Source organism: Afipia sp. GW822-FHT03D08, assembly GCF_058801645.1.
The window spans coordinates 2,579,918-2,693,382 of record NZ_JBXANK010000001.1 but is presented as its reverse complement, the minus strand read 5'-3'; the positions used below and the strand labels follow the sequence as shown (position 1 = coordinate 2,693,382).

The 113,465-nt window shown below is 62.6% G+C and carries 107 protein-coding genes, 1 tRNA gene and 1 pseudogene (2 of these 109 running past the window's edge); 44 read left to right on the top strand and 65 right to left on the bottom strand.

Annotated elements, in window-relative coordinates; genetic code table 11:
- From addB to ubiE, 9 genes are all read right to left on the bottom strand, one after another.
- A protein-coding gene (gene addB, locus AC1RM7_RS13285) for a double-strand break repair protein AddB (RefSeq protein ID WP_024921176.1) crosses the window boundary here: on the bottom strand, positions 1–2,312 show its 5' portion. It extends 829 nt beyond the left edge of the window; only the first 2,312 of its 3,141 coding nucleotides appear in the window; its start codon is at positions 2,310–2,312; its stop codon lies off the left edge, out of view.
- Positions 2,313–2,382: 70 nt separating this feature from the next.
- Entirely contained in the window at positions 2,383–3,105 is a 723-nt protein-coding gene (locus tag AC1RM7_RS13280) for a nucleotidyltransferase family protein (RefSeq protein ID WP_006023505.1), read from the bottom strand.
- Positions 3,106–3,283: 178 nt separating this feature from the next.
- Positions 3,284–3,607, bottom strand: a complete 324-nt coding sequence (locus AC1RM7_RS13275; RefSeq protein ID WP_006023506.1) for a hypothetical protein — start codon at positions 3,605–3,607, stop codon at positions 3,284–3,286.
- Between the two features lie 138 nt (positions 3,608–3,745).
- Positions 3,746–5,269 carry a tRNA (adenosine(37)-N6)-threonylcarbamoyltransferase complex ATPase subunit type 1 TsaE gene (tsaE, locus tag AC1RM7_RS13270; protein ID WP_024921177.1) on the bottom strand — a complete coding sequence of 508 codons (1,524 nt, stop codon included), beginning with the start codon at positions 5,267–5,269 and terminating at the stop codon, positions 3,746–3,748.
- Positions 5,266–7,794, bottom strand: coding sequence for a PAS domain-containing sensor histidine kinase (locus AC1RM7_RS13265; protein ID WP_024921178.1), 2,529 nt, complete (start codon positions 7,792–7,794; stop codon positions 5,266–5,268). The genes tsaE and AC1RM7_RS13265 overlap by 4 nt, the downstream gene beginning before the upstream one ends.
- A gap of 153 nt (positions 7,795–7,947) precedes the next feature.
- Complete coding sequence (dut, locus tag AC1RM7_RS13260; protein WP_024921179.1) at positions 7,948–8,406, bottom strand: dUTP diphosphatase; 459 nt, start codon at positions 8,404–8,406, stop codon at positions 7,948–7,950.
- Positions 8,403–9,827, bottom strand: coding sequence for a bifunctional phosphopantothenoylcysteine decarboxylase/phosphopantothenate--cysteine ligase CoaBC (gene coaBC / locus AC1RM7_RS13255; RefSeq protein ID WP_024921180.1), 1,425 nt, complete (start codon positions 9,825–9,827; stop codon positions 8,403–8,405). Before coaBC ends, dut begins: the two co-directional genes overlap by 4 nt.
- A 75-nt stretch (positions 9,828–9,902) precedes the next feature.
- Positions 9,903–11,474, bottom strand: a complete 1,572-nt coding sequence (gene ubiB, locus AC1RM7_RS13250) for a 2-polyprenylphenol 6-hydroxylase (protein WP_024921181.1) — start codon at positions 11,472–11,474, stop codon at positions 9,903–9,905.
- Positions 11,471–12,232, bottom strand: coding sequence for a bifunctional demethylmenaquinone methyltransferase/2-methoxy-6-polyprenyl-1,4-benzoquinol methylase UbiE (gene ubiE, locus AC1RM7_RS13245; protein WP_024921182.1), 762 nt, complete (start codon positions 12,230–12,232; stop codon positions 11,471–11,473). Before ubiE ends, ubiB begins: the two co-directional genes overlap by 4 nt.
- Before the next feature lie 137 nt (positions 12,233–12,369).
- Here ubiE and AC1RM7_RS13240 point away from each other — a divergent pair, with 137 nt between their 5' ends.
- Both AC1RM7_RS13240 and mutM read left to right on the top strand, forming a co-directional pair.
- Positions 12,370–12,750 carry a glyoxalase superfamily protein gene (locus AC1RM7_RS13240; RefSeq protein ID WP_024921183.1) on the top strand — a complete coding sequence of 127 codons (381 nt, stop codon included), beginning with the start codon at positions 12,370–12,372 and terminating at the stop codon, positions 12,748–12,750.
- A 9-nt stretch (positions 12,751–12,759) separates the two neighbouring features.
- Positions 12,760–13,641, top strand: a complete 882-nt coding sequence (mutM, locus tag AC1RM7_RS13235; RefSeq protein ID WP_024921184.1) for a bifunctional DNA-formamidopyrimidine glycosylase/DNA-(apurinic or apyrimidinic site) lyase — start codon at positions 12,760–12,762, stop codon at positions 13,639–13,641.
- Positions 13,642–13,804: 163 nt separating this feature from the next.
- On the opposite strand, the gene AC1RM7_RS13230 is transcribed toward mutM, so the two are convergent.
- On the bottom strand, positions 13,805–15,190 hold the full coding sequence (locus AC1RM7_RS13230) for a peptidoglycan-binding domain-containing protein (protein ID WP_024921185.1): 1,386 nt from the start codon (positions 15,188–15,190) through the stop codon (positions 13,805–13,807).
- A 179-nt stretch (positions 15,191–15,369) separates the two neighbouring features.
- Here AC1RM7_RS13230 and AC1RM7_RS13225 point away from each other — a divergent pair, with 179 nt between their 5' ends.
- Positions 15,370–16,170, top strand: a complete 801-nt coding sequence (locus AC1RM7_RS13225) for a HesA/MoeB/ThiF family protein (protein WP_024921186.1) — start codon at positions 15,370–15,372, stop codon at positions 16,168–16,170.
- Positions 16,171–16,302: 132 nt separating this feature from the next.
- Here AC1RM7_RS13225 and AC1RM7_RS13220 read toward each other — a convergent pair whose 3' ends face one another.
- On the bottom strand, positions 16,303–17,307 hold the full coding sequence (locus AC1RM7_RS13220; RefSeq protein WP_006023517.1) for a 2-hydroxyacid dehydrogenase: 1,005 nt from the start codon (positions 17,305–17,307) through the stop codon (positions 16,303–16,305).
- A 317-nt stretch (positions 17,308–17,624) separates the two neighbouring features.
- On the opposite strand from AC1RM7_RS13220, the gene AC1RM7_RS13215 reads away from it, so the two are divergent.
- Positions 17,625–18,158: an SH3 domain-containing protein gene (locus AC1RM7_RS13215; protein ID WP_006023518.1), complete on the top strand. Its 534-nt coding sequence runs from the start codon at positions 17,625–17,627 to the stop codon at positions 18,156–18,158.
- 63 nt (positions 18,159–18,221) lie between these two features.
- Here AC1RM7_RS13215 and irrA read toward each other — a convergent pair whose 3' ends face one another.
- Entirely contained in the window at positions 18,222–18,704 is a 483-nt protein-coding gene (gene irrA, locus AC1RM7_RS13210) for an iron response transcriptional regulator IrrA (RefSeq protein WP_006023519.1), read from the bottom strand.
- 232 nt (positions 18,705–18,936) lie between these two features.
- Between irrA and fabA the strand changes: the two genes are divergently transcribed.
- The 3 genes from fabA to fabV all read left to right on the top strand — a co-directional run bounded on the left by fabA (position 18,937) and on the right by fabV (position 22,047).
- Positions 18,937–19,467, top strand: a complete 531-nt coding sequence (gene fabA / locus AC1RM7_RS13205; RefSeq protein WP_024921187.1) for a 3-hydroxyacyl-[acyl-carrier-protein] dehydratase FabA — start codon at positions 18,937–18,939, stop codon at positions 19,465–19,467.
- A gap of 111 nt (positions 19,468–19,578) precedes the next feature.
- Entirely contained in the window at positions 19,579–20,802 is a 1,224-nt protein-coding gene (gene fabB, locus AC1RM7_RS13200) for a beta-ketoacyl-ACP synthase I (RefSeq protein WP_006023521.1), read from the top strand.
- 72 nt (positions 20,803–20,874) lie between these two features.
- The gene (fabV, locus tag AC1RM7_RS13195; RefSeq protein ID WP_024921188.1) at positions 20,875–22,047 is read left to right on the top strand and encodes an enoyl-ACP reductase FabV; all 1,173 of its coding nucleotides are present in this window, start codon (positions 20,875–20,877) and stop codon (positions 22,045–22,047) included.
- A 17-nt stretch (positions 22,048–22,064) separates the two neighbouring features.
- On the opposite strand, the gene AC1RM7_RS13190 is transcribed toward fabV, so the two are convergent.
- The 11 genes from AC1RM7_RS13190 to rimP form a co-directional block, all read right to left on the bottom strand.
- Complete coding sequence (locus tag AC1RM7_RS13190) at positions 22,065–22,661, bottom strand: glutathione S-transferase family protein (protein ID WP_024921189.1); 597 nt, start codon at positions 22,659–22,661, stop codon at positions 22,065–22,067.
- A gap of 129 nt (positions 22,662–22,790) precedes the next feature.
- Positions 22,791–25,001 carry a catalase/peroxidase HPI gene (katG, locus tag AC1RM7_RS13185; protein WP_492837642.1) on the bottom strand — a complete coding sequence of 737 codons (2,211 nt, stop codon included), beginning with the start codon at positions 24,999–25,001 and terminating at the stop codon, positions 22,791–22,793.
- 324 nt (positions 25,002–25,325) lie between these two features.
- Positions 25,326–26,081 carry a superoxide dismutase gene (locus AC1RM7_RS13180; protein WP_024921191.1) on the bottom strand — a complete coding sequence of 252 codons (756 nt, stop codon included), beginning with the start codon at positions 26,079–26,081 and terminating at the stop codon, positions 25,326–25,328.
- 160 nt (positions 26,082–26,241) lie between these two features.
- Complete coding sequence (gene pnp, locus AC1RM7_RS13175) at positions 26,242–28,386, bottom strand: polyribonucleotide nucleotidyltransferase (RefSeq protein WP_024921192.1); 2,145 nt, start codon at positions 28,384–28,386, stop codon at positions 26,242–26,244.
- Positions 28,387–28,687: 301 nt separating this feature from the next.
- On the bottom strand, positions 28,688–28,957 hold the full coding sequence (rpsO, locus tag AC1RM7_RS13170) for a 30S ribosomal protein S15 (RefSeq protein WP_006023527.1): 270 nt from the start codon (positions 28,955–28,957) through the stop codon (positions 28,688–28,690).
- 2 nt (positions 28,958–28,959) lie between these two features.
- The gene (truB, locus tag AC1RM7_RS13165; protein WP_024921193.1) at positions 28,960–30,069 is read right to left on the bottom strand and encodes a tRNA pseudouridine(55) synthase TruB; all 1,110 of its coding nucleotides are present in this window, start codon (positions 30,067–30,069) and stop codon (positions 28,960–28,962) included.
- The gene (gene rbfA, locus AC1RM7_RS13160; RefSeq protein WP_006023529.1) at positions 30,069–30,494 is read right to left on the bottom strand and encodes a 30S ribosome-binding factor RbfA; all 426 of its coding nucleotides are present in this window, start codon (positions 30,492–30,494) and stop codon (positions 30,069–30,071) included. Before rbfA ends, truB begins: the two co-directional genes overlap by 1 nt.
- A 197-nt stretch (positions 30,495–30,691) precedes the next feature.
- Positions 30,692–33,304: a translation initiation factor IF-2 gene (infB, locus tag AC1RM7_RS13155; RefSeq protein WP_024921194.1), complete on the bottom strand. Its 2,613-nt coding sequence runs from the start codon at positions 33,302–33,304 to the stop codon at positions 30,692–30,694.
- 53 nt (positions 33,305–33,357) lie between these two features.
- Positions 33,358–34,041, bottom strand: coding sequence for an RNA-binding protein (locus tag AC1RM7_RS13150; RefSeq protein WP_024921195.1), 684 nt, complete (start codon positions 34,039–34,041; stop codon positions 33,358–33,360).
- A gap of 60 nt (positions 34,042–34,101) precedes the next feature.
- Complete coding sequence (gene nusA, locus AC1RM7_RS13145; protein WP_006023532.1) at positions 34,102–35,712, bottom strand: transcription termination factor NusA; 1,611 nt, start codon at positions 35,710–35,712, stop codon at positions 34,102–34,104.
- A gap of 3 nt (positions 35,713–35,715) precedes the next feature.
- Positions 35,716–36,492, bottom strand: a complete 777-nt coding sequence (gene rimP / locus AC1RM7_RS13140; RefSeq protein WP_024921196.1) for a ribosome maturation factor RimP — start codon at positions 36,490–36,492, stop codon at positions 35,716–35,718.
- A 409-nt stretch (positions 36,493–36,901) separates the two neighbouring features.
- On the opposite strand from rimP, the gene AC1RM7_RS13135 reads away from it, so the two are divergent.
- Positions 36,902–37,993 carry a DUF2336 domain-containing protein gene (locus AC1RM7_RS13135; RefSeq protein WP_024921197.1) on the top strand — a complete coding sequence of 364 codons (1,092 nt, stop codon included), beginning with the start codon at positions 36,902–36,904 and terminating at the stop codon, positions 37,991–37,993.
- Here AC1RM7_RS13135 and AC1RM7_RS13130 read toward each other — a convergent pair.
- The 15 genes from AC1RM7_RS13130 to murJ all read right to left on the bottom strand — a co-directional run bounded on the left by AC1RM7_RS13130 (position 37,990) and on the right by murJ (position 52,180).
- Complete coding sequence (locus tag AC1RM7_RS13130) at positions 37,990–38,751, bottom strand: tRNA (guanine(46)-N(7))-methyltransferase TrmB (protein WP_024921198.1); 762 nt, start codon at positions 38,749–38,751, stop codon at positions 37,990–37,992. The genes AC1RM7_RS13135 and AC1RM7_RS13130 overlap by 4 nt on opposite strands.
- A gap of 81 nt (positions 38,752–38,832) precedes the next feature.
- Positions 38,833–39,249, bottom strand: coding sequence for a helix-turn-helix domain-containing protein (locus tag AC1RM7_RS13125; RefSeq protein WP_006023536.1), 417 nt, complete (start codon positions 39,247–39,249; stop codon positions 38,833–38,835).
- A gap of 232 nt (positions 39,250–39,481) precedes the next feature.
- Positions 39,482–41,083, bottom strand: a complete 1,602-nt coding sequence (lnt, locus tag AC1RM7_RS13120; protein WP_492837648.1) for an apolipoprotein N-acyltransferase — start codon at positions 41,081–41,083, stop codon at positions 39,482–39,484.
- Positions 41,080–42,213, bottom strand: a complete 1,134-nt coding sequence (locus tag AC1RM7_RS13115) for a hemolysin family protein (RefSeq protein ID WP_024921200.1) — start codon at positions 42,211–42,213, stop codon at positions 41,080–41,082. Before AC1RM7_RS13115 ends, lnt begins: the two co-directional genes overlap by 4 nt.
- A complete protein-coding gene (gene ybeY, locus AC1RM7_RS13110) occupies positions 42,214–42,717 on the bottom strand; it encodes an rRNA maturation RNase YbeY (protein ID WP_024921201.1) in 504 nt (167 codons plus the stop codon).
- A gap of 51 nt (positions 42,718–42,768) precedes the next feature.
- A complete protein-coding gene (locus tag AC1RM7_RS13105; RefSeq protein ID WP_006023541.1) occupies positions 42,769–43,821 on the bottom strand; it encodes a PhoH family protein in 1,053 nt (350 codons plus the stop codon).
- A 4-nt stretch (positions 43,822–43,825) separates the two neighbouring features.
- The gene (gene miaB, locus AC1RM7_RS13100) at positions 43,826–45,253 is read right to left on the bottom strand and encodes a tRNA (N6-isopentenyl adenosine(37)-C2)-methylthiotransferase MiaB (RefSeq protein ID WP_024921202.1); all 1,428 of its coding nucleotides are present in this window, start codon (positions 45,251–45,253) and stop codon (positions 43,826–43,828) included.
- A 258-nt stretch (positions 45,254–45,511) separates the two neighbouring features.
- Positions 45,512–46,210, bottom strand: a complete 699-nt coding sequence (locus tag AC1RM7_RS13095) for an HAD family hydrolase (protein ID WP_024921203.1) — start codon at positions 46,208–46,210, stop codon at positions 45,512–45,514.
- The gene (locus AC1RM7_RS13090) at positions 46,207–46,671 is read right to left on the bottom strand and encodes a Fur family transcriptional regulator (protein WP_024921204.1); all 465 of its coding nucleotides are present in this window, start codon (positions 46,669–46,671) and stop codon (positions 46,207–46,209) included. Before AC1RM7_RS13090 ends, AC1RM7_RS13095 begins: the two co-directional genes overlap by 4 nt.
- Positions 46,672–46,719: 48 nt before the next feature.
- Complete coding sequence (gene rimI / locus AC1RM7_RS13085; RefSeq protein ID WP_024921205.1) at positions 46,720–47,226, bottom strand: ribosomal protein S18-alanine N-acetyltransferase; 507 nt, start codon at positions 47,224–47,226, stop codon at positions 46,720–46,722.
- Between the two features lie 2 nt (positions 47,227–47,228).
- On the bottom strand, positions 47,229–47,918 hold the full coding sequence (gene tsaB, locus AC1RM7_RS13080; protein WP_024921206.1) for a tRNA (adenosine(37)-N6)-threonylcarbamoyltransferase complex dimerization subunit type 1 TsaB: 690 nt from the start codon (positions 47,916–47,918) through the stop codon (positions 47,229–47,231).
- A gap of 106 nt (positions 47,919–48,024) precedes the next feature.
- Positions 48,025–48,591: a NifU family protein gene (locus tag AC1RM7_RS13075; RefSeq protein WP_006023547.1), complete on the bottom strand. Its 567-nt coding sequence runs from the start codon at positions 48,589–48,591 to the stop codon at positions 48,025–48,027.
- Between the two features lie 225 nt (positions 48,592–48,816).
- Positions 48,817–49,311, bottom strand: coding sequence for a universal stress protein (locus AC1RM7_RS13070; RefSeq protein WP_024921207.1), 495 nt, complete (start codon positions 49,309–49,311; stop codon positions 48,817–48,819).
- Positions 49,312–49,520: 209 nt separating this feature from the next.
- The gene (gene trpS, locus AC1RM7_RS13065) at positions 49,521–50,558 is read right to left on the bottom strand and encodes a tryptophan--tRNA ligase (protein WP_024921208.1); all 1,038 of its coding nucleotides are present in this window, start codon (positions 50,556–50,558) and stop codon (positions 49,521–49,523) included.
- A gap of 65 nt (positions 50,559–50,623) precedes the next feature.
- The gene (murJ, locus tag AC1RM7_RS13060; RefSeq protein WP_024921209.1) at positions 50,624–52,180 is read right to left on the bottom strand and encodes a murein biosynthesis integral membrane protein MurJ; all 1,557 of its coding nucleotides are present in this window, start codon (positions 52,178–52,180) and stop codon (positions 50,624–50,626) included.
- A gap of 150 nt (positions 52,181–52,330) precedes the next feature.
- Between murJ and AC1RM7_RS13055 the strand changes: the two genes are divergently transcribed.
- Together AC1RM7_RS13055 and AC1RM7_RS13050 are read left to right on the top strand one after the other, a co-directional pair.
- On the top strand, positions 52,331–53,332 hold the full coding sequence (locus tag AC1RM7_RS13055) for an adenosine kinase (RefSeq protein WP_006023551.1): 1,002 nt from the start codon (positions 52,331–52,333) through the stop codon (positions 53,330–53,332).
- 198 nt (positions 53,333–53,530) lie between these two features.
- Positions 53,531–53,860, top strand: a complete 330-nt coding sequence (locus tag AC1RM7_RS13050; RefSeq protein ID WP_006023552.1) for a hypothetical protein — start codon at positions 53,531–53,533, stop codon at positions 53,858–53,860.
- A 3-nt stretch (positions 53,861–53,863) separates the two neighbouring features.
- On the opposite strand, the gene AC1RM7_RS13045 is transcribed toward AC1RM7_RS13050, so the two are convergent.
- Together AC1RM7_RS13045 and AC1RM7_RS13040 are read right to left on the bottom strand one after the other, a co-directional pair.
- Complete coding sequence (locus AC1RM7_RS13045) at positions 53,864–56,083, bottom strand: SLC26A/SulP transporter family protein (protein ID WP_024921210.1); 2,220 nt, start codon at positions 56,081–56,083, stop codon at positions 53,864–53,866.
- Between the two features lie 188 nt (positions 56,084–56,271).
- Positions 56,272–57,063: an enoyl-CoA hydratase/isomerase gene (locus tag AC1RM7_RS13040; RefSeq protein WP_006023554.1), complete on the bottom strand. Its 792-nt coding sequence runs from the start codon at positions 57,061–57,063 to the stop codon at positions 56,272–56,274.
- Positions 57,064–57,313: 250 nt separating this feature from the next.
- Here AC1RM7_RS13040 and AC1RM7_RS13035 point away from each other — a divergent pair, with 250 nt between their 5' ends.
- Positions 57,314–58,093, top strand: coding sequence for an SDR family NAD(P)-dependent oxidoreductase (locus AC1RM7_RS13035; RefSeq protein WP_024921211.1), 780 nt, complete (start codon positions 57,314–57,316; stop codon positions 58,091–58,093).
- A gap of 3 nt (positions 58,094–58,096) precedes the next feature.
- Here AC1RM7_RS13035 and AC1RM7_RS13030 read toward each other — a convergent pair whose 3' ends face one another.
- From AC1RM7_RS13030 to AC1RM7_RS13020, 3 genes are all read right to left on the bottom strand, one after another.
- Positions 58,097–59,014 carry a pirin family protein gene (locus AC1RM7_RS13030; protein WP_024921212.1) on the bottom strand — a complete coding sequence of 306 codons (918 nt, stop codon included), beginning with the start codon at positions 59,012–59,014 and terminating at the stop codon, positions 58,097–58,099.
- 30 nt (positions 59,015–59,044) lie between these two features.
- Entirely contained in the window at positions 59,045–60,421 is a 1,377-nt protein-coding gene (locus AC1RM7_RS13025; protein WP_024921213.1) for a malonyl-CoA decarboxylase, read from the bottom strand.
- Positions 60,422–60,548: 127 nt separating this feature from the next.
- A complete protein-coding gene (locus tag AC1RM7_RS13020; protein ID WP_024921214.1) occupies positions 60,549–61,916 on the bottom strand; it encodes an MmgE/PrpD family protein in 1,368 nt (455 codons plus the stop codon).
- Positions 61,917–62,067: 151 nt separating this feature from the next.
- Between AC1RM7_RS13020 and AC1RM7_RS13015 the strand changes: the two genes are divergently transcribed.
- The gene (locus AC1RM7_RS13015; RefSeq protein ID WP_024921215.1) at positions 62,068–62,826 is read left to right on the top strand and encodes a bestrophin-like domain; all 759 of its coding nucleotides are present in this window, start codon (positions 62,068–62,070) and stop codon (positions 62,824–62,826) included.
- A gap of 27 nt (positions 62,827–62,853) precedes the next feature.
- Here AC1RM7_RS13015 and AC1RM7_RS13010 read toward each other — a convergent pair whose 3' ends face one another.
- The 10 genes and pseudogenes from AC1RM7_RS13010 to rpsT all read right to left on the bottom strand — a co-directional run bounded on the left by AC1RM7_RS13010 (position 62,854) and on the right by rpsT (position 75,881).
- Positions 62,854–63,336 carry a DUF2867 domain-containing protein gene (locus AC1RM7_RS13010; protein ID WP_081758702.1) on the bottom strand — a complete coding sequence of 161 codons (483 nt, stop codon included), beginning with the start codon at positions 63,334–63,336 and terminating at the stop codon, positions 62,854–62,856.
- A complete protein-coding gene (locus tag AC1RM7_RS13005) occupies positions 63,333–64,727 on the bottom strand; it encodes an MATE family efflux transporter (RefSeq protein WP_024921217.1) in 1,395 nt (464 codons plus the stop codon). The genes AC1RM7_RS13010 and AC1RM7_RS13005 overlap by 4 nt, the downstream gene beginning before the upstream one ends.
- Positions 64,728–64,793: 66 nt before the next feature.
- Positions 64,794–67,133: a Tex family protein gene (locus AC1RM7_RS13000; RefSeq protein WP_024921218.1), complete on the bottom strand. Its 2,340-nt coding sequence runs from the start codon at positions 67,131–67,133 to the stop codon at positions 64,794–64,796.
- Positions 67,134–67,308: 175 nt separating this feature from the next.
- Positions 67,309–69,750: a DNA topoisomerase (ATP-hydrolyzing) subunit B gene (gene gyrB / locus AC1RM7_RS12995; RefSeq protein ID WP_024921219.1), complete on the bottom strand. Its 2,442-nt coding sequence runs from the start codon at positions 69,748–69,750 to the stop codon at positions 67,309–67,311.
- A gap of 245 nt (positions 69,751–69,995) precedes the next feature.
- Complete coding sequence (gene recF, locus AC1RM7_RS12990; RefSeq protein ID WP_006023564.1) at positions 69,996–71,141, bottom strand: DNA replication/repair protein RecF; 1,146 nt, start codon at positions 71,139–71,141, stop codon at positions 69,996–69,998.
- Between the two features lie 84 nt (positions 71,142–71,225).
- Positions 71,226–71,512: pseudogene (locus AC1RM7_RS12985) on the bottom strand (GIY-YIG nuclease family protein).
- A 97-nt stretch (positions 71,513–71,609) separates the two neighbouring features.
- Entirely contained in the window at positions 71,610–72,728 is a 1,119-nt protein-coding gene (dnaN, locus tag AC1RM7_RS12980) for a DNA polymerase III subunit beta (RefSeq protein ID WP_024921220.1), read from the bottom strand.
- Positions 72,729–72,954: 226 nt separating this feature from the next.
- On the bottom strand, positions 72,955–74,391 hold the full coding sequence (gene dnaA / locus AC1RM7_RS12975; protein ID WP_024921221.1) for a chromosomal replication initiator protein DnaA: 1,437 nt from the start codon (positions 74,389–74,391) through the stop codon (positions 72,955–72,957).
- A 747-nt stretch (positions 74,392–75,138) separates the two neighbouring features.
- Positions 75,139–75,300, bottom strand: coding sequence for a hypothetical protein (locus AC1RM7_RS12970; RefSeq protein WP_157224015.1), 162 nt, complete (start codon positions 75,298–75,300; stop codon positions 75,139–75,141).
- Positions 75,301–75,614: 314 nt separating this feature from the next.
- Positions 75,615–75,881, bottom strand: a complete 267-nt coding sequence (gene rpsT, locus AC1RM7_RS12965) for a 30S ribosomal protein S20 (RefSeq protein ID WP_006023567.1) — start codon at positions 75,879–75,881, stop codon at positions 75,615–75,617.
- Positions 75,882–76,191: 310 nt separating this feature from the next.
- Here rpsT and AC1RM7_RS12960 point away from each other — a divergent pair, with 310 nt between their 5' ends.
- The 3 genes from AC1RM7_RS12960 (at position 76,192) to AC1RM7_RS12950 (ending at position 78,033) form a co-directional block, all read left to right on the top strand.
- A complete protein-coding gene (locus AC1RM7_RS12960; RefSeq protein WP_006023569.1) occupies positions 76,192–76,509 on the top strand; it encodes a hypothetical protein in 318 nt (105 codons plus the stop codon).
- Positions 76,510–76,678: 169 nt separating this feature from the next.
- On the top strand, positions 76,679–77,332 hold the full coding sequence (gene msrA, locus AC1RM7_RS12955; protein ID WP_024921222.1) for a peptide-methionine (S)-S-oxide reductase MsrA: 654 nt from the start codon (positions 76,679–76,681) through the stop codon (positions 77,330–77,332).
- Between the two features lie 134 nt (positions 77,333–77,466).
- A complete protein-coding gene (locus AC1RM7_RS12950) occupies positions 77,467–78,033 on the top strand; it encodes a polysaccharide biosynthesis/export family protein (protein ID WP_024921223.1) in 567 nt (188 codons plus the stop codon).
- 7 nt (positions 78,034–78,040) lie between these two features.
- On the opposite strand, the gene AC1RM7_RS12945 is transcribed toward AC1RM7_RS12950, so the two are convergent.
- Positions 78,041–78,712 (bottom strand): dienelactone hydrolase family protein, encoded by a 672-nt coding sequence (locus AC1RM7_RS12945; protein ID WP_024921224.1) that lies wholly within the window; start codon positions 78,710–78,712, stop codon positions 78,041–78,043.
- Positions 78,713–78,765: 53 nt separating this feature from the next.
- Entirely contained in the window at positions 78,766–79,098 is a 333-nt protein-coding gene (locus AC1RM7_RS12940; protein WP_006023573.1) for a hypothetical protein, read from the bottom strand.
- A 75-nt stretch (positions 79,099–79,173) separates the two neighbouring features.
- Between AC1RM7_RS12940 and AC1RM7_RS12935 the strand changes: the two genes are divergently transcribed.
- The 6 genes from AC1RM7_RS12935 to AC1RM7_RS12910 all read left to right on the top strand — a co-directional run bounded on the left by AC1RM7_RS12935 (position 79,174) and on the right by AC1RM7_RS12910 (position 85,387).
- The gene (locus AC1RM7_RS12935) at positions 79,174–80,526 is read left to right on the top strand and encodes an acyclic terpene utilization AtuA family protein (RefSeq protein ID WP_024921225.1); all 1,353 of its coding nucleotides are present in this window, start codon (positions 79,174–79,176) and stop codon (positions 80,524–80,526) included.
- A 3-nt stretch (positions 80,527–80,529) separates the two neighbouring features.
- On the top strand, positions 80,530–80,874 hold the full coding sequence (locus AC1RM7_RS12930) for an AtuA-related protein (protein WP_024921226.1): 345 nt from the start codon (positions 80,530–80,532) through the stop codon (positions 80,872–80,874).
- Between the two features lie 225 nt (positions 80,875–81,099).
- Complete coding sequence (locus AC1RM7_RS12925) at positions 81,100–82,014, top strand: DMT family transporter (RefSeq protein ID WP_492837663.1); 915 nt, start codon at positions 81,100–81,102, stop codon at positions 82,012–82,014.
- Between the two features lie 206 nt (positions 82,015–82,220).
- Positions 82,221–82,712, top strand: coding sequence for a (2Fe-2S)-binding protein (locus tag AC1RM7_RS12920; protein WP_024921228.1), 492 nt, complete (start codon positions 82,221–82,223; stop codon positions 82,710–82,712).
- Positions 82,709–84,985: a xanthine dehydrogenase family protein molybdopterin-binding subunit gene (locus AC1RM7_RS12915; RefSeq protein ID WP_024921229.1), complete on the top strand. Its 2,277-nt coding sequence runs from the start codon at positions 82,709–82,711 to the stop codon at positions 84,983–84,985. Before AC1RM7_RS12920 ends, AC1RM7_RS12915 begins: the two co-directional genes overlap by 4 nt.
- A 165-nt stretch (positions 84,986–85,150) precedes the next feature.
- On the top strand, positions 85,151–85,387 hold the full coding sequence (locus tag AC1RM7_RS12910; RefSeq protein ID WP_024921230.1) for a hypothetical protein: 237 nt from the start codon (positions 85,151–85,153) through the stop codon (positions 85,385–85,387).
- Between the two features lie 5 nt (positions 85,388–85,392).
- Here the strand turns inward: AC1RM7_RS12910 and AC1RM7_RS12905 are convergent, their stop codons facing one another.
- From AC1RM7_RS12905 to AC1RM7_RS12895, 3 genes are all read right to left on the bottom strand, one after another.
- Entirely contained in the window at positions 85,393–86,253 is an 861-nt protein-coding gene (locus AC1RM7_RS12905; protein ID WP_024921231.1) for an SDR family NAD(P)-dependent oxidoreductase, read from the bottom strand.
- Complete coding sequence (locus tag AC1RM7_RS12900) at positions 86,250–86,468, bottom strand: hypothetical protein (protein WP_006023581.1); 219 nt, start codon at positions 86,466–86,468, stop codon at positions 86,250–86,252. The genes AC1RM7_RS12905 and AC1RM7_RS12900 overlap by 4 nt, the downstream gene beginning before the upstream one ends.
- Positions 86,469–86,538: 70 nt before the next feature.
- Positions 86,539–86,664, bottom strand: a complete 126-nt coding sequence (locus AC1RM7_RS12895) for a hypothetical protein (protein ID WP_275451137.1) — start codon at positions 86,662–86,664, stop codon at positions 86,539–86,541.
- 23 nt (positions 86,665–86,687) lie between these two features.
- Here AC1RM7_RS12895 and AC1RM7_RS12890 point away from each other — a divergent pair, with 23 nt between their 5' ends.
- The 3 genes from AC1RM7_RS12890 to AC1RM7_RS12880 all read left to right on the top strand — a co-directional run bounded on the left by AC1RM7_RS12890 (position 86,688) and on the right by AC1RM7_RS12880 (position 89,385).
- Positions 86,688–86,852 (top strand): hypothetical protein, encoded by a 165-nt coding sequence (locus AC1RM7_RS12890; protein WP_430648576.1) that lies wholly within the window; start codon positions 86,688–86,690, stop codon positions 86,850–86,852.
- Positions 86,853–86,917: 65 nt separating this feature from the next.
- Positions 86,918–87,175, top strand: coding sequence for a DUF3551 domain-containing protein (locus AC1RM7_RS12885; protein ID WP_006023582.1), 258 nt, complete (start codon positions 86,918–86,920; stop codon positions 87,173–87,175).
- A gap of 377 nt (positions 87,176–87,552) precedes the next feature.
- A complete protein-coding gene (locus tag AC1RM7_RS12880; protein WP_244434471.1) occupies positions 87,553–89,385 on the top strand; it encodes a GGDEF domain-containing protein in 1,833 nt (610 codons plus the stop codon).
- A gap of 12 nt (positions 89,386–89,397) precedes the next feature.
- On the opposite strand, the gene AC1RM7_RS12875 is transcribed toward AC1RM7_RS12880, so the two are convergent.
- Positions 89,398–90,384 carry an aliphatic sulfonate ABC transporter substrate-binding protein gene (locus AC1RM7_RS12875; protein WP_034460612.1) on the bottom strand — a complete coding sequence of 329 codons (987 nt, stop codon included), beginning with the start codon at positions 90,382–90,384 and terminating at the stop codon, positions 89,398–89,400.
- 439 nt (positions 90,385–90,823) lie between these two features.
- Between AC1RM7_RS12875 and AC1RM7_RS12870 the strand changes: the two genes are divergently transcribed.
- The 9 genes from AC1RM7_RS12870 (at position 90,824) to AC1RM7_RS12830 (ending at position 97,639) form a co-directional block, all read left to right on the top strand.
- Entirely contained in the window at positions 90,824–91,774 is a 951-nt protein-coding gene (locus AC1RM7_RS12870; protein WP_024921234.1) for a sulfonate ABC transporter substrate-binding protein, read from the top strand.
- A gap of 43 nt (positions 91,775–91,817) precedes the next feature.
- Positions 91,818–92,786: a sulfonate ABC transporter substrate-binding protein gene (locus AC1RM7_RS12865; RefSeq protein ID WP_024921235.1), complete on the top strand. Its 969-nt coding sequence runs from the start codon at positions 91,818–91,820 to the stop codon at positions 92,784–92,786.
- Entirely contained in the window at positions 92,783–93,946 is a 1,164-nt protein-coding gene (gene ssuD / locus AC1RM7_RS12860; protein WP_024921236.1) for an FMNH2-dependent alkanesulfonate monooxygenase, read from the top strand. Before AC1RM7_RS12865 ends, ssuD begins: the two co-directional genes overlap by 4 nt.
- On the top strand, positions 93,943–94,755 hold the full coding sequence (locus AC1RM7_RS12855; RefSeq protein ID WP_006023588.1) for an ABC transporter permease subunit: 813 nt from the start codon (positions 93,943–93,945) through the stop codon (positions 94,753–94,755). The genes ssuD and AC1RM7_RS12855 overlap by 4 nt, the downstream gene beginning before the upstream one ends.
- Positions 94,756–94,762: 7 nt before the next feature.
- A complete protein-coding gene (locus AC1RM7_RS12850; protein ID WP_024921237.1) occupies positions 94,763–95,620 on the top strand; it encodes an ATP-binding cassette domain-containing protein in 858 nt (285 codons plus the stop codon).
- Between the two features lie 7 nt (positions 95,621–95,627).
- Positions 95,628–96,215, top strand: a complete 588-nt coding sequence (locus tag AC1RM7_RS12845) for a flavin reductase family protein (protein WP_024921238.1) — start codon at positions 95,628–95,630, stop codon at positions 96,213–96,215.
- Positions 96,216–96,370: 155 nt separating this feature from the next.
- Entirely contained in the window at positions 96,371–96,841 is a 471-nt protein-coding gene (locus AC1RM7_RS12840; protein ID WP_024921239.1) for a hypothetical protein, read from the top strand.
- 14 nt (positions 96,842–96,855) lie between these two features.
- Positions 96,856–97,182, top strand: coding sequence for a hypothetical protein (locus AC1RM7_RS12835; protein WP_444826214.1), 327 nt, complete (start codon positions 96,856–96,858; stop codon positions 97,180–97,182).
- Between the two features lie 172 nt (positions 97,183–97,354).
- Positions 97,355–97,639: a hypothetical protein gene (locus AC1RM7_RS12830; RefSeq protein ID WP_024921241.1), complete on the top strand. Its 285-nt coding sequence runs from the start codon at positions 97,355–97,357 to the stop codon at positions 97,637–97,639.
- A 52-nt stretch (positions 97,640–97,691) separates the two neighbouring features.
- Here the strand turns inward: AC1RM7_RS12830 and AC1RM7_RS12825 are convergent, their stop codons facing one another.
- Positions 97,692–98,099, bottom strand: a complete 408-nt coding sequence (locus AC1RM7_RS12825) for a hypothetical protein (RefSeq protein ID WP_160166469.1) — start codon at positions 98,097–98,099, stop codon at positions 97,692–97,694.
- Positions 98,100–98,119: 20 nt separating this feature from the next.
- On the opposite strand from AC1RM7_RS12825, the gene dapA reads away from it, so the two are divergent.
- The 9 genes from dapA (at position 98,120) to AC1RM7_RS12780 (ending at position 108,424) form a co-directional block, all read left to right on the top strand.
- The gene (gene dapA / locus AC1RM7_RS12820; protein ID WP_024921243.1) at positions 98,120–99,049 is read left to right on the top strand and encodes a 4-hydroxy-tetrahydrodipicolinate synthase; all 930 of its coding nucleotides are present in this window, start codon (positions 98,120–98,122) and stop codon (positions 99,047–99,049) included.
- Between the two features lie 5 nt (positions 99,050–99,054).
- On the top strand, positions 99,055–99,474 hold the full coding sequence (locus AC1RM7_RS12815) for a hypothetical protein (protein ID WP_152544187.1): 420 nt from the start codon (positions 99,055–99,057) through the stop codon (positions 99,472–99,474).
- 381 nt (positions 99,475–99,855) lie between these two features.
- Positions 99,856–99,945, top strand: a complete 90-nt coding sequence (locus tag AC1RM7_RS12810; protein WP_006023596.1) for a K(+)-transporting ATPase subunit F — start codon at positions 99,856–99,858, stop codon at positions 99,943–99,945.
- A gap of 51 nt (positions 99,946–99,996) precedes the next feature.
- On the top strand, positions 99,997–101,700 hold the full coding sequence (gene kdpA, locus AC1RM7_RS12805; protein WP_024921245.1) for a potassium-transporting ATPase subunit KdpA: 1,704 nt from the start codon (positions 99,997–99,999) through the stop codon (positions 101,698–101,700).
- A 24-nt stretch (positions 101,701–101,724) separates the two neighbouring features.
- Positions 101,725–103,845 (top strand): potassium-transporting ATPase subunit KdpB, encoded by a 2,121-nt coding sequence (gene kdpB, locus AC1RM7_RS12800; protein ID WP_024921246.1) that lies wholly within the window; start codon positions 101,725–101,727, stop codon positions 103,843–103,845.
- Between the two features lie 71 nt (positions 103,846–103,916).
- Positions 103,917–104,519, top strand: a complete 603-nt coding sequence (locus tag AC1RM7_RS12795) for a K(+)-transporting ATPase subunit C (protein ID WP_024921247.1) — start codon at positions 103,917–103,919, stop codon at positions 104,517–104,519.
- A 12-nt stretch (positions 104,520–104,531) separates the two neighbouring features.
- Entirely contained in the window at positions 104,532–107,249 is a 2,718-nt protein-coding gene (locus AC1RM7_RS12790; protein WP_444826215.1) for a DUF4118 domain-containing protein, read from the top strand.
- On the top strand, positions 107,246–107,935 hold the full coding sequence (locus AC1RM7_RS12785) for a response regulator transcription factor (protein WP_006023601.1): 690 nt from the start codon (positions 107,246–107,248) through the stop codon (positions 107,933–107,935). The genes AC1RM7_RS12790 and AC1RM7_RS12785 overlap by 4 nt, the downstream gene beginning before the upstream one ends.
- 45 nt (positions 107,936–107,980) lie before the next feature.
- Positions 107,981–108,424 carry a PTS sugar transporter subunit IIA gene (locus tag AC1RM7_RS12780; protein ID WP_024921249.1) on the top strand — a complete coding sequence of 148 codons (444 nt, stop codon included), beginning with the start codon at positions 107,981–107,983 and terminating at the stop codon, positions 108,422–108,424.
- Positions 108,425–108,443: 19 nt separating this feature from the next.
- On the opposite strand, the gene AC1RM7_RS12775 is transcribed toward AC1RM7_RS12780, so the two are convergent.
- From AC1RM7_RS12775 to AC1RM7_RS12755, 5 genes are all read right to left on the bottom strand, one after another.
- Positions 108,444–108,520 (bottom strand) — tRNA-Arg (locus AC1RM7_RS12775).
- 108 nt (positions 108,521–108,628) lie between these two features.
- Entirely contained in the window at positions 108,629–109,807 is a 1,179-nt protein-coding gene (locus AC1RM7_RS12770) for a saccharopine dehydrogenase family protein (protein ID WP_024921365.1), read from the bottom strand.
- Between the two features lie 110 nt (positions 109,808–109,917).
- Positions 109,918–111,297, bottom strand: a complete 1,380-nt coding sequence (locus AC1RM7_RS12765; protein ID WP_024921366.1) for a cytochrome P450 — start codon at positions 111,295–111,297, stop codon at positions 109,918–109,920.
- A 128-nt stretch (positions 111,298–111,425) separates the two neighbouring features.
- A complete protein-coding gene (locus AC1RM7_RS12760) occupies positions 111,426–112,325 on the bottom strand; it encodes a CHAD domain-containing protein (protein WP_492943891.1) in 900 nt (299 codons plus the stop codon).
- Positions 112,326–112,441: 116 nt separating this feature from the next.
- Entirely contained in the window at positions 112,442–112,846 is a 405-nt protein-coding gene (locus AC1RM7_RS12755; RefSeq protein WP_006022505.1) for a YccF domain-containing protein, read from the bottom strand.
- Between the two features lie 134 nt (positions 112,847–112,980).
- Between AC1RM7_RS12755 and AC1RM7_RS12750 the strand changes: the two genes are divergently transcribed.
- Together AC1RM7_RS12750 and AC1RM7_RS12745 are read left to right on the top strand one after the other, a co-directional pair.
- Positions 112,981–113,268: a DUF3551 domain-containing protein gene (locus AC1RM7_RS12750; RefSeq protein ID WP_024921368.1), complete on the top strand. Its 288-nt coding sequence runs from the start codon at positions 112,981–112,983 to the stop codon at positions 113,266–113,268.
- 157 nt (positions 113,269–113,425) lie between these two features.
- A protein-coding gene (locus AC1RM7_RS12745) for a DUF3095 domain-containing protein (protein WP_024921369.1) crosses the window boundary here: on the top strand, positions 113,426–113,465 show its start. The gene runs 1,136 nt beyond the window's last position; 40 of the gene's 1,176 nt are visible here — the first part of the coding sequence; the start codon lies at positions 113,426–113,428; its stop codon lies off the right edge, out of view.

Here is a 113,465-nt window from a genome sequence, read left to right as displayed (position 1 = left end):
AGCCAGTCCTCGATTTCGGTGACCGACATCCTGAGCGGACGCAGCGCGACATCCGGCTTTGGCTCCGGCCGCGGCGCTGGCATGACATGCTGGGGCCGGTCCAGCTCATTGGCGTAGCGGACATAGGTTGCGCCCTTGTCCGTGGCGTCCTTCCACGAATTCGCTCCGGCCACAGCTTCGAGCCGGTGCAGGAAGCGCGACGCCACCGCAGGCGCGCCGCCGACCTTTGCGGCCCGAGACAGGATGACGTCGCGGGTCCCGAGCAATTGCGCGAAGTCATGCGCCGACAGTCCGATGCGCCGCTCCGGCAGATCGAGACCGAGTTGATGCCGCATTGGGCGGCTCAGCCATGGATCGATGTGCGGTGCTGGCGGCCACACGCCTTCGACAAGTCCGCCGAGAATGACACGGTCGCATTCGGTAAGGCGGGCTTCGAGCGGACCATAGATGCGAAGACGCGATGCCGCCAGTTGCGGCCGCCGCACGATGCGGTCTCCGAAAGCGGTCTGGAACACGTCGGGATAATCGCTGAGGTCCAGCACGAGTCCGCTTGGCGAAGGCTGCTCGCTGTTCGTTGGCGCGCTCACCTGAAACAGATCGTCAAACGCTTTCGACAGCGCGCTGCCGTCGGGGCCGTCGAAAGCAACTGGGTTGCCTGTGTCGTCGACAGACAGGCGTTTGATGACGTCGTAGTGGCGAACGGCGTAGTCCATGAGATCGTGCGGCTTGCCGCGCCGGATGTCTTCGAGCGGCGACAGCGCGGTGGACACTTGTTCAATCAGTCTTCCGACCGCATCGAGATCGGCTGAGGACAGTGTTCGCCTTGGATCTGAATGATGCAGTTCGGCGATGTTGTTACGGAAGGTTGCAAAATCCTGCTTCAGTCCGGCGCTTCCCGGAGCAGGCCGCGTCCCGCGCAGCAGTGCCAGCTCCAGGTCACCGATCGTCTTTGCAAAGGCACCCTGCGCATGACCGAGCCGGAACAGCGGATGTTTCAGCAGCGCCAGCAATGCCGGAGGCGCCAGTTCCTCCGCGGCGGTTTGCGCGGCAAGCCGTGCGAAAATGCCGGCCGGCGTGTCCATCAGGGAATCGCCGCCGGAGTCGTCGTATTCGAGTTTCCAGCGGTCGAGCGACGCCATCACACGGCGCGCCAGCGCGCGGTCCGGCGTCACAAACGCTGCGGTGAGATTTTCTTCGCGCGCCTCGCGCATTGCCACCGCGATCGCCAGCGCTTCCATCTCGGGATTGGCGGCTTCGATCAGCGTCACGCCTTCCATGCCGGATGAGATTTGCTGCGCAATAGCTTTGTCGCCGAGCCGTGCGTGCCATTGCTCGCTCGATGTCGCAGGACGCATCGCTTCGGATGCGAGCACCTCGCGGCCATGGGGAGCAGATGCTGCGAGCGGCTCGACGTCGCGCCGCTTGATGCCGAACCGGGCAAGCAGGCCGTGCAGCGCGACCTGGGGATGACTCCAGGCTGCGGGTGTCGCGATGAGATCGCCGGCAGCGACGGTGCCGCCGATCGAGTCCCACGCAGCGTCATCGAGATCGGTGTCGAGGCCGGGCAATACCACCGCACCTTGCGGGAGCTGTGCAATGGCGTGCAGGAATTTAGCCGTTGCCGGCATCGAGCCTGTCGAGCCCGCGGCGATCACCGGCCCCTTTTGCTTTGCCCTGAGGCGTTTTGCTTCCGCTGCGATCAGCATGTCGCGGCGTGCGGCAGGCTCGATCCGGTCGATGGTTTTCAGATAATCCGGCCAGGTTTCCTTTGCGATCTTGAGAAACTTCAGCGTGTGCTGCCAGTAGATATCGAGGTCATCCGGCACAATGCCGTCGAGCGCATCCCAGCCGACGCCGCGCGTCACCATGTCGTCCATCAGCCGTGCCAGATCGCCGGCCAGCGCGAGTGTCGAAGCAGGACTGCCGACGACGAGTGACGACGGCTGAACCTTGGCCCATGCTGCCACCAGCTTCGCCAGGGTCAGTCTGCGTTCGAGATCGTCCAGTTTCGGCGGAAGCAAGGATGCATCCGGGCCGCCAAGTTGCCCATCGTCGGAAAACTCCAGTTCATCCTCGTCGACGCTGCCGAGCGCGACGATGCGCGGCAGCACCACGGCATCGGTTTGCAGCACATCGAGAAATACTTCGCGCGCCATGCGGCCTGCGCGGCGGGTCGGCAGATACAGCGTGACGTCGGCCAGTCGCTCGGGATTCGTGCGCGCGTCAAATCCCTCGACGAGCCGGCCGTCGACAAGCGCTGCGATAACCGTGTGGAGAAACGGCGCAGAGGAGGGAACATTGAAAACGCGCATGAACTACCCGATTCGCGATCGGCGGCATCATGGCACGCGGAAGGGGAACGAGGGGAGTCTTGACCCGGCTTCAGGCGACGCTGGCGAGCAGTGCTTCTTCGGCCGCCTGTACCGCATCGGGGGTGCCGACATGCATCCACAGGCCGTCAAGCCGCAGTCCGAACAGCCGTTCCTGTTCGTTGGCGGCGTCAAATATCCTGGTCAGAGAGAATTCGCCGGCGGGCGCATTCCTGAAGATCGCGGGCGACATGATCGCAGCGCCGGCATAGACGAACGGCACCACCTGGTGCTCCTTGCGCTTGCGCAGCGCGCCGTCGGTCAGCATGGCGTAATCGCCGCAGCCAGAGTAGCCGATGCTGTGCGAGGTCGGCGCCATCAGCAGCAGGATGTCCATCCGCGCCGGATCGAACGCCTCGGCGAGACGGGCCAGGTTTGACTGCACGCCATCGATCCACATCGTGTCCGAGTTCAGATGGTAGAACGGCGCGTCGCCCAGCAAGGGCAGCGCCTTCACAACGCCGCCGCCGGTGCCGAGCACCACGTCGCGCTCGTCGGAGATGATGACGCGCGGAGCCGTGCGGCCTTTGACATGCTGAACGATCTGATCGGGGAGATAGTGGACGTTGACCACGGCGGTGGTCACGCTGACTTCCGCAAGCCGGTCGAGCACATGATCGAGCAGCGGTTTTCCGGCGACCGATACCAGCGGTTTCGGCATGTTGTCCGTCAGCGGCCGCATCCGAACGCCGAGACCGGCGGCGAGAACCATGGCAGAGACGGGTTTGGCAGGCATCGGCGCGTTTATCTCAACTGGTTCGCGGCGGTCCCTTTCAGGACCGGTTGCGAGGTCGGGTGGATGCCGAGCATAGCATCCGAATCGGCGCCGCGCGCTGGCTGCTCAGGCTGTAGTCGCACTTTGTGACATCGGTGCGACTCACGGGGTGGCGGCAGTTCCGGCCCCCGGGGCGCAATCAGACTTCCACAATCTGCGAGCCGGCCGAGCGGCGTGCCGGCTTTTTCTTGGCATCCGGCTTCAGGAAGCCCGCGCCAATCTGCTCACCATTGACCCAGGCCAGTTCGCAGCGGCGGTATGCCAGGCCGGTCGAGGACAGCAGCAAAAAGAATTCCTTGAGGTTCAGGCCTTCGACTGAGCCTTCGACGGTCAGCTTGGCACCGGTCTCGGAAATATCCTCGACCAGACAGTTGCGCCGCCACGTTCCGTCAATGCCCATCAGGTGAGCTGCAAAACCGCGCTCGAAAACCACGCGGTCGCCCACGCGTCGTTCCGTTGCCATTAATTGTTACTCCGCTCGCTGCTTTCGATGTCGTGCGTTGCATCGCCGGGGCTGAGCGTCGCACAGTCGTCGGAACCCAAATTACGAGAGGGCTGGCTAACAACCGGTAAAGGCAATGGCCTCAAGTGGCGGCTTTGCCTAGGTCGCCGGGGGCGGGACATGGGCCATGCACCATTCCCGATAGGTTTCAAGCGAGGGATGGGCGAGGGCCCGGTTGAGATACGTCCAGATTCGCGGCTGATGTCGCAGATACTGCGGCTTGCCGTCGCGGCGGTTCAGCCGCGCGAAGGTCCCCAGCAGCCGTGTGTTCCGCTGCGCCGACATGATGGCATATTGCTGCACAAAGGCGGCTGGATCGAAGGTCGTGTCCGCGGCCCGCCGCTCACCGGCATAGCGGGTCAGCATCGCGATCTCGATTTTCTCCGGGATGTCGATCCGCGCGTCCTGCAACAGCGACACGAGATCGTAGGCCGCCGGACCCATCACCGTATCCTGAAAGTCGAGGATACCGACGCGGCCGATGTCCTTGCGGTGTTCAAGCCAGATCAGATTGGGCGAATGGAAATCGCGCAACATCCATGTTCGCGGCGCGTCGGCGAGCTTCGCCAGCAGGTCACGCCAGATCAGCAGGAAATCGGCCTGCACGTTGCTCGACAGCGTCACGCCCTTGTCGGGCAGATACCATTCCAGCATCAGGCCGACTTCGATCATCATCGCATCGTCATCGAATGGCGGGATGACATAATCAAGGTGCGGCGCGAGAGGCAGCACCTCCGGCAACGGTTGCCGATGAAACGCCGCCAGCATATCGACGGCGGTCTGGTAGCGGTCGGCGATCGGTTTCGGCGGCTCGCCCTCAATGAAGGTGACGCGGCCGAAATCCTCGGTGATCAGAAAGCCTTCATCCAGATCGGCATGGTGGATGGCGGGCGCAGAATATCCACGCTCGCGCAGTCCATTGGCGATGGCGACGAACGGCTTCACGTCTTCGGCGAGATGGACCGCTTCGCTGTAGGATTTTCCGTCATACAGCGACGGACCATCGGGACGGCGCGGCGAATTCATCAGAATGGCCGACTGGTCGTTCTTGATCAGCCGTGCATAGGAGCGCGTTGAGGCATCGCCCGGCATACGCTGCCGCCTGGCGTCGAGACTGCCTGAGAGTTCCAGAAAACGCCGCAGCGCCGCCAGACGTTCGACCTTCGCAGCCTGTTTGCCGAATCCCGTGATCTCGGCAGCGCGCGCGCTGGTGCCGAGTGATGGCCGGTGGCTGAACGCGATGTCGATCCGGTCAGGCGGCAGCATGTCTGGTGCGCGCTCTGGCCATTCGATCAAGGCCACAGTGCCGTCCGGCAGCGGCGATAGCCCAATCTCTTCCAGTTCGTCGGGATCGTTGACGCGATAGAGGTCGGCATGCAGCAGCGGAAACGACGGGAGGTCGTAGGTCTGCGCCAGCGTGAAGGTCGGACTCGGGACTTCAAGCTCGTCGTCCTGTGCGAGATAACGGATCAGCGCGCGGGCGGCCGCGGTCTTTCCGGCGCCGAGGTCCCCGGACAATGTGATGACGTCGCCTGCGCTCATCAGCAGCGCGAGGTCCGCCATCAAATGGCCGGTTGCGGCCTCATTCGCCAGCGCGACATGGAATGTCGAGAAATCGGTCATTCAGCAGCATTGCGATAAGTCTGATCGACGGGAAATTCGCAGGTCACTGTCGTGCCTTTGCCGACGACCGAGTCGACATGGACCTTGCCGCCATGCAGTTCGACGAACGAGCGAACCAGCGACAGGCCGAGGCCCGCGCCGCGATGGCGCGAGCCATTGGCATGGCTTTCGAACCAGTCGAACACCTTGTCCCGGACTTCTTCCGGAATGCCGGGACCGGAGTCGGAGACCGAGAAAACCACGCTTGAATCGCTACGGCGGGCGCGCAGGGTCACGGTGCTGTTCTGCGGCGAGAAACCGACGGCGTTGGCCAGCAGGTTATACAGCACCTGGACGATGCGGCGTTCGTCGGCAACGAAGTCGCCGATCGCAGGATCAATCTCGACATCAAGACGGATCTGTTCACGGGCGAGCCGGTCCTGAATGCCTGCGGTGGCATCCGAGACAGTCTTCTGCACATCCACCGGCCCGAGATTAAGCGTCATCGCGCCGGCGTCGATGGTGGCGAGATCGAGAATGTTGTTGATGATGGCGAGCAGGGCGTTGGTCGAGGTCGTGATGTAGCTGAGGTATTCGCTCTGCTTCAGCGTCATCGGTCCGGTCGACGGATCGCTGAGGAAGTGCGCGAAGCCGATGATGGTCGTGAGCGGTGAACGCAGTTCGTAAGAGACGTGATGGACGAAATCGACCTTCATCTGGTCGGCGGCTTCCAGCGCTTCGTTGCGCTCCCGCAGGGCGCGCTCAACATTCACCGTATCGGTAACGTCCTGGAAGGTCAGCATGGTCGCGCCGTCGGGCAGCGGCATGGTGGTGCAGTCGATCACGCTGCCGTCCTTTCGCTCAAGCTTGAGCGGGACGGAAATGCGGTCGTCGATGCCGGTGATGGCTGCGCGCAGGATCTGCCAGGTCGCGTTGTCGTCGAACAGCGGCCGGCACAGTTTTTCGATGGTTTCGATATGCGGTTGCTGTGCAAGTGCTTCGGGGGACAGCTTCCACATCCGCGCGAACGGCGGATTGAACAGTTGCGCGCGGCCGTTGCTGCCGAACACCGCGACGGCCTCCGACAGGTTGTCCAGCGTTTCACGCTGGACGCGGATCAGGCCGTCGTTCTGCCGCGCCAGCTTCAGGCTTTCGGTGACGTCGTCGAACAGATAGGTGACGCCGCCCTCCGGATTCGGCGTGGTGACGACGCTGAGAGCGCGTCCGTCCGGCAGATACCAGGTGTCTTTCGCCGGCTCGATGGCGCGGTAGGCTTCGAACAGCTTGTTTTTCCAGGCGCGGAAGTCCGGCTGCTCGGGAATCTTGCGCGCGACGCGCAGCCGGTCGATGACGCTTGAATCATCGGGATTGTCGTCGAGAAACGCGCGATCGAAGTCCCAGAGCCGGCGATAGGAATCGTTATAGAACGTCAATCGCCGTGAGCCGTCGAACACCGCCACGCCGGACGAGAGCTGATCGAGCATGCGTCGGTGCGCTTCCGCCATCCGCTCCAGGGAAGCGCGCAGGCTCGCGGCTTCTGTCGCATCGACTGCGATTCCGGCGCTGCCGCCGGTCACATTCAGTGCGTGAATATCGAGGATGCGGCGCTGGCCGCCGGTCACCACCGGAACGCGCGCCTCGAAGACATTCCTCTCTGCCAGCGTGCGGGCCATGTTGGCGCGGTCGTCATGATCGAGCAGTTCGAGATTGCGCTCGATGGCGTCGGTGACCGAACTCGCATCGGTCGCCTGCGCATAGGCGGCGTTGGCGAAATGGAGGGTGCCGTTGCTGCGGCGGGCCCATACCGGCAGGGGAACCGACGCAGCGAATGCGCGAAGCGCGCCGGTCTCTTCCAGCAATTGATTGTGCCGGATGTTGATCTCGGCGAGTTCCATCCGCACGCCGGACAGTTCACGAATACGGACGATAGCCTGCCCGCCGATCGCCCGTCCCATCGCTTCGATGGTGCGCCCTGTTGCGGTCGTGAGGTTGAGCTGAAAGCCCTCACCTGCCTCACGCAACTTGTCGACGGCGTGATCCATCGCGAGCGCCTGCTCGGGGAGCAGCCAGCTTCCGAATGCAAGAATTCGCTGCGGATTGAAATGGTCCGTGCCGTGCGGCATCAGCAGCGCCACGTCGCCGCTGATGTCAGGACGATCCCCGCCCGCAGCCCAGGAGATTAGAACCTGTGGCTCGGCGAACAGCAGCGCGCGAAAACGATCGGCTTCGAGCTGGAGTGCCTGGTTGTCCGACAGCAGACGGGATTCGATCCGCGCGGCCCGAAGGCGGGTGCGCATCAAGAGAATCGCAGAGACCACCGAGAATCCGAGGACTGCTGCCGCCACGCTGAGCGCCGCAATTTCCTGCCGGTCGAGGTTCGCAAACAGCGACAGTGCGTTGTCGATGAACCCGTCGCGCGCAAATGCGGGCGCAGCCCCGAACAGGGCCGTCGCGCCAAGACACGCGCCAAGGCCAATTGCACCTCCGCGCACAATCGAAGTGCACGACAGCAAGGTCCGCCGCATCCCCTCGATCACGCCTGACATGATCTATCCCAACCGCCCGCACACGAATCGAACGACAATATCCTCAACAGGAGTCGCCGGGTAAGAGTCCAGACCGTGAACGTGAATCGCGCTGCAAAATAATGGCTAGTTCAGCGATTGTGCGGTGCGATTCGCCTCTAACCAGGGATCGATTTACCGTCCGGTGGAACCAAACCCGCCGCTGCCCCGATCGGTAGAGGTCAGCGCTGCGACGACCACCAGATTTGCCTGTGTCACCGCGGCGATGACAAGCTGTGCGATGCGTTCACCGCGGCGGATCGTGAATGGCTCGTCGCCATGATTGATCAAAAGCACCGAAACTTCGCCGCGATAGTCGGCGTCGACGGTTCCCGGCGAATTGAGGACGGTCACGCCATGCTTGAAGGCGAGGCCGGAGCGGGGCCGCACCTGCGCCTCATGGCCCGGCGGAACCGCGATCATGAGTCCCGTCGGCACCAGAGCGCGCTGTCCCGGCTGCATCGTCAGCGGCGTGTCTTCAGGAACCGCCGCGAGCAGGTCGAGGCCGGCGGCATGCGCGCTCTGATAGGCCGGCAATGCGAGGCCCTCGGCATGAGGCAGGCGTTGAACCTCGACAGTGATGGCAGATGTCATGTGGATGATTGTCCAAGAGTGTCGGCGATTTTTGCCACGAGGGCGTCGGCGACTTCCTCTTTCGTCATCACCGGCCAGGAATCAACAGCAACATTCGCTTTGTCCAAGGTTAGAACGTGGACGGTGTTGCGATCGCCGCCCATGACCCCGGACGCAGGCGACACATCATTGGCGACGATCCAGTCACAACCCTTGCGCTTCAGCTTCGAGGTCGCGTTCTCGATCAGATTTTGTGTCTCGGCCGCGAAGCCGATCACCAATTGAGGCCGGTTTTGCTTGAGCTTCGAGATGGTCGCCAGGATGTCGGGATTTTCGACCAGTTGCAGCGGCGGCATGCCCGCCGAAGTCTTCTTGATTTTCTGCTCGCCTGCGTTGGCGACACGCCAGTCGGCCACGGCGGCGGCGAAAATCGCGATATCCGCCGGCAGCGCACGCTCCACTTCCGTCAGCATATCGCGCGCGGATTCCACGCGAATGACGTGGACGCCGGCAGGATCGTCGAGATCGACCGGACCTGACACGAGCGTGACCTCCGCGCCGGCTTCCGCGGCGGACGCAGCAATGGCAAAGCCCTGCTTGCCGGAGGACCGGTTGGCGATATAGCGCACCGGATCGATCGGCTCATGGGTCGGGCCCGCGGTGATGAGAATCTTCCTTCCGGCCAGCGGGCCGGTGGCTGGCGGGCGGAGAATGGCGTCGGCCGCGGCGGCAATTTCCAGAGGCTCGGACATGCGGCCGATACCGGCCTCGTTGGCCTCCGCCATCTCGCCGGAATTCGGGCCGATGAAAGCGACGCCGTCGCGCGCAAGCTGCGCGACATTGCGTCTGGTTGCGGCGTTGGCCCACATCAGCGGGTTCATCGCGGGTGCGACTAAAACCTGCCGGTTGGTCGCCAGCAGGATCGCAGTGGCGAGATCGTCGGCCTGGCCTTGCGCCATCTTGGCCATCAGGTCGGCGGTGGCGGGCGCAACAATGATCAGATCGGTATCGCGGGCGAGGCGAATATGCCCGGCGTCGAACTCGCTCTGGGCGTCGAACAGGTCTGTGTAGCAGCGCTCATCCGCCAGCGCCCCGGCGGTGAGCGGGGTGACGAACTGCTGCGCGGCACGTGTCATCACGCAGCGGACGTGGATGCCGCGCTCTTTCAGGCGGCGGATCAGGTCGAGCGCCTTGTAGGCGGCGATGCCGCCGCCGATGATGAGGGTGACCCGGGGACGGCCTTTGACCTCCGGTGCCCGGCTGCGATGGGTCTGAGGGGCGCTGCTGCGTGCTGGACTTACGGACGCTGCGACCGGGCTTTCTGCTGCCTCCCGCAGGATCATCCGCACCTCGTCCTCGACCGAGCGGCCGGCCTTGGCCGCGCGCAGCCGGAGGCTGGCTTTGAGGTCGTCATCGAGCTTGCGGACGGTCAAACTGGCCATAGCGCGGTCCCCTTAGGCTAAGGCGACCGTAGCAAATGATGGCATTGCAATCAAATCATGATTGCAATGCCATCATTATTGGCGAATGCTCCAGAGAATACCGAGGAAAGTCAGGGCGATGACCCAGAGTGCAATCGTCTGCCAGCGGTTGCGTCTGGCTTCGGCCTTACCGATGGCTTCGACCGTTTCGGGAGCCAACACGAGCCCGTCGCGGGTCATGGCATCGAACTGGTTGAGGACGGCGACCGACCGCGCGGCAATCGCCGGCAGTCCGGCCAGCACCTTGCCGAGGTCGCCGGCGCCGTTCACCGCGCCCTCGATCTTGCCGAGCGGTCCGAGATTGCGTGCGATCCATTCGCGGACCACCGGGTCGGCGGTGGTCCAGATGTCGAGCTTGGGATCGAATCCGCGCGCCACGCCCTCGACCACGACCATGGTTTTCTGAAGCATGATCAGTTCGGGGCGGGTGCGCATGTCGAACAGGCCGGTGACCTCGAGCAGCAGCGACAGCAGCTTCGCCATCGAGATTTCATCGGCGGCGCGGTTATGGATCGGCTCGCCGATGGCGCGGATGGCCTGCGCGAAATTCTCCACGGAGTGATGCGCCGGCACATAACCCGCCTCGAAGTGAACCTCGGCGACGCGCCGATAGTCGCGCGTGATGAAGCCCAAAAGAATTTCTGCGAGAAAGCGCCGCTCCTTCAGGCCAAGCCGCCCCATGATACCGAAATCGACCGCAACCAGCCGTCCGGTGTCGTCGACGAACAGATTGCCGGGATGCATGTCGGCGTGGAAGAAGCCGTCGCGCAGCGCATGCCGCAGGAAATTCTGGATGACCTTGCGGCCGAGATCCGGCAGATCGATCTGCGCGGCCTCGAGCCTGGCGCGATCGTTCAGCGCGATGCCGTCGATCCATTCCATCGTCAGCACATGATGGCTGGTGCGATCCCAGTCCACCGACGGCACGCGGAAGTCATGATCGTCGCGGGTGTTTTCCGCCATCTCGGAGAGCGCGGCCGCTTCCAGCCGCAGGTCCATTTCCATCGCAACAGAGCGCGACAGCGTATCGATGATCTCGATCGGGCGCAGTCGCCGGGCCTCGACAGAAATCGCCTCGATCTTGCGCGCCGCGAACATGAAGTCGCTGAGGTCGTGACGAAACCGGCCGCCGACATTGGGCCGCAACACCTTCACCGCGACCGTCTTGCGGACGCCGTCCTTCTCCACCTCGGCGCGATGCACCTGTGCGATGGACGCGGCGGCGACCGATTCGCCGAAGCTCGCAAACACTTGCGCCAGAGGCTTCTCGAAGGCATCGGCAACCACCGCTTCTGCCTGCGCCTGCGGAAACGGCGGCAGACGATCCTGCAGGTTCTCAAGATCGCGCGCCATGGTCACGCCGACGACGTCGGGACGGGTGGCGAGAAACTGGCCGAGCTTGACGTAAGTCGGGCCAAGCCGCGTCAGGGCGCGGGACAGCCGACCGCTGGTGGCCGCGCCGCGCCGCTCGATCAGCCGCGCCATGCGCACAGCGAACTGCGCCTGCGGCGGCATCGTAGACGGATCGGCGAAGCCGAACACGCCTTCGCGCGCGAACACGTAGCCCGCACGCACCAGCCTCAGGGTATGAGTGATGGCAGAAATCACAAACGCCAGCCTGAATGGAGCGCGACAATGCCGCCGGACATGATGTCGTATTTGACGCGGGAGAACCCGGCGGCGCGGATCATGTCGGCGAAGGCGTTAGGTTTCGGAAACTGGCGGATCGATTCGACAAGATAGCGATAGGACTCGGCATCGCCAGTCACCGCTCGGCCGAGCTGCGGGATCACGTTGAACGAAAACAGATCGTAGATCCGGTCGAGGCCCGGCACATCGACGGATGAAAACTCAAGGCACAGAAACCGCGAGCCGGGTTTCAGCACGCGATAGGCTTCGCTCAGCGCCAGCGGAATGCGCGGCACGTTACGGATGCCGAACGCGATGGTGTAGGCGTCGAAACTCTTGTCCGGGAAGGCGAGGGCTTCCGCATTGCCTTCGACAAACGAGACCTGATGATCGAGATGCCGGGCCGCCGCGCGTTCGCGGCCCACCGCAAGCATCTCGCCGTTGATGTCGCAGACGGTAGCCTGAAATCCATGACCCGCAGCTTTGGCTGCGCGGAAGGAAATATCACCGGTGCCGCCGGCGACATCGAGCAGCGCGAACGGCGCATCGGAGCGCGGCGGGTTGAGTGCGGTAATCATCGCCTCTTTCCAGAGCCGGTGCATGCCGCCGGACATCAGGTCGTTCATCAGGTCGTAGCGCTTGGCCACGCTGTGAAACACCTCGTTCACCAGCGTCTGCTTCTCGCCAAGCTCCACATCGCGGAAGCCGAAATGCGTCGTTCCGTCAGGCCGTTCCATACTCTTCCAATCCAGGCGGCTTTTTGCGGCGGGACCATAGCGTGTCGCGTCGCAGCGCGCTACATACCATGCGCATGCACGCGCGGACCGAAAGCCGCGGACTCAGGGTTAACACACAGGCCGCCCAGGAAGTGCCGATGCCGATCGAATTCAGCCGAGTTATTCCTATCCTGCGGATGTTCGATATCGCCAAGGCGCGCGAATTCTATTTCGACTATCTCGGCTTCAAGACCGATTTCGAGCACCGTTTCGAGCCGACGTTGCCGTTATTCATGGGGATCTCGCGCGGGGGGATCCAGCTTTATCTGAGTGAGCACCATGGCGATGGTTCGCCCGGCGTGCACATCACCATCGATACCGTGGGCGTTGCCGAATATCACGCCGAACTGGCCGCCAAAGGCTACAACTACATGCGCCCGGGCCTCGAGAAGCAGCCGTGGGGCGCCACCACCATGACCGTATACGATCCGTTCTCCAATCACATCACCTTCAGCGAAGCCGATAAGGCCTCGGCGTGAGCATGTCCGATGCCTGAATTACCCGAGGTCGAAACCGTTCGCCGCGGCTTGCAGCCGGTGATGGAGGGGCAGCGGATCGCGCGTGTCGAGACGCGCCGCGATGGCCTGCGCTTTCCATTCCAGAAGGATTTCGCCGCGCGCCTCGAAGGCAAGGTGGTCAGCGGCCTCGGCCGGCGTGCGAAATACCTGATGGCCGACATGGACAGCGGCGACGTGCTGCTGATGCATCTCGGCATGTCGGGGTCGTTTCGCGTGATGCTTCCCGAAGGCGAGAGCACGCCGGGCGATTTTCATTATCCGCGCAGCGAGAACCGTACTCACGATCATGTGGTGTTTCACATGGCGTCGGGTGCAGTGATCTCGTTCAACGATCCGCGCCGTTTCGGCTACATGAAAATCGTGCCGCGCGCCGACATGGAAGCCGAGCCGCTGCTGCGCGGTCTGGGGCCGGAGCCGCTCGGCAACGAATTCGACGCCGCAATGCTGGCACACTCCTGCGCGGGCAAGAAAACGTCGCTGAAAGCAGCGCTGCTGGATCAGCGTGTGGTCGCCGGACTCGGCAACATCTATGTCTGCGAAGCGCTGTTTCGTTCGCACCTATCGCCGAAGCGGCAGGCTTCTACCTTGGCGGATCGCAGGGGCGGCCCCACCGATCATGCCAGGCGTCTTGTGAATTCAATCCACACGGTGCTGAACGCGGCCATCAAGGCGGGCGGGTCGTCCCTGCGCGATCATCGCCAGACCGACGGCGAACTCGGCTATTTCCAGCATTCGTTTCTGGTCTATGACCGTGAAGGCCAGCCCTGCAAGACGCCCAGGTGCAAAGGCACGGTGAAGCGTTTCACGCAGAACGGACGCTCGACGTTCTGGTGTCCAACCTGTCAGAAATGATGCCGCCGCGACCCTGAATTGAGTTCGGAATCGCCGCGCGGACGAAATGTCAAAACGGTGACGAACTTCGGCGCATAAGGCGAGACTGTGACGCAGCCGCGCATGGCCCGGTTTGAGCCGAGAGACCCAGTAATGCTTAGCAATCGCAGGGTCGGTAACCGGATTACTTCCGCACACACACCAGCCGCAGCACCGAGGCCTTGGCATCGGATGCGCCGGATGCAATGGCGACGCCTTTCGCCTTCAGAAACTCGCGCACGGACTCTGCCGAAACAAGCAGCGCCTGCGATGGCAGCGGCGTGCCCGTTGGTCCCGCAATGACCGCGGGCTTGAGCCGCGTCAGGCCCGCGAATTTGCCGTCGCTGTCGATGGCCGCGGCGCCGGAGAAGCCGACGGCGGGCTCGGGCGACAGCGTGATGTCGGTGCCGACAGGCGCGGCAACGGCGGCGACGCTGGTCACGGCATTGTGCCCGCCCTGGTTCTGCGGATCGGAAATGCCGGTGATGCTGACATTGGATTTCGTCGTGCCATTCCCGGCCATCGCCAGCGGCTTTAGTCCGCTTGCGCCGTAGATCCGCAGCAACGCCAGTTCGCGCGTCTCGTCGTCGGCGATGCGTGTCGCGTTGCCATAACCCGGCACGGCAATCGTCATGCAGCCGTCGGTCGTCTGGCGGTCTGCGACGATGGCGCCGTCGGCGCTGGCGATGATGCCGGTGGAATATTCGACCTTCTTGCGCGGCGGCGGACTGACCTGCGCGACGGCGTTGCCGGGGAACGGATTGTACGCGCTCGACATCGCCACCGTGACCGGGATCATCGTGCCTTCGGTGGCCTGATCGTAGAGGATGGTGAGAACGCGGACTTCATCGCCCCGCGTCTGGCCGCGGATGTAGAATTTCTTCAGGCCTTGTGTGCCCGAGAGCACGAAGAAATCCGGTTTCACCACGCTGTAGTCGGCCTTGCGTGCGTTCAGCTTTTTCTCGCTGGCGGCGACAGTCGCGGTGGTCGCGCCGGCTTCCCTGCGGCGTGCGTATTCGATCTGGATGGTGCCGGTGGCGGATGACCATTTGGTGCCGTTGACGTCGCTGACGATGAGCGGCACCAGCTTTGACGGCAGACCGATGCGCGCGCCGCTGGTCGCGTCGCTGACGATCTTCCAGCCGACATTGTCCTGCAATTTCCTTGCGGCCGCTGTAAGTGCGCTGCGCTCCTGCGCGTTCAGCACGCCGGTTTCCTTGGCGCCATGGTCCTTCTGGAAGGCCTTGATGGCGGCCACCATCCGGTCGCTCGCTTCGCCATTGATGGCGCCGTTGTAGAGGCTGACCCAAGCCAGATCCGACTGGATGGCAAGACGCTCGGCCTGCTCCATCGCCTTGGCAGTATCGACCGGGGTCTGTACCGCCGGGCGGACCGGCACGGTCGTCACCGGCTTGGGCTTGATCTGCGCCGGCGCCTGTTTGGCAGCGGGTTGCGGCTTGGCCGGCGTCTGTGCGGCGGCGGAGCCGGGCAGGGCCGCCAGTATCGCGGCAATGACGAGCGGCAATTTCATGATTGGTCTCGTAGCTGGTAATAAGCCCACTTGAGCATAGAGCATGATCCCGAAAAGTGGACACCGGTTTTCGGACAAGATCATGCTCCAGTATAATGATCTTTGTCCGCGACAGCGCCGCCGCGGTTCGATCTGTTCGGCAAAAATATCTGGAAGCAGCGGCTGACGTGGATACCGGGATGCTGACATCTGAAGAACTGGAGCGCTACGCGCGCCATATCGTGTTGCGCGAGGTCGGCGGCCCCGGCCAGGCCGCGCTGAAAGCGGCCAGGGTGCTGGTGATCGGCGCTGGCGGTCTCGGGGCTCCGGCGCTGATGTATCTTGCCGCGGCAGGGGTCGGCACTCTTGGGATAGTCGATGACGACGCGGTGTCGCTGTCCAATCTGCAGCGCCAGATCATTCATGCCACACCGGATGTGGGACGTCCGAAGGTGGAGAGTGCGGCGGACAGGATTCACGCGCTCAATCCGCATGTCACGCTGCGCACTCATGCGGTGCGGCTGAATGCGGCCAATGCGCTGGACCTGATCGGAAACTACGACGTGATTGTCGATGGCTCGGACAATTTCGCCACGCGCTATCTGGTGTCGGACGCATGTTTCCTCGCAAAGAAGACCCTGATCGCCGGCGCGCTCGGCGTGTTCGATGCCTCACTGACCACGATCCGCGCGCATGCAACGGACTCAAGCGGCAACATGAATCCGACCTATCGCTGCCTGTTTCCGGAAGCGCCGCCGCCGGGCACCACGCCGACCTGCGAGGAAGCCGGTGTGCTGGGCGCACTGGCCGGCGTGCTCGGGTCGATGATGGCGCTGGAGACGATCCGCGAAATCGTCGGTTTCGGTGAAAGCCTTGTCGGGCGGCTGGTGATGATCGATGCCCGCGCGATGCGGTTCGAGACGTTGCGCTATGCGCGCGATCCGTCAAATCCGCTGAACGGCGACAAGCCGACCATCGTCGACCTGTCAGCGCATAAATAGTCCCAGCATGTCATTCCGGGGCGCGAGCTTGCGAGCGAACCCGGAATCCAGAAGTTGTTTCCGATGAACTGTTCGAGATTCCGGATCAGCCCGCCATGCGGGCCGTCCGGAATGACATGTATGTAGCCATGCTTACGCCACACCCGGCAGCACGCGGTCCGGCGGCTTGTGGCCGTCGAGGAAGGTGCGGATGTTGATCATCACCTTCTCGCCCATCTCGACGCGGCCCTCGATGGTGGCCGATCCCATATGCGGCAGCAGCACGACCTTGCCTGCCTTGGCCAGCCGCACCAGTTTTGGATTGACCGCCGGCTCGTTCTCGAACACGTCGAGCGCGGCGCCCGCGATTTCGCCGTCCTCGATCAGCTTGGTCAGCGTCGCTTCGTCGATTACCTCGCCGCGCGCGGTGTTGATGACGTAGGCGTCCTTGCGGATCAGCTTGAGCCGCCGCGCCGACAGGAGGTGGAACGTTGCCGGGGTGTGCGGGCAGTTCACCGAAATGAAGTCCATGCGCGCCAGCATCTGGTCGAGGCTGTCCCAATAGGTCGCGCCCAACTCTTCCTCGATCTGCGGCGCGACGGGACGGCGGTTGTGATAGTGAATCTGCAGTCCGAAGGCATGGGCGCGGCGCGCCAGCGCCTGACCGATACGGCCCATGCCAATGATGCCGAGGCGTTTGCCGCCGATCCGATGCCCGAGCATCCAGGTCGGCGACCAGCCCGGCCAGTCCTTGCCTTCGGTCAGGATTGATGCGCCCTCGATGAGGCGGCGCGGCACGGCGAGAAGCAGCGCCATGGTCATGTCGGCGGTGTCTTCGGTCAGAACCTTGGGCGTGTTGGTGACCATGATGCCGCGCGCAATCGCCGCAGCCACGTCGATGTTGTCGACGCCGTTGCCGAAGTTCGCGATCAGCTTGAGGCGGATGTCCGGCTGGCTCAGAAGCTCGGCGGTGATTTCGTCGGACACCGTCGGCACCAGGATATCGGCGGTGCGGATCGCTTCGGCGAGCTGGTCCGGTGTCATCGGGGTATCGTCGAGATTGAGCCGGGTGTCGAAAAGCTCGCGCATGCGCGTTTCGGTGCTGTCAGGCAGCTTTCGCGTGACCACCACCAGAGGCTTTTTCTTACCCGCAACCATTCTTCCAGAGGCCCTTCGATATTGAGCGGAGTCACCGTTTCCGGACAGTTTGGTCCGGCCGTTCAGTTCACATTAACCGGCCTGTTCGAAGGTAGAAATCCGTTGTCGGTCCGGTGAGCTTTTCGCAGCTTTTCAGACGCTTGGCCGTGGTCCCTCTCTAGCAGAAGGCCGCGCCAAGACAAGAACCCCAAGGGGCGTGGCTGGTCTCCAAAGCCCTCTCGAGGTTCCTGAGAGCGCGGTCAGCGGCGATCAGGAAATGCCGCGGGCATCACGGACGGCGGGAAGCGGCGCTGGGGGCCGCACGAAGGAACGTTGTTATGGGTTTTGTTCGGAATTTTGCGTCACTTGCGGGAATTTGTGCGCTCTGGGCCGCGTCATGTGCGCCCGGCTTTGCTGCCAAGGACAAGGATGCTGTGGCGACGGCGAGCGGCCTGCCGGTGCCGCGCTATGTCAGCCTGAAGTCGGATCACGTCAATGTTCGCGCCGGGCCGACCAAGGATCAGGATGTGACCTGGATCTACACCCGCTCCGGTCTGCCGGTGGAAATCACCGCCGAGTTCGAGAACTGGCGGCGTGTGCGCGATTCGGAAGGCGCGGAAGGCTGGGTCTATCATTCGCTGCTGTCGGGCAAGCGCACCGCGGTCGTCACCATGAAGAAGAAGGACGATCTCGCACCGATCTATGACAGCGCCGATGCAAACAGCGCCGTCGCGGCCAGGCTGCAGGCCGGCGTGGTCGTGACCGTCAAGCGGTGCAACAACGGCTGGTGCCGCGTCACCGGCAGCGGTTACGACGGCTGGATCGAGCAGCAGCGGCTGTGGGGCGTCTATGCCGACGAGAAGGTCAACTGACCTTCAAAAGCAAATCGCCGGGCAGGGCCCGGCGATTGCATTCTCAACACAATAACGATCGGCTTAGCGCTTCTTGCGCAGGCGCACGACCATGTCGATGCGGCTGATCTCATAGCCTTCCGGCACGTCGGGCATCTTCTGCAACACGAGATTCGGGTCGGGAATATCGACCAGCTCGTGGTTGCCTTCCATGTAGAAGTGATGATGCGCGCTGGTGTTGGTGTCGAAATAGGTCTTGGTGCCGTCGACGCTGACCTGACGCAGCAGGCCGGCCTCGGTGAGCTGGTTGAGCGTGTTGTAAACGGTGGCGAGCGACACCGGCACCTTGGCGTGGGTCGCTTCCTCGTAGAGCATTTCGGCGGTCAGGTGGCGTCCGCCCTTGCCGAACAGCAGCCAGCCCAGCGCCATGCGCTGACGGGTCGGACGCAGGCCGACCGATTGCAACATTTCGTTGACGTCATGCCACGGACATCCCGTGAGTGCCGGCGCATGCCCATGATGCCCGTGCGGCTCGCCGTGCTTGTTCTCGGTGGTTACGTCATCCATCAGGTCACTCGTACGCATCGGGGCAGCCAGTAACCGCCCGCTGAGAAGGCTTGTTGCGAGGACTATAGGAAAGGATGCAGTTACATGCAAGTTTTTCGCAACTGGCGGTCGGCAATTCCGGGTAAAAATGGCCTCGAATCGGGCGGTTACGCCCACTTTGACCCCCGGTGTGCCTATGTTAGAGGTCCGGCAAGCTTGCCGCAGGACCGGCATGCCAAAACAAGGGATCCAGATGAAAGACCGCCAGAACAGCTACTCCTACGAAGAACTCCTGGCCTGTGGCCGGGGCGAGCTGTTCGGAGCGGGCAATGCCCAGCTTCCCTTACCACCGATGCTGATGTTCGACCGGATTACCGAGATCACTGAAGACGGCGGCGAGTATGGCAAGGGTCTGATCCGTGCCGAACTCGATGTGAAGCCGGACCTGTGGTTTTTCGGCTGCCATTTCAAAGGTGACCCGGTGATGCCCGGATGCCTTGGACTCGATGCGCTGTGGCAAATGGTTGGTTTTTTTCTCGGTTGGTCCGGCGGGCTGGGCCGCGGCCGTGCGCTGGGATTGAGCGAACTCAAGTTCGCCGGTCAGGTTCTGCCGCACGTCACCAAGGTCGTGTACACTATCGACGTCAAGCGCGTGATGCGCTCAAAGCTCTGGCTCGGCATTGCCGATGGCACCCTTTCGGCCGATGGCGAACTTTTCTATCGCGCGAAGGATTTGAAAGTGGGCTTGCTCCCGCGAGATGCCGCATTGCAGCCGGGAACGTGATGCAGGATTGATAAACTCCCGAAGATGGGTTTCTAAGTTGCCGGCCCCGTGGGCGGGCGCGGGCAGTCGAAGGCGCAGAGGTCAAAGCGCAGCAACTAAAGGCGAGGTATCATGAGGCGGGTTGTGGTCACGGGGATGGGCATTGTCTCTTCCATCGGAAACAACACTCAGGAAGTGCTTGCGAGTCTGTATGAAGCCAAGCCGGGCATCACTCATTCGGAAGATTATGCCAAGCTTGGTTTCCGGTCGCAGGTTTTCGGCAGGCCGTCTCTGAACCCTGCGGATGTGGTCGATCGTCGTGCAATGCGTTTTCTCGGCGAGGGCGCTGCGTGGAATCACGTTGCGATGGAGCAGGCGATCCGCGATGCGGGCCTCGAAGAGTCCGATATCGTCAATCCGCGCACCGGCATCATCATGGGTTCGGGCGGCCCGTCCGCGCGCGCCATCGTCGACGCCGCCGACATCACCCGCACCAAGGGACCGAAACGCGTCGGCCCGTTTGCCGTCCCCAAGGCCATGTCGTCGACAGCGTCCGCGACACTGGCGACCTGGTTCAAGATCAAGGGCGTCAACTATTCGATCTCGTCGGCCTGCGCCACGTCCAACCATTGCATCGGCAATGCCTACGAGACCATTCAGGTCGGCAAGCAGGACATCATCTTCGCGGGCGGCTGCGAGGATCTGGACTGGACCATGTCCGTGCTGTTCGATGCGATGGGTGCGATGTCGTCGAAATACAACGACGCGCCGGCGACCGCGTCGCGCGCCTACGACATCAGCCGCGATGGCTTCGTCATCGCCGGCGGTGCGGGCGTTGTCGTTCTCGAGGAGCTTGAACACGCCAAGGCGCGCGGGGCACGTATTTACGGCGAGGTCGTCGGCTACGGTGCGACGTCCGACGGTTACGACATGGTTGCGCCATCAGGCGAGGGCGCCGAACGCTGCATGAAAATGGCGATGTCGACCGTGAACGTCCCGATCGACTACATCAACCCGCACGCGACATCGACGCCTGCGGGCGATCCGCCCGAGATGAATGCCATCCGCAACGTGTTCGGCGCGGGCGACAAGTGTCCCCCGATCGCGGCGACCAAATCGCTGACCGGTCATTCGCTCGGCGCAACCGGCGTGCAGGAAGCGATCTACTCGCTGCTGATGATGAACAATGGCTTCATCTGCGAAAGCGCGAATATCACCGAACTCGATCCGGTGTTTGCCGACATGCCTATCGTGCGCAAGCGCATCGACGGCGCCAAGATCGGCGCAGTGCTGTCGAATTCATTTGGTTTTGGCGGCACCAATGCAACATTGGTGTTCAAGCGTCTGGATGCGTGATTTCGTTTCTGCCTTTCTGCGCTTGAAGAAAAGGCCGGCAGAACAATTGCAACGATTTGGAATGGGGTGGGCATGATTATCGAACCGCGCGTGCGAGGCTTCATCTGCACGACGGCACATCCCGAAGGTTGCGCCAGAAACGTTCACGAGCAAATCGAATACGTCCTCAAGCAGGGCACGCTTGCTCAAAGTCCCAAGCGTGTCGCCGTGCTGGGCTGCTCGACGGGATACGGTCTTGCGAGCCGCATTGTCGCGACCTTCGCCGGAGGCGCGGACACCATCGGCGTGTCGCTGGAGCGCGAGCCTACGGCGACCCGGACGGGCAGCGCGGGATGGTACAACAATCGCGCGTTTGAGATCGAAGCCAGGAAAATCGGCCGGGCCCCTGTCACGCTGGAAGGCGATGCCTTCTCCAACGAATTGAAGGACGCCTTCATCGAGCGTGTGCGCGAAAAATTCGGACAGCTCGATCTTCTGGTCTACAGCATGGCCGCGCCGGTGCGGACGGACCCCGACACGGGTGTCACGTATCGTTCGGCGATCAAGCCGCTCGGCGCCCCTGTCGAGATCAAGACCCTCAACACGGAAAGCGGCGAGGTCTACGAGACCGTCATTGCGCCCGCGACGGAGGATGAAGCGACGGCGACGGTCGCGGTGATGGGCGGCGATGACTGGAAGCGCTGGATCGGCCGGCTCGCGGATGCAGGCGTTCTGGCGCCAGGCTTCCGCACGCTCAATTACACCTATATCGGCAGCGAACTGACCTGGCCGATTTACTGGAAGGGCACGCTCGGCCGCGCCAAGGTCGATCTCGACCGCAAGGCGGACGAGATCCGCAGCCGGCTCGGCCGCGACTCGGCGCGCGTTGTCGCGCTGAAGGCGGTGGTCACGCAGGCGAGTTCGGCGATTCCCGTGGTGCCGCTGTATGGCACGGTGCTGTTCAAGGTCATGAAGCAGCTTGGGCTTCATGAAGGATGTATCGAACAGATCGATCGTCTGTTCCGGACCCGCCTCGGTCCCGATGCCGACGTGGACGATGCGCTGCGTCTTCGGCTCGACGATTGGGAGCTCTCGGACGGTGTTCAGAAAGAAGTGCTGCGCCGCTGGCCTTTGCTGACCACCGAAACGCTCGGCGAACTGGCGGACCTGCCGGAATACAAGAGTCAGTTCCTGCGCCTGTTCGGGTTTGGTCTCGACGGCGTCGACTATGCGAAGGACGTCGATCCGCGCGTCGTCCCTGGCTAGCGTTCCGAATCCGAAACCTACCCTGCGGCAATTTTCTCCGCGCGCTGAAACGCGGGCCGTGCCGCGCAGGCATCGATGTAACGATCGAATGACGGACGCGGCGGCACCATCTTGAACAGCCGGACTGCGAAATTCAGTCCCGAGCCGATCATGATGTCGGCGGCGGAGAATGTCTCGCCGAGCAGGAACGGGCCTTTTTCAAGCGCGGCGTCGAGCACATCGAACACCTGTGTCGCGCTGCCCCAGGCCGCGGTTGAACTGGGCACGTCGAGCTTGGTGAAGATCTGGATCAGCGCCGGCTCGATGCAGCCCGGTGAGAAGAACAGCCATTGCAGATATTTCCCGCGGCGCGGATCGCCGATGGGCGGCGCCAGTTTCGCTTCAGGGTAACAATCCGCGACGTAGGCGCAGATCGCGGAAGCCTCCGCGATGGAGACGTCGCCATCCTTCAACGCGGGCACCTTGCCCATCGGATTGACGGCGAGAAACTCGGGTGTCTTCTGCGCGCCGGTGGAAATGTCCGTCAGCACCCGCTCGTAGGGCTGACCGGTCTCTTCCATCAGCCAGAGGCCGGAGAACGAGCGCGAACGCGGCGACCAGTAGAGCTTCATCATTTCGAGCCTCCCTGATTTTTTCTACGTTATAGCCAATTCATAGCAGGATTGTCTCCCGGCGAAGACGCAATGAAAAAGCCCCCGCGATGCGATCGCGGGGGCTTCGTTCGTTCTGTCGTCAGGCGCGGCTTACTCCGCAGCCTGCAGCGTCTTGGGCTGGTCCGCGAGATCGAAGCGATCGGCGTTCATCACCTTGGTCCATGCCTTGACGAAGTCCTTGATGAACTTCTCCTTTGCATCCGCGCTGGCGTAGACCTCGGCCAGCGCGCGCAGCACCGAGTTCGAACCGAACACGAGATCGACGCGTGTGCCGGTCCACTTGACCTCGCCGCTCTTGCGGTCGCGTCCTTCGAACAGGCTCTGATCGTCCGAGATCGACTTCCACTGCGTGCGCATATCGAGCAGGTTGACAAAGAAGTCGTTGGTCAGCGTGCCTGGCCTGTCGGTGAGGACGCCGTGCTTGACGCCACCCGTGTTGATGTTGATGGCGCGCAGGCCACCGATCAGCACGGTCATTTCCGGCGCGGTCAGTGTCAGCAACTGCGCCTTGTCGATCAGGGCGACTTCACCAAGTGCAGCTCCCGCCTTGTGATAGTTGCGGAAGCCGTCAGCAAGCGGCTCCATGACGGAGAACGCATGGATATCCGTCTGCTCCTGCGAGGCGTCGGTGCGCCCCGGCGTGAACGGCACCGTGACGTTGTGACCGGCGGCCTTTGCTGCCTGTTCGACACCGGCATTGCCGGCGAGGACGATCAGGTCGGCGAGAGAGACCTGCTTGCCGCCGAAGTTCGCGCCGTTGAACTCCTTATGGATTGCTTCAAGAGCCGCGATCACCTTGGCGAGTTGCGCCGGGTCGTTGACTTCCCAGTCTTTCTGCGGCGCAAGGCGAACGCGCGCACCGTTGGCGCCGCCGCGCTTGTCGCCGCCGCGGAAGGTTGAAGCTGAAGCCCACGCTGCAGCGACCAGTTCGGATGCGGACAGACCCGTGGCCAGAATCTTGGCCTTGAGTGCAGCTGCATCGGCATCTGTGATCAGCGGATGATTCACGGCAGGCACCGGGTCCTGCCAGATCAGCACTTCCTTCGGCACTTCCGGTCCGAGGTAGCGCGAGAGCGGGCCGAGGTCGCGGTGGGTCAGCTTGAACCATGCGCGTGCGAAGGCTTCCGCGAAGGCCTGCGGGTTTTCGAGGAAGCGGCGCGAGATCTTCTCGTAGGCCGGATCCACGCGCAGCGACAGGTCGGTGGTCAGCATGGTCGGCTTGCGCTTCTTAGACGGATTGTGCGCATCGGGGATGACGGCCTCGGCGTCCTTGGCTTCCCACTGGATCGCACCGCCGGGGCTGCGGGTCTGCACCCACTCATACTTGAACAGGTTCTCGAAGAAGAAGTTGCTCCACTGGGCCGGCGTCTGGGTCCAGGTGACTTCGATGCCGCTGCCGACGGCGTCCGCGCCGAAGCCGGTGCCGAAGTTGCTGGTCCAGCCGAGACCCTGCTCTTCGAGGCCCGCGGCTTCGGGGTTCGGTCCCTTGTGCGACTCGGGGGCTGCGCCGTGCGTCTTGCCGAACGTGTGGCCGCCGGCGATCAGCGCAACGGTTTCCTCGTCGTTCATGGCCATGCGGGCAAAGGTCTCGCGGATGAACGCAGCGGCCGAAAGCGGATCGCCGTTGGCGCCGGGGCCTTCCGGGTTCACATAGATCAGACCCATTTCGGTTGCGCCGAGCGGCGCCGGAAACTTGTCGAGAGTCCGGTGCTTCAGCCACTCGGTCTCCGCACCCCAGTTCACGTCGAGGTCCGGCTCCCAGACGTCTTCGCGGCCGGCAGCAAAACCGAAGGTGCGGAAACCCATGGTCTCCAGCGCCACGTTGCCGGTGAGGATCAAGAGGTCCGCCCATGAAATCTTCTGGCCGTACTTCTGCTTGATCGGCCACAGCAGGCGGCGCGACTTGTCGATGTTGACGTTATCGGGCCACGAGTTGAGCGGAGCGAAGCGCTGCTGGCCACGGCCACCGCCGCCACGGCCATCGGCCAGCCGGTAGGTGCCGGCTGCGTGCCACGACATGCGGACGAACTGCGGGCCATAGTGGCCGAAGTCGGCGGGCCACCAGCTCTGCGAGTCGGTCATCAGCTTGCGCAGGTCGTTCTTGAGCGCCTCGTAGTCGAGCTTGCTGAACTCTTCGCGATAGCTGAAGGCCTGTCCCAGCGGATCGGACTTTGACGAATGCTGGTTCAGCAAGTCGACGCGCAACTGGTTGGGCCACCAGGCACTGCTCTGGGTGCCACCGCCTGCGCCATGGTTGACCGGGCACTTGCCCAAGCCCTTTTCGTCGGTCTTTGCGTCCATGTTCTTCTCCGATCGTCTGTGATTTTTGGTTCGCCGGTTTGATCCGATGTGCCGCCCAGGACCGGATTGCTCTCAGGCCTCTGAAATGCGCTCGCTGTTGCTGGGGCGTTTCGCCAAGGGCGACGGTACAATCGTGAACCGTTCCGGCCGAACTTTGGAAGAATTCCAGCATCAGGTCCAGTCGCTTTTTCTTTGCGGTCAGATAAGTAATTCTGATCAAGCGGCCTCGCCGGAACCTACTGTTTTCAGATGATAGGGTCATGAATTGAAAAAGGGGCGGCTGAAAAGCCACCCCTTTGTTTGAAATTGACGTGCTTTGAGAAGTTACACCCCGAGAGTGCCGGCCTTCGCCGCGGCGTAACGCTCTGAAATCTTTTTCCAGTTCACCGTGTTCCACCATGCCTTGAGATAGTCGGCGCGGCGGTTCTGGTAATTGAGATAGTAGGCGTGCTCCCAGACGTCGTTGCCCATCAGGACGCGCTTGCCGTCCATCATCGGATTATCCTGGTTGGGACGGGTCTCGATGGCGAGCTTGCCGTCTTTGGTGACCGTCACAAACACCCAGCCCGAGCCGAACTGGCGTCCGCCGGCGGCATTGAATTCGGTCTGGAATTTCTCCATGCCGCCGAGATCCCTGTCGATCGCTGCCAGCACTTCGCCTTCAGGCTTGCCGCCGTCAGGCCCCATGATCTGCCAGAACATGGTGTGATTGGCGTGGCCCCCGAGGTTGTTGCGCACGGCAAATTTGATGCTGTCATCAAGCGCATTGATGTTGCCGAGGATATTTTCGACCGCGGTTGTGCCGAGCTGTGGATTGGTTTTCGCCAGGTTGTTCAGGTTGGTGATGAAAGCCTGGTGGTGTCTGCCATGGTGAATTTCCATGGTCTTGGCGTCGATGTGGGGTTCGAGGGCATTCGGAGCGTAGGTAAGGGGCGGCAGGACAAACGGGCCAGCGGCGGGTGCGGCCGCAGGGGCTGCGGGAGCCGGTGCAGCCTGCGCAAACACGATGCGCGGTGCAGCGACAGAGGCCGTGAGCCCGGCGGCGGCGGTCATAAGATGGCGTCGGGATATCGATGACATAGTGGTCTCCCTGATGTGGCAGCGTGGTGCGATCCGGTGCGAATGCAGCCGAGCCATCACAGGGCTACGCTGCGGACACAAAACGAGTTTCGCATGAGGCAAACAAAAAGGGGCGGCAAAATGCCGCCCCTTCGGGTCGTCACACGGGTTTGTGAGACAATTACTCGGCGGCGGAAACGCCCTCGGCCTTCTGCTTGGCCTCGAGGTCCTCGCCGGTTTCCTGATCGACAACCTTCATCGAGAGGCGAACCTTGCCGCGATCGTCGAGCCCGAGCAGCTTGACCTTGACCTTGTCGCCTTCCTTGACGACGTCGGAGGTCTTCTGCACGCGGTTGGCGGCGAGCTGGCTGATGTGAACCAGACCGTCCTTCGGTCCGAAGAAGTTCACGAACGCGCCGAACTCCATCACCTTGACCACGGTGCCGTCGTAGATCTGGCCGACTTCCGGATCGGACGCGATCGACTTGATCCACTTGATCGCCGCACGGATCGATTCGCCGTTGGCGGACGCCACCTTCACGGTGCCGTCGTCCTCGATGTTGACCTTGGCGCCGGTCTTCTCGACGATCTCGCGGATCACCTTGCCGCCGGTGCCGATCACTTCACGGATCTTGTCGGTCGGGATCTGGAGCACTTCGATGCGCGGCGCATGCTCGCCGAGCTCGGCGCGGGCATTGGTCAATGCCTTCGCCATTTCGCCGAGGATGTGGATACGGCCGTCCTTCGCCTGGGCGAGGGCCTGCTTCATGATCGCTTCGGTGATGCCGGCGATCTTGATGTCCATCTGCAGCGACGTGATGCCGTTTTCGGTGCCTGCGACCTTGAAGTCCATGTCGCCGAGATGATCCTCGTCGCCGAGAATGTCGGACAGCACGGCAAAACGGTCGCCCTCGAGAATGAGGCCCATCGCGATACCCGCGGTCGGCCGCTTCAGGGGAACGCCTGCGTCCATCAGCGCCAGCGAAGCGCCGCAGACCGACGCCATCGATGACGAACCGTTCGACTCGGTGATCTCCGAGACGACGCGCAGCGTGTACGGGAATTCGTGATGCGCCGGCAGCACCGGATGGATCGCGCGCCAGGCGAGCTTGCCGTGGCCGATTTCGCGACGCTTGGTGCCGCCGAGACGGCCGGTTTCACCAACGGAGTAGGGAGGGAAGTTGTAATGGAGCAGGAAGCGCTCCTTGTACGTTCCCGACAGCGAGTCGATGTACTGTTCGTCTTCGCCGGTGCCGAGCGTGGTGACAACCATGGCCTGGGTCTCACCGCGGGTGAACAGCGCCGAGCCGTGGGCGCGGGGCAGCACGCCGACTTCGGCGACGATCGGACGAACCGTCTTCACGTCACGGCCGTCGATGCGCTTGCCGGTGTCGAGGATGTTGTTGCGAACGACGTCCGCTTCCAGCTCCTTGAACACGCCGGCGACGCGCAGCTTGTCGTACTTCGGCTCCTGGCCTTCCGGGAAGAAGTGGTCCATGACCTTCTTCTTCACTTCGCCGACGGCCGCGTAACGATCCTGCTTGACCGGGATGGCATAGGCCTTGCGCAGTTCGGCCTCGCCGACGCTGCGCATTTCCTTGTCGATGGCGCTGTTGTCCACGGAAGAAACCTCGCGCGGCTCCTTCGCGGCCTTCTCGGCCAGTTCGATGATCGCCTTGATGACCGGCTGGAAATGCCGATGACCGAACATCACGGCGCCGAGCATGATCTCTTCGTTCAGTTCCTTGGCTTCCGATTCCACCATCAGAACGGCGTCGGCAGTGCCGGCGACGACCAGATCGAGATTGGTGTCGGCCATCTCGTCGAGCGTCGGGTTGAGAACGTATTCGTCGTTGATGAAGCCGACGCGGGCTGCGCCGATCGGGCCCTGGAACGGTGCGCCGGAGAGGGTCAGCGCAGCGGAGGAAGCCACCAGCGCGAGAATGTCCGGATCGTTCTCCATGTCGTGCGACAGAACCGTCACGATGACCTGGGTTTCGTTGCGCCAGCCGTCAACGAACAGCGGACGGATCGGGCGGTCGATCAGGCGGGAAACCAGCGTTTCCTTTTCGGTGGGCCGGCCTTCGCGCTTGAAGTAGCCGCCGGGAATGCGGCCGGCTGCGTAGGTCTTTTCCTGATAGTCCACGGTGAGCGGCAGGAAGTCGACGCCTTCACGCGGCGTCTTGGCGGCGACGACGGTGGCAAGCACGATGGTCTCGCCATAGGTGGCGACAACGGCGCCGTCGGCCTGACGCGCGATCTTGCCGGTTTCGAGTTTGAGTGGACGTCCACCCCAGTCGATCTCGACTGAATGAGCATTAAACATTGTCTTCGTCTTTCATGGGTTCACGAAAGAACGGACGCCTGAAACACAAAAACCATGCGCAAGATTGCGGGACGCTGACCGCGCGTGAATGCGGCGTCAGCGTCCGGCGATCCTGCCATGGTCTTCAGGTTTGGAATGGCGTCCATCCTTTCGATGGTACGGGCATGTTACCCGTTATCGCCCAGCCGCCGGATTGCTGCTGGACACGCCGCGTGGACATTTCAGAGGACCACGCGTTGGAAATGCATGACGTATTCACACGCCATGCAAAAACGCGCGCAAACCTGCGCGCGTGTATTTCTTAGCGGCGAATGTTGTGCTTTTCGAGCAGCGCCTTGTAACGGGCCTCGTCCTTCTTCTTGACGTAGTCCAGAAGGGAGCGGCGCGTGGAGACGAGTTTCAAAAGGCCGCGGCGCGAATGATTGTCCTTCACGTGGCTCTTGAAGTGCTCGGTGAGGTTGGCGATGCGTTCCGACAGGATCGCGACCTGAACCTCAGGCGAACCGGTGTCACCGGTCTTGGTTGCATTCTTCTTGATGACTTCCGCTTTGCGTTCTGCGGCAATCGACATCGTCAAACACCTTCTTTGCGGCCGGGATGAGCTGTCAGCCCGGTCAGGTTGAACACACGCTTGGGGATGAGTTCGCCATTGCCAATCTCGGCGAGGGCCAGAAGCCTTCCTCCGACGGTGGCATAGACTGTGCCGTTTGAAATTGGCGCATCCCGTCCGCGCAACAAAACCGCCTGGCCCCGGTGGAGCCTTGCGGCATCCGCCCGTGTGACGGCCAGTGCCGGGATGTCGTCCAGCGCGGTCTCAACGGGCAAAAGCGCGTCGGCGAGGCTGCCCTCGCCAGACGCGGCTCTATCGCACAAAGCCTCCAGATCTGCCAGCGGAATCATGTCCGCTTCGGTAAAAGGCCCGCAAATCGTGCGCCGGAGCGCGCAAATATGACCAAAACAGCCCAAAAGACGGCCCATATCGCGGGCCAGAGCCCGGACGTAGGTGCCCTTGCCGCATTCGGCCTCGAACACCGAGCGGTCGCCATCTAGTTGTTCTACAAGGGTTAATTCGTGAATCTCGACCGGCCGGGGCTGCAGCGGCACCACCTCGCCGTCGCGGGCCATGTCATAGGCCCGTTCGCCCTGAATCTTGATTGCCGAATACTGCGGCGGGATCTGTTCGATGGTTCCGGTGAACTGCGGCAGCAACGCCCGGATCGCCTCGACGGAAGGCCGGACAGGGCTGGTCTGGGTGGCGCGGCCCTCAGTGTCGTCGGTGTCGCGCTCCTCGCCCCACTGCACCGTGAAGCGGTAGCGCTTGCGGCCATCCATCACGAACGGAACGGTCTTGGTGGCTTCGCCGAGTGCAATCGGCAATCCGCCGGAGGCGAGCGGATCGAGGGTACCGGCATGGCCCGCGCGCTTAGCATTGAACAGGCGCTTGAGCACGGCGACGGCGTGGGTCGACGTCATGCCGATCGGCTTGTCGAGAATCACCCAGCCGTGGACATCGCGGCGGTCGCGCTTCTGCTGGCCGCCCTGCTGACGTTGCTTGCCGCCTTGCTGGCGCGGATCGTTGTGCCGCGCGCCGCTCGCCGCAGCACCGGAAAATTTATTTTCGGCAGGCGCGTTCGAATCGGCTGTTTGCTGTTCGATCACGCGGTCTGGGGTCGTCACATTCATCAGTCTTGGTCCGAATCTGTCTTGAGGTCTTTTTGAACCGCGGGTGTTCTCAGTAATTTCTCGATCCGTTCTGCTTCGTCGAATCGTTCGTCAACGCGAAAGCGAAGATCAGGAGCGAATTTTAGGTTAACGCGATGCGCGACTTCGCCGCGGAGAAACTTCTTGTTGCGATCGAGCGCTGCGATCACGTCCTCGATGCCGCGGCCGCCGAGCGGCATTACATAGATGGTCGCAAGCTTGAGGTCCGGCGACATCCGCACCTCGGGCACGGTGATGATGTGACCTTCGAGCGCCGGATCGTGCACGCCGCCCTGAGCGAGAATGTCCGCAAGCGCGTGGCGGATGATTTCTCCGACGCGCAATTGTCGCTGCGAGGCGCCGGTCGTGCCGCCGCGAGGGTCGCTGTCCTTTTTGCGAGGTGCCATTGTCGTCCTTGTTCAAATCAAAAATCGCCATGGCCGGGCAGAACTGGTCTGCATCCCGGCCATTGCGGTTGTAGCGTTGCTGAATCTTTCAAGACGCGGTGCCCGGCACCTTCGGCGCGAAGACATGCTTCGCGCTTTGGGCCGGGCAGAACGTCAGATTTCGCAATATCCCTTCAACGCGCCCGTAAGACTTGGACTTACAGGGAGCGCTGAATGGTCTCCACGCGATAACACTCGATAACGTCGCCGACGCGCATGTCCTGGTAGTTCTCGAAGGCCATGCCGCATTCCTGACCGGACTGCACTTCCTTCACTTCGTCCTTGAAGCGCTTCAGTGTCGACAGCTTGCCTTCGTGCACGACGACGTTGTCGCGGATCAGGCGCACATTGGCGCCGCGTTCCACGGTGCCGTCGGTGACGCGGCAGCCCGCGATCTTGCCGACCTTCGAGATGTTGAACACTTCGAGGATCTGCGCATTGCCGAGCATGGTTTCGCGCAGGGTCGGCGCGAGCAGGCCGGACATCGCCTTTTTCACGTCATCGACGAGATCGTAGATGATGTTGTAGTAGCGGATTTCGATGCCGTCGCGCTTGGCCAGCGCCGCCGCTTCCTTGTTGGCGCGGACGCTGAAGCCGATGATGGCGGCATTGAAGCCTTCCGCCAGGGTCACGTCGGACTCCGAAATGCCGCCGACGCCCGCATGCAGGATGCGCGCTGCGACTTCATCAGTGCCGAGCTTCTCGAGCGAGCCCAGAATGGCTTCCAGCGAGCCCTGCACGTCGGCCTTGATGACCAGCGGGAAGTCCTTGCGGCCCGTGGTCTTGAGCTGCGACATCATCTGCTCGAGCGAACCGCGCATGCCGGCGTTGCTGGCTGCGGATTTCTCGCGCTTCTGGTGAGCACGATAGTCGGTGACCTGACGGGCGCGGGCTTCGTTCTCGACGACAGCGAGGCGGTCGCCGGCTTCCGGCGGACCGTTGAAGCCGAGCACTTCGACCGGAACCGACGGACCGGCTTCCTGAATGGTCTGGCCCTGGTCGTTGATCAGCGCGCGGACGCGGCCCATTTCCGCGCCGGCCACGATGATGTCGCCGACCCGCAGCGTGCCGCGCTGAACCAGCACGGTCGCAACCGGACCGCGGCCGCGATCAAGCTTGGCTTCGATCACGGTGCCTTCAGCCGGACGATCCGGGTTGGTCTTCAGGTCGAGCAGTTCGGCCTGCAGCGCGATCATTTCCAGCAGCTTGTCGAGATTGGTCTTGTTCTTGGCCGACACTTCGACGTCGACGACTTCGCCGCCGAAGGACTCGACCTGAACCTCGTACTGCAGCAGCTCGGTGCGCACGCGCTCCGGCTTTGCATCCGGCTTGTCGATCTTGTTGATCGCAACGATCATCGGAACCTTCGCCGCCTTGGCGTGGTTGATCGCTTCAATCGTCTGCGGCATCACGCCGTCATCCGCCGCAACGACGAGAATGACAATATCCGTGACCTTGGCGCCGCGGGCGCGCATCGCGGTGAACGCGGCGTGGCCCGGCGTGTCGATGAAGGTGATCTTCTTGCCGCTTTCGGGCGAAGTGACCTGATACGCGCCGATATGCTGGGTGATGCCGCCGGCTTCGCCGCTGACCACGTTGGCGTGGCGCAGCGCGTCGAGCAGCGAGGTCTTGCCGTGGTCGACGTGGCCCATGACAGTCACGACCGGCGGACGCGGGGTGGTGTCCGAGGCGTGATCTTCTGCGACGTCGAAAAGGCCTTCTTCCACGTCCGACGCGGCGACGCGCTTGACGGTGTGGCCCATTTCCTCGGCGATCAGCTGCGCGGTGTCGGCGTCGATCACGTCGGTGATCTTGTGCATCGCGCCCTGCTTCATCAGCAGGCGGATGATATCGACGGCGCGCTCGGCCATGCGGTTGGCGAGTTCCTGAATCGTGATGGCTTCGGGAATCGTGACTTCGCGGATCAGCTTTTCCTTCGGCTCGTTGGACGCGTGGCCCTTGAGGCGCTGGGTGCGGCGGCGGAACGAGGCGATCGAACGCTCACGCACATCGTCGGCGTTCAGCGCGGTCGAAAGGGTGAGACGTCCGCGCTGTTTCGCAGGTCCGGGTTTGGCGGCCGGCTTCGGCGCAATGACGGGACGTGCCGGACCGCCGCCAGGACGGCGCACCATGCGCGGAGCTTCATCGTCGTCGGAGCCATCGGCGGCAACAGCGGCCGGACGGGCCGGAGGCGTTGCAGCCGTCGTGCGCGCGGTGGTGGCGGGCGCCGCGGCCTTGGCGGCAGCTTCGTTGCGCTTGTTGGCTTCGCGTTCGGCGCGCGCCTTGGCTTCTTCCTCGGCGCGATGGCGTTCTTCCTCAGCCTTCTTGCGGGCTTCGGCGGCTTCTCGCTCCTGCTGTTCCTTGAATTCCTTGGTGTTACGGCGTGCAGCTTCGGCTTCCGCCGCGCGGCGCTCTTCTTCTTCGCGCAAGCGTGCATCGGCGAGCGCGCTGGCGCGGGCGCTCTGCTCGTCTTCGGTCAGGGTCTGTAGCACGACGCCCGACTTGCGCGCGGGTGGACGCGCAGGCTCAGGCGCACGCGGCGTTACCTTCGGAGGCGCTGCGACAGGTGCCGGCGCGGCGGGTGCCGCTTCGGGCGCGGGCGCGGGATCGCCGGCCAGACGGCGCTTGGTTTTCTTTTCGACCACCACCTGTTTGGTGCGGCCGTGACTGAAACTCTGGCGCACGACGCCGGTCTCTGTGCGCGGTTTCAGCGACAGAGTTTTCGCACCGACGCTCAGCGGCTTATCGCCAGGATTTTTCGTATCAGCCATTCAACAGTCCTAATCTTGTTCGTTGCTCGCATGCCGCATCTGACGGCAATGCCCTAATTGTTCTTGTCGATCCCGCCATCGTGACCGCCATCCGTCCCCCGAAACCGGGTGAGCGTCTGGCAACGTGCGAGGAAGGTCTTGCTTGCCGGGCCCGCGAGCAGGGCAGCATGTACCACATTTGCCCGCCCGAGTGCCAAATCCAATTCATCGGTGGTCAGGACGCTGATAACGGGGAAATCGGCTGATTCCCCGCCGTTTTGTCGCATTACGGCGGCCAGTTTGGCATTCAGCTTGCGGATTCCGTCCGGAGCGCCGTCCGTGGCGTGGATCAGGGCCACCGCCTGCCGCCCCTCTATGGCGCCTTCAACCTTGGAAAATCCTGACGTGACCTGGCCCGCTTTCGCGGCCATGGCGAGGGCTTCGGACACTCCCCGGACCATCATGCGCTCGACATCGTCGGCCAGGGTTTTCGAGACCTGGACGTCACGTTTGAAGCTGCGCGCGAAGACGTTGCGCCTGGCGGCTTCCGCCACGGTGGCGCGGGACAGCGACACCCATAGCCCGCGCCCCGGCAGCTTGCGCTTCAGGTCGGGAACGGTTTCACCGGTCGGGGAGAGGACGAAGCGGATCAGATCATCGATCGGCGCAACCTGCCGCGTGACCGCGCACATCCGCTCGGTCCCGGCTTTTGTCCGGGGTCCGTTGTCGAGATCTGCGTGATCAGCGATGGCAAGCATGCGCGGGTCATTTCCTTAGCTCTTGAAAAGCATGATGTTGTCCGAAAACCGCATCACACTTTATGCCTGAGCCGAATTGTCTTCGGAGGCGGCTGCCTCTTCGGACGGCTTGGCGAGATCTGCTTCGGTGATCCAGCCGGCGACGACGCGGGCCTGCATGATGAGGGCTTCCGCATCTTCGCGCGACGTTTCGTTGGCGTCGAGAATGCCTGCGTGCTTGGTGGTCTCGCCGTCCTTGCGTTCAACCCAGCCGACCAGATCGTCGGTGGCGCAGCCGGCCAGATCCTCGACGGTCTTGATGTCGTTCTCGCCGAATTTCACAAGCATCTTGGCGGTTACGCCCGGCACAGTCGTCAAAGCGTCTTCCACGCCCAGTTCCTTTCGCTTCGCTTCGAGTTCTGCCTCGAGCTGTTCAAGATATTCGCGGGCACGGCTTTGCAGCTCGTTGGCGGTTTCCTCGTCGAAGCCCTCGATGCTGGTGAGTTCCCGTGGGTCCACCAGCGCCAGATCCTCGACCGAACCGAAGCCCTCGGATGCCAGCAACTGGCCGACGACTTCGTCGACATTGAGGGCTTCCATGAAGACGCGGGTGGAATTCTCGAAGTCGGCCTGACGGCGCTCCGATTCTTCCTGTTCGGTCAGAATGTCGATGTCCCAGCCGGTGAGCTGCGAGGCAAGACGCACGTTCTGCCCGCGGCGGCCGATCGCAAGAGATAGTTGGGTATCGGGCACCACGACTTCAATGCGCTCGCGATCTTCGTCGATCACGACCTTCGCGACTTCGGCGGGCGCCAGCGCGTTGACCACGAAGGTCGCGATATCGGGCGACCACGGAATGATATCGATCTTCTCGCCCTGCAGTTCGTTCACCACGGCCTGCACGCGCGAACCGCGCATACCGACGCAGGCGCCGACCGGATCGACCGACGAATCGCGTGAAATTACGCCAATCTTCGCGCGCGAACCCGGATCGCGGGCCACAGCCTTGATCTCGACGATGCCGTCATAGATTTCAGGAACTTCCTGCGCGAACAGCTTCGCCATGAACTGCGGATGGGTGCGCGACAGGAAAATCTGCGGCCCGCGGGTTTCGCGGCGGACATCGAAGATGTACGAGCGGACGCGGTCGCCGTTGCGGAACACTTCGCGCGGCAGCATTTCGTCACGGCGCACGATGGCTTCGCCGCGGCCGAGATCGACGATGACGCTGCCGTATTCGACGCGCTTGACGACGCCGTTGACGATCTCGCCGATGCGATCCTTGAATTCCTGATACTGCCGGTCACGCTCGGCCTCGCGCACCTTCTGCACGATCACCTGCTTGGCGGACTGGGCGGCGATGCGGCCGTATTCCAGCGGCGGCAGCGTGTCGGCAATGGTGTCGCCGATCTGCGCGCCGGGGTTAGCCTTCTGCGCGTCCTTCAGCGAGATCTGGTTCGACGAATTCTCGACCTGTTCGACCACCAGCATGTGGCGCGACAGCCGAAGTTCGCCTTTCTTGGCGTCGATCTCGGCGTGCACATCGGTCTCGGAGCCGTAGCGGGCGCGGGCCGCCTTGGCGATGGCGTCTTCCATCGCCGCGATCACGATCGAGCGGTCGATCGACTTTTCGCGTGCGACGGCGTCGGCGATCTGCAGCAATTCGAGTTTGTTGGCGCTGACAGCGGCCATGGCTCAGTCTCCTTCGTGGTGATCCGATTTGCCTGCTCGCTTTTTCGCTTCAGCGGCGAGGCGGTGTTCCTTGGTGTTCTTTGGCGCGGCTTTTTTCGGCTTTGGTTTCGGCTTGAAACTTTTCGAAATTGGCAGTTCGGCGCGGGCCTTCTTCGCGTGTTCGGGCGGAGGCGGCGCGAGGCCGAGGTCTTCCTTGATCTCGCGTGCAGCCGATTTGCCCCGGCGCATGGATTCCGCGATCAATTCATCGGTCAGAACAAGATTCGCGCTGGCGATGTCTTCCATCGTAAGCAACACACTTGCTTCCTGATCGGCGCGAGCGTCGTCGCGAATAATCCTGATGCCGTTGCCCTCGACGCCGCCAAGCTTGCCGCGGAAACGCTTGCGGCCCTCGTGAGGCACAGCCATCTCGATTTTCACCAGATGCCCGGCATAACGCTCAAAATCGGTGCGGCGGACCAGCGGCCGGTCGATGCCGGGGGATGAGATTTCCAGCCGATAAGCGCGCTGGATCGGGTCGGCGATGTCCATCACCGGCGACAGCGCTTTCGAGATCGCCTCGCAATCCTCGATCAGCATGGTGCCGTCGGGCTTCTCTGCCATGATCTGCACAGTGCAGCCCGCTTCGGCCGTGACCTTGATCCGCACCAGCCGATAGCCCATGCCCTGCAAGACAGGCGTCGCAACCGCGGCCACGCGCGCGCCGACGCCCGGCTCGACCACGAGGCGCGGTTCGGCGAGCAGTTCGGCATCAACGGCAACGTCGGCGGGGTCGCTCATGTCCAGGATCAGAGTGCTCTTATGGTTATCGGCCGGCTGCTGCATGCGGCACAGGCCATCAGGTAATAAAAAAGAGCGGGTCCCGGGGGGCCCACTCTCCTACGTGTGCGTATGAGAATTTATCAGTTGCGGCGGATATAGACGTTTTTGGCCTGTGCGGCAAGGGCTTCCCGCGGGCCGGAAACGATTGCGGAACCCGTATTGTTACTGGCAAAGCTCCGATTTATCGAAAGGATGTATAAGCTTACAGCCAAACGGCGGGAGTCCGGACGCCAGCACGAACTCATTTATAGCAGCTGTCCTCAAAGCGATCTTTCCGGCTAACCGTTCATTCATCTGGCCTACCTACAGTCGCCAACGCTTCCAGGCGCACGGTAGACCGCCGCGCCAGTAGCGACCAGAGACCCGCATGGCTGCTGCCTTTTCGCTGATTCCCGAACTCGATGAGATCGTCAAAAACGGCTCCGCTGAAAAGCGGGCGGCGGCGATTGCGCGGATTTCCGACCTTTTCCTGCAAGGTGCCGCGCATTTCGAGACCCGCCATGTCGCGCTGTTCGACGACATTCTGGTTGGTCTGGTGCCGGCCACCGAAATCGAGACGCGTGTGGAACTGGCGGAGCGGCTGTCGAAGCTGGATAACGCGCCGCCGACGCTGGTGAAGCAACTCGCCCACGAAAATGAAATCAAGATTGCCGGTCCGATCCTGAGCCGATCGCCGCTGCTCGACGATCCGACACTCGTCGAAATCGCCCGCGCCAAGGGCCAGGAACATCTGGCCGCGATTTCAGGGCGCCCGACATTGTCTCCCACCGTGACCGATGTGATCGTCCGCCGCGGTGACCGCGAAGTGGTGCGCAGCGTCGCAGCCAACAATGGCGCCCAGTTTTCCGAGTCCGGCTATTCTGGACTGGTCAAGCGCGCGACCGACGATGGCATGCTGGCGCTGACTGTCGGCCAGCGCGAGGACCTTCCGGCCGCGTCGCTGAAACAGTTGCTGGCGAAATCGGTCGATCTCGTTCGCCGCCGCATGTTTGACTCTGCGAAGCCGAAACAGAAGGCGGCGATCAATCAGGCGATGATCGAGATTTCCGGTGTGCCGAAAGCGCAACCGCAGACGCGCGATTTCCAGCCGGCCCAGCGCGCCATTCTAGCGCTGCATCAGGCGGGAGAACTCAACGAGGCGGCGCTGCTCGGCTTCGCCAAGCTGCATAAATACGAGGAATCGATTGCGGGACTGGCGGCGCTGACGGGAATGCGGCTGTCGGTGGTCCATCAACTGATGCTCGGTGATCGCTACGATCCCATTCTGCTTCTGGGAAAATCGATCGGGCTGGAATGGGCCACTGTGCGGGCGCTGGTGGTGTTGCGGCTTGGTCCGGGACGAACGCCTTCCGCTCCAGATATTGAGGAAGCCCGGATCAACTACGAGCGTTTGTCGCCCGCGACGGCGCAGCGCGTTCTGACCTTCTGGCGGCTGCGCGACAAGGGTTTGCCGGCCTAAGAGTTCACGTGCCGAAAGATGAGATAGGCGGCCTTGCGGCCTTCGCGGTCAGCCTTTCGTCCATAGCGCGTCATCGTGTAGTGCGGCCACGGCCTCCGCCAGTCGCTGGCGCGCTCTGCTGTCCAGATGAAGTCCGCAGAGCGCTGCATGTGCATCAGGGTCCATGCACAGTAGTCGTCGATATCGCACACGAAGCGGAACTCGCCGTCTGATTTCAGGATGCGCGACATCTCGGCGATGGTTGCGTCCTGCACGAAGCGGCGCTTCCAGTGCCGCCGTTTCGGCCACGGATCGGGGTGAATGAGATCGATCCGCGCAAAGCTCGATGGCTGCGCCCATGCCAGCAGCTCGGCGGCGTCGCCTGCGAACAGGCGGATGTTGGCGATGTTGTGGGCTTCGATCTGCGCCAGGATTTTCGCCATGCCGTTGACGTACGGCTCGCAGCCGATGAAGCCGGTCCGCGGAAACGCGAGCGCTTCCGCGATCAGGTGTTCGCCGCCGCCGAATCCGATCTCGAGACGCATTTCGTCGACAGGTGCCTGGAACAGCGCGCCCGGATCGGAGGCGTCCGCCTGAGCAAGATCGAGCGCGAGATGCGGCAGCAGATTTTCGATCAGATCGGCCTGGTGATTGCGGAGCTTGTGGCCCTTGCGCCGCCCGAAAAACGATCCGTGCCCGTGTTCGATATTGTGCCCGCGTGATGAGGTCGTATCGTTCGCTGACATCGCATTCACCGGCTTGGGCAATCTATCGTTCATCGCGGGTGCGATCTGGTTGAAATCCGGTCATGGACACGCCCGGCAATGTTGCCGATCCACGGCGCTGCGGGGTCCGCAGGTTTATGTGGGGTCGGGCTGTTCGCGCGCCGCCATCTGCTCGACGAGTTCCACGATGCTGCGGCGGAGTTTGGCATCGGTGATGCGTGTGAACGCGCGCGTCAGCGCCAGTCCTTCGGAGGTGGCGAGAAAATCCGAAACGTAGGCGGGGGATTGCGCTTCGCTCAATCCTGCCAGCGCGTTCGGTCCGGCCGGGCCGCCTTCGAACAAAAACGAGACCGGCACCTGAAGAATGTCGGAGATCTGTTGCAGCCGGCTTGCACCGATGCGGTTGGTGCCCTTTTCGTATTTCTGCACCTGCTGAAATGTCAGGCCGAGCGCTTCGCCGAGCTTTTCCTGGCTCATGCCAAGCATGATCCGGCGCATGCGCACGCGGCTGCCAACATATTTGTCAACAGGATTGGGCGCCTTGGTGGTCATCTAAGAGCTCCGCGTCATCGGCAGGGTTTGGAAAACGATCGTGAACCTGTCGGCGATGACCAGACCGGAATACGCTTCTTGCGCCAGCATCGTCAAATCCTTGTCGCCCCCGTGATGAAGAATTTAGGTTAAACCCTGTGACCGCATTGAGGCCGATTGAACCCATCGAACAAGGTTTGACAGTCTGGACACATGTCCAGAAATGCCGTGCATCAGAACAGATACGGTGACGTCAGGGCTTTTGTTTCGCGCGGCGGCGAATAACGATCACAGTCGACAATGCGACCGCCAGTGCCACCGGGATATCGCGAACACGGGAGAACAGCGTCGGGGACGCTGGTTTGGGCAACGCTGAATCGAGCACGCCCTCGGCACCAAGTCCCAATTGCGTAATGATCCTGCCGAACGGATCGATCACGGCGGAGATGCCTGTGTTCGCAGAGCGTACGATGGGGAGGCCTTCTTCAATCGCTCGCAACCGGGCCTGTTGCAGATGCTGATAGGGGCCGGTCGAGATGCCGAACCATCCGTCGTTGGTCAGGTTGACGATCCAGCCGGGACGATCGTCGCCGGGAACAATGTCGCCCGGGAAGATCGCTTCATAGCAGATCAGGGGCAGCATGCGCGGTGCGTTCGGTACCGTCATGGTCCGCCGCCGGTCGCCCGGAATGAACCCGCCACGTACCTTGGTGATCTGCACGAAGCCGAGTTTTTCCATCGCGGACTGAAACGGCAGGTATTCACCGAATGGAACCAGATGCAGCTTGTCGTATATCGACAGGATGGTTCCATCGTGATCGATGACATAAATCGAATTGTAGGCGCGGGTGATCTGCGTTCCGGCAGGCTGATCCGGCGGGCGGATCGCACCCGTCACCAGCACCGTTCCTGGCGGCAACAGGTTCGCGATCTGCGCCATGGCGTCGGCCTCGCGCGCCAGGAAGAACGGAAACGCGGATTCCGGCCAGATCAGGATGGTGGAGTCACGCACGCCGCTCGATTGCGGACCCGTCGCGCGATCCGACAGCGACAGATACTTCTCCATCACCATCTGTTTGGCGGCGTAGTTGAATTTCACATCCTGCTGCAGGTTCGGCTGCATCAGCCGCAGTTTCACCTTGCCGACGAATTGCGTCGGCTGGTTTGCGAGCCTGATTGCGCCGTAGCCACCCATCGCGGCAAGCAGGACGAGTGAGACAACGAGCGGAATCCACGGGCGGCGCGTCACGTGCGGATCGTCGATCAGCGCTGCGGGAGAGGCAAACACCGCGACCGCGATAAACGTCAAACCCCACAGCCCGACCAGCGACGCGCTTTGCGCAAACGCCAGCGGCTCGGTCAATGCGTAGCCGAAGGCGTTCCAGGGAAAGCCTGTCAGGATATGTCCGCGCAGCCATTCGCTGACCGTGAGCGCGCAGGCGAGACTGAGAATGCGAAACGCATTCGGTGCCCAGATCAGCCGGGCAAGCGCAAAGCCGAAGGCCATGAACAACGCCAGTCCTGCCGGCAGGCCCATCACCGCAAACGGAAGCAGCCACGCGAAAGTCTGGGCGTCGACGAGGAAGGCGTAGCCCACCCAATAAAGCCCCGCCACGAAATAGCCGAAGCCGAACCACCAGCCGCTCATCGCCGCAGCGGGAATGCCCCCGAGGCGTCCGGCGCCCGCGCCATCGATAAGCCAGACCGCGACCGGAATCGTCAGGAACAAAATCGGCCATGCGTTGAACGGCGCCATCGCCAGCGCCGACAGGGCGCCGGCGGCAAGCGCGATCATCGCGCGCGTCCATCCCCATGACAGGATGATGCCGGAGATGAGCGCACGGAAGGACTTCATCGATTGCCGGCGCCGTCGCTGGATGAAGCCGGATTGGTGTTGTCGTTGGCCTGGGCCTGCGCGGCATCGTTCGCGGCTTCCCTGCGGCGCAACTCGCGATGACGCAGATTGGAGCGGTCTTTCTGCGTTCCGATGCGCACGCGCTTGACGCGGCGAGGATCGGCGTCGAGCACTTCGATCTCGAATTCGCCCGGTCCGGAAATGATTTCACCGCGCACCGGCAGGCGGCCGACCTGCGTCACGAGATAGCCGCCGAGCGTATCGACATCCTCGCCAGCTTCGCCGGTGTCGAACTCCTCTCCGACCACGGATTGCACGTCTTCCAGACTGGCGCGCGCGTCGGCGATGAACGATCCATCGGATTGCCGGACCACGGACGGTGTCTCGTCGCTGTCGTGCTCGTCATCAATCTCGCCGACCACCTGCTCGACGATGTCCTCGATCGACACCAGACCGTCGGTGCCGCCGTACTCGTCGACCACCAGCGCCAGATGGATGCGCGTCGCCTGCATCTGCGCCAGCAGATCGATGGCGGGCATCGATGGCGGAACATAGATCAGTTTGCGCATGATGTTGGCGTCGGACAGCTTCATGCGCAGGTCGACCGAACGCAGATCGAGTCCCGCCGGAAACGGCTTCTTGCGCTTGGCGTTGACCTCGTCCGCAACCTTCGCCTTCGCTGTGATGAAGGCGAGCAGGTCGCGGATATGAACGAAGCCTTCGGGATCGTCGAGGGTGTCGTTGTAGACCACCAGACGCGAATGAGCCGCGCTTTCGAACAGACTCATCAACTCGCCCAGCGAAATATCCCGCTTGACCGCGACGATGTCGCCGCGCGGCACCATGACGTCGGCGATGCGCCGCTCGTGCAGGCCCAGGATATTGCGCAGCATGGTGCGCTCGATCGTGGTGAAGCTGGTTTCATCCGGCGCCGTGGCATCAAGCACCACCTGGAGATCGGCGCGAGCCGATCCCGCTTTCCATCCGAACAGCGTGCGCAGCGCACGCATGAGCCAGAGTTCCGACGACGGGCGCAGCACCTCGCCCTGCTGCACGGGCACCGGCAGATTGCCCGATCGCGGCGTATCAGAGCGATCCCTGTCGGATTTGTCGGCAAGAGAATTGGACACCTAGTTCACCTGATCGTCGTGCGCGTAGGGATCGGGGATCCCGAGCTGCGCCAGGATATCACGCTCGAGACCTTCCATGATCTCGGCATCTTTATCGTTTTCGTGATCGTAGCCCACCAGATGCAGAAAACCGTGCACCGCCAGATGGCTGAGATGGTGATCGAACGGCTTGTGTTCGGCTTCGGCCTCAAAGCGCGTGGTCTCGTAGGCGATGGCGATGTCGCCGAGCATACGTGGCGCGTCGTCGTCAGCGCGCTCCGATTGTAGTGCAGGAAACGACAGCACGTTGGTCGGCTTGTCGATGCCGCGCCAGTTCTTGTTGAGCGTGCGGATGCCCGCATCGTCGGTCAGCATGATCGCAAGTTCGGCGTCGGCGGTATCGGCATCGACCATGGACGCCGCCGTTTCGATGGCGCGATGGATCGTCGTCTCCACACCGCGTTCGCTGTTCCAGCAGTCGGCGGTAACGAGGACTTCGGTCGCGGGTCTATCGGCGGACGTCATGTCAAAATCTTGGTTGCAACTGGCGCTTGGCCGTTCGGTTTCATTGGTGCGTCAAGGTTTGCCCGTGGGCTGCTTCGGCACGCCTTCATATGCGGCAACGATTCGCGCCACCAGTTCGTGGCGGATGACGTCCTGCGCCTGGAATCTCACCTGGGCGATGCCTTCGACGCCATCGAGCAGCTTGGCGGCCTCCGCCAGCCCCGACGGCTGGCCATTGGGCAGGTCCACCTGGCTCGGATCGCCGGTGATGATCATGCGGCTGTTCTCGCCAAGACGCGTGAGGAACATCTTCATCTGCATCGACGTGGTGTTCTGCGCTTCGTCCAGAATGATGGCCGCATTGGTCAGGGTGCGGCCGCGCATGAAGGCCAGCGGCGCGATTTCGATTTCGCCGCTTTGCAGGCCGCGCTCGACGATGCGCGAATCCATCAGATCGTACAGCGCGTCGTAGATCGGCCGCAGATACGGATCGACCTTTTCGCGCATGTCGCCGGGCAGGAATCCAAGCCGTTCTCCGGCTTCGACGGCGGGGCGCGACAGGATGATGCGGTCGACTTCCTTGCGTTCGAACAACTGACAGGCCTGCGCCACTGCGAGCCATGTCTTCCCGGTGCCGGCGGGGCCGATGCCGAACACCAGTTCGTGCCGCTTCAGGGCGCGGATGTAGGAGTCCTGCGCGGCGGTACGCGCCCGAACCGGACGCTTGCGCAGATTGATCTCCTCGAACTGCGACTTCGCAGTCTTCGGATCGAATTCGAACAGCGAGCCTTGCGCGATCACGGCGCGGATCGCGCCTTCGACATCGCCTTGCGCAATGTCCTGGCTGCGCACAGCCTGTTCGTAGAGCATTTCGAGCACACGCCGCGCGGCGTCACAACCGTCGCGCGATCCGGCGACGGTGATGTGGTTGCCGCGCGAGTCGGCGACGACGCCAAGGCGGCGTTCGATCAGAGCAAGGTTTTGTCCGTAGGGACCGACCAGGGCGGAGGCGGCGCCGTTGTCGTCGAAGGCGACGACGATCTGGGCTTCGTGCGGTGTTGGAACGTCTCGGTCGTTTTTGCGGCCAGGGGCGAGTGTCGGCGAATCCGATGCGCTTTTTGGCAAGGGTTCAGGCTCCGGTGGTCATGGCTGACAAGGAAGTGTTGGCGGGCTGGGAAATTCTAGGTGACGAGACGGGAGACACGTCCGACCCGGCGAGCGCGCCGATCAGGCTGTAGCGCTCGAGGCTGTCGACGGCGACGGGCAGCACCTGGCCGATGATGTCGGGCGACGCCATGACATGAGCAGGTTGCAGGTAAGCGGTGCGGCCGACGATCTGTCCGGGATTGCGCGCGGGGCGCTCAAACAGCACATCGACCGTTTTGCCGATCACTGCCGCGTTGAAGGCAGCCTGCTGGCTGTCGATCAACTCCTGGAGCCGCGCCAATCGCTCGTCCATCACAGTGGTCGTGACCGTCTCCTGCATGTCCGCGGCCGGTGTACCGGGCCGGGGCGAATACTTGAACGAATAGGCGCCAGCGTAGCTGATTTGGCGGACCAGCGCGAGTGTTGCCGAAAAGTCTTCCTCGGTTTCACCGGGAAAACCGACAATAAAATCCGATGAAAATGCAATGTCTTCACGCACCTTGCGGAACCGCTCCACGGTGCGGGCATAATCGGCAGCGGTGTGTTTGCGGTTCATCGCTTCCAGGATGCGGTCGGAGCCGGATTGCACCGGCAGATGCACGAACGGCATCACCGCGGGAATGTCCCGGTGGGCCTCGATCAGCGCCTCGTCGACATCGCGGGGATGGCTGGTCGAATAGCGCAGGCGCACGATGCCCGGAATGTCCGCAAGACGATGCAGAAGCTGGCCGAGCGACCACGGCTTGCCGTTCTCACCTTCGCCATGAAACGCGTTGACGTTCTGGCCGATCAGCGTGATCTCGCGCACGCCGTTATCGGCGAGGCGCTTGACGTCGTCGACGATGCGCGCGACCGGACGCGACACTTCCATGCCGCGCGTATAAGGCACCACGCAGAAAGTGCAGAACTTGTCGCAGCCTTCCTGCACCGTGACGAAAGACGAGATTCCGCGGGCGCGGATTATCGCCGGTTTCGGATCGGGCAGCGAGGCGAACTTGTCCTCGACCGGAAATTCCGTCTCGACGGCGCGGCCATCGGTCTTTGCCTTTGCCAGCAGCTGCGGCAGATGATGATAGCTCTGCGGGCCGACCACGACATCGACCACGGGCGCACGGCGGATGATCTCGCTGCCTTCGGCCTGCGCGACGCAGCCCGCCACGGCGATCTTCATCTCGCGGCCGTTGCGCGCGGCCTCGTCCTTTGCGGTGCGCAGGCGCCCAAGTTCCGAATAAACTTTCTCGGACGCCTTCTCGCGGATGTGACAGGTGTTGAGGATCACAAGATCGGCGTCGTCGGCATTTGCCGTCTCGACGAATCCTTCAGGCGCGAGCGTGTCCACCATGCGCTGTGCATCGTAGACATTCATCTGACAGCCGTATGACTTGATGTGCAGCTTGCGCGGCGCGGTCATCGAAACCTTGGGTCTGGCGGCGCTCCGGGCCGCTCCAGAGAGCGTTTTCCGGCCGGTTAGCCGAAGAAACGCTCCTAATCATAACTTAGCGCGTATTCCGTTCGCAGAACCGGTACCCACTTCTGCGGAATACGCGCTCGCTTCAAATATAGATAAAGGGCGGCGAAATCCAGCGACCGGGTGGTAGTTCAGAACGCGCCAAATAGAGTCTATCTATTTGTTCTGTTAGGGTTTTCAGGGGCGAACTTAATCGCCGCCCTAAATGGCGCTTATTTCAGCGTGGTCGAGGCTTGGTTCGATCAGACCGGGCAGTGCGCGCATATCTCCGATGACAATGCTCGCGCCAGCCGCCCGCAGCCGGTCGGCATCGCCGGGCCGGCAGTGGCTGCCGCCGGTAAATCCGATCACGGTCATTCCCGCGGCATGCGCGGCGGTGACGCCGGGCACGCTGTCCTCGATCACGACACATCGCCTTGGCGGCGTATCCATCTGCGCGGCGGCAAACAGAAACAGGTCCGGCGCAGGCTTGCCGCGCTCGACCTGCATCGCAGAGAACAGATGCGGGTCGAAGCGGCCGATGAGGCCGGTGGTGCCGAGGCTGCTGCGAATGCGTGTCGGTGTACCGGAGGACGCCACGCAGATGCGCCGGGACAATCGGTCCAGCGCCTCGAAGATGTGCGGAACGGGCTGCAACTGTTCTCCGAACACCCGGTCGATCGTGGCGCGCAGTTGCGCGGTATACGAGTCGGGAAAGGCGCGGCCGAGTTCGCTTTCGACCTCAAGCCGTGCCTCGCGTGCGGAGCGTCCAAGGAAGCGCTCGTGCACCTGTTCGGCGGAAATCGTGTAGCCGTATTCCGTCAGCACCTCGGCATGAACGACGCACGCCAGCGCTTCGCTGTCGACGAGCACGCCGTCGCAATCGAAGATAATGAGATCGTAAGGGGAGGACGTGCTCAAGACTTTTCGTCGTCCCGAGTCTTTTCGTCCAACGGCACGCAATAAAGCTCCAGCCGGTGATCGACCAGCTTGTAGCCGAGCTTGCGCGCGATTTCGGTCTGAAGCTTTTCGATTTCCTCGGAGGTGAATTCAATCACCTTGCCGTCGCGCAGGTTGATGAGATGGTCGTGATGACTCTCCGGCACCTGCTCGTAGCGGGCGCGGCCTTCGCGGAAATCGTGACGCTCGATGATGCCGGCGTCTTCGAACAGCTTGACGGTGCGATAGACCGTCGAAATCGAGATCTTGTCGTCGACTGCAACGCAGCGCCGGTAAAGTTCCTCGACGTCGGGATGATCCATGGCCTCAGCGAGCACGCGCGCAATGACGCGGCGCTGCTCGGTCATGCGCATGCCGGCTGCGGCGCAACGCTTTTCGATATCCGTGTGCTTGCCTGTGGGCACGGGCTTCAAGGACGACATCTTGCGAGGTTCCGGTGGATAGAGCGGTGTTTTGCCACCAGCCGCAGCTTACGACAAGTCTCGCTGCATCACCACGGCGTTCAATTGTTCGCCGCTGGCGTCCTTGTAGTACCGTTCGCGGCGCCCGACGACGCGGAAACCGGCGCGTTCATACAAGGCGCGGGCAGGGCGGTTGTTTTCCTCGACTTCGAGAAACACGGTTTTCAGGCCATGCCCCGCAAGATGTCCGAGATGGGTGCGCAGCAGGTCGCGCGAGAATCCGCGCCCGCGGTGCTTCTGTGCGACCGCAACAGAGAGAATCTCCGCTTCGTCGGCGGCGGTTCGCGACACGATGAATCCGATGGTCGATCCGCCGAGCCGCAGCCGGTGAGCGAGGGCATTGCGCTCGATCAGGATCTGTTCGAATTCGTCCGTGCCCCAGCCGCGATGAAACGAGGCGCGATGAAGTTGGGAGAGACGCGGCGCATCGCGGAGATTTGCGGGCTCGACCGTGGCGTCGGCGCGTCCGAACAGTTTCGGAAACAGACGGGACAGAAATGCGGGAACGCGCGGCATGGCTACGTCCGTGTACCCGGCAGCGCGTAACCAGCCTTCGGCTTGGCGTCGGGCGCACGCAAATAAAACGGCTTCGCCGGCGCCGCGCCTGGGTCGGTCCCCGCGCCGATCCATGCGACCCAGGTAATATCGGGACCGGGTTTCGGGTCGACCAGCACAGGTGCCGGAACATTTCGCGGCCAGCGATCCGCCAGCAGTTGCGCCGCGTTGCCGACCATGCGCAACGCGCCAAAGCGTGAGGCCGCGAAGGTGTCCTCGATCGGCATCACAGCCGGGCGCATCAAGGCCGACCCGTTGCCGGCGACGACCTGACAGTAAACATGGTCATGCCGGGCATCGATCGCAGCGATGATCGGATGCTCCTGCTTCTCCGCGACCAGAGGCGCGACATAAGCCGCCAGCGTCGTGAGGCCGATCACCGGTTTGTCGGCGGCAAGGCCGATGCCGCGCGCCGCGGAGATGCCAACGCGCAAACCGGTAAAGCTGCCGGGGCCGGTGGTAACGGCGATGCGGTCGAGTTCGAGATAGCTCAGGCCTGACGCGGTCATGACACGGGCGATCAGCGGCATCAGCGCCTCGGCATGGCCGCGCTTCATCTCCAGCGTTTCCTGCGCGATGACCGCTTTCGTGGCGGCATCGAGCACGGCAGCAGCGCAGTAGTCCAGCGCGGTATCGATGGCGAGAACGATCATTCAGGGACCGGTAAGATGGCAAAGCTGGCGGGAACGTGCCGCTGAAAAAACAAAGGGGCAAGCGGTTCGGCGCTTGCCCCAAGGCCTTTTTGGAAAATTCGGTAATTTACATCGGCCGGACTTCGACCACGTCCGGGATGAAGTGCTTCAGCAGGTTCTGGATGCCGTGCTTCAGTGTCGCCGTCGAGGACGGGCAGCCCGCGCAGGAGCCCTTCATGTCGAGATAGACAATGCCATCCTTGAAGCCGCGGAAGGTGATGTCGCCGCCGTCGCTGGCGACCGCCGGGCGAATCCGGGTTTCGAGCAGATCCTTGATGACCGCTACGGTCTCGGTGTCGGCCTCGCTGAAGAATTCCTCGGCGTGGGGCGCATCTCCGTCGGCAACCTGGCCGTCAGCAAGCAGCGGCGCACCGGACATATAGTGTTCCATGATGACGCCAAGGATCGCCGGCTTGAGGTGCTGCCAGTCACTGTCGTCCTTGGTGACGGTCACAAAATCCGAGCCGTAGAACACGCCGGTGACGCCCGGCACACCGAACAGGCGTTCGGCCAGCGGGGAGCGGGTGGCGGAGTCACGGTCGGTGAACTCCATGGTGCCGCTGTCGAGCACGGGGCGGCCGGGAATGAACTTCAGGGTCGCGGGATTTGGGGTCGCTTCGGTCTGGATAAACATCTGGTTCTCCGGCGCATCGCCGGTTCAAGGCCGGCGCGAACGGGGTTAAGTGAGCGGTTCCTATAGCACAGATGGCGCCTGAAACAGCCCGATCAAGGTGCATGGCGGCTGTTCCGGGGTGGGGAAACTCCCCGGTGTCATCACCGGGCTTGTCCGGGTGATCCCGATGAACTGGGCACTATGCCTCATGATCGGGATGGCCGGGACGAGCCTGGCCATGACAATTCAGGACAGCGCGTCGATATCGAGGTCGCTGAGGTTGCCCGGCACGACGGTAATCGGGATCGGAAACGTGCCGGCGGTTTTCGCCAGCATGGTGATGATCGGACCGGGGCCTTCCGCACCGGCGCTGGCCGCAAGCACCAGCATGGCAATGTCGACATCGTTGTCGATGACGTCGAGGATCTGCTCGCCGGGATCGCCCTCGCGGATGACACGCTCCGGCGTGATGGCTGCGATCCCGTTGGCGCGGCCCGAGGCGCGGTCGAGCGCCGCGTTCGCGATCTCCTCGGCTTCCGCGCGCATGATGTCGGCGACACCGAGCCATTGCTGGTTGCGGTCTTCCGTCTCGATGACGCGCAGCATCACGACACCGCCGCCGACACGCAGCGCCCAGCGGCTTGCGTAGTACACCGCGCGGTCGCCTTCCGCGGTGTCGTCAACGACGACGAGGCATTTCGGCTTGTGGCCCTGTTCGTAGCTTCGTCGCTGGCTGCTCATGCATCTCCCTCGCGCGTATTCCGCAAAAGTGGGCACCGGTTTGCGAGAAGAATACGCGCAGCTTAATGACCGGCATCATGCTGCCATGCGCGAGGGCGCGCCGACAAGGTGAGAAGAGGCTTGACGGAACTCGATTTGGTTTGTCCGGAGGCGCACGAGGCCATGCCCGGGTTCATTCAGGCATGGCCTTCGCAGGATGGAAGACAGTTTTATGTCTTGCGGATGAAGCCGACGATGTCCTTCACCGCATCCATGGTTTCGGCGGCGATGACGCGCGCGCGATCCGCCCCGTCGGCCAGAACCGAATCCACATAAGCGGCGTCCTGCGTCAGCTTCTTCATTTCCGCACCGATCGGCCCGAGCTTCGAGACCGCGAGGTCCACCAGCGTGCTCTTGAAGCCCGAGAACTGTCCGCCACCGAATTCGCGCAGCACGTCCGGCCGCGATTGTCCCGACAGCGCCGCGTAGATCCCGACCAGGTTGTCAGCTTCGGGACGGCTCTTCAGGCCTTCCTCCTCGCCCGGCAACGGCTCCGGGTCGGTCTTCGCCTTGCGGATTTTCTGCGCGATCGCGTCGGCGTCATCGGTGAGATTGATGCGTGAGTAGTCCGACGGATCCGACTTCGACATTTTCTTGGTGCCGTCGCGCAGCGACATCACGCGCGTCGCGGGGCCGGTGATCAGCGGCTCCGGCTGCGGGAAGAACTTCTCGCCGAAATTGTGCGCGCCGATCGACTCGGAAAAGTCATTGTTGAACTTCTGCGCGATGTCACGCGCCAGCTCCAGATGCTGCTTCTGATCCTCGCCGACCGGAACATGCGTCGCGCGATAGACCAGAATGTCGGCCGCCATCAGATTCGGATAGGCGTATAGCCCGACCGATGCATTCTCGCGATCCTTACCGGCCTTCTCCTTGAACTGGGTCATGCGGTTCAGCCACCCGAGCCGCGCCACGCAGTTGAACACCCAGGCGAGCTCGGCATGTTCGGAGACCTGGCTCTGGTTAAAGACAATGTGCTTCTTCGGATCGATGCCCGCGGCGATGAACGCCGCCGTGACCTCGCGAATGTTACGGGTCAGCTCGGCAGGGTCCTGCCAGACGGTAATGGCATGCAGGTCCACAACGCAGTAGATGCAGTTGTGGGTGTTCTGGAGCTTCACGAAGTTGACGATGGCGCCGAGATAGTTGCCGAGGTGCAGATTGCCCGTCGGCTGGACGCCCGAAAAAACCAGTTCTTTTGCAGCCATATTACTGTTCCTGTGCCGCCGTCCGGCAGCCGATCCGTGTACGCGCGTCTTTAGCCATGCAGGCGCTACTCGCGCAAGCCGCCATCACGCAAATTGCTGATTGCCTCGCCCCAGCTCACGACACCAAACAGGTCCAGCAGCAGGCCGTAGAACGAAACGCCCGCCGCGACCAGCCCGCCAAGAATGGTGATCTGGGCCGCGAAGCCAGCCGTTGCCGTCACGGGCGCCACAAAGGACTCGGCGAGATACAGCATCGCGCCCATCACCGCGGCGCAGATCGCGATCTGCGGCAGCCGGCGCTGCGAAATGGCATCGAGGGAAAATCCGAATGTCGTAGCGCCCCGCCAGCCCAGCACGCCGGCGCAGAACCATGCGCCGAGCGAGATGCTGGCCGCGACGCCGCTGGCACCATAGGCATGCCCGAAGAACAGCCCGCAGATCACGGCGACCGCGATACCAGACAGCGTTGCCGCGAGCGGCGTTTTGGTGTCCTCGCGGGCGAAGAAAGCCGGAGCCAGCACTTTCACCAGAACATGCGCGGGCAGGCCGAGCGCAAGGATCGCCAGCGCCTGTGCGGTGGCGATGGTATCCGCCGCGGTGAATGCGCCGTGCTCGAACAGCACGCGGATGATCGGCTGGCTCAGGAAGATCAGGCCGATGGTTGCCGGCATGACCAGCGCGGTCGCAAGTTCGAGTCCGCGTGACTCGGCCTGCATCAGCGCGTCCTTGTCGTTGGCGCGGATCGCGCGGGTCATTTCAGGCACCAGCACCGTGCCCATCGCCACGCCGACCATGCCGAGCGGCAGTTCGATCAGGCGGTTGGCGAAATAAAGCCACGACACCGCGGCCGGCGAATTCGAAGCGATGATGGCGCCGCCGACAATCAGGAATTGCGGCCCGGCATTGGCCACCATGCCGGGAATGCCCTTGCGCAGAAACCCCCGGATTTGCGGGTCGAATGAAATGCGTATCGGTGTGGCGATGCCGTCGCGCCACGGTCTGCGCTGAACGAGGATCAGCATTTGCAGACATCCGGCGACGCCGACTGCGCCAGCGATCACGGTTGCCGAGAACAGCGGATCGTGCCGCCAGACCAGCAGCACGACCAGCACAACGATCATGGTGATGTTGAACAGCACCGGCGAGAATGCGGTCAGCATGAAGCGATGCTCGGCGTTCAGCACGCCCATCATCACGATAGATGGGCCGACGAACGCGAAGTACGGCATCATCAATCGGGCGTCAATGATGGCCAACTCCAAAGTCTCGCGGCCGACGAAGCCGGGGGCAAGCACTGCAATGACGAGCGGCATCAGCACCGTCAGGACGAGCGCGATACCGATCAGGATGAGGCTGACGCTGCCGAGCACGCGTCCCGCGAAGGCGGCGGCGGCAACAGTACCCTCGGTTTCCCGCACGCGCAGATAATGCGGGATCAGCGCTGCGTTCAGCGCGCCTTCGGCGAAGGAACGGCGCGTCACATTGATGAACTGGAACGCCACCAGAAACGCGTCCGCGACCGATCCGGCGCCGAGCAGCGCCGCGATCAGGGCGTCGCGCATGAATCCCAGCGTTCGCGACGCCAGCGTGCCGGTCGAGATGGTCAGGATATGACGGATCATCGAGTTATTCTGCGGATCACATGCTTGCTGGCGGGCGCGTTGTCGTGATAGGTCGCCGGTTGCTCCAAAGACCTTGGAACCGGCCCTCCAATCCCTCCCTGAAATACCAGCTTTTGCCGGTTTTGCTCCCTTCCAGCAGGAATATCATTAATGACCGCAGCGACATACGACGTTCTCGGGATCGGGAATGCCATCTTCGATATCCTGGTGCGAACCGACGATGCCTTTCTCGCTCAGCACGGCATGGCCAAGGGATCGATGGCGCTGATCGACGAAGCGCGCGCCGCTGCGGTTTACCAGGCCATGGGCCCAGCCACCGAAATGTCCGGTGGTTCAGCGGCGAATACGATTTTCGGCGTGGCGGGCTTCGGCGCAAAGGCGGCGTATGTCGGCAAGGTCAAGGACGACCAGATCGGCCGCATGTACACCCACGACATCCGCGCCGCGAATGTTGCGTTCACGACCGCGGCTGCGACCGACGGCCCCGCGACTGGATGCTCCTACATCCTGGTGACGCCGGACGGCGAGCGCACCATGAACACGTATCTTGGCGCGGCGCAGGATCTGTCCCCCGCCGACATCGACCCTGCCCAGATTGCGGCGTCCTCGATCGTCTATCTGGAAGGCTATCTGTGGGATCCGGCCAATGCGAAGGAAGCGTTTCTGAAAGCCTCCAAGATCGCGCATGACAACAAGCGCAGTGTCGCGCTCACTCTGTCGGACGCTTTTTGTGTCGGCCGCTACCGCGATGAGTTCCTCGATCTTATCCGGACCGGGACGGTCGATCTCGTGTTCGCGAATGAGACGGAACTGGCTTCGCTCTATCAGACCGAGGATTTCGACAAGGCGCTGGGTCAGTTGCGCAATGACGCCCAACTCGCCGTGGTCACCCGCAGCGAAAAGGGCTGCGTGGTTGCTGCGAAAGACAAGGTGACGGCGGTTCCGGCATATCCGGTGAAGCAGGTGGTGGATACAACGGGCGCGGGCGATCTGTTCGCCGCGGGTTTCCTGTTCGGTTTGGTGCGCGGTCTTGGCCATGAACAGTGCGGCCGGCTTGGCGCGCTCGCCGCCGCCGAGGTGATCCAGCACATCGGCGCGCGTCCGCAAACGTCGCTGAAGGCGCTGGCGCAGGCGGCCGGATTGCCGGTCTAGCGGCGAACTGTTCACGATCGAGTGACTACCGGTTAACCGCGTTTCTCCCTTGAAGGGGCTTGCGGCCGCATCCATATGACAAAAGACGATTTTCGGCGGGAACGATTGCCTGTTGCGTTCGTTGGAACTTTTCCCGCTGTGCGGGCAGGGACGTTTGTTTTTTAAAGAGATACGCGCAGGTCGCGGCGGAAGGTCACCATGATTTCAACCTGGAGCGAGTGGAAACGTTACCCGAAGGCCGCGCGCGGCGAAAAACTCGAAGCGCCGATCGGGCCGGGAATTTTTGAAGTCAGGCACGCCTCATCCGGAGCGCTGTTCGCCTTCGACTCTGCCGACAACCTCGCTCTCGCGCTGTCGTCGATTACATCGGGGCCGAAATCATTCGCATCCTGGTTCGGCAAGCGCGATTCCGCAACGTCCCTCGATCTGGAATACCGCACCTACGCGACATCAACGCGTGAAGATGCAAAGGTCGCCGCGGAACGAATGATTGGCCGCCGCGAGGCCTTCATGAGTCACGTCGCCTGACGCCTAGCGGCGCAGCACGCCGATCATGCGGCTGGCGAAAGTGAGCCGCTCGGCCAACACCGACATGAAATAGGTCAGAAGCTTCTGGCCGAGGGCGGGGTTGCTGGCGGTGATCGCGTTGAACGCATCGGCGCGCAGCACGTAGAGCACGCTGTCGGTTTCCGCCCGGATCGTTGCGCTGCGCGGCTGGCGTGCGACAAGCCCCATTTCCCCAACCGTTGTATGGCGGCCGAGGCTTCGGACGCGCGTGCTGTGGCCCCCGCCCGCGTCAACGATGACGCCGATCCTGCCGTTGAGAATAAAGAGCACCGAGTCGGCAGGTTCACCCGCGCGCGCGATGGTCTCGAAAGCGCGGACTTCGAGGCGTTCGCAACGGCGCGCCAGTTCGGCGGCATCGTGCTCATTGCCGAGAATTCCCGCGAACCAGCCTTGCAGATCGCCTTCTTCCTGCTCCAGCCCGCTGTGCCGGGCGATGATTTCGTTCTCGCACCACTCCAGCGCATGATCGAGATCCGGCATGATCAGAATGTCGCCGGCCAGAAACTCTCCCGACCGCAGCATTTTTTCGGCTGCGCGCGGCAGGTTGACGAGAACGAGCTTCACGTCGTTCTCGATCGCCGAACGCCTGATCTGGGCGAAGCTGTAGGCGGCCGATGAATCGATTCCGGTGACCAGCTTGAAATCGAACACCAGATAGCGGCACTCGGGATGATGTTCGAGCAGCGTCTTGACGTGCTGATAAAGCCGATTGGCCGAACCGAAGAACAGATAGCTTTGCAGATTGAGCCCGTGGATTTCCTTGCCGTGGGCGGCCAGCAGCGCGAGATCGTGCTGCGAGCGATCGAGCGAACTGCGGTACTCCGCGCCGTTGAAGCCGAATTTGATCGAACTGATGCGGGATGCGCTCAGTGCAAATGTCGCGCAGCCGATGACAGTTCCGATCAGGACGCCGGCGATAAAACCCCACTTCACGATGATGAAGATGATCGCCAGCAGCGACAGGTATTCGATGGTGGACAGCCGCCGCCGCGATTCGATGATCCAGCGGTTGAGCTGGTCCACGCCGAGATAGATCAGCAGGCCGCCGAGAATGAATTTCGGCATGAAGCTGAGCAGTGCCGGGTCTGCCACCAGCATCAGCACCGCAATCACGGCGACCGTCAGCCCTGACAGGCGGCCGGTGGCTCCACCGTTGAAATTGAGCAGCGATCGGCTGAGCGAGATGCACCCCGCGTAGCCGCCGAACAGCCCCGACAGGATGTTGGCGGCTCCCGCGACATTCAGTTCGCGTTCGAGGTTTGCTTCGCGGCTGGTCGCGACTTCAAGACCCGTGGTGTTGAACAGCGTGCTGATCGCGGTGACGAAAATCACCGCAATGAGATTGCCGATCAGCCCGGGCACCGCCTGCCATGGGTAGTTTTCAATGTCACCCAGATGCCACGGCAGGGAAAACGTCGCGCGCGGCAGCGATTGAAATGTCCAGCCGAGGGCCTGCGCCTGCTCCAGCGAGATGCCTGCGAAGTTGAACACGATATGGGTCACGACCACGCCGGCGATTAGCAGCGCCGGCAGCGCCAATGGATTGCGCGAGCGGTGCCACGTCAGATAGATCGTGAACGCCAGCGCGATGCCTGCGAGAAGTTCGTACATCGTCATCGGGTCAGCGAACGATGCCAGGTTGTCGAACCGCAAGGACATGTTCGTGATGACGCGAACGCCGCCGAGGGCGATCAGGAGCGCCGTCGCGCCAAGGAATCCGCCGATCACGGGATAAGGCACGTACCGGATCGCGCGGCCGATCCGGGTCAGCCCCAGACTGCACAACGCCAGGCCGGTGATGATGGTTGCGGCGGACAGCGTGAGAAGCACAGGGCCGAGCAAGTGCGCGGACGGATCGGTTGCCGTGATGTGTTCGACCACCGAGGTTGCCAGAATGGCGGTCACCGCCGCTGTGGACGTTTCGGGGCCCCCAACTGCGATGGGAAAGGTGCTGCCCAACGCGACCACGATGGCGATGATAGCCGTGGCGATGAAGGTCGCCGCGATCCCGTAGGGCAGATACTCGGACAGCGGACCGGAGAAAATCAGAACCGAATAGGACAGTCCGAAGGACACCGTGAGGACCGCAGGCGCCGCGCTGGCGAAGATATCATTCAGCCATGCACGAAGTTTCACATGGGGGCTTGGAACTCGGCTTACGGAGGGAAAGGCCACGCGTGACATCCATGGGTGGAGGCGAGCCAGTCCTAGACGACGACAACGCTGACGTAAAAGAGATTTTTATGACAATCGCATTTGCAGCTGGTCATTGCGCAAAATGAGATATTCCGCATGTTCCGGCGGCAGCAAAAAGGCTGCGCTGTTTTCCAGCGCAGCCCGTTTGCCTCGAACATCGTCTCTGCGCTGACAGATCAGCGGCCCTTGAACTTGGCCGGGCGCTTTTCCAGGAACGCGCCGACGCCTTCCTTGAAATCTTCGCTGCGTCCGGCAACGCGCTGGAACTGCTGTTCGAGGTCGAGCTGTTCCTCGAACGAATTGTTCTCGCTTTCCCAGTAAAGCCGGCGGATCAGCGACAGCGCCACGGTCGGGCCGTTGGCCAGATCATGGGCAAGCTTCCTGGTCTCCTCGGCGAGTGCCGCATCATCGACGACGCGGTTGACCAGTCCCCATTCCAGCGCCTTCTCGGCGGGAAGCCGCTCGCCCAGCAAGGACAGCTCGACCGAGCGCGCCTTGCCGATGAGGCGAGGCAGGATCCAGGTCGATCCGCAATCCGGTACCAGGCCGATGCGGCGAAACGCCTGCAGGAAATACGACGACCGCGCGCACACGATGACGTCACCCATCAGAGCGAAGCTCATGCCGGCACCGGCAGCCGGACCGTTCACGGATGAGATGATCGGACAATGCAGGTTGCGCAGACGGCGCAGGAACGGATGAAACGCTGTCTCAAGCGTCGTGCCTGCGCTCGGCCGCTTGCCGCTCTGATCGTTGCGGCCCTGAAGGTTGGCCCCGGTGCAGAATGCCTTGCCAGCGCCGGTGAGAACGAGGCAACGAATGTCGTCGCGCTTCTCGTCGATCGCATCCATCGCCTCGGTGAGACCGGCGAGCATGTCCGGCGACACCGCGTTCATGACCTCAGGATGATCGAGTACAAGTGTGGCGACAGGTCCGTCGAATTCCAGTCTGCAATGTTTGAACTGCATGCGTTCCTCGCTTGATGATTTTGATTGAGCGTGACGTCCGCAAGCGTTGCCGCGTCCGTTTCGCAGCGACTATTTCGGAAACCGAATTGGCTGTAAACGGCACAGCATGGCAACAATGTCTGGTCTGCCATGCGCTGCGAATTTTAGTTTCGCATGGCGAAAGAGCCGTTCCGTCGTCGCGGCGGTTTGATTTTGCGCGGCCGATTGGTCAATGTCGCCGCCAAACGAGATCAACGGAGATGAAGCGATTATGGGCATTTTCGATCTGAGCGGCCGCGTGGCGGTGGTGACGGGCGGCAATGGCGGCATCGGTCTTGGCATCGCGCAGGCGCTGGCGGCGGAAGGATGCGCGGTGTCGATCTGGGGTCGCAATGCCGAGAAGAATGCGCAGGCGGTGGCCTCGATCACCGGCAAGGGTGGCAAGGCCGAGGCGCGCATCTGCGATGTCACCGACGCGACATCGGTGAAAGCTGCGATGCAGGCGACGCTGGACGCATTCGGCCGCGTCGACGGTTGCTTTGCCAATGCCGGAATCGGCGGCGGCGGACGTCAGGCCTTCATCGACCGCACCGAAGCGGACTGGCGCAAAATGTTCGCCACAAATCTCGATGGCGTGTTTCATGTCTTCCAGGCGGCTGCGCGGCACATGACGGAACGCGCGGCAAAAGGCGATGCCTTCGGGCGGCTGGTCGCGACATCAAGCATGGCGTCACTGTTCGGCACGGCGCGTAACGAGCATTACGCCGCGACCAAGGCTGCGATCAATGCGCTGATCCGCGCGCTCGCGGTCGAGCAGGCGCGCTATGGCATCACGGCCAACGCGATCCTGCCGGGCTGGATCAAGAGCGAGATGACCGAGGGCCTGATGGCCAACGACAAGTTCGTCGCGAATGTGATGCCGCGCATTCCCATGCGCCGGTTCGGCGAACCGTCGGATTTCGGCGGCATCGCCGTTTACCTGATGAGCAAGGCGTCATCGTATCACACCGCGGATAGCATCCTGATCGATGGCGGCTATACGGTGTTCTGAGGATCACTCCGGCAGCGGAATGAATTCGTGCTCGTTGGGCACATGGGCGAAGCGGCCGGCTTTCCAGTCGGCCTTCGCTTCCTCGATGCGCTCCTTGCTCGACGACACGAAGTTCCACCAGACGTGGCGCGGGCCTTCCAGCGCCGTGCCGCCGAGAAACATCATCCGCGTCGGGCGCACGGCCTTCACAGTGATCCGGTCACCGGGGCGGAAGATCAGAAGCTTCGGCCCTTCATACTTTTCATTGGCGATCTCGATCTCGCCGTCGACGATATAGATCGCGCGTTCCTCGTGGTCCGCATCAAGCGGCACGCGCATGCCCTCGTCCAGCGCCACCTCGGTGTAGAACCACTCCGAAACCATCTCGACCGGCGATTTTGCGCCGAACGATGAACCGGCGATGATGCGCGCCTTGAATCCGGTGTCCTGAACCGTCGGCAGGACGTCGGCGCCGAAATGCTGGAACGACGGCGCGATCTCTTCCTTGCCCGCAGGCAGCGCGATCCAGCTTTGCAGGCCGAGCATCTGCTGGCCGTTGGCGCGCTGCACGTCCGGCGTGCGCTCGGAATGCGCGATGCCGCGCCCGGCGGTCATCAGGTTCATCGCGCCGGGCTGGATTTCCTGGATATTTCCTTCGCTGTCGCGATGCATGATGCTGCCGTCGAACAGATAGGTGACGGTGGCGAGCCCGATATGCGGATGCGGGCGCACGTCCATGCCCTTGCCGGCCACGAACTGCACCGGTCCAAAGTGATCGAAGAAGATGAAGGGGCCGACCATCTGCCGCTTGCCGTGCGGCAGCGCGCGGCGGACAGCAAAGCCGTCGCCGAGATCGCGGGTGCGCGGCACGATGATGAGGTCGAGCGCGTCGCAGGTCTGCGGGTCGCCGAGGATCGGATCGTTCGATGGCATCCAGCTCATGACGCGTCTCCTTGCATCAATGGAGTTTTATTACGCGCTTGCGGATGTCTCCGCGAGCGCGCGTGCTGGCAGCATCTTACGAACGGCGGACGACGATGCAACCTGGCCTTTTTCGGCAAAGGCTTCGTGGTTCGCTTCGATCTGATCGAGCGCGTAAAGATAATTGACCATCAGCCCGTACGACTGCTGCATGCCTTTTTCGGAGCGGTCGCCGAGGAAGTTCAGCCGCTCCAACCGTGCGCCGTTACCGAGATGGAAGCGCGCGACGGGATCGAGCGGATGCCCGCGCGAACCCTTGGCTTCGATGAAGTAGTAAGCCGCCAGCGGCAGCAGCTCGGCCTTGACCTGTTCGGCGATGTCGGGATCGTCGGCCCAGTTCGGTGTATCCAGCGCGTTGAGGATGGCGCGTGACGCCCCATCGAGCAGCGGCGAAGTCTCGGACGCGCGTTCGCGCGTCAGCCAGGCAGCGAATCCCGGCACTGGTGAAAGTGTCACGAAGGTATGTACATTCGGCAGTTCGCGTTTGATCTCCTCGACCACCTGCTTGATCAGGAAGTTGCCGAAGGAAATACCGCCGAGCCCGCGTTGCGTGTTCGAGATCGAATAGAATACCGCTGTGGTCGCATCGGTTGCCGGGATTGGCGCGCGTGTCAGATCGAGCAGCGGCGCGATCGCCGCCGGGCTCTCGCGTGTCAGCGCCACCTCGACAAAGATCAGCGGCTCATCCACGAGCTGCGGATGAAAGAAGCCGTAGCAACGGCGATCCGACGGCGCGAGACGGCTGCGCAAATCGTCCCAGTTGGAGATGGCGTGGACCTGCTCGTAGCGGATGATCTTTTCCAGAATGTTCGCAGGCGTGGTCCAGTCGATCCGTTGCAGCACGAGAAAACCCCTGTTGAACCACGACGCGAACAGATGAACGAAATCGCTGTCGACGTGTTTGAGCGCGGGATGATCCTTGATATGCGTCAGCAGCGCTTCGCGCATGCGCACCAGCGATGCGGTGCCGCCCGGCGCCAGATTGAGACGCCGGATCAATTCCTGGCGGCGCGGCTCGGCGGCTTTGAGAAGTTTGCTAATAGCATCGGGCGTCGTGCCCTTGTCGCGCACCACGGCGAGTGCCGCATTCAGTTCGTTCATGTCCGGCCCGAACAGATCGGCAAGTGCATTGAGGAAGGCGAGCTGATCGGCTTCACTCGCAGCCGAGTAACCCGCAAGCAGCGTGTTGGCGAGCGCGACGCCGGTGGCTTCGCCGCGCCGCGACAGCAAGGTTTCGCCAAGCCCGATCAACTCGGCCTGCGACATCGCCCGCGCGCCATTGGAGAGGCCCAGAAGGCTGCGGCCCCGCTCCGTCAGCGTGGAGAGCAGATTGCTTAAGGAGGCCCGGTCCAGTCCCAGCGTCGCCATTCGTCAGCTTGCTCCTGCGCAGTCAGGCATCATCCGCCGATGATAGACAGCGAATGCGACCGATTCCAGACGGTCCGGCCCAGACTTTCGTTTGGGAATGCCTGATCCGCAGGTTGCCTGATGCGACTCAAAGCCGCGCGAGCGACGTGACGCGGTCGATGCGGTCGAACTTGTCGAGCGACAGGATGGCGTCGGCGAAGCGATCGGCGCGCTCGTTGAGCACCGGCCGCGCGAGTTGCAGGAACTTCTGCTGCATCGCCGCCGCATCAGGAAACGATGACGGCTCGCCCGATGGATCTGGAATCAGGCGCTCCAGGGTGCCTTCACCGCTTTCGATGCTGACGCGCGCGCCGAACGGATGGCTCTTGCCCTCCAGCCGGGGGTCCTGCACGACCTCGATCCTGTCAGCCAGCGCCTCGATGGCGGGATCGCCGAGCCGCTTGTAATCGTCCCAGCCGAACGAACCCTGATCGAGCGCCAGCGCACCGGTGAAGAACATCGAGAACTGTCCGCCGACCACGCTGCGCGCATGGCGCTTGGTTGCGGCATCGCCGGTGAGTGTGATGCCGTTGCGGTGCAGGCCGATCTCGACGCTTTTAATGTTTTCCGGCGTGAGATTGTGCTCGCGGCGCATGGCGATCAGGGCGTCGATGGCGGCGTGGGTGTAGCGGCAACTCGGATAGGGCTTCACGCCGATCTTCATGGTCTCGTAGATTTTGCCGAGACCGGCGGTCGCCTTGTCCGGATGAGCGTCATCGCTGTAGCCGACCAGCAGGCCGTGCTTGCCCTCAACCGATTCCGTTGCGCCGATAAATCCCTCGCGGGCCAGCGAGGCGGCGACAACGCCGTTCATCGCAGCGGCGCCGACCTGATAGCGCTTGTTCCAGGCGCCGTTGACCAGAAATTGCAACGAGCCGGCGGCCTGGCTGCCGGAGACGCCGAATGCTGCGACGATCTGATCTGCACTGAGTTTGTAAAGCTTTGCCGCCGCGGCCGCGGCTCCATAGGTGCCGGCGGTGGCGGTGGGGTGAAAGCCTTTTGCGTAATGCGAGGTTGGATCGAGCGCATTGCCGAGGCGGCAGCAGACCTCATAGCCCGCGACGATGGCTGTCAGCACGTCGCGGCCGCTGGCCTCCACAATCTCGCCGACGGCGAAGGCGGCGGGCACAACGGGCGCGCTCGGATGGAGCGAGGAATCCGCGTGGGTGTCGTCGAAGTCGAGCGAGTGGCCGAGCGCGCCATTCAGCAGCGCGGCGATGGCGGGCGTATAGGTTTTGGCATCGCCGCACACGGTCGCATCGCCCTTGCCGTCGAGGCCGAGGGTTGCCAGCATCGCCAGCAAGGACGGCGTCGATTCCGCCTCGCGGCGCGCCCGCACGGCGCTGCCCAGAAAATCGAGGGTCAGCGCCTTGGCGCGCTCCAGCACCTCTGGTGGAATGTCTTCATATCTGAGGTTTGCGACGTAAGCGGCCAGCGTTGCGGTTTCATTCGCCATTGTTGTTTGTCCTTTTTGCCGGACGGCAGACTATGCATCCTGTGCCGCGCGTTCAACCCATGGCGCATCATGCCCGCCACCTTGACATCCGACGGCTTGCGGATGACCTTTGCCGCCGATTATCGGATTAATTTCATCAGTTGATACGGCCATGTTCACTGGCGCGGGCCTGATTGCCTTTATCTTCATTTTTGGCTCGGCGATGCTGGGCTTTGCGATTCGCCGCTTCCTGCCTGCAGATCATCTGTCGGATCTGACCGGCAAGACGGTGCACAACATCATGGGTGTTGTCTCACTGCTGGCAGCGCTGGTGCTTGGCCTTCTTGTGGCCAACACCAAGGCGAGCTTCGATCTGCGAAACCAGGAGGTTCAGCAGTTCAGCGCCAACCTGACGCTGCTCGACCGCGAGCTTATGCATTTCGGTCAGGATGCCGCAAAGATTCGCGAGATGCTGCGCACATTCACGGCGCACAAGATCGATCAGCTATGGACCGATCGTGACGCCGAGGCCGCCAGCAGGGATGCCGCAGAATCCGTGCGGCTGCTCGACGAAATCGAATCCGATCTTCGTCTGTTTGCTCCGGCGAACGGAGTTCATGTCGAGGGCCGCAGGAATGCCCTTGAACTCATCGGGGATTTGAAGCGCACCAGCCGTCTGCTGTCCGTTCAGCAGATCAATCGCTCGCCACGCGCGTTTCTGTTCGCCGGGGTCTTCTGGCTCAGCGTTCTTTTCTTCTGCCGTGGAATATTCGCGCCGTTCCAGGGCACGGTGATTGCTGCGCTCTTTCTCGCAGCCCTGTCGGTGTCGATTGCGATCAATCTGGTTTTCGATATGGACCACCCGTTCACCGGGTTTGTCAGGGTCTCGCCGGTGCCGATGCAGCAGGCGCTGGATTGGATGAAACCCTAAGGCGCCTGCAGGCCGGTGCGACGCGTGTCAGATCTTCCGCAGCATGGCAGGGACGATCATGCGGTGAAAAGGCATGATGATGGTGAGGTAGACCCGGCCGAGCGAGTTATTGGTTTTCACCAGTGTCGTCGCGGACACCTGTCTTCCGCCGGCGCCTCCGGTCACGTCGACGACTATGCGGAAGTCGAGGTGCTTGTCGTCGAAGCCCGCCACCAAACGCTGTGGCGTTTCACTGATGACGGGAAACGGACCGATGGACTCCCTGGCGAGGGCCTTTCGGTGGGTGGGCCGCTTGAGGCCGAATGGCGTCACCAGAAGATTGCGCAGTTTCATGAGGCCACCGATCCATCCGGCCTGGCGCAGGAACATGCGTTCGGCGGCCTGACGAGCATCCAGTGTCTCACCGCTCACGGTGACAACGAAGCAATCGCCGAACTGCGCGCCCGGCAGAAGCGCCTTCATGCCGCTGTCGGGTTCAAAGTCCGGAATGCTGATGGCATGGGAGGTCATGTCGTAACTCTCAACCGATGGGTCAGCCCGCGGAAGCGCAATACCAGCAGGGTGGCATAGATGCCGGTTCCGATCGACAGGCCGATCCAGACTCCGATCGCGCCCAGGTTAGTCCAGAACGCGAGCCCATAGGCCGCGGTGAAACCGATCAGCCAGTAGCTGATGGCCGCAAGCAGCAGCGGGATGCGGGTGTCGCTGAGACCGCGAAGCGCGCCGGCGGCCACGGTCTGGATGCCGTCGGCGATGAAGAAGGTTGCGCCGACCAGCATCAGTGTTGCGGCGAGCTCGATCGCAGCCAGGCCTTGGCGCGTATCGCCGAAGAAAAATCCCGCGAGGTCAAATCGCACCACGATCACGGCAAGCGTCATCGTCGTCATGAAGATGATGCCGAGCACAATCGCAGCCACACCGGCGCGGCGGATCGCCGGGACATCGCCGCGCCCCAGCGCCTGCCCGACGCGCACGGTCGCGGCCATGCCGATGCCGAACGGCACCATGAACAGGATGGCCGCGATCTGCAGCGCGATCTGATGCGCGGCGAGCGCAGTCGTGCTGATCAGCCCCATCAGCAGGCCGGCGGCGGAGAACAATCCGTACTCCAGCAGGAATGACACCGCGATCGGCGCGCCGATGATGACAAGCTGGCGCATCAGCGGCCAGTCGATCCGCCAGAACCGTCCCAGCACGTGAAATTTTCGGAACGGCCGCTGGCTGTAGGTGAACCACAGGGCCGCAGCGCACATGCCGAAGTTCACAGTGGTCGTGGCGACGCCCGCGCCGAGCAATTCCAGCTTCAGCATGCCCCAATGGCCGTGGATCAAGGCGTAGCCGAGCACGGCATTGGCGGGGATCGCAGCCAGCGTGATCCACAGGCCCGGCTCGGGGCGGTTGACTGCGCCCATGAAGTTGCGGATCGCCATGAAGCATAACGCGGGCGCCATGCCCGGCGCGAGGCCGAGCAGATAACGCTGCGCGAGACGGGCATTCTCCGGCGCCTGACCGAGCATCAGGAGAATCTTCTCGCCGAACAGCGGCAGCATCATCATCGGAACGCACAGCAGCAGCGCGGCCCACAGGCCGACGCGAAGCGCACGGCGAACCGTGCGCGGCTGACGCGCGCCCAGCGCCTGAGCTGCGAGCGGCGCCACGGCGGACACCAGTCCCATCCCGATCACGAAGGCGACGAAGAACACCGTATGCGCCAGCGACGCCGCGGCGACCGCAGTGTCGCCGAGCCGTCCGATCAGCGCGAGATCGGTGGTCATCATGGCGATCTGTCCCAGTTGCGTCAGGGCAATGGGCAGGGCGAGCTTGATGGTTTCAATAAACTCGGTCGCGACCGGATTACGGGCCGCGATCCGGGCTGATTGTGTTGTCTCGACGCTGGCCATGATGACTGAGTAGCACCGCAGCCTGACAAAATCATGGTCCAAGGCTGCGGCGTTTCGCGGCCGCCGCTATTTTCTGCCGTTCTGCCGCTCCGCTGCGCGCTTGAGGGCTTCCGCGAGTGCGCCGCCGCCCGAAGGGGCCGGTTGCGATGCGGCCCGCTGCTGGGACTTTGACAGGGGACGCTCCTGCTGGCGCGGGGCGCTGCGCGCGGTGCGATCGGAGGCCGGTCCGATCTCGTCATCGAGACGCAGCGTCAGCGCGATGCGCTTGCGCGGAACGTCGACGTCCAGAACCTTGACGCGCACGATGTCACCCGGCTTCACCACATCGCGCGGGTCCTTGATGAAGGTGCGCGACATCGCGGAAATATGGACAAGGCCGTCCTGATGCACGCCGACATCGACGAATGCGCCGAACGCCGCGACATTGGTCACCGCGCCTTCCAGCACCATGCCGGGCTTGAGATCGCTGACCTTTTCGACGCCGTCCATGAACACGGCTGCCTTGAACGCGGGCCGCGGATCGCGTCCCGGCTTCTCAAGCTCCCGGAGGATGTCGGTGACGGTCGGAAGACCGAAGGTCTCGTCGACAAAGCTTTGCGGCTTCACCTGCCGCAGGATTTCGGCGTTGCCGATCAGCGCCCGGATGTCACTCTTGGTGGCGGTGAGGATGCGGCGCACGACGGGGTAGGATTCCGGATGCACGCCGGAGGCATCGAGCGGATCGTCGCCACCCGTGATGCGCAGGAAGCCGGCGCACTGCTCGAACGCCTTGGGCCCGAGACGCGGCACTTCTTTCAGCGCCTTGCGCGAACGGAAGGGGCCATTGGCGTCGCGGTGCTGGACGATGCTCTGCGCGAGGCCCGTGCCGATGCCGGACACGCGCGCGAGCAGCGGCGCAGAGGCGGTATTGGCGTCGACGCCGACCGCGTTCACGCAGTCTTCCACCACGGCATCGAGTGAGCGCGAGAGTTTTGCCTCGCCGAGATCGTGCTGGTATTGACCAACGCCGATGGATTTCGGATCGATCTTGACCAGTTCGGCCAGCGGATCCTGCAACCGGCGTGCGATGGACACCGCGCCGCGCAGCGTCACGTCGAGACCGGGCAGTTCCTCGGAGGCATAAGCGGACGCCGAGTAAACCGATGCGCCGGCTTCCGACACCACGATGCGCGTCATCTTCAGTTCCGGCAGCAGCTTCACCAGGTCGCCGGCGAGCTTGTCGGTTTCGCGTGATGCCGTGCCGTTGCCGATCGCGATCAGTTCCACGCGATGCTCGCGCGCGAGCTTTCCGAGGATCGCGAGCGATTCGTCCCAGCGGCGCTGCGGCTCGTGCGGAAAGATCGCGGTGGTCGCCACGACCTTGCCGGTGGCATCGACCACAGCGACCTTCACGCCGGTGCGGTATCCCGGATCGAGGCCCATGGTGACACGCGCTCCCGCAGGCGCGGCAAGAAGCAGATCGCGCAGGTTCGCGGCAAAGACGCGAACGGCCTCTTCCTCGGCTGCGGTCCACAGCCGCATGCGCAGATCGATGGAGATGTGAATGAGAATCTTCGTTCGCCACGCCCAGCGCACGGTCTCGGTCAGCCACTTGTCGCCGGGGCGTCCCTGATCGGAGATCGAGAAGCGCTGCCGGATGCGCAGTTCGTACGAACTCACAGCAGCAGGCGTCGCCGCCGGCGGCTCGGGAAGAATCTGCAGGTCGAGGATTTCTTCCTTCTCGCCGCGGAACGCGGCGAGAATGCGGTGCGACGGCAGCTTGTGCAACGGCTCGCTGAAATCGAAATAGTCGCTGAACTTGGCGCCGGCTTCCTGCTTCCCCTCGCGCAGCTTCGATGTCAGCACGCCGTTCGACCACGCCTCTTCGCGCAGCGCGCCGATCAGGTCGGCGTCTTCCGCGAAACGTTCGACGAGGATCGCGCGTGCGCCCTCAAGCGCGGCGGCGGCATCAGCCACCTGCTTGTCGGGATCGACGAAGGGCGCGGCGGCGGCATGCGGCTCGTTTGCGGGCTGGGTCAGCAACAGGTCCGCCAGCGGCTCGAGGCCCGCTTCCTTGGCGATTTCCGCCTTGGTCCGGCGCTTGGGCTTGAATGGCAGGTAGATGTCCTCAAGGCGGCCCTTGCTGTCTGCCGCCATGATGGCCGCTTCGAGAGCGGCGTCGAGCTTGCCTTGCTCGCGGATCGAATTGAGGATCGTGGTGCGCCGCGCCTCCATCTCCCGCAGATAGGTCAGGCGTTCGTCCAGCGTGCGCAATTGCGCATCGTCGAGCGCGCCCGTCACTTCCTTGCGGTAGCGCGCGATGAAAGGCACGGTCGAGCCTTCGTCGAGCAGCTTGATGGTGGCTTCGACCTGCGCTTCGCGAACGCCGAGTTCGTCTGCAATCTGTTGGGAAATTGTCTTGGCCACGCCGGATCCTTCAACCAGGAGAGATCGCCGCGGCAATTGAGTCGCGGCAAGGGGGAAGCGGCTTATGGACCACGGTCCATGTGCGCATCAAGCCCGATCATCGTGCCCGGATGTGGATGAAACGTGGCAATGCGGTGCACGTCTCAAGCGATCGTGGACGTCAATCGAATGAGGATCAAACGTCCACGTTGGCGTCGAGCGAGTTGTCCTGGATGAACTCGCGGCGCGGTTCGACGACATCACCCATCAGCTTGGTGAAGATGTCGTCGGCGGCGTCGACTTCCTTGACCTTGACCTGCAGCAGCGAACGGGCATTGACGTCGAGCGTCGTCTCCCACAATTGCTGCGGGTTCATTTCGCCGAGGCCTTTGTAGCGCTGATAGGTCACGCCCTTGCGTCCGGCATCGGTGACGGCCTCGAACAGGCTGACCGGTCCGTGGATCGGCGTTTCGGTGTCCTTGCGGCGGAGCACGGCGCTGCGCGGATAAGCCTCCTGCAGCCGTCCGGCATATTCGTCGAGCTTGCGCGCCTCGGCGGAGCCGAGCAGCGCGTCGTCGATGATGGCGACATCCTTGACGCCGCGCACGGTGCGCTCGAAGAAATAACCTTCGCCTTCGGTGAAGCGTCCGACCCAGCCGCGTTCGACCTCGTCGGCCAGCGCGTCGAGGCGCTTGGCGATGTAGTCGGCGGCCTGGTTGGCGGTCTCGATGTTGCCGATCACATGAGGGCTGAGCACACCGGCGATCGCGGCCTGCTCAATCACGGTGCGATTGTAGCGGCTATGCAAGCTGTTCAGGATGCCCCGGATGACGCGTGCGTCCTCAAGCAGGGCCTGAAGATCGCGGCCCTTGCGGTCCTCGCCCGATGACAGCTTCAGAACACAATCATCAAGACCGGTCTCGATCAGGTAATCCTCCATCGCGCGTTCGTCCTTGAGGTACTGCTCGGACTTGCCGCGCGTCACCTTGAACAGCGGCGGCTGGGCGATGTAGAGAAACCCGCCTTCGATCAGCGCCGGCATCTGCCGGAAGAAGAACGTCAGCAGCAGCGTACGGATATGCGCGCCGTCGACGTCGGCGTCGGTCATCACGATGATCTTGTGATAGCGCAGCTTCGAGATATCGAAGTCGTCGCGTCCGATACCGGTGCCGAGCGCCGTGATCAGCGTGCCGATCTGCTCGGATGACAGCATCTTGTCGAAGCGTGCGCGTTCGACATTGAGAATCTTGCCGCGCAATGGAAGAACCGCCTGGAATTCGCGGTTGCGGCCCTGCTTGGCGGAGCCGCCTGCGGAATCACCCTCGACGATAAAGAGTTCGGATTTCGCCGGATCGCGTTCCTGACAGTCGGCCAGTTTGCCCGGCAGCGAGGCGATGTCGAGCGCGCCCTTGCGGCGGGTGAGGTCGCGCGCCTTGCGCGCGGCTTCGCGCGCGGAGGCGGCCTCGATCACCTTGCCGACAATGGTCTTCGCTTCCGACGGATGTTCCTCGAACCAGGCCGAGAGCGCCGCGTTCAGCACGTTTTCGACCACGGGGCGTACTTCCGAGGACACCAGCTTGTCCTTGGTCTGCGACGAGAACTTCGGATCTGGCACCTTGACGGAGAGCACAGCCGTGAGGCCTTCGCGGCAATCGTCGCCGGTCAGCGCGATCTTTTCCTTCTTCGCCATGGCGTCGGCATAGCCGGTGACCTGACGCGTCAGCGCGCCGCGGAAGCCCGCCAGATGGGTGCCGCCGTCGCGCTGGGGAATGTTGTTGGTGAAGCACAGCACGTTCTCGTGGTAGCTGTCGTTCCACCACATCGCGACTTCGACACTGATGCCGTTCTGCTCCGCGCGCATCACGATCGGGGTCGGCACCACGGGCTTCTTGTTGCGGTCGAGATATTTGACGAATTCCTCGACGCCGCCCTCGTAGAACAGTTCCTCGCGTTTTTCGACCGCGTGACGCATGTCCGAGAGCGTGATGTTGACGCCGGAATTCAGAAAAGCCAGCTCGCGCAGGCGGTGCTCCAGCGTCGCGAAATCGTATTCGACATTGGTGAAGGTTTCGGTCGAGGCGAGGAATGTCACTTCAGTTCCGCGCTTGCCATTGGCATCGCCGACGACTTCCAGCGGGGCGACGGAATCACCGTGCCTGAACTGGATGTAGTGTTCCTTGCCGTCGCGCCAGACGCGCAATTCCAGCTTGCTCGACAGCGCGTTGACGACGGAGACGCCGACGCCGTGCAGACCGCCGGAGACCTTATAGGAATTCTGGTCGAATTTTCCGCCGGCATGAAGCTGGGTCATGATGACTTCAGCGGCCGAAATGCCCTCGCCCTTGTGGATGTCGGTCGGGATACCGCGGCCGTCATCGCGTACGGTCACCGAGTTGTCTGGATTGAGGATCACTTCGACGCGGGTAGCATGGCCCGCAAGCGCCTCGTCGATGGCATTGTCGACGACTTCGTACACCATGTGATGCAGGCCCGAGCCGTCATCGGTGTCGCCGATATACATGCCCGGCCGCTTGCGAACCGCGTCGAGACCCTTCAGCACGCGGATCGATTCAGCGCCGTATTCCGCACCCGGATTGGAGACAGGTTCGGCGCTGGTTTGCCGGGCTGGTTCGGTCATGAGTTGCCTTCGAAAATGGTTCGGCAGAGAGATCGAATCGGGTCGCGGAAAATGCGCCTTCGATTGTCGATTTGTGCCATGAAAACAGACAAGCTCCTAGGACAAAGTGGCGTCCTGCAAGCTGTTGATTAGATAGGATTTTTTGGCTGTTTTTCAAGGCTCCGAAGAGGCATTTTCGGGGCTGTGGAAAAGCTTGATTCGCGCAGCCTGCGAGAGGGCTTTTGGGGGCGAGATCGCGGCCTGATTCAGCCGCGCGCGCGCCGTTTCACCGTCCCCGCCTCGACGTCGAAAATATCCGCGCGCGCACCGATATCCGTGAATGCGACCGGATCAGCGCCGGTCATCCAGACCTGTGCGCCGAGGGCGGCGAGTTCGTCGAACAGCGCGGCGCGGCGATTGGGATCGAGATGGGCGACGATTTCATCGAGCAAGAGGAGCGGCGTGATGCCGGTCATCTCGGCCACCAGAGTGGCGTGGGCCAGCACGAGGCCGATCAGCAGCGCTTTCTGCTCGCCGGTGGAGGCATCGCGCGCCGGCATGTTCTTGGGCGCGTAGATGACCTGCAGATCTGTCAGGTGCGGCCCGTTCAGCGTGCGCCCCGCGGCGGCGTCTTTTGCACGGCTTTCCCGCAGCATGTCGCGGTAGCGGTCCTCGACGGCGGTGGCGGTCTCACTCAGCAGCGCATTCTCCATCCAGCCGTCGAGTGCAATCAGCGCCGACGGAAACACCGATTTGCTGCCGCGCGCGGCCAGCATCGAACTCAATCGCTGCAATGTCTGGCCGCGCTGGGCGGCGACCGCGACCGCGAGTTCCGCGGTTTCACGCTCAATGGCATCGCACCAGTGGGCGTCGAAATTGCGGTCTTCCAGCAGCCGGTTTCTTGAGCGCAGGGAGCGATCCAGCGCCGAGACGCGGCTGGAATGCTCAGAGTCGATCGCCAGCACCAGACGGTCGAAAAAGCGGCGACGTTCGGAGGCCGCGCCCATGAACAGGCCGTCCATCGCGGGCGTCAGCCACACCATGCGCAGATGATCGCCAAAGGCCGCCGCGGAGGTCACCGGCTCGCGGTCGATGCGCACGCGGCGGGGCGAGGACGCGCCGTCGGCGCGGGGCGCATCGATGCCGGTGCCGAGCGTCGCAAGGCCGAGTTCGCCTTCCACCTCGGCAGAGACCGCCCATGAGCCGTCGCCCTGGATATCTGCAACATCATCGAGCGTGGCGCGGCGCAGGCCGCGTCCGGGCGACAGAAACGAGATCGCCTCCAGGCAATTGGTCTTGCCCGCACCATTGGGGCCGACCAGCACCACGACATCGCCGCGCGTCTCCACACTCGCCGCACGGTAATTGCGGAAATGCGTCAGGCTGAGGCGGAGAATGCGGGAGACGGTCATGGTGCGCTAGATAGCAGGCCTGAGAACGTCACAACAGATGTCGATCGTCATTGCCGGGCTTGACCCGGCAATCCATCGTCCGCGTCAGCGGACAATCTCACTATAAAGATCGTTCCAATCAGGATTCTGTGCGACGATTAGATCTATCTTCCACTCGCGCGACCAGTGTTTGATGTTTTTTCGCGCTGGAGTGCGGCAGCGATAGTGTCATGCTGCTCGAAATAGACGAGCGTTTTAACGTCGTAGCGTTTGCTGAAACTCTCGGCGAGTCCTTCACGATGTTCGTAGATGCGGCGTATCAGATCGTTGGTGACGCCCACATACAGCGTGCCGCCCGGCCTGTTGGCAAGGATGTAAACCCAATATCTCATTCGAGGATGATGGATTGCCGGGTCAGGCCCGGCAATGACGATCTTCAATTTTGTCGGATCGCGGGTACCCTCCGCCACAAGGGAGAGGGAAGTAAAATTACACCCGCATCGGCATCAGGACGTACAGCGCGCCTTTGGAGTCCTTGTCCTGCACCAGGGTCGGCGAGCCGGGATCAGCCAGACGCAGCACCGCGACCTCGCCTTCGATCTGCGCCGCGATGTCGAGCAGGTAGCGCGAATTGAAGCCGATATCGAGCGGGTCGGAAGCGTATTCGACCTCCAGCTCTTCCGTCGCGCTGCCGGAATCCGGGTTGGTCACGGACAGCACCAGCTTGCCGGCGGACAGCGCCAGTTTCACGGCGCGGCCGCGCTCGGAGGAGATCGTCGAGACGCGGTCCACCGCCGCCTCGAAATCCTTCTTGTCGACGATCAGTTCCTTGTCGTTGTTCTGCGGAATGACGCGGCCGTAGTCGGGGAATGTGCCGTCGATCAGTTTCGAGGTCAGCACAACATCGCCGATGGTGAAGCGAATCTTGCCCTGCGACAGCTCGATCTTCAGCTCGGCCTCGTTGTCTTCGATCAGGCGCTGCACTTCGCCCACGGTCTTGCGTGGCACGATCACGCCCGGCATACCGTCGGCGCTCTTCGGCAACGGCAGGTCGACCTGTGCGAGGCGATGACCGTCGGTCGCGACCGCACGCAGCGTCGCGGCCTTGGCGGTGCCTGCTGCGTGCAGATAGATACCGTTGAGATAGTAGCGGGTTTCTTCGGTCGAGATCGCAAACTGGGTGCGGTCGATCAGCCGCTTCATGTCAGCGGCGGCCAGCGTGAACGAATGGGTCATGTCCCCGGCGGCGAGATCGGGGAAGTCGCTTTCCGGCAGCGTCTGCAGCGTGAAGCGCGAGCGTCCCGCGCGGATCGCCAGCACGGAGCGATCGCCGTCGCCTTCCAGAACGATCTGCGAGCCGTCCGGCAGCTTGCGCACGATGTCGTAGAACATGTGGGCGGGAACGGTGGTCGATCCGCCGGTGCCGGTTTCCGCCGCCAGCGTCTCGGTCACTTCAAGATCGAGGTCGGTGGCCTTCAGGCTGAGGCGCGACTTGTCGGCGCGGATCAGCACATTGCCCAATATCGGAATTGTGTTGCGGCGTTCGACCACGCGATGAACGTGGCTCAGTGATTTGAGGAGTTGCGCCCGCTCGACGGTAACCTTCATGACAATTCCGCCCGATCCCAAGTCCGTATCGTTATTGGAGGTGCCGGACGGCTGGACAGCACGCCGCGGCGACTGAACCCTGCGGACCGGCAAAACGGGAGTTTCGCCGGGGTCCACGGGGGACCGTAAGGTGGCGCGGTTGAGCGGGAAGCGCAAGGGCGAGAGCCGCCGGAAGGCGGCTTTCCCCCTTTGTTATCTCAGGTTTTTCCAAGCCATCCCGGCTGGATCACTCCTGAAGCTGGCGCTTCAGCAGTTCGACCTCGTCGGAGAGGGAGACATCCTTGGCGACCAGGGCCTCGATCTTGCGGACCGCATGCAGGACCGTGGTGTGATCGCGGCCACCGAACCGGCGTCCGATCTCGGGCAGGGAGCGCAGGGTCAGCGTCTTTGCCAGATACATCGCGACCTGACGCGGACGGACCACATTGGCGGTGCGGCGCGATGACAGGAGGTCCGAGCGGCTGACATTGTACTGGCGGGCGACCACGCGCTGGATGTCCTCGATCTTGACCCGCTTCGGCTCCATCGGCCGGACCAGATCGCGGACTTCGCGTTCCGCCATTTCAAGCGTCACGGTGGTGGCGTTGAGCTTGCTGTGAGCAAGGAGACGGTTGATCGCGCCCTCAAGATCACGGCCGTTATGGGTGATGGTTTTCGCGAGATACTCCAGCACCGGCATCGGCACGTCGAAGGTGGCGTGATGTGCCTTCGCGGCCGACACGCGCGACTTCAGGATTTCGAGCCGCAGTTCTTCGCCAAGCGAACCCATCTCGACGACGAGACCGCCAGCGAGCCGCGAGCGCACGCGGTCGTCGAGGCTTTCCAGATCGGACGGCGGCCGGTCGGCGGCAATCACCACCTGACGCCCGGCGTCGATCAACGCGTTCAGCGTGTGGCAGAATTCCGACTGCGTCGACTTGCCCTGCAGGAACTGAAGATCGTCGATCACCAGCACGTCGATGCCGCGCAGCGCTTCCTTGAAGGCGAGCGCTGTCTGGGATTTCAGCGCGGCGACGAAGCCGTACATGAATTTCTCGGCGGTCAGATACAGCACCTTGCGCTCGGGATTGGAATTCCCGGCCCAGGTGACCGCCTGCAACAGATGGGTTTTGCCGAGGCCGACGCCGGCATGAATATAGAGCGGGTTGAACATCACGCTGTCGCCGCGGCGTCCTTCGGCCACCTGACGTGCAGCAGCATGTGCCAGCGTGTTGGAGCGGCCCATCACGAAGGTCGCGAATGTCAGGCGCGGGTCGAGCGGTGAACCGCCGAGCGCATCGTGGCTGGCCGACACCGGCGCGGTCGCCGTGTTGCGCAGTTCCGGCGCCGGGCGGCTTGCGCCATTGCCGAGCTCCGGCCGGGGCTGGCCCAGCGGTGCCTTGGCGTCCTTCACGGGCGCGGCACAACGCATCGCGGTCCGCACCGTCAGTTCAATGCGCTTCACGCTCGGTGCTTCAGACTGCCAGCAGGCGAGGACCCGGTCGGCATAGTGAGCCTGAATCCAGCTCTTGAGGAACTTGGTCGGAACCGTCATGTGAACGCAGTCGTCATGGATGCGCTCGAGGTCCATGCGGGCAAACCAGCTCGTGTAGAAATCCTCGCCGACATTCGTGCGCAGCCGTCCTTTGAAGCGCGCCCACTGATCGCGTTCGATGTCTGCCAGTTCGATGCCTGTCGGAATTGTTTCTGCCGAGATTGTCATTTGCGTTCTGATCTTCTGATTGAGGTGTGATCCGGCGAGAGCCGTGATGATGTCTGCCGCTGACATGCGTTTCTTCCGTCGTTTGCAGACGCTCCGCCGTTCGGCGCCGATCGCCGCGGGCATTGCTCAGCTTTGGGAAGAAGACGTGTGTCGCGTTAGCGCGGACTGGAATGGGGTGGCGGACCGCAGGGCGCGGCTGGAGTGGTCGCTGAAATGAACTTGCTGGAAATGATTGCTGTAAAGTCGCTGTGCCTGCTCTGACTGCTGGACATAGAAATTCCCCCTCCTGCCACGGGAAAACCATGGCAAGTTGTTATCGCCTTGATCTGGTCTAATCTTTTGTTTTCGCCCGATCAGTTGACTGATCAGGCCGTAGCCGCCGCTTCGTTTCGCCCGTCCAAACCTATCCCCTGCCTTCGAAGCTGGTGGGGTTTTTCCTCTGCGGGATTTCTCGCTTTGTTACGCGGAGCCCGGAAAGTTCCGATCGCCGCGGCGGAGAAATTTTCACACAGAGGACCGTTCTCACAAATCGTGAGTCCGCGCCCAACCATCGCTAGGAAAGTGCCACTGACTTGCAGACCAACCTTAACTGCATGCCCGCCCAAGAGTCTCAAACCGCGCTGATCAAGAGAGCCGTGGGCGACGCGACGTAATAAGAAATACACGAGGCGCTGCGGCTCGCAACGAAATTGATTTCGCATCGCGCGCTCAAAGCGCGACTTGCCGCAGATGCGAAACACCGAGTGGTTCATGACAAAACAGCAAGGTTTTGAATCTGTGCGGAGATTCGAAAAGTCGGACAACTGTCACAAAACGAGCAATCGGCAAAACTTCCTTCATAAATAATTTAAGATTGATCAGGCGACCCATGCGTTTTCCAACTGCTGTCGCTCACTATGCCGATAAGGCCTTCGTCACGCGTGTTTTTTTGTGATCGGCAGAGCAGGGTAACCCCTGCTCGTGGTTTGGAGTCGGTGCGTCATCGCGCTTGCATTTTCGAAACATCGCAAGCACCGCAAGTGCTGTCAGTGCGCATGTCATGAACGGTGTTGGCGTGCCGCCGCGCATCGGGGAACGTCTGTGTTCATCGTGCAACTGCAAAAAGAAAAAGCCCGGCGTTCGCCGGGCTTTTGCATATCGTCTTTTTGACGGTCAGTTTTTTCGGGACAAACGCGCCGTGGAACTTACTTGGCGAGCTTGGCGATCTGATGCGTCAGGCGCGATACCTTACGGCTCGCGTTGTTCTTGTGAATGATGTTGCGCTGCGCGGCCTGCATCAGATCCGGCTCGGCCTTCTTCATCGCTTCGAGAGCGGCGGCGCGGTCGCCCTTCTTGATCGCTTCTTCGACATTCCGAACCGAACCGCGCATCTGGGTGCGGCGCGATTTGTTGATCAGGGTGCGGCGGGCAATCTTGCGAGTCGCCTTCTTGGCGGAAGTGGTATTGGCCATGGTCTCTCGGTTTCTCTCGGTCCGTCAGACCGCGGCTGTCGTTGTGAGCCGACGGGCTGATCGCTATCGACCGTTCGGCCGATGATGGGTGAAAATCGGTGGTCCTGAAAATGTTCTTCTCAAAGAGCTTGCTTAAAGAACACGCTCTCAAAGAACATCGGCGGCAGGATTGCGCCCGCCGCCAGTTGCGGGTTCTTATAGGGATACTGGCCTGCACCGTCAACGATTTCCGGGCCCATTTTGGGGTTTCCGGGTCCGGCGGGAGGCCCTGCCGATACCGGCGAAGTGATTGAAATAAATGGGGTGAGTGATGATCCGTGGGTTTTTTCGTCTGATTGGGCTGTTTCTGCTGGTTATCGGCTTCCTGTCGCTGGTTTACGACGGGGCCAGGACCATTGCCGACCAGACCCTGCGGATTACGCGCCTCGGCGAGCTCTGGAACGACATCAACCAGGCCAGCCAGCAGTCGTTTCAGACCCTGGTCGAAGGAGTTTCGCCCTTGCTCTGGAACAGCGTGATGAAGCTTCTGCTCAACCAGCCGGCCTGGGCGGTCCTCGGGATTCTGGGTATTCTCCTGATGCTGCTGTTCCGCCCCTCCAAGCCGCTGATCGGTTACTCACGAAATTGAACAGCATTCTGAGTGAGGCGAATTCGCCTGGCGAGCAAATTTCGGGAATGGGTTCGCGCATATTTCAAGGGGTGATGCCGGACATATGATGAGCAGGCGGCGCGTAACGCTCTGACAATTGCTGCGTACAGGCCCATATATAGAGACGCGAACCCGCAAGGAGCACGCCATGTTCTTCTCCCGCAAGCCCCTCGATCTGCCGAGCGCCGCCGATGCCCTGCCGGGCCGCGCGACCGCGCTGCCGACGGCCAAGACCCATTTCGTCAACGGACACGCGCTGAAGGGCCCTTATCCCGCCGGCTTCGAGACTGCGATTTTCGGTCTCGGCTGCTTCTGGGGCGCCGAGCGCAAGTTCTGGGAAATGGACGGCGTCTATGTCACCGCTGTCGGCTATGCCGGCGGGTCGACACCGAACCCGACCTATGAAGAGACCTGCTCGGGCCGCACCGGCCACACCGAAGCGGTGCTGGTGGTGTTCGATCCGAACAAGGTGTCTTACGACGCATTGCTGAAGACGTTTTGGGAAAGCCACGATCCGACCCAGGGCATGCGCCAGGGCAACGACATCGGCACGCAGTACCGCTCCGCGATCTACACCACCAGCGACGCGCAGACGAAGGCAGCGCTGGCCTCGAAAGATGCCTACAACAAGGCGCTCAACGCCAAGCGGTATGGTTCGATCACCACCGAGATCAAGCCGGCCGGCGAGTTCTACTTTGCCGAGGACTACCATCAGCAATATCTGGCGAAGAATCCTGCCGGGTACTGCGGCCTCGGTGGAACCGGCGTGTCGTGCCCGATCGGAGTGGGCGTGAGCGCGTAACGCATGATCCGGAAAAGTGGCAACCGGTTTTCCGATCAGATCATGCGCAACTAACCCCGCGCTTACCCTTTGTTAACCATAAATGCTGCAAACCGGGCCTGTCTCTCGTCACGAGGGCAGGCCCGGAGCGTTTGATGCGTGCGTCGCGGTTATCGCTGATCGCTGTCGTTATTGGTGCGCTCGCGCTGACGGGCTGCATGCAGACATCCGTGTCTGTGACGACCGGCTACGCGCCGGTCGATGAGCCTTACCGGCTCGACGCCGGAGACAAATTGCGCATCGTGGTCTACGGCCAGGAAGGTCTCACCAACACCTATGCAGTGGGCGCCAGCGGCGCGATTACCATGCCGCTGATCGGCTCGGTATCTGCGCGCGGACTGACGCCCGCCGAGCTTGCTGCTGCTGTGACGGCGCGGCTGAAGCGTGGCTATCTGCGCGAGCCGTATGTGGCGGCGGAAGTCGAGAGCTATCGGCCGTTCTTCATCCTTGGTGAAGTCACCGCACCCGGCCAATATCCCTACGTGCCCAACATGACGGTCGAGAGCGCGGTGGCCATCGCCGGCGGCTTCACGCCGCGCGCGGAGCGCAAGGCCATCAAGCTGACCCGCGTTGGTGAAGGCGGCGCGGCGCAGGCGGTGGTGCCGCCCGGCACCTTCCTCAAGCCCGGCGATACCATCTCGGTTGCCGAACGCTGGTTCTGATACGTCTCTATTTCAAGTTCTTGCTGAAGAACGCCAGGCTGCGCTGCCAGGCGAGATCCGAGCTCGGCTTGTCGTAACTGGCGCGCTCGTCGCAGCCGAAACCGTGCTGCGCGCCGGGATAAACCAGCACCTCGACCTCGGGCCGCTTCGCCTTGATGATCTCGACATCGCTCAAGGGAATGCCGGTGTCCTTCTCGCCGAAGTGCAACTGTGTCAGCACGGTGGGTTTGTCATCGGCGAAGCGGACCACGGCGCCGCCGTAATAGCCGACAGCAGCACTCAGGCCCGAGAGCTTCGTTGCGGCCGCATAGGCGATGCTGCCGCCGAGACAAAAGCCGATGATGCCGACCGGGCCGATGTCTTTCACCGCGTCGATGGCGGCCTGCGTGTCGCGCAGCATCGCCGGCCAATCGGGACTGGCGACGAATTTCCGCGCCACCGCGACTTCATCCGGCGAATATCCCGACTGAAAGTCCGGCTCGATGCGATCGAAGATCGCAGGTGCGATGGCGCCGTAGCCTTCGTTCGCCAGCCGGTCGCAGATGTTGCGGATGTGCGAGTTGACCCCGAAGATTTCCTGGATCACGACAATCGCGCCTTTCGGTGCGCCAGCCGGATCGGCGCGATAGGCGCCGAGCTTGAATCCATCCGAGGCGGTCAACGTGATCGTCTGTCCCATGCGGACGTCCTTCCATCAGATATCGGGAATGCTACGGCGAATAGGATGCAGGCTTATCGCCACATCCAGTTGCGGCTCCAGTCGGCCTTCCAGCCGGTGAGGCGGCCGCCGCGGAACTGCAGATAAAGCGGGTCGTCGCGGAACGACCATCGCGCGCCGACATTGCGGATCACCAGAAAAATCTCGTCGCCGGGCCGCCCGCTCACATAACTCAGCGGTTGTCCCAGTGCGTCGGTCGCGTCCTCCACGCTCATGCCGAACACCAGCGGCGTGTGGTTGGACAGCGTCGTGGTGAAGGGAGAAGGCGGCAGCCGCTCCGCGCGCGCATCCACCGGGGTATGCACAAGAGCGATGGCGACAAGCGGGGCGAACAACACTAGTTTCATGGACAAAGTGTTCTTCGGTTTGCCGCCCAAGGCAAGCCGGAAGGTTCAAGAAAACTCCGGGGAAGGATCAACTTTTTGTCGGGTTTGCGGATAGGGGCAGGATCGGCGTGGTGGGGTGACCGCATCGAGCCGGCGAAACTCAACGCCGAGCAGGGCGATCTCGATTATCTCTGTTTCGAGACCATGGCGGAGGCGACCGTCTCGGCGGCGCAGGTGCGCAAGCGGCGGGATCCGTCGTTCCCCGGATATGACACCTATCTCGACGACCGCATGAAGGCCGTGCTGCCGGGCTGTCTCGAGCGCGGCACCAGGATCATCAGCAACCAGGGCTGGATCAATCCGGACGGCGCGGCGCAGCGCATCGTCGAACTGCTGCGTGAACACGGCGCGCGCGGAAAGAAGGTGGCGGCGGTTTCCGGCAGTCTTATCACCGACCGGATCGCAAAGCTTGGTGGCACCATTCTGGAAAACGGCGCGCCGGTCAGTTCCATCGCATCGGAGATCATTTCGGCGGAAGCGTATCTCGGCGCGGAGCCCATCGCCGAAGCCTTGCGGCAGGGCGCGGACATTGTCATCACCGGGCGGGTCGCCGATCCGTCCCTGTTTCTCGCGCCGATGATGCACGAATTCGGCTGGCGCGCGGATGACTTTGCGAAACTCGGCGCGGGCAGCGGCCTCGGGCATCTGCTCGAGTGTGGCGCCCAGGTCACTGGCGGCTATTTCGCCGATCCCGGTTTCAAGGATGTGCCGAATCCGTGGGATCTGGCTTTTCCGATTGCCGAGGTTGAGAGCGACGGCAGCGCCGTCATTGCGAAAGTTGCGGGCACCGGCGGCGCGATCAACGCCATGACGGTGAAAGAGCAGATGCTCTACGAGGTGCACGACCCGGCGAACTACATCACGCCGGACGTGGTGGTCGATTTCACCACGGCTGCGCTGGAACAGGCCGGTCCGGACCGTATGCGGGTCCGCAACATCGGCGGCAAGCCGCGGACAGCGACACTCAAAGTGTCGATGGGCTGCATGGAAGGCTTCATCGGCGAGGACATGTTCTTCTATGCCGGCCCCGGCGCGCTGCGCCGTGCGCAACTGGCGAAGACAATCCTCGAAGAGCGGTTTCGCATCGTGGATCTCAAGGCAGACGATCTGCGGATCGATTTCCTTGGCGTCAACGCTATCCATGGCGAGGCTACGCCACAGGACGCGCCGGAGCCCTATGAAATCGCGGTACGTGTCGCCGCGCGTTGCAAGACGCGCGAGGAAGCCCTGAAAGTCGGCCGCGAGATCGACGGCATGGCGGTGTCCGGCGTCGGCATGACCGGCAAGCGGGTGCCGCATCAGGACCGCGCCCGCGAGATCATCGGCGTGTGGTCCACTCTGGTGCCGCGCGAGAAGGTCGCCCCGGTCATCACCTGGTATGAGAGCTGACCCATGCTGATCAAACTTGAGCGCGTGGCGCATGTGCGGTCCGGCGACAAGGGCAACACGTCGAACATCGCGGTGATCGCCTATCGCGACGAATTCTACCCGCTGCTGAAAGCGCAATTGACCGCGGCAAAGTTCAAGGCGTTCTATCGCGGCGCGATCAAGGGCGATGTCACGCGCTATGAGGCGGACAATCTGGCGGCGCTGAATTTCGTCGCGGAGGGTGCCCTCGGCGGCGGTGTCTCGCGCAGCCTCAGCCTCGACAACTACGGCAAGGCGCTGTCGGCGGCGATCCTTGGCTTTCCGATCGAGGTGCCGGAGCAATACTCCAATCTGCTGCGCGGCGGATAAACTTCGATCCGCATCGAAACAACGATTGTCTGATATGAGCAAGTATCTGGCTACGAACGAAAAGTGCTCCCTCTCCCCGGCGGGGAGAGGGTTGGGGTGAGGGGATCTCAATCTATCGACAGATTCTACGCCCTCACCCGGCACGCTTTGCGTGCCGACCTCTCCCCACGGGAGAGGTGAGTCATTGCTAACCGATACTTTTGGAAAAGTACGTTATAGGCCGACATGACCCTCGCAATCGAGACGCCACGATCGCGCACCGCGACCAATCTGGTGCTGCTGGTTTTGCTGGCGACGCTGTGGGGCGCGGCCTACACGCTGGTCAAGATCGGCGTCGAGACGATTCCGCCGCTGACCTTCATTTCCGGGCGCACGCTCATCGCAGGCGGCATCCTGCTGGCGATCATGCGCCTGCGCGGCATCACCCTGCCGCGCGATCCGGTGGTGTGGAAGCGGTTCATGATTCAGGCCTGCCTCAACAGCGTGGTGCCCTTCACGCTGATCGCCTATGCGGAAACCCATGTTGGCGCAGGCCTCGCGACCATCCTGGGCTCGAACGCGCCGATCTTCGCGTTCCTGCTGGCGCTGCTATTCGTGCGTCACGAGCGTCCCACCCTGCGGCAATCGTTCGGTGTGGCGGCAGGTCTCACCGGAATTTGTCTCGTGGTGGGCGTCGATGCGCTGAACGGGTTGGGACAGGATGTCATCGCCCAGCTTGCGCTGGTGCTCTCTGCGGTCATGTTTGGTGCCGCCGCGCTGTTCGGGCACAATTTCAACGGGCTCGATCCAATGGTGCCGGCCGCCGGATCGATGATCTGCGGCGCGGTCATGCTGACGCCGCTCAGCCTCATCGTCGACCGGCCATGGACGTTGACGCCGTCGGCAGCCTCTGTTGCGGCGTTGATTGCGCTCGCGGCATTTTCCACAGCGCTCGCCTTTGTGATCTATTTCCGGCTAATCCAGACGCTGGGATCGGTCGGCACCACTGCACAGGCCTATTTGCGTGTGCCGCTGGGTGTCGGGCTTGGTGTGGTGGCTCTGGGCGAAACGCTTTCGCCAACGGTCTGGATCGGTCTTGTTTGTGTCATCGTGGGCATCGCTGCGATGACGATTCCGCAGCGCACGGCCGGCTCCTCATAACGTTACAAATTTGAATCGCATGTCGCGCTGCACAAAGAAGCAGCCATGCGCCTCATTTTGTTTTGATCGATTCCAATTTCGTTGCCAGCGGTTGAAAACCCGATCATGCTTCGCCCGCTCGCTTCTGACCGGTGCGTGGCGGGCGGACGACCTCGATGTGAGTCATCGCCGTAAGCGATGTCGTGCACCGGCGGGGAAACGCAAAAATGCCGACGATAAGCATTAACGGACGGAATGTGTCCGTCGACGCGGCGAGCGATACGCCGCTGCTCTGGGTTATCCGCGAACAACTCCAGATGACCGGTACGAAATTCGGCTGCGGCGCGGGTCTTTGCGGCGCATGCACTGTTCATGTCAACGGCGAAGCCGTGCGCTCCTGCCAGACCGCGCTCAGCGAGGTCGCCGGCAAGAAGATCACCACCATCGAAGGCTTGAGCGCCAAGGGCGATCATCCGTTGCAGAAGGCCTGGATTCTCGAGCAGGTGCCGCAATGCGGCTACTGCCAGTCCGGTCAGATCATGCAGGCGGCATCGCTGCTCGCCAAGAACACCAATCCCACCAAGGATGAAGTGGTCGCGCACATGGACGGCAATCTGTGCCGCTGCATGACCTACTCGCGAATTCAGAAGGCCATCATGCGGGCCGCCAACGATATGCGCACCGCGTCCAACGCGCCAGCCGACCGGAGGGCAACATGAACAAGCACCTCAAGGTCAATTCATCGACCGATCTCAGCCGCCGCTCATTCATTGTCGGCACGTCCGCGGCAGGTCTGGCGCTCGGCTTCGCATCCGTTCCGGGATCGAGCGCGCTGGCAGCGCCCGCCGCATTCGATCCAAGCGTGTGGTACTCCATCGCGCCGGACGGTCTCGTCACCGTGACCTGCGGCAAGGCCGACATGGGGCAGCACATCGCGTCCACCATGGCGCAGCTTGTGGCTGAAGAACTCGGCGCAAGCTGGAAAGACATGCGGGTTCAACTCGCCTCCAACGATCCGAAATACAACGATCCGGTTCTTGGCGCGCAGATCACCGGCGGCTCGTGGAGCACCATGATGAACTTCGACGCCATGAGCCGCGCGGGTGCCGCGGGCCGCATTGCGTTGACCGAAGCCGCGGCAGGAATCATGGGCGTGCCGGCGGGTGAACTGGTGGTGCGCGATTCCACGATCTCGCATCCGAAGTCGAAGAAGTCGCTGACCTTCGCGGAGATCGTGAAGAGCGGCAAGGCGACCAGGAAGTTCTCGGCGGATGAACTGAAAGCGCTCAAGCTGAAGACGCCGGATCAGTACACGCTGGTCGGCCAGTCGATCCCGCAGATCGACATTCCCTCGAAAACCAATGGCACCGCGAAGTACGGCATCGATACGTTCCTGCCCGGCATGGTCTACGGCAAGATCGTGATGCCGCCGGTGCGCTACGGCGCGACGGTGAGGTCGGTGGATGACAGCGCGGCGAAGAAGGTGCCGGGCTTCATCAAGGCGGTGACGCTGGACGACAAGACCGGCACCACCACAGGCTGGGTCGTCGCGGTGGCCAACACCTATGCCAACGCCAAGAAGGCAGCGGACGCGCTCAAGGTCACCTACGACAACGGGCCGAACGCAAAAGTCTCCAGCGAATCCCTGCTGGCGGAAGCCAAGCGTTTGCAGGCCGACAACGCGTCGGGGCTGTTTTTTGTCAAGAACGGCGACACGGCGGAAGCGCTTGGCAAGGCATCGAAGGTGATGGAGGCGGAATACACCACCAACATCAACATCCATGCGCCGATGGAGCCGATGAATGCCACGGCCGAACTGAAGGGCGATATCTGGCATGTCTACACCGGCAATCAGTTCGCCACCCGCTCGGGCGCGATCGCGGCCGGTGCGCTTGGTGTCGATCCGAAGTTCATCGTCATGCATCAGGCCTGGCTGGGCGGCGGCTTCGGCCGGCGTCTCGACGGCGACATGCTGATTCCGGCGGTGCTTGCAGCGAAGGCCGTCGGCAAGCCGGTGAAGGTCATCTACTCGCGCGAGGACGACACCACCATGGATTTCTCGCGTCCATTGACCTTCCAGAAGATCAAGGCCGGTCTCGACGACAGCGGCAAGCTGGTGGCGTTCAATCATGACGTTGTCAGCGCCTGGCCGACCAAGCGATGGGGCATTCCGGCGTTCCTGTCGCCGGATGTCGAGAAGAAGGGCGCGCTCGATGCCTTCACGGTGAACGGCGCGGACTTCTTTTATACGGTGCCCAACCACAATGTCCGCGCCATCATCAACGAACTGGCGCAGTCGGCGACGCCGTCGGGCCAGTTGCGCTCGGTGGCTCCCGGCTGGACCTTCTGGGCGGTGGAGAGCATGCTCGACGAGCTCGCGGTCGCGGCGGGGAAAGACCCTGCGCAATTCCGCATCGACATGCTCGATGGCGCCGGCGCCAATGCCGGCGGCGCGCAGCGGCTGCGCAACACGCTGCTGGCCGCGATGGGTCTCGCCGGTTACGGCACCAAGAAGCTGCCCAAGGGTGAAGGCATGGGGGTCGCCTGCGTGTCGTCGCAGGAACGCGCCACCGCGAGCTGGACGGCGTGTGTCGCCCATGTCGCGGTGAACGACAGCGGCGAGGTGAAAGTGAAGAAACTCACCGTGGCCACCGATGTCGGCACCCAGGTCAATCCCGACGGCATCCGCGCCCAGGTCGAGGGCGCGGCGCTGTGGGGCATGTCGCTGGCGCTGTTCGAGAAGGCCACCATGAAGGATGGCGCGATCGAGCAGACTAACTTCGACACCTACACCCCGATGCGGATGAGCCAGATCCCGGAGGTGGCGATTGCCGTCATTGCCAATGGCGAACCCGCGACGGGTGTCGGCGAACCTGCGGTGACGGTGGTGGCGCCGGCTCTGGCCAATGCCATTCACAACGCGGTCGGTGCCCGCGTTCGCTCGCTGCCGATCACGGCAGATGCAGTGAAGGCCGGCATGAAGAAGGCGTGACCGTTGGTTCGATGGCGAGATTATCATGCGCGGGCTTGACCCGCGCGTGACATCTGAAAATCCCAGAAAACCGGAGGCATCGTTACGGATGCTTCCGGTTTTGTTTGCTGCGGTGGCTTGCTTCAGATCATTGACCGGCAGCAGCCGCTCCCGCAATCTGGCGCAATGACGGGTAAACGAGAGGACAGGGGTGGTCGGACGCGGGAAAATCTGGAAAAGGCGCTGCTGCCGATTCTGATTTTCGCGCCGTCGGTCACCGTGCTGTGCTGGATAGCGGCCTGGATCTTTCGAGACGAATTTGTCTTCAAGGCCGTGCTGATCGGGCTTGGGTGTTTCGCCGTTGTGCTTGGCGTCGTGGCGTGCCTGCTCGTGCTGCTGAAGCGGATCGACCGTGGCGGTTGATCGTCCTAAGGCTTCTGGACCGGCACCTTTCGCCGCGTCATGAAATCCACCACGCGGTCGGGCGTCAGAGCGCGGCCGATGGGGCCAAGATGGGCGATGAGTCCCACATTGTAGCGCGTGTGCGGATGTTTCGCCGTCGCAGCCTTGAAAACGATGCGCGCGACAGTCTCTGCGGACATCACTCCCAGCTTCTCGGGGTTGAGGAAATCGCGCATGTAGGCCGCGAGCCGCTGCTTGAAAAAGACATAGGGACTGTCCGGCCCGGTATCTGGAATCTGTTTCAGCAGCGTTGCCGCGAAGCGCGTGGCGATGGGACCCGGCAGCACATTGACGACGTCGATGCCGAACGGTTCGACCTCCGGGCGCAGAGCGTCGGTCAGCGCTTCGATGGCGAATTTCGTGGCATGATACGCGCCGCCGCCGATCGAGGAGACGCGTCCCGCGACCGAGCTGACATTGACGATCCGGCCATGCCCGGCGCGGCGCATCGCCGGCAGCGCCAGTTGCGACAGTCGGAGGCCGCCGAAGACGTTGGTTTCGAATTGCAGCCGCAGCGCGTCGAGCGAAATCTCTTCCAGCGGACCATACTGGCCGTAGCCCGCATTGTTGACCAGAATTCCGACCGCGCCGAATTCGCGCTCGATGCTTTCCACCGCGGTGCGCCGCGCAATCTCATCGGTGACATCGAGCGCCAGTGTGCGGCAGCCGAGCGCGCGGAGGTCATCGAGCGCGGACATATCCCGTGCCGTGGCGAACGTCTCATAGCCTGCCTTGCGGAAGATTTTCGCGGCGGCATGGCCGACACCGCTCGAGCATCCGGTGATGAGCACCGGGCCGCCTGCATTTTTGTCGCGGGCCGGCGTCATTTGCGGCGCGCGGTTTTCTTCTTGCGCTTCGCGGCGGGCGCGGAAGCCTTGACGCTTCTGCGCAATGCCTCCCGCAGGTCTTTCGGCACGCCGTGTTTCTTCAGCAGGTCGGCGAAGGATTCATCGGCGAGTTCCTGAAGCGTCGCCATCCGGTCGCGGCCAAGTTGCACGAGAGCCTGGTAGGTCCCGTCGTCGAATTCGATAACCTTGCGCATGCCAACCCTCGTATGACCGGGCGTTCAAGCCGTCATCATACAAGGGGTTTCATCGGTTCGGTCAACGCTTTCAGCGCGCGACAAGAGCGGCCACGAACAATACGCTGGCTGCGGCCGAGGCAATCGTCCGGCCGGTTGCCGCGGTCATGCGGACATGGTCGGAGACGTCGCGCGCCGCGACGTGATGTCGCAACACTGGCGGCAACCGCCCGTCTGACCATGACACTGATTGCCGCGGCGGTCCGCCACGCCATCACCCTCAAGCCGAAAGAAGCCGAGCGAATGATCGCGCTGTTCAAGCGCATGTTGCCGGATCATCCGGCGGCTCTAGCCTCAATTTTCTTCAGTTGCTCTATCATTCATGCTCACACATTCGTTTCTTGACCGTACAGCGACGCTGGAGGATCGCTTGATCCGCGCAAATAGACCTGGATCGGAGATTACGAGCAATGAATGGGCACAAGATCATTTTGGCCGCGGTGGCTCTCGCTGCGCTTTCGGCATTTGGCGCGGCTCCGGCCACGGCGAAAGACTATCCATTTTGCAGAAATACCGGAGGCGGGCCGGGCGATTGCCGATACGATACGCTGGAGCAGTGCCAGACCGCGGTGTCGGAAACCGGCAGTTATTGCCAGCCGAATTACTGGCTGTCCCAAACGGGCCAAGGCATCCAGCAGCCTCGCCCCCGCCGCACGCCTCGTTCCTGAATCGAAAGATCGCGCCGCGCGCCGTCATTGTGGCGGCACGCGTTCGCGTGCGCAGATGACGCGCATGATCGATGATGTCGCCTGTTATACACGGCGCGATGTGTTAAGCTGAATTTTCCCCTAACGCATTCGAAACAGGCAGGCAGACGCTATGCCACTGCCCGTGTTTGCGCGGCATTTTTCATGAAAGCAATTGCTTTTCAGCGGCGTTGTCATTTTGGACGCAATCTTAACCGTGTCATTTTACTCAAATGAAATTCACCCATGCGCCTATGGCAGCGAACGCGAAATGTCGTTGTGAAGGACCAGCCAGAACGATGACCCCCCGGTCCATCAGCTATCTCCGAGCAGCTTTGCAACGGGTCAAACTCCAGCTCATGCGCTGCTTGCCGTGCGGCGGCGATTACAGCCTGCGCCGCAAGCTGCTGATCGGCACAGGTCTAGCGCTCATCTGCACAGCGATCCTTGCCATCAGTGTGATCGGCCAGTCGCTCGACGACTATCGGCACGCCCGGCAGAATCTCCGCGGGCTGGAGAGTTTCCGGCTGATCCTCGATACCGCCAATCTTCTTTCGGCTGAACGCGGGCCGTCGAACAGCGTGCTGGGTGCGACCGCCGCGGAGCACGGTGCGCTGCGTGAACGTCTCACCGCATTCCGCGCGCGGTCGGACGCGATTCTCGATCAATTGTCCACGAACGCCGGCGTTCCTGCGGAATTGCTCGCTCCGACCAAGGCGCAGCTTCAGAAGGGTCGGCAGGAGGTGGATCGCGTCGCGGCCATTCCGCGCGAACGCCGCGGTCTGCAAGACGTGCAGTCCGTCATCGAGAGCATGTTTGACGTGGTCGATATCTTTCAATCCGTCATCGTATGGAAAGCCGGCGATCTGACGGCGCAGAATCCCGAACTGGCCGCGCCGGTGATGATCGGGCGAATATTCGGCGAACTGCGCGAGTTTGGCGGCAGGATCGCGTCGCAGATCATGGCGCCGATTGCCGTCAGTCAGCCGTTGCAGCTAAAGCATCTTGTCGACAGCAACCGGACGCGTGGCCGCATCCTCGAACTGTGGCGGTTGGCTGGAAATCAGAAGGTGATCGGTATTCACGATCCGCGTCTTGCGTCTGATCTGGGCGATATTGAACTGATGTTTTTCGGCGAGGGCCTTGGCATTCTTGATGGCCTGATCGCGGAGGGCCGCAAATCCGGCAATTACTCCATGACGGCCGACGAGTTCACCGTCCGTTTCGTCAACACCCTGAAGCCGCTCGAGCGTCTGCGCGGAGATTTTCTCGACGTCACCATTGAGCGACTGACCGCGCTGCGCAACGGCGCCCTTGCGACCCTTGTGGTGACGATCGCCATCACGACAGTCATTCTTGCCATTATGGTCGGCCTGCTGATTGCAGCCCAGCGCTTTGTGTTCGGTCCGCTGATGCGGGCGCGGGAAGCCGTGATCGTGCTGGCGGAAGATCGGCCCACCGTGCCTTATCCAGAGCCGCATCACGACGCCACCGAGATGCGGCGGCTGTTCGATGCCATCGCGATTCTGCGCGACAGTCTGGCCGAGCGCGCCTCGCTGACAAAGAAGCTCAAGCAGCAGGCGGAGACCGACGGTCTGACCGGGCTGATGAATCGCCGCGCGCTCGACATGATCGGCGAGAGTCACACCAGCAGTCAGGTGATGGCGGACGGCGCCTGCCTGATTCTCATGGACATCGATCATTTCAAATCGATCAACGACCGTTATGGCCATCTCGAAGGCGATCATGTCCTTAAAGAGACCGTGCGGCGGGTGCGCCCGATGCTGGGCCAGAACGATATCTTCGCCCGCTTTGGCGGCGAGGAGTTCGTCATCCTGATTCCGGGGCACGATCTCAGCGAAGCGAACGCCCTGGCAAAGCGAATTCGCGCCGCGCTGGAAACCAACGAGATCGTTCTGTCCAGCGGCGCCGTGCTGACCGTGACGGCGAGCTTCGGTGTCGCCAGGGGCAATCTCGGACAGTTTGCGTGGCGGCGGCTGGTCGAAGCCGCCGACGCCGCGCTTTACCGCGCAAAGTCCGACGGCCGCAATTGCGTTCGTCATTCGTTGATGCCGCAGCCGACGCTGGTGCCGGACCTGCCGGACGACGGTGATCTGAACGCTCCGCGTGAAATTCCGCCGCAGGTGCTGACGATTGTCGGAGCAGCATTGGCGGCGAAGCGTTCGTCGTGAGTCGTCAGGACATCATGGCGCTTGTGGCGTCCAGATCCTGACCGCGGCGGTATCCAGCTTCTTCGGGATCAAACCTTCGCCGAGGAAGGCATCGGCGATTTTCTGCTGCTCGGTGAGGCCCGCAGGCGTGACAGCGCCGACGCCGTAGCTGCGGTGGCTGTTGGCTTCCTCGACGGTCGCAGCGTCGATACCCCACAGTCCGGCGAGCAGCGTGGCGGCGTCCTTCGGATTGGCTTTCACCCACTTGCCTGTCTCGCGCAGCTTGGCGAACACGATGTTCAGCACGTCGCTCCGGCGATCTGCGAAGGCTTCCGAGGCAAGATAGTAACGTTTGTAACTTGCAAGGCCGCCGCTGCCGTCGCTGAGAACCCGTGCGCCGGACTGCCGCTGCGCGCTGGTCAGGAACGGGTCCCACGCCACCCACGCATCGACGTTGCTGCTGACGAACGCCGCGCGTCCGTCGGCCGGGGCGAGATAGGCTGGTGAGATGTCCTTGAAGTTCAATCCGGCCTTTCCAAGCGCCGCGAGCAGCAGATAGTGGCTGCCGGCGCCCTTGGTCACCGCGACTTTCTTGCCCTTCAAGTCCGCCAGCGTCTTGATCGGCGAATCCTTGGCTACGAGAATCGCCTGCGCGGCGGGCGACGCGCTCTCTTCTGCGACATAAGCGAGCTTCGATCCGGCCGCCTGCGCGAAGATCGGAACAGTATCGGCGACATCCGCGCCGAAATCGAGATTGCCGACGCCCAGCGACTCCAGCAGTGGAAGGCCGCTGGAGAATTCATGCCAGGAGACCTTCACGCCGAGCGGCGCGAGCGCCTTCTCCAGTTCGCCGTTGGCGCGGAGAACCGCGATCAATGTCGATGACTTCTGCAAGCCGATACGGATTTGATCGGCGGGCTTGTCCTGCGCGGTCGATGCTGTCGCTGCGAGCATGATCGATGCGGCGGTGAGTGCGCCGGAAAGCAATCTGGAACCGGATAATCTGAAGCGTTGCGTCATCGTTTCTTGATCCTTGGCATGGGGTGATCCGCTGACCTTGCTTGGGAAGCGCAATCATGACGGCCTCTGGCGAGAGACTGTAGGAAACAAGCCGGACAATGAGTTGCCAAAGTTCCGATACCCGCCGCGCGTTTCATTCTCAATTTCGACGGCGGAGTGAAACGAATGCGCGTCGGCAAATTGTTGCTTGTTGTGCGCGCATGAGGGATCGGGGGGCTTCAATGCTGTAGTTTGTTTGGCTCACACCGGCGTGATGAAAATCGATGCAGAAAATCAATCTGCGTTCAGTGCGCTTCCTGAAACATTCGTATTGAGCGTGCGCATGACGACAGCGCGGGCATCGCTATTTTCCCAGAGCACTCGACACTCCCAATTCGCGTGATCATCATTCCAGACCAAGGACGCGGCGATATGCGCGTTCCTGTGCTGGAGATCTGGAATGAAGCGACGGGAATTTCTGAAACTGTCTACGGCGGCCGTTGCCGTTGCAGCATCGCAGGGTGTGTCGCGCGCGCAGACGGCGGTGAAGGAAGTTCGCATCGGTTATCAGAAAACCGGCGTTCTTGTGATTGCGCGTCAGCAGGGAACTCTTGAGAAGCGGTTTGCTGCCAGCGGCGTGTCGGTCAAATGGATCGAATTCACATCGGGGCCGCCGCTGCTGGAAGCGATCAGCAACGGCGCCGCGGATTTCGGTGCGGTTGGAGATTCGCCGCCGATCTTCGCGCAGGCTGCGAACGCCAACATCGTTTATGCCGCGGCATCGCCGATCAGCAACGGGCAGGGCATACTGGTTCCACCGGGCTCCGCCATTCGCACCATCGCGGACCTCAAGGGAAAACGGGTCGGCTTCACCAAAGGCTCAAGCGCCCACAACATTGTCGTGCAGACGCTCGAAAAGGTCGGGCTCGCCTATGAGGACATCACACCGGTCTATCTGACGCCGCCGGATGCCGGTCCGGCCTTCGCCAACGGCAGCATCGATGCATGGGCGGTGTGGGATCCGTACTTTGCCATCGGTGAGAAGAAGCAGAACGCCCGCATTCTCATCAATGCGTATGAGGTCGCGAAGACCAACGCCTTCTTCATCGCCAATCGCGACTTTGCCAATAGGCAACCGGGGCCGCTGCGCGACGTGATCGCGGGTCTGGAGGTGGCGGCGCATTGGGCGGAGAACAATCGCGATGCTGTGGCAAAATCGTTGCACGAGATCACCGGTGTGCCGCTCGAGATTCAAGCCCTGGCCGCGAGCCGCGCCTCGTTCGCCATCGGCCCGGTGACCGACGGTATCATCGAGACCCAGCAAGGTGTCGCTGATCGCTTCCACAAACTCGGACTGATCCCGAAGCGGATCGCTGTCCGGGACATCGTCTGGAAGTCACCGCAGACCTGACGCGTCATGATCTCCAGCCGCTCTCCTTCACAAGGATATTTCCATGCACACACGCCGCGCGTTTACGAATCTCACTCTGGCGGCCTCCGCCGCGGTCGCGCTGTCTCTTGCAGCGCTCCTGCCGGTCACGTCTGCACAGGCCCAGGACAAGGTCGTCCGCATCGGCTTCCAGAAGTACGGCAAGCTGGTGCTGCTGAAGAGCAAGGGCTCGCTCGAGCCCAGGCTGAAGGCGCTGGGCTATAACGTTGTCTGGACCGAATTCCCGTCCGGCCCTCCGCTGCTCGAAGCGCTCAACGTCGGTGCGATCGACTTCGGCAATACCGGCGAAGCCCCGCCGATTTTCGCGCAGGCCGCCGGTGCGCCGATCCAGTACGTCGCCTATGAGCCGCCTGCGCCGCAAGGCGAGGCCATCCTTGTTCCAAAAGACAGCTCGCTGAAAACGGTCGCCGATCTGAAGGGCAAGAAGGTCGCGCTGAACAAGGGTTCGAATGTTCACTATCTGCTGGTGAAGGCGCTGGAGAAGGCCGGCGTCAAATACAGCGAGATCACGCCGGTGTTCCTTGCGCCGGCTGACGCCCGCGCAGCCTTCGAGAAGGGCGCGGTCGATGCCTGGGTGATCTGGGACCCGTTCCAGGCAGCGGCGGAAGTGGCGACGCAGGCGCGCACGCTCGCGGACGGCTCCGGCATTGTCTCCAATTACCAGTTCTATTTCTCGTCGCAGAAATTCCTCGCCGCCGATCCGAAGGTCGTTGATCTGGTGCTGGCGCAACTGAGCGAAGTCGACGACTGGGCCAAGGGGGACATCAAGGCGGTTGCCGAGCAACTCAGTCCGTCGGTGGGCTTGCCGGTGCCGGTGCTCGAACTGGCGCTGAAGCGTCAGTCCTACGGCATCAAGCCGATCAACGACGCCGTGATTGCCGAGCAGCAGCAGGTTGCAGACACGTTCCTGTCCCTCGGCCTGATCCCGAAGGCCATCAAGATTTCCGACGTTGCAAGAAAGTCCGGATCATGAGCGCGAACAATCCAGCCAACGTTCTCTGGTTTCTGCCGACCCATGGCGACAGCCGCTATCTCGGCACCACCACCGGCGGACGCGAAGTGAACTTCAACTATCTGCGCCAGATCGCGCAGGCTGCCGATCAACTCGGTTATTTCGGCGTCCTGCTGCCGACCGGGCGAAGCTGCGAAGATTCGTGGGTGGTCGCGTCCGCGGTCGCGCCCTGGACCGAGCGGCTGCGTTATCTCGTCGCCGTGCGTCCCGGTCTGCAGTCGCCGAGCGTCGCGGCGCGCATGACCGCGACACTGGACCGGGTGTCGAACGGGCGGCTGCTGATCAATGTCGTGACCGGCGGCGATCCGGTCGAGAACAGGGGCGACGGCATCTTCCTCGATCACGACGAGCGCTACGCCGTGACGCGCGAGTTCCTGAACATCTACAGCGATCTGCTCGCCGGCAAGACCGTCAACGTGAAGGGCAAGCATATCTCGATCGAGGATGGCCGGCTGCTGTTCGAGCCGGTGCAATCGCCGCGCCCGCCGCTGTATTTCGGCGGCTCGTCGGACGCCGGTATCGATGTCGCGGTCGACACCGTCGACAAGTATCTCACCTGGGGCGAGCCCCCGGCGCAGGTGGCCGAGAAGATTGCGAAAGTGAAGGCCGCGGCAGCCAAGAAAGGCCGCAAGCTGACCTTCGGCATTCGCCTGCATGTCATTGTACGCGAGACCAACGAGGCAGCGTGGCGGGCGGCGGACGAACTTATTCGGTACGTGACCGATGACACCATTGCCGCGGCGCAGAAGATCTTCTCGCGGATGGATTCTGTCGGCCAGCAGCGGATGGCGCAGCTTCACGGCGGGCGCCGCGACAAGCTCGAGATCAGCCCGAACCTGTGGGCCGGTGTCGGCCTGGTGCGCGGCGGTGCCGGGACAGCGCTGGTCGGGGACCCACAGACGGTGGCGGCGCGCATCAAGGAGTATCAGGACGCCGGTGTCGATACCTTCATCATGTCCGGCTATCCGCATCTCGAAGAGGCCTATCGCTTCGCCGAACTGGTGTTCCCGCTGCTCAACCTGAACCAGTCCAATGTTGCGCATCTGCGCGTCAACACCGGGCCGTTCGGCGAGACCATCGGCAACGACTTCCGTCCCCAGAAGCAGGCCTCGTCGTCATGAGTCTCGCAGAAACCCTGTCACAAGCGCGTTCGCGCAGCTTTCGCATTCCGCGCGCCGACGGGCTGACGCAGTGGATCGTGCCGCTCGTCATTCTGCTGGTCTGGCAGGTGGCCTGCGTCACCGGATTTGTTTCGGCGCGGGTGTTGCCTGCGCCGTCCGATGTGGCGGTGGCGGGGTGGAAGCTGCTGCTGTCGGGTGAGCTGGTCCGCAATATCTGGGTCAGCTTCTGGCGCGCGAGCGTCGGCTTTCTGATCGGCGGCGGCATCGGGTTCATTTTCGGGCTGGCCAATGGCCTGTCGCAGCTCAGCAACAAGCTCACCGACACCACGCTGCAGATGGTGCGCAACGTGCCGCATCTCGCGCTGATCCCGCTGGTGATCCTGTGGTTCGGCATCGACGAGTCGGCGAAACTGTTTCTGGTCGCGCTCGGCGTGTTCTTTCCGATCTATCTCAACACGCTCCACGGCATCCGCACCGTCGATCCACAGCTCATCGAAATGGGCCGAATCTACGGCATGGGCAACGGCGAACTGTTCCGCCGCGTGATCTTCCCCGGCGCACTGCCGTCGATCTTCGTGGGCCTGCGCTTCGCGCTCGGCATCATGTGGCTGACGCTGATCGTGGCGGAAACCATCGCGGCGTCGTCCGGGCTCGGTTACATGGCGATGCAGGCGCGCGAGTTCATGCTGATCGACGTCGTCGTCCTTAGCATTCTGATCTACGCCTTGCTCGGCAAGGTGGCGGATTCAACCGCACGCGTGCTGGAGCGGTTCACGCTGTCCTGGCACCCGGCATTCCAGAAACATTGAGGCTCTCATGCAGCAACTGGTTCGACTTGTGCCATCGAGTGCCGAAAGTTTGCAGGCCGCAGAACTGATTCGCCGCGCGGCCTTCGTTCGCGGAGACAAACGCGAGCCGGTTGCGCCCCGGGCGCTGTCGTTGACGATCCGGGGCCTTCGCAAGTCCTTCGGTAGTAACGAGGTGCTGCGCGGGATCGATCTGCATATCCCGGCGGGGCAGTTCGTTGCCATCGTGGGCAGGTCGGGGTGCGGCAAGAGCACGCTGCTGCGCCTGATCGCGGGCCTCGATAAGCCCACAGGGGGCACGATCGAGTTCGGCAATCATGAAGGCAGCCCCAGCGATCATGTCCGTGTAATGTTTCAGGAACCGCGGCTGCTGCCATGGGCGCGGGTATTATCGAACGTCGAAGTCGGGCTCGGCCGCGATCGCGACACAACCGACGCGAAGACGCGTGCTGACGAGGCACTTGTCGAGGTCGGTCTCGATGACAAGCGGGATCAGTGGCCGGCGGTTCTCTCCGGCGGACAGAAGCAACGCGTGGCGCTGGCGCGTGCGCTGGTCAGTCATCCGCGCGTTCTTGCCTTCGACGAGCCGCTCGGCGCGCTCGATGCGCTGACGCGGATTTCGATGCAGCGGCTGCTTGAGCGTGTCTGGCGCGATCAGGGGTTCACCGCGATCCTTGTGACGCACGACGTGTCGGAAGCCGTGGCCCTGGCGGATCGTGTCCTGGTGATCGATGACGGCCGGATTGCGCAGGATATCAATGTCGATCAGGCGCGCCCGCGCCAGCGCGGCTCGGCGGAGCTCGCGGCACTGGAAGGCAGCATTCTGCGCGAACTGCTCAAGGAGACCGGCGAACTGGCCGGCGCATGAGGCCGTCATGAATTCGGTTGTCCGCAATATTCGTGAAAGCAGGCTCGAGGCGTCGGTCGACAATTTTCGGAACGCGATGCGCTCGCTCGCTGGTGGTGTCAGTGTCATTACGGCGGGACGGGGCAACGATCTGTCCGGCATGACCGTGACATCGGTGTCATCGCTGTCGGTTGAACCGGCAACGCTGATCGTCAGCATCAACCGCAAGGCATCGTCGTGGCCGCTGCTGCAGCGGCATGGTGTGTTCGGCGTCAACATTCTCAGCTCCGATCATATCGATATTGCGGAGCGGTTTTCCGGGATCGGCGGGCTGAAGGGCGCCGAGCGCTTTGCCGGCGCGGAGTGGATCAGCCTCGTTTCCGGCGTGCCGTTGCTGGCCGGTGCGCTGGCCGCGTTCGACTGCGAGGTCGAGCATATCGTGGAGCGCCATTCGCATGCCATCGTGATCGGGCGCGTGCTCGATTTGCGGGTCTCGCGGGGCAAGCCGGCGCTGACCTACTGGCAGGGCCAGTATGTCGCCCTCGACCAGAACGAGGACGCGGTGCGGCTTGCGGAGGTGAGTTTCCCGACATCGCGGGCACTCTGGCAGATCTGACGGCCGCGCGCCTGTCGATGAGCCGCCTATATCTTGCGCCTGCAAATCCTATGGGATGGCTATATTCGCGGCGGCGCTTCCCTCTCGAATTCCAATGACGTTTCGCTCATCTGGATAGCGTGACCATGCATGGTCGCTATCGAGAGGAGCCCGCCATGTTATTCCATCTCACGCCCGCAGAACGGCTGGGCAAAGCCGCGGATCGCTTGCAGTCCACCGATGTGGTGACGGCCGGTCTCGTGTCGGAGATCATCGCGGAATGCTGCGATCGCCTTCCGGTCTCGGGTCAGGGCCGCGCCGCTGCGCATCTGCGCGAGCTGATAGAGGCCGGCGCCTGGACTGACGCGGTCGTGATGCTCATGGAGACGGAACTGCCGCGATGGAGGCTGCGTCGCCTGGTGTATGACGAGGGTGAATGGCACTGCGCGCTCTCCCTCCAGCGTGATCTTCCTGATTGGCTGGATCAGGCAGTCGAGACCAGCCATTCCGAGCTGCCGCTGGCTTTGCTCAAGGCATTCGTCGAAGCAAAGAGGCGCGATGGCGAAATTGTCGAAGACGCGCGCCGTCCCACCGGTCTCGGTGTCTCGCCGCAGCAGCCTTCAGTGTCCTGCGAGAACTTCACCTGAATCGCGGTCGCTGCGTGAAGGTGTTCGGACTAGATATAAAGAAACGCTTCCAAGACATGGCGCAGTCACCCAACACGCCGAACGGCGCGATATCCACGCAAGTGTTTGTCCGGTTCTGTTTGCGGATCGTCGCCCTCTGCGTCTTCGCGACGCTGGGAAGTGTCGGTTTCGGCAGGAGCCTTGCGGCGCTGTTGTGGTTCTCGACGATCCTCTGCACCCTCGCTGCGATACTGCGCAGAGAATTGCCGCTGGGTTCGACGCTGACGCATTGGGATGAGGGCGCCGCTTATGGCGCCCTCTACTGCCTGACGCTGACCATCAATCAGGCGGGCGGCTCCTGACCCGCAACTCGCAATCCCCGGCCTCCATCACTTTACTTTCCCTATGAGACAGCCATGGCTCTGTTCTCGAATTCATATGCCGGTGATCGGATATTGGCGGAGTGCAACTCCACAGGATTGCCCTCAGGCAGTCCTCCATCTCTCCAACAAAGCTCTCATCAGGAGACGAATCGTGAAGCAGACTGAACCTCCGTCGTGTCGCTCCGGACTTGTATTTGTCGGTAAAAACAGTCGCGGCAACTGGGTTGCCCAGGAAGAGCACGGTCTTTTCGGCGGCCTTTTCATTAACCGCGCCGAGGCGATCCGATATGCACTGTTCGAGAATGGCCACCGGCCCGAGGCCGTGGTGACGGCACCAAATGGACTCGAGATCGACATGGGCCGGACGCCACACTCCTTCGATCTCGCGCCGGCACGCGCCAACGACGAAAGCGCCGCTCAGCGGCGGGCCGCGTGAGGCATCGTTTCAACCCCCTGCCAGTCCGGACATGACAATGCTTAAGCCAGTATCAGATCCCGCGCGCGAGCAGATCATCCGAACCATGATCGAACTCACACGCCCGTCCAGCCTTCACCGGATTGCCGTCGCCGGCAGCGAGAGTGCGGAAATCGATCTTGAACTGCGGCGCCGGGGTTATTTCCGGGTCGCGACGACACTCACCTGTGTGCCACGGGCGCAATATTCGATTGGACTCGTCGTCGGTCAACATTCGCTTCACGCCCTTGAAACCGCGTTGACCCAGATTTCTCATTTTCTGAGTGCGAACGCGACGATCGCCGTCGTGATCGATTCCTGTGAGAAAGGCCTTGGCCTGAAGGTTCGGGACAGGCTGGAGCAACTCGGCTTTCGAATCCAGGCCGGTGTGAAATGCCATCGGCAATTCGTGCTCGCGGCGCATCGGCACGGTTTCAGCCACATGGCCAAGGCGGCGTAAAAATGCCTTCGATGAACCATCCGGCTCCCTGGTTAGCTGGCTACATCTGCGATCTGCCGACGCCTTTCGACGACAACGACGAAATCGACGCGGCCGCGTTCAGGCAATTATGCGAGCGTCAGATCGCGGCCGGCGCGAAAGCGCTTGTGGTCGGAGAAACGACTGGGGAAGACTCGACGCTGTCGCTGCCGGAGCATTCGGCCCTTGTTCGTATCGCAGTCCAGGCTTCACGTGGCCGTGCGGCGGTTATTGCCGGCGCGGGCTCCAACTCGACGAGCCAGGCCATTGAGTTGTCAAGGCGGGCCGAGGCGGACGGCGCCGACGCGGTGCTGTCCGTGGTGCCTTACTATAACAAGCCGACGCAGGCAGGCATCTATGCCCACTTCCGGACCATCGCGGATTCGACGCGGCTGCCGATCATTCTGCACGATGTTCCATCCCGAACGGTCCGCGAGCTGGCGGATGACACTCTCGTGCGGCTTGCGGAATCGGATCAGTTCATCGGCGTGAGAGATGCAACCGGCGATGTTGCGCGCCCGTTGCGTTTGCGGCCGCTGGTTCGGCCGGATTTCCGGCTGCTGTCGGGAGACGACAGGACCGCGCCGGCCTTCCTGGTTCACGGAGGCGACGGATGCATGTCGGTGACATCGAACGTCGTGCCGCAACTCTGCCGGCAACTGTATCTCAATTGCAAGCAGGGTGAATTGCGGTTTGCGCGGCACTCCGCATTCCGGATCGGGCAACTGACGGATGCATTGCTGCGGGAGGCTACTCCCGCTCCGCTGAAGTATGCGCTCAGCCTGTTTGGCCTGATGTCGCCCCGTCTCCGTCTGCCGCTTGTTGAACTGACAGAGCCGGCAAAAGCGGAGGTTGCGCAGGCCGTAGCGCTGGCCTGCAACGGCGCGAGGCCTGAGTCGTTGAACTGCGGCTGAAGCGCATGACAGACACCGGCGAGCGCAGTGAGAAGCTGGTTCAGTCCTGGCTGTTGGCGTTGCTGCGATTTGCAGTCACATTGGACAACAACGACAGACTGGCAGTCCATGCAATCGCGACCGAGATCGACGGGCGGGACACGCAATCAACCGGCTTCAGTTTCTTTCGCAAGACCAGCGTTGAGCTCTGTAACGCAATCGCCAATCCGCAGCACGCAGCCAGCCCTGCCATTCTGCAGCGTCATCTCGACCGAATGGGCAGCGGCCGCCTGAAACAGGCTTTCGCCGCTACCGTTGGGCCTTGTCGTCCACAGCCAGGATCGAAGCTGAAGCCGGTTGGACCGGACGGGCGGCATGGTTTGTGGAAAGGGCTTCCGGCGCGACCCCGGTCACCACGACAAGCAATGGTTCCGGCAAAGTCATAGAGCAATCCCGGCCAAATCCAGAGCAATCGTGACGCTCCCCTTATTGCTGTTCGGATCATATAGGGCGCTTTGCATCGCCGGCCGGCCGATGCTGCAGCGGCGCAACGGAAACCACGGAGCCTTTATAAGATTCCTATAACGTCGCGGTCCCGCCCATCTCGAAACCCTATGGCGCTGATGCCATTCCATCCCGTGCAGAAGCTGCGGGATGTGCTCGTGCTTCGGTTGAGACGCACGAGACAGCGCCCGCATCGATGGTGCCGTCGCACCGCCAAGGAGCATTCAATGTTGGACATCATCATGCTGGCCCTCGGATTGGGCTTCTTCGTGTTGTCGGTGGGCTACGCCTACGCCTGCGACAGACTCTGAGGGAGAACGATCATGATCTTCGATTACGCACTCGCTGGCGTCGTTTCCGCCGGGCTGCTGGTTTACCTGACCTACGCGCTGCTGCGGCCTGAACGGTTCTAAGCGCCGCTTCCTCGAGCGAGCAGGCGCGCAATTTCACGAAAGCACACGACCATGACTGTCATTGGCTGGATTCAAATTCTGTTGTTCTGCGCGATTATCGTCGCGCTGGTGAAGCCGCTCGGCGGCTATATGACGCGCGTCTTCAATGGCGAGCGCACGTTTCTCTCGCCGATCCTGCGCCCTGTTGAGGCGGGACTCTACTGGATCGGCGGCGTCGATGAGAAGCGTGAGCAGCACTGGCTGACCTACACGGTCGCGATGCTGCTCTTTCACGTCGGCGGCTTCGTGATTCTCTACGTGCTGATGCGCTTCCAGGCCGTACTGCCCTTCAATCCGATGGAACAGTCCGCCGTCGCGCCGGATTTGTCGTTCAACACCGCCGCCAGCTTCATCACCAACACCAACTGGCAGAACTACGGCGGCGAGAGTACGCTGTCATATCTGACCCAGATGCTCGGCCTGACCCATCAGAACTTCCTGTCGGCCGCGACGGGCATCGCGATCGCCGTGGCGCTGATCCGCGGCTTCGCCCGCTCGTCCGCGCGTACCGTCGGAAATTTCTGGGTCGATGTCACTCGCACCACGCTGTACGTGCTGCTGCCGATCTGCATTGTTTACGCGCTGTTTCTGGTCTGGCAGGGCATTCCGCAAACGCTCGGCGCCTATGTCGACGCGACCACGCTCGAGGGCGCCAAACAGACCATCGCGGTGGGTCCGGTCGCATCGCAAATTGCGATCAAGATGCTGGGCACCAACGGCGGCGGCTTCTTCAACGTCAATGCCGCGCATCCGTTCGAGAATCCGACGGCCTTGTCGAACTTCGTCCAGATGCTTTCGATCTTCGCGATCGGCGCGGCGCTCACCAACGTGTTCGGCCGCATGGTGGGCAACCAGCGCCAGGGCTGGGCCATTCTGGCCGTGATGGGCGTGCTCTTTATCGCCGGCGTTGCCGTCACTTACTGGGCAGAGGCCTCGGGCACGTCGATCATGCATGCGCTCGGCCTCTCCGGCGGCAATATGGAAGGCAAGGAAGTCCGCTTCGGCATCGTGGCATCGGCGCTGTTCGCCGTCGTCACCACTGCGGCCTCCTGCGGTGCGGTCAACGCCATGCACGATTCGTTCACGGCGCTCGGCGGCATGATCCCGCTGATCAACATGCAGCTCGGCGAGCTGATCATCGGCGGCGTCGGCGCCGGTCTCTACGGCATGCTGCTGTTCGTCGTGCTGGCGATCTTCGTTGCCGGCCTGATGGTCGGCCGCACGCCGGAATATGTCGGCAAGAAGATCGAGGCGCGTGAGGTCAAGATGGCGATGCTCGCCATTCTGATCCTGCCGCTGATGTATCTCGGCTGGACCGCGGTCGCCGTCGTCCTGCCGTCGGCTGTCGCCTCGATGGCCAATGCGGGCCCGCACGGCTTCAGCGAGGTGCTCTATGCCTTCACGTCCGCGACCGGCAACAACGGCTCGGCGTTCGGCGGCCTCACCGGCAACACGCTGTTCTACAATCTGACGCTGGCGTGCTCGATGCTGGTCGGCCGCTTCTTCATGATCGTGCCCGCCATGGCGCTGGCCGGATCGCTCGCACAGAAGAAGTCGATCCCGCCATCCGCCGGCACGCTTCCCACAACAGGCGGTCTGTTCGTCGGGCTGGTTGTCGGCGTGATCCTCATCGTTGGAGGCCTCACGTTCTTCCCGGCGCTCGCGCTCGGGCCGATCGTCGAGCATCTGGCGATGACCGCGAACACCCTGTTCTGATCGATCCCTTTTGGAGTGACACTCATGGAAACCTTGAAACTGCAAAAGCGGACGACGGGATCGGCAATGCTCGATCCGAAGATCGTCCTTCCCGCGATCTGGTCGGCTTTCGCCAAGCTCGATCCGAGGGCGATGGTCAGAAATCCGGTGATGTTCGTGGTGGAAGTCGTCGCCGCGCTGACGACGGTGATCTTTCTGCGCGCGCTGCTGACCGGCGGCGACGACCTCGGCTTCACCTTCCAGATCATTCTGTGGCTCTGGTTCACGGTGCTGTTCGCCAACTTCGCGGAAGCCGTCGCCGAGGGTCGCGGCAAGGCCCAGGCCGAGTCGCTCAAGAAGACCCGCACCGAAAGCCAGGCCAAGCTGCTGACCGGCTCCGGATCGGACCGGACCTATCGCCTGGTGCCGGGCACCAGCCTGAAGGTCGGCGACATCGTGCTGGTGGAGGCGGGTGACAACATCCCGTCCGACGGCGAAGTCATCGAAGGCGTTGCCTCGGTCAATGAGGCGGCGATCACCGGCGAATCGGCGCCGGTGATCCGCGAGTCGGGCGGCGATCGCTCAGCGGTGACCGGCGGCACGCAGGTTCTGTCCGACTGGATCCGCGTCCGCATCACCGCGGCGCAGGGTTCGACCTTCATCGATCGCATGATCAAGCTGGTCGAAGGCGCCGAGCGGCAGAAGACGCCCAATGAAATCGCGCTCAACATCCTGCTTGCGGGTCTGACCATCATCTTCGTGTTCGCGACGGTTACCATCCCGAGCTATGCCGCCTATGCCGGCGGGTCGGTGTCGGTGGTCGTGCTGGTGGCGTTGTTCGTTACGCTGATTCCGACCACCATCGGTGCGCTTCTGTCCGCCATCGGTATTGCCGGCATGGATCGGCTGGTGCGCTTCAACGTGCTCGCCATGTCCGGCCGCGCGGTCGAGGCCGCGGGCGACGTCGACACGCTGCTGCTCGACAAGACCGGCACCATCACCCTCGGCAATCGCCAGGCGACGGCGTTCCGTCCCGTGCACGGCGTGACCGAGCAGGAGCTTGCGGATGCTGCGCAGCTTGCGTCGCTCGCCGACGAGACGCCGGAAGGCCGCTCTATCGTTGTTCTGGCCAAGGAGAAGTATGGCATCCGTGGTCGCGACATGGGCGAGCTTGGCGCCACCTTCGTTCCGTTCACGGCACAAACCCGCATGAGCGGCGTCGATGCCGGCGGCTCATCCGTTCGCAAGGGCGCGGTTGATGCGATCCTGAACTATGTCAACGGCGGCCCGCGCGCGGCGGTTGCCTCGGGCGGCGCGGTTCGTGCGATTGCTCCGGCGATCGGCGCCGACACCGTCCGGGAAATCCAGACGATTGCCGACGAGATCGCGAAATCGGGCGGTACGCCGCTGGCGGTCGCGCGTGATGGCAGGCTGCTCGGCGTCATTCACCTCAAGGATATCGTCAAGGGCGGCATTCGTGAGCGGTTTGCCGAACTGCGCCGCATGGGAATCCGCACCGTGATGATCACCGGCGACAACCCGATGACCGCCGCGGCCATCGCCGCCGAAGCGGGCGTGGATGATTTCCTCGCCCAGGCGACACCCGAGGACAAGCTGAAGCTCATTCGCGACGAGCAGGCCAAAGGCAAGCTGGTGGCGATGTGCGGCGACGGCACCAATGACGCGCCGGCTCTGGCGCAGGCCGATGTCGGCGTGGCGATGAACACCGGCACGCAGGCCGCCCGCGAGGCCGGCAACATGGTCGATCTCGATTCGAACCCGACCAAGCTGATCGAGGTCGTGGAAATCGGCAAGCAGTTGCTGATGACGCGCGGCGCGCTGACCACGTTCTCGATTGCCAACGACGTGGCGAAGTATTTCGCCATCATCCCGGCGATCTTCCTCGCGTTCTATCCGCAGTTGCAGGCGCTCAACATCATGAACCTGTCGAGCCCGCAAAGCGCGATCCTGTCGGCGATTATCTTCAACGCGATCATCATCATCGCGCTGATTCCGCTCGCGCTGAAAGGCGTCGCCTACAAGCCGATCGGAGCTGGCGCGTTGCTCAGCCGCAACCTGCTGATCTATGGCGTCGGCGGCATCATCATTCCGTTCATCGGCATCAAGGCGATCGATCTGATCGTGACTGCCCTGCATCTCGCCTAGCGCATGATCCCGAAAGCCGGACCACCGGCTTTCGGGAGCATCGTGCGCAAGAAGCTCGAAGGAGAGACACCATGTTGAAAGAAATCCGGCCCGCATTCTTTATTCTCGTCGGCCTCACGCTCATCACCGGCCTGGCCTATCCGCTCGCCATCACCGGTATTGCCGGCACGATCGTTCCGTATCAGGCGCAGGGCAGCCTGATCGAGAAGGACGGCAAGACGATCGGCTCGGCTCTGATCGGGCAGGAATTCAAGGAAGACAAGTATTTCCATGGCCGTCCGTCCGCGACGACGGCGGCGGACCCGGCGGATTCGACCAAGACCGTTCCCGCGCCCTATAACGCCGCGAATTCATCGGGCTCGAATCTCGGCCCGACCAGCAAGGCGCTCAGCGACCGCATGAGCGAGGATGTCGCCAAGCTGAAGGCGGAGAACCCATCTGTGCCGGTCCCGGCGGATCTGGTCATGACCACGGGCAGCGGCCTCGATCCCCACATCTCGCCGGAAGCCGCGCTGTTTCAGGTCCCTCGGGTCGCGACCGCGCGCAAGCTGCCGGAGGATGCAGTGCGCAAACTGGTTAACGATAACGTGGAAGGCCGTTTTGCAGGGCTGCTCGGCGAACCGCGCGTGAATGTGCTGGCGCTCAATCTGGCGCTGGACCGCGCGGCGAAGTAACCTGCATGTCTGATGGCAACCATCCGCGATCCTGAACAACGGCCCTCACCGGAAGCGCTGCTTGAGGCGGCCCGCCGTGAAAACGGCAGCGGCCGTCTCAAGATTTTTCTTGGCGCGGCTCCCGGCGTCGGCAAGACCTACGAGATGCTGCAAAGCGCGCATGCCAAGGTGAAGGCCGGCGTGGATGTGGTGGTCGGTGTTGTCGAGACCCATGGCCGGCTGGAAACGCAGGCGCTGCTGCACGGTCTTGAAATCCTTCCCCGCAAGGCGCTGGCCTACAAGGGCCAGACCCTCGACGAGATGGATCTAGACGGGCTGCTGGCGCGGCGGCCGAAGCTCGCCATCGTCGATGAACTGGCGCACACCAATGCGCCCGGCAGCCGCCATCCGAAGCGCTACATGGATGTCGAGGAACTGCTGGATAACGGCATCGATGTCTACACCGCCGTCAATATCCAGCACATCGAAAGCCTGAACGATGTCGTGGCGCAGATCACGCGCGTGCGCGTGCGCGAGACCGTGCCCGATTCCATCATCGACCGTGCTGACGACATCGAATTGGTCGATCTGACACCGGGCGATCTGATCCAACGCCTCAAGGAAGGCAAGGTCTACGTTCCCAAGCAGGCCGAGCGCGCGCTAGAGCATTACTTTTCGCCGGGCAATCTGACCGCGCTGCGTGAACTGGCGCTGCGGCGGACCGCCGAGCGTGTCGACGAGCAACTGCTCAATCACATGCAGGCCAATGCCATTTCGGGGCCATGGGCCGCGGGCGAGCGGATTCTGGTTTGCGTCAGCGAAGACCCGCGCAGCGCCGGTTTGATTCGTTATAGCAAACGGCTCGCTGACCGGCTGCATGCGCCGTGGACGGCCATCTGCATCGAAACCCGGCGGAGCCTGCAGCTCAGCGATGCCGAGCGCGACCGGATTGCAACCACCTTGCGGCTTGCGGAAGCGCTGGGTGCCGATGCCCTGACGATCCCGGCCGTCGAACGCCGCATTGCCGACGACATTCTCACCTTCGCGCGTGCCAACAATGTCACCCAGATCGTGATCGGGAAGGCCACCCGTTCCTGGTGGTTCGAACTGGTGCGCGGTTCGGTGGTTCACGATCTGGTGCGGCGTGCCGGCAATATCAGCATCCATGTCATCGCCGGTGACAAGCTCGATCCGGAGACATTCGCGGCTAAGGGCGTGCGGACCGCGGAGCGCACGGAAGCCGCCGACCCGGTGCCGTATCTCTGGTCTTTGGCGCTTGTCGCAGTCGCCCTCGGAATCAGCGAACTGATCTTTCCGTTTCTCGGCATCGAGAACGTCGACCTCGTGTTCCTGACTGTCGTTGTCACCGTGGCGGTCCGGTTCGGTCTGTTTCCGTCGCTGGTCGCCAGTGTCGCGGCGTCGCTGTGTTACAATTTCTTTTTTCTTCCGCCGGTCTATACGTTCACCATCACCGATCCGACCAATGTTGCGGCGTTCTTCTTCTTCATGCTGATCGCAATGATTGTGTCCAACGTTGCGGCGCGGGTGCGGACCCAGGCCGTGATGGCGACGGGCAGGGCGCGCACGACCGAGTATCTCTATTCGTTCAGCCGAAAGCTCGCCGGAACGGCGACGCTGGACGATGTGTTGTGGGCGACGGCATACCAGACGGCGCTGATGCTCAAGGTGCGCGTTGTGCTGCTGCTCCCGGAGCACGGTCGCATCGCCGTCAAGGCGGGATACCCGCCCGAAGACGAACTCGATCAGGCCGATCTCGCGGCGGCCAACTGGGCGTGGAGCAATGATCGTCCGGCGGGGCGCGGCTCGGACACCCTGCCCGGCGCGAAGCGGCTGTTTCTGCCGATGCGCACCGGCCGCGGACCGATCGGCGTCATCGGCATCGACGACGATCGTACTGGCCCGATCCTCACGCCGGACCAGACCCGCCTGCTGGACGCATTGATGGATCAGGGCGCGCTCGCGATCGAGCGCGTGCGGCTCGTGGAAGATATCGATCACGTCAAGCGCGTGGTCGAGACCGACCGGCTGCGGTCCGCATTGCTCACGTCGATCTCACACGATCTGAAGACGCCCCTGTCGTCTGTACTGGGGTCTGCGAGCACCATGCGCGATCTGTCGGGCCAGTTGACCGACGCGGAGAAGAACGATCTGCTCGCGACGATCATCGATGAATCCGAGCGCCTCAACCGGTTCATCGCCAACCTGCTCGACATGACCAAGCTTGAGTCCGGCGCCATTGTGCCGAACTCCGCGCCGCATGATCTCGGCGAAGTTGTCGGCAGCGCCCTGCGGCGGGCTAGCAAGATTCTGATACGGCACCGTGTCGATCTGGAATTGCAGGCCGATCTGCCGATGCTGGATCTCGATGCTGTTCTGTTCGAGCAGGTGTTGTTCAACCTTTTGGACAACGCGGCGAAGTATGCGCCAGCCGGGAGTCAGATCCGGATTCAAAGCTGGCGCGAAACCGATTCGGTTTGTCTCCAGATCCTGGACGAGGGCGACGGCATTCCGCCCGATGAACTGGAAACCATCTTCGACAAGTTCTACCGCGTGCAGAAGGGCGATCATGTCCGGCCGGGCACCGGCCTTGGGCTTGCCATCTCGCGCGGATTTGTGGAAGCCATGCACGGCACCATCTCGGCGGCGAACCGGTCGGATCGCAGCGGCGCCGTTCTGACGATCCGGCTTCCGATTCCCAAAATCACCGAAACACTGGATACCGCCGCATGAGCCCCGCGCCGCTGAAGATTCTGGTGATCGATGACGAGCCGCCGATCCGCAAGCTGTTGCGGATGGGTCTGAGCACGCAGGGCTATGACATTCTCGACGCGCCGAACGGCAAGACCGCGCTTGAGCTATTGGACAACAAGCCGGACCTTGTGATTCTCGATCTCGGCCTGCCCGACATTCAGGGCCATGATCTTTTGCGCATGATCCGTGCGCGCAACGAAAGCGTGCCGATTGTGGTCTTGTCCAGCCGGGGCGACGAAGCCGGCAAGGTTCAGGCGCTCGATCTCGGCGCCGACGATTATGTCACCAAGCCGTTCGGCATGGATGAATTGCTCGCGCGCATCAGGGCGGCACTGCGTCATCAATTGCAGGTTCATGGCGAACGTCCGGTTTTCCGCACCGGCGATCTGTCGGTCGATCTGGTCCGGCGCATCGTCAAGGTCGGCGACAAAGACATCAAGCTGTCGCCGAAAGAGTATGATCTGTTGCGCGTGCTGGTTCAGCATGCCGGCAAGGTGCTCACCCACAAGTTTCTTCTGCACGAATTGTGGGACGAGCTGACCGACGCGCAGTATCTGCGCGTCTATGTGCGGCAGCTCAGGCAGAAGATCGAAGGCGATGCGGAACGGCCGCAATATGTTCTGACCGAAACCGGCATCGGCTACCGGCTGCGTGCACCGGACTGAAATAGCGTCACATCCCGGCGCACGTCGTACACTCCTGGATCACTCATGAAGATTTCCGACTTTCTCGCTCCGGCCGATGTCGTCATCGATCTGCGCGTGCCAACCAAGCAGCAGCTCTTGCAGGATCTGGCGCGCAAGGCGGCCTCAAGCCTCGGCCTGCAGGCGGACTATGTCGCGTCCGAGCTTCTGAAACGCGAACAACTTGGATCAACCGGGATGGGCAATGGCGTTGCGATACCACATGCGCGTTTGCCGGTGGTGAAACGGCCTTACGGCCTCGTGGCGCGGCTGAAGCCGCCGGTCGATTTCGACGCGATCGATGGCAAGCCGGTCGATCTGGTGTTTATGCTGCTGCTCCCGCCGCCGCCCGAGGCCGATCAACTGACCGCACTGGCCCTTGTCGCCCGGACATTGAAGACCGCCGGCATGCTTGAACGCATGCGGCGCGCCAAAAGCGCGTCCGACTTTTTCGCGGTCATGACCGGATAGGTCGGGGTCTGGGGAAGAATGGCGCACCCGACACGATTCGAACGTGTGACCTTTGCCTTCGGAGGGCAACGCTCTATCCAGCTGAGCTACGGGTGCGGCGCATTCCATTTAGCCGATTGGCCCCGTGCGGGCAACGGCTGGCGAGGGGTCTTGAGCGCCTGATTTGGACCAAAGCCTGCTGGTTTGCCGCAGGTATTTCGCCCCTCAGCCCTCAACCGTGAACTGAAGCCCCGCATTGTCCTCCAGCCGCTTGATCAGGCGATCGCCCAATGCGGCGCCCGGGGTCCAGATGCCGCCCGCCACATCCTGCGCTTCGCGCACGAGACAGACGGCGCACTCGGCGATCATCTTGGAGGTCGATCCGTAACCGGGATCGCGATCGCCCTTGACCGAGGCGTGGATCTGCCGGCCGTCCAGCGTCACGCCGACGAACAGGATATCGTAGAGGCCCGTCTCGCGCTCTTCCTTCGAGGGGCCTTCGCCGGGCTTCGGCCCGCCGGGGCCGCCCATCGCGGCATTCGCCGCGACGATGGCTCTGGCGGTGGCTTCACCCTTCTCGCCGGGGCCGGCCAGCATCATCTCGTCGTAGACGAAGTCCTTGCCATACGGGAAGCCCATCAGAAAATTCGAGCGATGCACGTTGCGGGTGTTGATCGTCGCCATCACGAACGGCGCGACCCACATGCCAAGCTCGTCGTCGTGGAGCGGCTTGTTGCCCGGTGGCTGTTTCGGGCCCTCGAAGCCCGGCGTCAGCGCGAACGGATTCTTGAGCAGCGGCACGATGCTGAGATCCTTGGCGGCGGCCGCGTAAGTCGCCTTCAGGCTTGCCGCCGTGCCGCCAGAGAATGTGCCCTTCATCTTGCGCACGCGGCCCTTCACGCGGTGCACGGCTGCGCCGAACTGCTTTTTCGCCGCGCTCTGCAGGAAGAACACGCCGAGCTCGAACGGAATCGAATCGAACCCGCAGGAAAACAGGATGCGGGCGCCGGTCGATTGCGCCTTGGCGTGATGGGCGTCGATCATCTGGCGCATCCATGCCGGCTCGCCGCAGAGATCGAGATAGTCGGTGCCGGAGGCAGCGCAGGCTGCAACAAGCTCGGAGCCATAAAGCTGATAGGGGCCCACGGTGGTGAGAACCGCCCTGGTCTGGCCGACCAGCGCCTTGAGCGACGCAGGATCGCTCGCGTCGGCTTCGATCAGCGGCGTGTCTTTCGGTGCGCCGATCTCGTCGCGGACCGCGGCAAGCTTGTCGCGGCTGCGGCCTGCCATCGCCCATTTGAGATTGCTGCCGGGGCCATAATGCGCGGCGAGATATTCGGCGACGAGCCGGCCGGTAAAGCCGCTGGCGCCATACACCACGACATCGAATTTCGCCTGGGTCATCGTCGTTTCCTCAAATATCGCCGACCGCTCAGTTTCCCGCGGTTCGGTCGCGTGTTGCCGATTGCTTGTCTGACAGGGAGCGCAGAGTCAACGGCTTCGCGCGCGGCGCATCAAGCGGTGGACAGGGTGACGCGCAAGCCGTCCCTGGGCTTCGGGATCGGCCACATCTGCCATGCGGGCACATAACCTGGCTCCAGGGAGACCTTGAGATTTTGCAGGAAATGAAACGCGAAGCATTTGGCCTGCATGTAGGCGAAGTGCACTCCGATGCACATATGCGCGCCGCCGCTGAACGGGATGAACGCGAAGCGATGGCGGGCACGCTGTGCCTCGTCGGTGAAGCGCAGCGGATCGAACGTTTCGGGATCGGGCCAGTGCTCGCTCATATGGTGGGTGAACAGCGGATTCATGCTGACCAGCGTGCCGGCCGGAATGTCAAAGCCCTTGAAGCTGAAATCGCGTGTCGCCCGGCGCGGGATCGACGGCACCGGCGGCTTCATCCGCATGGCTTCCTTGAAGGCCATTTCGGTGAGCGGCATCGCGTCGAGTTTCTCGAACGGCAGCGGCGCGCCGGGTGCGATCCCAAGCGACGCGACCTCATCGCGCAGCCGCGACTGCCAGTCCGGATGTGCCGCAAGCAGCGCCACGAACGACGTCAGCGACGATGTCAGGGTGTCGTGCGCCGCCATGATCAGGAAGCTCATGTGATCGACAATGTCCTGCGTCGACAGCAGCGCGCCGTCTTCATGGGTTGCGTGGCAGAGTTGCGAGAACAGATCGTCACCGCCGTTCTCGCGCCGCAGGGGAATCTGCTGCGAGAAATAAGCGACGATGCGCTGGCGTCCCGTGACGCCCCGCGCCATCTGCGTGCCCGGCCAGGGCTTGCGGATCACCGCCACGGACGCGGCGATCATGTCGACGAAGGAGCGCGTGACCTCGTCGACCTCGGGGCCGATCCCTGTGCCGAGAAACGAGGTCGCGGCGAGATCGAGCGTCAGTTGTTTCATCGCGGGATAGAACAGCATCGGACCCGGCGCCTCGCGCCACTGATCGACGCGCGCCGCAATTCCTGAATCGAGCTGCGAGAGATAGTTTTTCATCGGTCCCGATTTGAACGCGACCGACATGGCGCGGCGATGCAGGCGATGTTCCTCGAAATCGAGCAGCATCAGTCCGCGCGGAAACAGCCGCCCGAGGATCGTTTCCCATCCGTTGGTCGAGGAAAACAGCTTGGTCTGGTCGAGCAGCATGAACTCGTTGGCTTCGGGGCCAAGCAGGGAGACACTTGTCTCGCCGAGAACCCGCGAGCGATAGATCAGCCCGTACTTGCGGGCCATCGCATTAACTTCGCCTTTCGGATCGGCAAGCACACTGAGTGTTCGTCCGATCAGCGGCCAGCCTTCATCGCCGGGAATGTGAGCGAGCCTTGTGCGATCCACCATAAGAGGTGCCTTGATCGCAGCCGGCGATGTCAGGCTATGCATCGACATGGCATGTCCCTGCGCTATTCGCCGGAATTATCGCCGAGTTGGCGAGGGGCGACAACTCCGATCGCCATTAAATCGGGGAGTTGTGATGGTGCGGTGCATTGCGCCGTGAGCCCGGAAATGCCTGCGGATCAAGGGGACTCCGCGGCCGCTTCCGCCAGGGCCTCGATGCGTTTGCGGAATGACCGCGGCGATTCCGCGAACACCCGGCCGGACAGCGATCGCGCGCGGCCAAGGTGAAACTGTTGCCGGGAGTCGATCCGCGGCGTCAGGCGTGAGCGCCAGGGAGCCAGCGGTTGCTTCGGTTGAATCAAGCCGCGGAGAGCAACGAGATCGTTGCTCCTGCCAAGCTGCGTGCGCAGCTTCTGCACCTCGTCGATGAAGGTGTTCCACATTCTTGGCCACAGCGGCGCAATGAGGTCGAGCTGATAGCGGAAGGCCACGACGGCCTTGCGGAAATCATGAACCTCTTCCGGACCGGCCGTGTCCCATTCGCGCGGGCGGCGGCGGCGGGCCCGGCGATAGGATTTTGCGAGAGCGGTCACGATGTCGTCGAAATGGATTCGTTCAAGCGGCCAGTTTGCTGCGCAGGCGGACGCCCGGACAAGGCCGTCGCGCAGGTGTTGAATGGCGTCCGGATGAAGCCGCTCGGCCTCCAAAGCCTTTCGCGCGTCTTCAAGCCGCTGGGTGAGAGTGGCTTTGGTTCGTTCCGACAGCGGCGGCGTCTCGGTGACTCTCGGCTTTGTAATGTCGGCCAGCGCATCGGGAGCCGTCTGCGCATCGCGGCTGCGGCCGAACTCGCGGGCGATGTGGCTTGCCTCGTGGCGCAGAGCCACGGTCTCGTCGCCAATTGAGCCCTCGAGCAACCGCAACAAGGCTCTCCAGCGCTTGAGCGCGACACGCAGCTCATGAATGGTTGTGCTGGTTTCGTTGCTGTCGAGCTTTTCTTGCGCGGCCCTGGCCATAGCCAGAGTGTCATCCGCGACCTCGCGCAGCGAATGGGCATTTGGCTCAGCTTGAGGGACCGCCATCATCGGCGTCTGTCCAGAACCAGTTCGCGCCAAATTTACAGTTTCTCCGCGCCCGTGGAAGTTGTCTCTTCAGTCATACTGCGAATGCGGGATGGCGAGCGGGCCGGCAGGCAACCTCATGCGGGGACGATGGTCTTGCCGATCGGCCACAGCGCGATGGCGCCGAGTTTCAGATGCGCCCAGGCGAACGGAATTCCGATGATCGTGATGGCGAGCAGGAGTGCGGTGAACAGGTGGCCGAGCGCCAGCCACCATCCGGCCAGGATCAGCCAGATCAGATTGCCGATAAATCCGAAAATGCCGGTGCCGAAGTCGCGTTCGCCGATATAGATCTCGCGCGAGACGGCCTTCTGGCCGAACGGAAACAGCGTGTAGATGGCAATATTCCAGGCGCCGCGCGCCCATGGAATCCCGATGATCGTGATGGCCATGATGACGGCGGCAACGGCCCAGCCGAGCGCCATCCAGAAGCCGCCGAGCACCACCCACAGAACATTGAGCATAAACGAGACGGGCGACATCGGAACTCCTGCGTTGGTGCCGGTTTGGTTCAGCGTAGCACTTTTCCGGCGGCGGGGCGGTGAAAACGGCGGGTGATTGGAGATAGCCAATCCGGTGGCGAAGCCCGTATAGAGGGACATCTAGGAGATTCGGAATGCTGAAGATCAAATTCGCGTCCGGGTTCGCCATGGCCGTCGTTGCGGTGCTGGCGATCATGCCCGGCTCCGCAGCGCATGCCAGGGGGGATGCGCCGTTCTGTTCGGAAAATTTCGGCCGTACCGGAATGGGCAGGGTGTGCGACTATTACACCTATGAACAGTGCCAGGCCGCGACCAGCGGTGTCGGCGGGTCGTGCCACGTCAATGCGTGGTATCAGCCTCGCCAGTATTATGACCCCGCTCCACGTCGCTATCGCAAGCCCAGGCACAAGCATCGCCACTGACGTGATCCGGCGGACGGCCTGTGATCCTGATTGTCGGCGCGGCGTGGCCGCGCCGATTTTGTTTGCATCGGGCCTGAACCCGTATTGCTGAACGCCCGTATTTTTGGAACGCTGGCCGCACGGATTTGGCAGGCATGAAATCGGCAAAGCAACGGTCATGAGCGTGTCGCAGGACCAGAGTGCCGCGGATGTTGGCG

Bases quoted from the DNA above. Each gene is read 5' to 3' on its own strand.
- AC1RM7_RS13220 (WP_006023517.1), bottom strand. From the start codon at position 17,307: ATGGTTGCGGGTAAGAAAAAGCCTCTGGTGGTGGTCACGCGAAAGCTG.
- AC1RM7_RS12865 (WP_024921235.1), top strand. From the start codon at position 91,818: ATGCACACACGCCGCGCGTTTACGAATCTCACTCTGGCGGCCTCCGCC.
- lnt (WP_492837648.1), bottom strand. From the start codon at position 41,083: ATGAAGTCCTTCCGTGCGCTCATCTCCGGCATCATCCTGTCATGGGGA.
- AC1RM7_RS12785 (WP_006023601.1), top strand. From the start codon at position 107,246: ATGAGCCCCGCGCCGCTGAAGATTCTGGTGATCGATGACGAGCCGCCG.
- AC1RM7_RS12870 (WP_024921234.1), top strand. From the start codon at position 90,824: ATGAAGCGACGGGAATTTCTGAAACTGTCTACGGCGGCCGTTGCCGTT.
- dapA (WP_024921243.1), top strand. From the start codon at position 98,120: ATGCCTTCGATGAACCATCCGGCTCCCTGGTTAGCTGGCTACATCTGC.
- AC1RM7_RS13135 (WP_024921197.1), top strand. From the start codon at position 36,902: ATGGCTGCTGCCTTTTCGCTGATTCCCGAACTCGATGAGATCGTCAAA.
- AC1RM7_RS12970 (WP_157224015.1), bottom strand. From the start codon at position 75,300: ATGGGTCGCCTGATCAATCTTAAATTATTTATGAAGGAAGTTTTGCCG.
- infB (WP_024921194.1), bottom strand. From the start codon at position 33,304: ATGGCTGATACGAAAAATCCTGGCGATAAGCCGCTGAGCGTCGGTGCG.
- AC1RM7_RS13070 (WP_024921207.1), bottom strand. From the start codon at position 49,311: ATGAGCAGCCAGCGACGAAGCTACGAACAGGGCCACAAGCCGAAATGC.
- AC1RM7_RS12945 (WP_024921224.1), bottom strand. From the start codon at position 78,712: ATGGGACAGACGATCACGTTGACCGCCTCGGATGGATTCAAGCTCGGC.
- msrA (WP_024921222.1), top strand. From the start codon at position 76,679: ATGTTCTTCTCCCGCAAGCCCCTCGATCTGCCGAGCGCCGCCGATGCC.
- AC1RM7_RS12915 (WP_024921229.1), top strand. From the start codon at position 82,709: ATGAACAAGCACCTCAAGGTCAATTCATCGACCGATCTCAGCCGCCGC.
- fabB (WP_006023521.1), top strand. From the start codon at position 19,579: ATGAGGCGGGTTGTGGTCACGGGGATGGGCATTGTCTCTTCCATCGGA.
- tsaE (WP_024921177.1), bottom strand. From the start codon at position 5,269: ATGACCGATTTCTCGACATTCCATGTCGCGCTGGCGAATGAGGCCGCA.
- AC1RM7_RS12900 (WP_006023581.1), bottom strand. From the start codon at position 86,468: ATGCGCAAGGTTATCGAATTCGACGACGGGACCTACCAGGCTCTCGTG.
- irrA (WP_006023519.1), bottom strand. From the start codon at position 18,704: ATGGATGACGTAACCACCGAGAACAAGCACGGCGAGCCGCACGGGCAT.
- rpsO (WP_006023527.1), bottom strand. From the start codon at position 28,957: ATGTCGATTGCCGCAGAACGCAAAGCGGAAGTCATCAAGAAGAATGCA.
- AC1RM7_RS12760 (WP_492943891.1), bottom strand. From the start codon at position 112,325: ATGGCGGTCCCTCAAGCTGAGCCAAATGCCCATTCGCTGCGCGAGGTC.
- AC1RM7_RS13275 (WP_006023506.1), bottom strand. From the start codon at position 3,607: ATGGCAACGGAACGACGCGTGGGCGACCGCGTGGTTTTCGAGCGCGGT.
- AC1RM7_RS12765 (WP_024921366.1), bottom strand. From the start codon at position 111,297: ATGTCGATGCATAGCCTGACATCGCCGGCTGCGATCAAGGCACCTCTT.
- AC1RM7_RS13005 (WP_024921217.1), bottom strand. From the start codon at position 64,727: ATGGCCAGCGTCGAGACAACACAATCAGCCCGGATCGCGGCCCGTAAT.
- AC1RM7_RS12840 (WP_024921239.1), top strand. From the start codon at position 96,371: ATGTTATTCCATCTCACGCCCGCAGAACGGCTGGGCAAAGCCGCGGAT.
- katG (WP_492837642.1), bottom strand. From the start codon at position 25,001: ATGGACGCAAAGACCGACGAAAAGGGCTTGGGCAAGTGCCCGGTCAAC.
- AC1RM7_RS13020 (WP_024921214.1), bottom strand. From the start codon at position 61,916: ATGGCGAATGAAACCGCAACGCTGGCCGCTTACGTCGCAAACCTCAGA.
- dnaN (WP_024921220.1), bottom strand. From the start codon at position 72,728: ATGAAGGTTACCGTCGAGCGGGCGCAACTCCTCAAATCACTGAGCCAC.
- pnp (WP_024921192.1), bottom strand. From the start codon at position 28,386: ATGTTTAATGCTCATTCAGTCGAGATCGACTGGGGTGGACGTCCACTC.
- rbfA (WP_006023529.1), bottom strand. From the start codon at position 30,494: ATGGCACCTCGCAAAAAGGACAGCGACCCTCGCGGCGGCACGACCGGC.
- AC1RM7_RS13040 (WP_006023554.1), bottom strand. From the start codon at position 57,063: ATGCAGTTCAAACATTGCAGACTGGAATTCGACGGACCTGTCGCCACA.
- tsaB (WP_024921206.1), bottom strand. From the start codon at position 47,918: ATGATCGTTCTCGCCATCGATACCGCGCTGGACTACTGCGCTGCTGCC.
- AC1RM7_RS12925 (WP_492837663.1), top strand. From the start codon at position 81,100: ATGACCCTCGCAATCGAGACGCCACGATCGCGCACCGCGACCAATCTG.
- AC1RM7_RS12845 (WP_024921238.1), top strand. From the start codon at position 95,628: ATGAATTCGGTTGTCCGCAATATTCGTGAAAGCAGGCTCGAGGCGTCG.
- AC1RM7_RS12930 (WP_024921226.1), top strand. From the start codon at position 80,530: ATGCTGATCAAACTTGAGCGCGTGGCGCATGTGCGGTCCGGCGACAAG.
- AC1RM7_RS12780 (WP_024921249.1), top strand. From the start codon at position 107,981: ATGAAGATTTCCGACTTTCTCGCTCCGGCCGATGTCGTCATCGATCTG.
- miaB (WP_024921202.1), bottom strand. From the start codon at position 45,253: ATGACCGCGCCGCGCAAGCTGCACATCAAGTCATACGGCTGTCAGATG.
- dut (WP_024921179.1), bottom strand. From the start codon at position 8,406: ATGACATCTGCCATCACTGTCGAGGTTCAACGCCTGCCTCATGCCGAG.
- AC1RM7_RS13280 (WP_006023505.1), bottom strand. From the start codon at position 3,105: ATGCCTGCCAAACCCGTCTCTGCCATGGTTCTCGCCGCCGGTCTCGGC.
- AC1RM7_RS13180 (WP_024921191.1), bottom strand. From the start codon at position 26,081: ATGTCATCGATATCCCGACGCCATCTTATGACCGCCGCCGCCGGGCTC.
- ssuD (WP_024921236.1), top strand. From the start codon at position 92,783: ATGAGCGCGAACAATCCAGCCAACGTTCTCTGGTTTCTGCCGACCCAT.
- AC1RM7_RS13125 (WP_006023536.1), bottom strand. From the start codon at position 39,249: ATGACCACCAAGGCGCCCAATCCTGTTGACAAATATGTTGGCAGCCGC.
- AC1RM7_RS12810 (WP_006023596.1), top strand. From the start codon at position 99,856: ATGATCTTCGATTACGCACTCGCTGGCGTCGTTTCCGCCGGGCTGCTG.
- AC1RM7_RS12880 (WP_244434471.1), top strand. From the start codon at position 87,553: ATGCGCTGCTTGCCGTGCGGCGGCGATTACAGCCTGCGCCGCAAGCTG.
- rimI (WP_024921205.1), bottom strand. From the start codon at position 47,226: ATGCCGCGCGTTCCCGCATTTCTGTCCCGTCTGTTTCCGAAACTGTTC.
- AC1RM7_RS13130 (WP_024921198.1), bottom strand. From the start codon at position 38,751: ATGAACGATAGATTGCCCAAGCCGGTGAATGCGATGTCAGCGAACGAT.
- AC1RM7_RS13150 (WP_024921195.1), bottom strand. From the start codon at position 34,041: ATGCTTGCCATCGCTGATCACGCAGATCTCGACAACGGACCCCGGACA.
- AC1RM7_RS13230 (WP_024921185.1), bottom strand. From the start codon at position 15,190: ATGAAATTGCCGCTCGTCATTGCCGCGATACTGGCGGCCCTGCCCGGC.
- AC1RM7_RS13050 (WP_006023552.1), top strand. From the start codon at position 53,531: ATGATTTCAACCTGGAGCGAGTGGAAACGTTACCCGAAGGCCGCGCGC.
- murJ (WP_024921209.1), bottom strand. From the start codon at position 52,180: ATGATCCGTCATATCCTGACCATCTCGACCGGCACGCTGGCGTCGCGA.
- AC1RM7_RS13240 (WP_024921183.1), top strand. From the start codon at position 12,370: ATGCCGATCGAATTCAGCCGAGTTATTCCTATCCTGCGGATGTTCGAT.
- mutM (WP_024921184.1), top strand. From the start codon at position 12,760: ATGCCTGAATTACCCGAGGTCGAAACCGTTCGCCGCGGCTTGCAGCCG.
- AC1RM7_RS12910 (WP_024921230.1), top strand. From the start codon at position 85,151: ATGACGGGTAAACGAGAGGACAGGGGTGGTCGGACGCGGGAAAATCTG.
- AC1RM7_RS13090 (WP_024921204.1), bottom strand. From the start codon at position 46,671: ATGTCGTCCTTGAAGCCCGTGCCCACAGGCAAGCACACGGATATCGAA.
- AC1RM7_RS12795 (WP_024921247.1), top strand. From the start codon at position 103,917: ATGTTGAAAGAAATCCGGCCCGCATTCTTTATTCTCGTCGGCCTCACG.
- ybeY (WP_024921201.1), bottom strand. From the start codon at position 42,717: ATGACGTCCGCCGATAGACCCGCGACCGAAGTCCTCGTTACCGCCGAC.
- AC1RM7_RS13075 (WP_006023547.1), bottom strand. From the start codon at position 48,591: ATGTTTATCCAGACCGAAGCGACCCCAAATCCCGCGACCCTGAAGTTC.
- kdpB (WP_024921246.1), top strand. From the start codon at position 101,725: ATGGAAACCTTGAAACTGCAAAAGCGGACGACGGGATCGGCAATGCTC.
- AC1RM7_RS12905 (WP_024921231.1), bottom strand. From the start codon at position 86,253: ATGACGCCGGCCCGCGACAAAAATGCAGGCGGCCCGGTGCTCATCACC.
- AC1RM7_RS12890 (WP_430648576.1), top strand. From the start codon at position 86,688: ATGACACTGATTGCCGCGGCGGTCCGCCACGCCATCACCCTCAAGCCG.
- AC1RM7_RS12940 (WP_006023573.1), bottom strand. From the start codon at position 79,098: ATGAAACTAGTGTTGTTCGCCCCGCTTGTCGCCATCGCTCTTGTGCAT.
- recF (WP_006023564.1), bottom strand. From the start codon at position 71,141: ATGACCGTCTCCCGCATTCTCCGCCTCAGCCTGACGCATTTCCGCAAT.
- AC1RM7_RS12950 (WP_024921223.1), top strand. From the start codon at position 77,467: ATGCGTGCGTCGCGGTTATCGCTGATCGCTGTCGTTATTGGTGCGCTC.
- gyrB (WP_024921219.1), bottom strand. From the start codon at position 69,750: ATGACCGAACCAGCCCGGCAAACCAGCGCCGAACCTGTCTCCAATCCG.
- AC1RM7_RS13190 (WP_024921189.1), bottom strand. From the start codon at position 22,661: ATGATGAAGCTCTACTGGTCGCCGCGTTCGCGCTCGTTCTCCGGCCTC.
- AC1RM7_RS12790 (WP_444826215.1), top strand. From the start codon at position 104,532: ATGGCAACCATCCGCGATCCTGAACAACGGCCCTCACCGGAAGCGCTG.
- trpS (WP_024921208.1), bottom strand. From the start codon at position 50,558: ATGGCTGCAAAAGAACTGGTTTTTTCGGGCGTCCAGCCGACGGGCAAT.
- AC1RM7_RS12885 (WP_006023582.1), top strand. From the start codon at position 86,918: ATGAATGGGCACAAGATCATTTTGGCCGCGGTGGCTCTCGCTGCGCTT.
- AC1RM7_RS12855 (WP_006023588.1), top strand. From the start codon at position 93,943: ATGAGTCTCGCAGAAACCCTGTCACAAGCGCGTTCGCGCAGCTTTCGC.
- AC1RM7_RS13010 (WP_081758702.1), bottom strand. From the start codon at position 63,336: ATGACCTCCCATGCCATCAGCATTCCGGACTTTGAACCCGACAGCGGC.
- AC1RM7_RS13225 (WP_024921186.1), top strand. From the start codon at position 15,370: ATGCTGACATCTGAAGAACTGGAGCGCTACGCGCGCCATATCGTGTTG.
- AC1RM7_RS12850 (WP_024921237.1), top strand. From the start codon at position 94,763: ATGCAGCAACTGGTTCGACTTGTGCCATCGAGTGCCGAAAGTTTGCAG.
- ubiE (WP_024921182.1), bottom strand. From the start codon at position 12,232: ATGGAACGGCCTGACGGAACGACGCATTTCGGCTTCCGCGATGTGGAG.
- nusA (WP_006023532.1), bottom strand. From the start codon at position 35,712: ATGGCCGCTGTCAGCGCCAACAAACTCGAATTGCTGCAGATCGCCGAC.
- AC1RM7_RS12770 (WP_024921365.1), bottom strand. From the start codon at position 109,807: ATGACCCAGGCGAAATTCGATGTCGTGGTGTATGGCGCCAGCGGCTTT.
- AC1RM7_RS13030 (WP_024921212.1), bottom strand. From the start codon at position 59,014: ATGAGCTGGATGCCATCGAACGATCCGATCCTCGGCGACCCGCAGACC.
- AC1RM7_RS12960 (WP_006023569.1), top strand. From the start codon at position 76,192: ATGATCCGTGGGTTTTTTCGTCTGATTGGGCTGTTTCTGCTGGTTATC.
- AC1RM7_RS13055 (WP_006023551.1), top strand. From the start codon at position 52,331: ATGACCGCAGCGACATACGACGTTCTCGGGATCGGGAATGCCATCTTC.
- AC1RM7_RS12755 (WP_006022505.1), bottom strand. From the start codon at position 112,846: ATGTCGCCCGTCTCGTTTATGCTCAATGTTCTGTGGGTGGTGCTCGGC.
- AC1RM7_RS12920 (WP_024921228.1), top strand. From the start codon at position 82,221: ATGCCGACGATAAGCATTAACGGACGGAATGTGTCCGTCGACGCGGCG.
- coaBC (WP_024921180.1), bottom strand. From the start codon at position 9,827: ATGGCCAGTTTGACCGTCCGCAAGCTCGATGACGACCTCAAAGCCAGC.
- rimP (WP_024921196.1), bottom strand. From the start codon at position 36,492: ATGAGCGACCCCGCCGACGTTGCCGTTGATGCCGAACTGCTCGCCGAA.
- AC1RM7_RS13215 (WP_006023518.1), top strand. From the start codon at position 17,625: ATGGGTTTTGTTCGGAATTTTGCGTCACTTGCGGGAATTTGTGCGCTC.
- kdpA (WP_024921245.1), top strand. From the start codon at position 99,997: ATGACTGTCATTGGCTGGATTCAAATTCTGTTGTTCTGCGCGATTATC.
- AC1RM7_RS12815 (WP_152544187.1), top strand. From the start codon at position 99,055: ATGACAGACACCGGCGAGCGCAGTGAGAAGCTGGTTCAGTCCTGGCTG.
- fabA (WP_024921187.1), top strand. From the start codon at position 18,937: ATGAAAGACCGCCAGAACAGCTACTCCTACGAAGAACTCCTGGCCTGT.
- AC1RM7_RS13045 (WP_024921210.1), bottom strand. From the start codon at position 56,083: ATGTCACGCGTGGCCTTTCCCTCCGTAAGCCGAGTTCCAAGCCCCCAT.
- AC1RM7_RS13015 (WP_024921215.1), top strand. From the start codon at position 62,068: ATGTTCACTGGCGCGGGCCTGATTGCCTTTATCTTCATTTTTGGCTCG.
- AC1RM7_RS13025 (WP_024921213.1), bottom strand. From the start codon at position 60,421: ATGGCGACGCTGGGACTGGACCGGGCCTCCTTAAGCAATCTGCTCTCC.
- truB (WP_024921193.1), bottom strand. From the start codon at position 30,069: ATGAATGTGACGACCCCAGACCGCGTGATCGAACAGCAAACAGCCGAT.
- rpsT (WP_006023567.1), bottom strand. From the start codon at position 75,881: ATGGCCAATACCACTTCCGCCAAGAAGGCGACTCGCAAGATTGCCCGC.
- fabV (WP_024921188.1), top strand. From the start codon at position 20,875: ATGATTATCGAACCGCGCGTGCGAGGCTTCATCTGCACGACGGCACAT.
- AC1RM7_RS12750 (WP_024921368.1), top strand. From the start codon at position 112,981: ATGCTGAAGATCAAATTCGCGTCCGGGTTCGCCATGGCCGTCGTTGCG.
- AC1RM7_RS12875 (WP_034460612.1), bottom strand. From the start codon at position 90,384: ATGACGCAACGCTTCAGATTATCCGGTTCCAGATTGCTTTCCGGCGCA.
- AC1RM7_RS13265 (WP_024921178.1), bottom strand. From the start codon at position 7,794: ATGTCAGGCGTGATCGAGGGGATGCGGCGGACCTTGCTGTCGTGCACT.
- AC1RM7_RS13035 (WP_024921211.1), top strand. From the start codon at position 57,314: ATGGGCATTTTCGATCTGAGCGGCCGCGTGGCGGTGGTGACGGGCGGC.